At 51.2% G+C, this 115,343-nt stretch carries 99 protein-coding genes, 1 tRNA gene and 1 pseudogene (1 of these 101 running past the window's edge); 68 read left to right on the top strand and 33 right to left on the bottom strand.

Going from position 1 to position 115,343, the window contains the following annotated elements; genetic code table 11:
* Positions 1-948, top strand: the 3' portion of a protein-coding gene (locus EKM83_RS00505; RefSeq protein ID WP_125574694.1) for an NAD(P)-dependent alcohol dehydrogenase. 189 nt of this gene lie to the left of the window's left edge; only the last 948 of its 1,137 coding nucleotides appear in the window; the start codon falls outside the window, past its left edge; the stop codon is at positions 946-948.
* Between the two features lie 73 nt (positions 949-1,021).
* Here EKM83_RS00505 and EKM83_RS00500 read toward each other — a convergent pair whose 3' ends face one another.
* On the bottom strand, positions 1,022-1,552 hold the full coding sequence (locus EKM83_RS00500) for a flavodoxin family protein (RefSeq protein WP_125574693.1): 531 nt from the start codon (positions 1,550-1,552) through the stop codon (positions 1,022-1,024).
* Between the two features lie 141 nt (positions 1,553-1,693).
* Here EKM83_RS00500 and EKM83_RS00495 point away from each other — a divergent pair, with 141 nt between their 5' ends.
* The 4 genes from EKM83_RS00495 (at position 1,694) to EKM83_RS00480 (ending at position 5,705) form a co-directional block, all read left to right on the top strand.
* On the top strand, positions 1,694-2,869 hold the full coding sequence (locus EKM83_RS00495) for an MDR family MFS transporter (protein WP_125574692.1): 1,176 nt from the start codon (positions 1,694-1,696) through the stop codon (positions 2,867-2,869).
* A 73-nt stretch (positions 2,870-2,942) separates the two neighbouring features.
* Positions 2,943-3,212 carry a hypothetical protein gene (locus EKM83_RS00490; RefSeq protein WP_125574691.1) on the top strand — a complete coding sequence of 90 codons (270 nt, stop codon included), beginning with the start codon at positions 2,943-2,945 and terminating at the stop codon, positions 3,210-3,212.
* A 449-nt stretch (positions 3,213-3,661) separates the two neighbouring features.
* Positions 3,662-5,272: a peptide ABC transporter substrate-binding protein gene (locus EKM83_RS00485; RefSeq protein ID WP_125574690.1), complete on the top strand. Its 1,611-nt coding sequence runs from the start codon at positions 3,662-3,664 to the stop codon at positions 5,270-5,272.
* A gap of 196 nt (positions 5,273-5,468) precedes the next feature.
* Complete coding sequence (locus EKM83_RS00480; RefSeq protein ID WP_125574689.1) at positions 5,469-5,705, top strand: hypothetical protein; 237 nt, start codon at positions 5,469-5,471, stop codon at positions 5,703-5,705.
* A 55-nt stretch (positions 5,706-5,760) separates the two neighbouring features.
* On the opposite strand, the gene EKM83_RS00475 is transcribed toward EKM83_RS00480, so the two are convergent.
* The 4 genes from EKM83_RS00475 to EKM83_RS00460 form a co-directional block, all read right to left on the bottom strand.
* Positions 5,761-6,762 carry a matrixin family metalloprotease gene (locus EKM83_RS00475; RefSeq protein WP_125574688.1) on the bottom strand — a complete coding sequence of 334 codons (1,002 nt, stop codon included), beginning with the start codon at positions 6,760-6,762 and terminating at the stop codon, positions 5,761-5,763.
* Between the two features lie 117 nt (positions 6,763-6,879).
* Entirely contained in the window at positions 6,880-7,191 is a 312-nt protein-coding gene (locus EKM83_RS00470) for a hypothetical protein (RefSeq protein ID WP_125574687.1), read from the bottom strand.
* Positions 7,192-7,384: 193 nt separating this feature from the next.
* Positions 7,385-8,056: a hypothetical protein gene (locus EKM83_RS00465; RefSeq protein WP_225418597.1), complete on the bottom strand. Its 672-nt coding sequence runs from the start codon at positions 8,054-8,056 to the stop codon at positions 7,385-7,387.
* Between the two features lie 178 nt (positions 8,057-8,234).
* Positions 8,235-8,307 (bottom strand) — tRNA-Lys (locus tag EKM83_RS00460).
* Between the two features lie 993 nt (positions 8,308-9,300).
* Between EKM83_RS00460 and yycF the strand changes: the two genes are divergently transcribed.
* From yycF to EKM83_RS00415, 9 genes are all read left to right on the top strand, one after another.
* Positions 9,301-10,017, top strand: coding sequence for a response regulator YycF (yycF, locus tag EKM83_RS00455; RefSeq protein ID WP_048733642.1), 717 nt, complete (start codon positions 9,301-9,303; stop codon positions 10,015-10,017).
* 44 nt (positions 10,018-10,061) lie between these two features.
* Complete coding sequence (gene walK / locus EKM83_RS00450; protein ID WP_125574686.1) at positions 10,062-11,918, top strand: cell wall metabolism sensor histidine kinase WalK; 1,857 nt, start codon at positions 10,062-10,064, stop codon at positions 11,916-11,918.
* The gene (locus EKM83_RS00445) at positions 11,905-13,209 is read left to right on the top strand and encodes a YycH family regulatory protein (RefSeq protein ID WP_125574685.1); all 1,305 of its coding nucleotides are present in this window, start codon (positions 11,905-11,907) and stop codon (positions 13,207-13,209) included. The genes walK and EKM83_RS00445 overlap by 14 nt, the downstream gene beginning before the upstream one ends.
* A 27-nt stretch (positions 13,210-13,236) precedes the next feature.
* A complete protein-coding gene (locus EKM83_RS00440; RefSeq protein ID WP_125574684.1) occupies positions 13,237-14,094 on the top strand; it encodes a two-component system regulatory protein YycI in 858 nt (285 codons plus the stop codon).
* Positions 14,095-14,725: 631 nt separating this feature from the next.
* Positions 14,726-15,553, top strand: coding sequence for an MBL fold metallo-hydrolase (locus EKM83_RS00435; protein ID WP_125574683.1), 828 nt, complete (start codon positions 14,726-14,728; stop codon positions 15,551-15,553).
* A 159-nt stretch (positions 15,554-15,712) separates the two neighbouring features.
* Entirely contained in the window at positions 15,713-17,050 is a 1,338-nt protein-coding gene (locus tag EKM83_RS00430) for a S1C family serine protease (RefSeq protein WP_225418596.1), read from the top strand.
* 539 nt (positions 17,051-17,589) lie between these two features.
* Positions 17,590-18,069, top strand: coding sequence for a 23S rRNA (pseudouridine(1915)-N(3))-methyltransferase RlmH (rlmH, locus tag EKM83_RS00425; RefSeq protein ID WP_125573817.1), 480 nt, complete (start codon positions 17,590-17,592; stop codon positions 18,067-18,069).
* A gap of 322 nt (positions 18,070-18,391) precedes the next feature.
* On the top strand, positions 18,392-18,799 hold the full coding sequence (locus EKM83_RS00420) for a hypothetical protein (RefSeq protein WP_125574681.1): 408 nt from the start codon (positions 18,392-18,394) through the stop codon (positions 18,797-18,799).
* A 172-nt stretch (positions 18,800-18,971) separates the two neighbouring features.
* Positions 18,972-19,841 carry a hypothetical protein gene (locus EKM83_RS00415; protein WP_125574680.1) on the top strand — a complete coding sequence of 290 codons (870 nt, stop codon included), beginning with the start codon at positions 18,972-18,974 and terminating at the stop codon, positions 19,839-19,841.
* Positions 19,842-20,129: 288 nt separating this feature from the next.
* Here the strand turns inward: EKM83_RS00415 and EKM83_RS00410 are convergent, their stop codons facing one another.
* Complete coding sequence (locus EKM83_RS00410) at positions 20,130-20,693, bottom strand: hypothetical protein (RefSeq protein WP_125574679.1); 564 nt, start codon at positions 20,691-20,693, stop codon at positions 20,130-20,132.
* A 198-nt stretch (positions 20,694-20,891) separates the two neighbouring features.
* Here EKM83_RS00410 and EKM83_RS00405 point away from each other — a divergent pair, with 198 nt between their 5' ends.
* The 4 genes from EKM83_RS00405 to EKM83_RS00390 all read left to right on the top strand — a co-directional run bounded on the left by EKM83_RS00405 (position 20,892) and on the right by EKM83_RS00390 (position 28,207).
* On the top strand, positions 20,892-21,797 hold the full coding sequence (locus EKM83_RS00405) for a helix-turn-helix domain-containing protein (protein WP_125574678.1): 906 nt from the start codon (positions 20,892-20,894) through the stop codon (positions 21,795-21,797).
* Positions 21,798-22,050: 253 nt separating this feature from the next.
* The gene (locus EKM83_RS00400; protein ID WP_125574677.1) at positions 22,051-23,529 is read left to right on the top strand and encodes an MFS transporter; all 1,479 of its coding nucleotides are present in this window, start codon (positions 22,051-22,053) and stop codon (positions 23,527-23,529) included.
* A 28-nt stretch (positions 23,530-23,557) separates the two neighbouring features.
* The gene (locus EKM83_RS00395) at positions 23,558-25,180 is read left to right on the top strand and encodes a glycoside hydrolase family 43 protein (protein WP_125574676.1); all 1,623 of its coding nucleotides are present in this window, start codon (positions 23,558-23,560) and stop codon (positions 25,178-25,180) included.
* A gap of 450 nt (positions 25,181-25,630) precedes the next feature.
* The gene (locus tag EKM83_RS00390; protein ID WP_125574675.1) at positions 25,631-28,207 is read left to right on the top strand and encodes a MucBP domain-containing protein; all 2,577 of its coding nucleotides are present in this window, start codon (positions 25,631-25,633) and stop codon (positions 28,205-28,207) included.
* 257 nt (positions 28,208-28,464) lie between these two features.
* On the opposite strand, the gene EKM83_RS00385 is transcribed toward EKM83_RS00390, so the two are convergent.
* Positions 28,465-29,463, bottom strand: coding sequence for an NADP-dependent oxidoreductase (locus EKM83_RS00385; protein WP_125574780.1), 999 nt, complete (start codon positions 29,461-29,463; stop codon positions 28,465-28,467).
* Between the two features lie 184 nt (positions 29,464-29,647).
* Between EKM83_RS00385 and EKM83_RS00380 the strand changes: the two genes are divergently transcribed.
* The 3 genes from EKM83_RS00380 (at position 29,648) to EKM83_RS00370 (ending at position 31,322) form a co-directional block, all read left to right on the top strand.
* Positions 29,648-29,986 (top strand): ArsR/SmtB family transcription factor, encoded by a 339-nt coding sequence (locus tag EKM83_RS00380; protein ID WP_125574674.1) that lies wholly within the window; start codon positions 29,648-29,650, stop codon positions 29,984-29,986.
* On the top strand, positions 29,968-30,660 hold the full coding sequence (locus EKM83_RS00375) for a type 1 glutamine amidotransferase domain-containing protein (protein WP_125574673.1): 693 nt from the start codon (positions 29,968-29,970) through the stop codon (positions 30,658-30,660). The genes EKM83_RS00380 and EKM83_RS00375 overlap by 19 nt, the downstream gene beginning before the upstream one ends.
* A gap of 179 nt (positions 30,661-30,839) precedes the next feature.
* Positions 30,840-31,322: a hypothetical protein gene (locus tag EKM83_RS00370; RefSeq protein WP_125574672.1), complete on the top strand. Its 483-nt coding sequence runs from the start codon at positions 30,840-30,842 to the stop codon at positions 31,320-31,322.
* A 390-nt stretch (positions 31,323-31,712) separates the two neighbouring features.
* Here the strand turns inward: EKM83_RS00370 and EKM83_RS00365 are convergent, their stop codons facing one another.
* Positions 31,713-32,879 (bottom strand): DUF2075 domain-containing protein, encoded by a 1,167-nt coding sequence (locus EKM83_RS00365; RefSeq protein WP_125574671.1) that lies wholly within the window; start codon positions 32,877-32,879, stop codon positions 31,713-31,715.
* Between the two features lie 304 nt (positions 32,880-33,183).
* Here EKM83_RS00365 and EKM83_RS00360 point away from each other — a divergent pair, with 304 nt between their 5' ends.
* The 4 genes from EKM83_RS00360 to EKM83_RS00345 all read left to right on the top strand — a co-directional run bounded on the left by EKM83_RS00360 (position 33,184) and on the right by EKM83_RS00345 (position 35,767).
* On the top strand, positions 33,184-33,603 hold the full coding sequence (locus tag EKM83_RS00360; protein ID WP_125574670.1) for a UPF0158 family protein: 420 nt from the start codon (positions 33,184-33,186) through the stop codon (positions 33,601-33,603).
* Between the two features lie 103 nt (positions 33,604-33,706).
* The gene (locus EKM83_RS00355; RefSeq protein WP_125574669.1) at positions 33,707-34,192 is read left to right on the top strand and encodes a hypothetical protein; all 486 of its coding nucleotides are present in this window, start codon (positions 33,707-33,709) and stop codon (positions 34,190-34,192) included.
* Between the two features lie 308 nt (positions 34,193-34,500).
* Positions 34,501-35,118, top strand: a complete 618-nt coding sequence (locus EKM83_RS00350) for a sugar O-acetyltransferase (RefSeq protein ID WP_125574668.1) — start codon at positions 34,501-34,503, stop codon at positions 35,116-35,118.
* A 163-nt stretch (positions 35,119-35,281) separates the two neighbouring features.
* Positions 35,282-35,767, top strand: a complete 486-nt coding sequence (locus tag EKM83_RS00345) for a hypothetical protein (protein ID WP_125574667.1) — start codon at positions 35,282-35,284, stop codon at positions 35,765-35,767.
* Positions 35,768-36,473: 706 nt separating this feature from the next.
* Here EKM83_RS00345 and EKM83_RS00340 read toward each other — a convergent pair.
* Positions 36,474-37,841 (bottom strand): FAD-dependent oxidoreductase, encoded by a 1,368-nt coding sequence (locus tag EKM83_RS00340; protein WP_225418595.1) that lies wholly within the window; start codon positions 37,839-37,841, stop codon positions 36,474-36,476.
* Between the two features lie 86 nt (positions 37,842-37,927).
* Here EKM83_RS00340 and EKM83_RS00335 point away from each other — a divergent pair, with 86 nt between their 5' ends.
* The 11 genes from EKM83_RS00335 (at position 37,928) to pepI (ending at position 53,412) form a co-directional block, all read left to right on the top strand.
* On the top strand, positions 37,928-38,620 hold the full coding sequence (locus EKM83_RS00335) for an EAL domain-containing protein (protein WP_125574666.1): 693 nt from the start codon (positions 37,928-37,930) through the stop codon (positions 38,618-38,620).
* A gap of 301 nt (positions 38,621-38,921) precedes the next feature.
* Positions 38,922-40,835, top strand: coding sequence for an Ig-like domain-containing protein (locus EKM83_RS00330; RefSeq protein ID WP_125574665.1), 1,914 nt, complete (start codon positions 38,922-38,924; stop codon positions 40,833-40,835).
* A 195-nt stretch (positions 40,836-41,030) separates the two neighbouring features.
* Positions 41,031-42,167: an MFS transporter gene (locus EKM83_RS00325; RefSeq protein WP_125574664.1), complete on the top strand. Its 1,137-nt coding sequence runs from the start codon at positions 41,031-41,033 to the stop codon at positions 42,165-42,167.
* Positions 42,168-43,296: 1,129 nt separating this feature from the next.
* Positions 43,297-45,255, top strand: coding sequence for an Ig-like domain-containing protein (locus EKM83_RS00320; RefSeq protein WP_125574663.1), 1,959 nt, complete (start codon positions 43,297-43,299; stop codon positions 45,253-45,255).
* A gap of 158 nt (positions 45,256-45,413) precedes the next feature.
* The gene (locus tag EKM83_RS00315; protein ID WP_125574662.1) at positions 45,414-45,914 is read left to right on the top strand and encodes a hypothetical protein; all 501 of its coding nucleotides are present in this window, start codon (positions 45,414-45,416) and stop codon (positions 45,912-45,914) included.
* A 132-nt stretch (positions 45,915-46,046) separates the two neighbouring features.
* Positions 46,047-47,591, top strand: coding sequence for a hypothetical protein (locus EKM83_RS00310; protein ID WP_125574661.1), 1,545 nt, complete (start codon positions 46,047-46,049; stop codon positions 47,589-47,591).
* Positions 47,592-47,639: 48 nt separating this feature from the next.
* On the top strand, positions 47,640-49,601 hold the full coding sequence (locus tag EKM83_RS00305) for an elongation factor G (protein WP_125574660.1): 1,962 nt from the start codon (positions 47,640-47,642) through the stop codon (positions 49,599-49,601).
* 286 nt (positions 49,602-49,887) lie between these two features.
* Positions 49,888-50,952, top strand: coding sequence for a ribosome small subunit-dependent GTPase A (rsgA, locus tag EKM83_RS00300; RefSeq protein ID WP_225418594.1), 1,065 nt, complete (start codon positions 49,888-49,890; stop codon positions 50,950-50,952).
* 328 nt (positions 50,953-51,280) lie between these two features.
* Positions 51,281-51,532, top strand: a complete 252-nt coding sequence (locus EKM83_RS00295) for a hypothetical protein (protein WP_164505547.1) — start codon at positions 51,281-51,283, stop codon at positions 51,530-51,532.
* Positions 51,533-52,094: 562 nt separating this feature from the next.
* Positions 52,095-52,526, top strand: a complete 432-nt coding sequence (locus tag EKM83_RS00290) for a MarR family winged helix-turn-helix transcriptional regulator (protein WP_125574658.1) — start codon at positions 52,095-52,097, stop codon at positions 52,524-52,526.
* Between the two features lies 1 nt (position 52,527).
* On the top strand, positions 52,528-53,412 hold the full coding sequence (pepI, locus tag EKM83_RS00285) for a proline iminopeptidase (RefSeq protein ID WP_125574657.1): 885 nt from the start codon (positions 52,528-52,530) through the stop codon (positions 53,410-53,412).
* 61 nt (positions 53,413-53,473) lie between these two features.
* Here pepI and EKM83_RS00280 read toward each other — a convergent pair whose 3' ends face one another.
* Entirely contained in the window at positions 53,474-54,706 is a 1,233-nt protein-coding gene (locus tag EKM83_RS00280; protein ID WP_125574656.1) for an MFS transporter, read from the bottom strand.
* A gap of 401 nt (positions 54,707-55,107) precedes the next feature.
* Between EKM83_RS00280 and pyrF the strand changes: the two genes are divergently transcribed.
* Together pyrF and pyrE are read left to right on the top strand one after the other, a co-directional pair.
* Positions 55,108-55,824 carry an orotidine-5'-phosphate decarboxylase gene (gene pyrF, locus EKM83_RS00275; RefSeq protein ID WP_125574655.1) on the top strand — a complete coding sequence of 239 codons (717 nt, stop codon included), beginning with the start codon at positions 55,108-55,110 and terminating at the stop codon, positions 55,822-55,824.
* Positions 55,821-56,456 (top strand): orotate phosphoribosyltransferase, encoded by a 636-nt coding sequence (gene pyrE / locus EKM83_RS00270; RefSeq protein WP_164505546.1) that lies wholly within the window; start codon positions 55,821-55,823, stop codon positions 56,454-56,456. The genes pyrF and pyrE overlap by 4 nt, the downstream gene beginning before the upstream one ends.
* A gap of 83 nt (positions 56,457-56,539) precedes the next feature.
* Here the strand turns inward: pyrE and EKM83_RS00265 are convergent, their stop codons facing one another.
* Positions 56,540-57,286 carry a M23 family metallopeptidase gene (locus EKM83_RS00265; RefSeq protein WP_125574654.1) on the bottom strand — a complete coding sequence of 249 codons (747 nt, stop codon included), beginning with the start codon at positions 57,284-57,286 and terminating at the stop codon, positions 56,540-56,542.
* A 231-nt stretch (positions 57,287-57,517) separates the two neighbouring features.
* Entirely contained in the window at positions 57,518-60,271 is a 2,754-nt protein-coding gene (locus EKM83_RS00260) for a YhgE/Pip domain-containing protein (protein WP_125574653.1), read from the bottom strand.
* Between the two features lie 158 nt (positions 60,272-60,429).
* Between EKM83_RS00260 and EKM83_RS00255 the strand changes: the two genes are divergently transcribed.
* Entirely contained in the window at positions 60,430-61,011 is a 582-nt protein-coding gene (locus tag EKM83_RS00255; protein WP_125574652.1) for a TetR/AcrR family transcriptional regulator, read from the top strand.
* 164 nt (positions 61,012-61,175) lie between these two features.
* Here the strand turns inward: EKM83_RS00255 and yaaA are convergent, their stop codons facing one another.
* Both yaaA and deoC read right to left on the bottom strand, forming a co-directional pair.
* The gene (gene yaaA / locus EKM83_RS00250) at positions 61,176-61,922 is read right to left on the bottom strand and encodes a peroxide stress protein YaaA (RefSeq protein ID WP_125574651.1); all 747 of its coding nucleotides are present in this window, start codon (positions 61,920-61,922) and stop codon (positions 61,176-61,178) included.
* Between the two features lie 186 nt (positions 61,923-62,108).
* Positions 62,109-62,762 (bottom strand): deoxyribose-phosphate aldolase, encoded by a 654-nt coding sequence (deoC, locus tag EKM83_RS00245; RefSeq protein ID WP_125574650.1) that lies wholly within the window; start codon positions 62,760-62,762, stop codon positions 62,109-62,111.
* A gap of 143 nt (positions 62,763-62,905) precedes the next feature.
* Between deoC and EKM83_RS00240 the strand changes: the two genes are divergently transcribed.
* Positions 62,906-63,850, top strand: coding sequence for a sugar-binding transcriptional regulator (locus tag EKM83_RS00240; protein WP_125574649.1), 945 nt, complete (start codon positions 62,906-62,908; stop codon positions 63,848-63,850).
* A gap of 241 nt (positions 63,851-64,091) precedes the next feature.
* Here EKM83_RS00240 and arfA read toward each other — a convergent pair whose 3' ends face one another.
* Both arfA and EKM83_RS00230 read right to left on the bottom strand, forming a co-directional pair.
* Positions 64,092-65,594, bottom strand: a complete 1,503-nt coding sequence (gene arfA / locus EKM83_RS00235) for an arabinosylfuranosidase ArfA (RefSeq protein WP_125574648.1) — start codon at positions 65,592-65,594, stop codon at positions 64,092-64,094.
* A gap of 201 nt (positions 65,595-65,795) precedes the next feature.
* A complete protein-coding gene (locus EKM83_RS00230; RefSeq protein ID WP_125574647.1) occupies positions 65,796-66,221 on the bottom strand; it encodes a hypothetical protein in 426 nt (141 codons plus the stop codon).
* Positions 66,222-66,405: 184 nt separating this feature from the next.
* Here EKM83_RS00230 and EKM83_RS00225 point away from each other — a divergent pair, with 184 nt between their 5' ends.
* The 6 genes from EKM83_RS00225 to EKM83_RS00200 all read left to right on the top strand — a co-directional run bounded on the left by EKM83_RS00225 (position 66,406) and on the right by EKM83_RS00200 (position 75,022).
* Complete coding sequence (locus EKM83_RS00225) at positions 66,406-67,296, top strand: EamA family transporter (RefSeq protein WP_125574646.1); 891 nt, start codon at positions 66,406-66,408, stop codon at positions 67,294-67,296.
* Between the two features lie 520 nt (positions 67,297-67,816).
* Entirely contained in the window at positions 67,817-69,328 is a 1,512-nt protein-coding gene (locus EKM83_RS00220) for a hypothetical protein (RefSeq protein ID WP_125574776.1), read from the top strand.
* Positions 69,321-70,346 (top strand): hypothetical protein, encoded by a 1,026-nt coding sequence (locus tag EKM83_RS00215; RefSeq protein WP_125574645.1) that lies wholly within the window; start codon positions 69,321-69,323, stop codon positions 70,344-70,346. The genes EKM83_RS00220 and EKM83_RS00215 overlap by 8 nt, the downstream gene beginning before the upstream one ends.
* Positions 70,347-70,350: 4 nt before the next feature.
* Complete coding sequence (locus EKM83_RS00210; protein ID WP_125574775.1) at positions 70,351-73,473, top strand: SbcC/MukB-like Walker B domain-containing protein; 3,123 nt, start codon at positions 70,351-70,353, stop codon at positions 73,471-73,473.
* Entirely contained in the window at positions 73,466-74,269 is an 804-nt protein-coding gene (locus EKM83_RS00205) for a DUF2399 domain-containing protein (RefSeq protein ID WP_125574644.1), read from the top strand. Before EKM83_RS00210 ends, EKM83_RS00205 begins: the two co-directional genes overlap by 8 nt.
* Positions 74,270-74,596: 327 nt before the next feature.
* On the top strand, positions 74,597-75,022 hold the full coding sequence (locus tag EKM83_RS00200) for a GNAT family N-acetyltransferase (protein WP_125574643.1): 426 nt from the start codon (positions 74,597-74,599) through the stop codon (positions 75,020-75,022).
* A 42-nt stretch (positions 75,023-75,064) separates the two neighbouring features.
* Here EKM83_RS00200 and EKM83_RS00195 read toward each other — a convergent pair whose 3' ends face one another.
* The gene (locus tag EKM83_RS00195) at positions 75,065-75,859 is read right to left on the bottom strand and encodes a hypothetical protein (protein ID WP_225418593.1); all 795 of its coding nucleotides are present in this window, start codon (positions 75,857-75,859) and stop codon (positions 75,065-75,067) included.
* A 483-nt stretch (positions 75,860-76,342) separates the two neighbouring features.
* Between EKM83_RS00195 and EKM83_RS00190 the strand changes: the two genes are divergently transcribed.
* The 5 genes from EKM83_RS00190 to EKM83_RS00170 all read left to right on the top strand — a co-directional run bounded on the left by EKM83_RS00190 (position 76,343) and on the right by EKM83_RS00170 (position 81,255).
* On the top strand, positions 76,343-76,747 hold the full coding sequence (locus tag EKM83_RS00190; RefSeq protein WP_125574641.1) for a hypothetical protein: 405 nt from the start codon (positions 76,343-76,345) through the stop codon (positions 76,745-76,747).
* A gap of 203 nt (positions 76,748-76,950) precedes the next feature.
* Positions 76,951-77,808 (top strand): SDR family oxidoreductase, encoded by an 858-nt coding sequence (locus EKM83_RS00185; protein ID WP_125574640.1) that lies wholly within the window; start codon positions 76,951-76,953, stop codon positions 77,806-77,808.
* A 45-nt stretch (positions 77,809-77,853) separates the two neighbouring features.
* On the top strand, positions 77,854-78,285 hold the full coding sequence (locus EKM83_RS00180; RefSeq protein WP_125574639.1) for an Rrf2 family transcriptional regulator: 432 nt from the start codon (positions 77,854-77,856) through the stop codon (positions 78,283-78,285).
* Positions 78,286-78,425: 140 nt separating this feature from the next.
* On the top strand, positions 78,426-80,312 hold the full coding sequence (locus EKM83_RS00175) for a glycoside hydrolase family 2 TIM barrel-domain containing protein (RefSeq protein ID WP_125574638.1): 1,887 nt from the start codon (positions 78,426-78,428) through the stop codon (positions 80,310-80,312).
* Entirely contained in the window at positions 80,296-81,255 is a 960-nt protein-coding gene (locus EKM83_RS00170) for a beta-galactosidase small subunit (RefSeq protein WP_125574637.1), read from the top strand. Before EKM83_RS00175 ends, EKM83_RS00170 begins: the two co-directional genes overlap by 17 nt.
* Positions 81,256-81,797: 542 nt before the next feature.
* Here EKM83_RS00170 and EKM83_RS00165 read toward each other — a convergent pair.
* Positions 81,798-82,385, bottom strand: a complete 588-nt coding sequence (locus tag EKM83_RS00165; protein ID WP_125574636.1) for an NADPH-dependent F420 reductase — start codon at positions 82,383-82,385, stop codon at positions 81,798-81,800.
* Positions 82,386-82,560: 175 nt separating this feature from the next.
* Between EKM83_RS00165 and EKM83_RS00160 the strand changes: the two genes are divergently transcribed.
* The 9 genes from EKM83_RS00160 to EKM83_RS00120 all read left to right on the top strand — a co-directional run bounded on the left by EKM83_RS00160 (position 82,561) and on the right by EKM83_RS00120 (position 90,635).
* Positions 82,561-83,205 (top strand): TetR/AcrR family transcriptional regulator, encoded by a 645-nt coding sequence (locus tag EKM83_RS00160; RefSeq protein WP_125574635.1) that lies wholly within the window; start codon positions 82,561-82,563, stop codon positions 83,203-83,205.
* Positions 83,206-83,300: 95 nt separating this feature from the next.
* Positions 83,301-83,954, top strand: a complete 654-nt coding sequence (locus EKM83_RS00155) for an NAD(P)H-binding protein (protein ID WP_125574634.1) — start codon at positions 83,301-83,303, stop codon at positions 83,952-83,954.
* 14 nt (positions 83,955-83,968) lie between these two features.
* Positions 83,969-84,406: a MerR family transcriptional regulator gene (locus EKM83_RS00150; RefSeq protein WP_125574633.1), complete on the top strand. Its 438-nt coding sequence runs from the start codon at positions 83,969-83,971 to the stop codon at positions 84,404-84,406.
* A 128-nt stretch (positions 84,407-84,534) separates the two neighbouring features.
* Positions 84,535-85,170, top strand: a complete 636-nt coding sequence (locus tag EKM83_RS00145; protein ID WP_125574632.1) for an NAD(P)H-binding protein — start codon at positions 84,535-84,537, stop codon at positions 85,168-85,170.
* 122 nt (positions 85,171-85,292) lie between these two features.
* Positions 85,293-85,778 carry a flavodoxin gene (locus EKM83_RS00140; protein WP_125574631.1) on the top strand — a complete coding sequence of 162 codons (486 nt, stop codon included), beginning with the start codon at positions 85,293-85,295 and terminating at the stop codon, positions 85,776-85,778.
* Positions 85,779-85,826: 48 nt separating this feature from the next.
* Positions 85,827-86,870 carry a zinc-dependent alcohol dehydrogenase family protein gene (locus EKM83_RS00135; RefSeq protein WP_125574630.1) on the top strand — a complete coding sequence of 348 codons (1,044 nt, stop codon included), beginning with the start codon at positions 85,827-85,829 and terminating at the stop codon, positions 86,868-86,870.
* Positions 86,871-87,805: 935 nt separating this feature from the next.
* Positions 87,806-89,143, top strand: a complete 1,338-nt coding sequence (locus EKM83_RS00130; protein WP_125574629.1) for an MFS transporter — start codon at positions 87,806-87,808, stop codon at positions 89,141-89,143.
* 80 nt (positions 89,144-89,223) lie between these two features.
* On the top strand, positions 89,224-89,826 hold the full coding sequence (locus EKM83_RS00125; RefSeq protein ID WP_125574628.1) for an NAD(P)H-binding protein: 603 nt from the start codon (positions 89,224-89,226) through the stop codon (positions 89,824-89,826).
* Between the two features lie 446 nt (positions 89,827-90,272).
* A complete protein-coding gene (locus EKM83_RS00120; RefSeq protein WP_125574627.1) occupies positions 90,273-90,635 on the top strand; it encodes a nuclear transport factor 2 family protein in 363 nt (120 codons plus the stop codon).
* 109 nt (positions 90,636-90,744) lie between these two features.
* On the opposite strand, the gene EKM83_RS00115 is transcribed toward EKM83_RS00120, so the two are convergent.
* Together EKM83_RS00115 and EKM83_RS00110 are read right to left on the bottom strand one after the other, a co-directional pair.
* Entirely contained in the window at positions 90,745-91,716 is a 972-nt protein-coding gene (locus tag EKM83_RS00115; RefSeq protein WP_125574626.1) for an AEC family transporter, read from the bottom strand.
* Between the two features lie 177 nt (positions 91,717-91,893).
* Complete coding sequence (locus EKM83_RS00110; RefSeq protein ID WP_125574625.1) at positions 91,894-93,534, bottom strand: malolactic enzyme; 1,641 nt, start codon at positions 93,532-93,534, stop codon at positions 91,894-91,896.
* Positions 93,535-93,671: 137 nt separating this feature from the next.
* Here EKM83_RS00110 and EKM83_RS00105 point away from each other — a divergent pair, with 137 nt between their 5' ends.
* Complete coding sequence (locus tag EKM83_RS00105) at positions 93,672-94,559, top strand: LysR family transcriptional regulator (RefSeq protein ID WP_125574624.1); 888 nt, start codon at positions 93,672-93,674, stop codon at positions 94,557-94,559.
* A 110-nt stretch (positions 94,560-94,669) separates the two neighbouring features.
* Here EKM83_RS00105 and EKM83_RS00100 read toward each other — a convergent pair.
* A pseudogene (locus EKM83_RS00100) lies at positions 94,670-94,798 on the bottom strand (ATP-binding cassette domain-containing protein); the annotation flags it as partial.
* A 382-nt stretch (positions 94,799-95,180) separates the two neighbouring features.
* On the opposite strand from EKM83_RS00100, the gene EKM83_RS00095 reads away from it, so the two are divergent.
* Positions 95,181-95,798, top strand: coding sequence for a LysE/ArgO family amino acid transporter (locus EKM83_RS00095; RefSeq protein ID WP_125574623.1), 618 nt, complete (start codon positions 95,181-95,183; stop codon positions 95,796-95,798).
* Positions 95,799-95,936: 138 nt separating this feature from the next.
* Positions 95,937-96,869, top strand: a complete 933-nt coding sequence (locus EKM83_RS00090) for an ADP-ribosylglycohydrolase family protein (RefSeq protein ID WP_125574622.1) — start codon at positions 95,937-95,939, stop codon at positions 96,867-96,869.
* A gap of 46 nt (positions 96,870-96,915) precedes the next feature.
* Here EKM83_RS00090 and EKM83_RS00085 read toward each other — a convergent pair whose 3' ends face one another.
* Positions 96,916-97,626 (bottom strand): hypothetical protein, encoded by a 711-nt coding sequence (locus EKM83_RS00085; protein WP_125574621.1) that lies wholly within the window; start codon positions 97,624-97,626, stop codon positions 96,916-96,918.
* Positions 97,627-97,760: 134 nt separating this feature from the next.
* On the opposite strand from EKM83_RS00085, the gene EKM83_RS00080 reads away from it, so the two are divergent.
* Positions 97,761-98,357, top strand: coding sequence for a sugar O-acetyltransferase (locus tag EKM83_RS00080; RefSeq protein WP_125574620.1), 597 nt, complete (start codon positions 97,761-97,763; stop codon positions 98,355-98,357).
* On the opposite strand, the gene EKM83_RS00075 is transcribed toward EKM83_RS00080, so the two are convergent.
* The 8 genes from EKM83_RS00075 to aldA all read right to left on the bottom strand — a co-directional run bounded on the left by EKM83_RS00075 (position 98,350) and on the right by aldA (position 107,208).
* Positions 98,350-98,931 carry a cadmium resistance transporter gene (locus EKM83_RS00075; RefSeq protein ID WP_125574619.1) on the bottom strand — a complete coding sequence of 194 codons (582 nt, stop codon included), beginning with the start codon at positions 98,929-98,931 and terminating at the stop codon, positions 98,350-98,352. The genes EKM83_RS00080 and EKM83_RS00075 overlap by 8 nt on opposite strands.
* Before the next feature lie 259 nt (positions 98,932-99,190).
* Positions 99,191-99,700: a GtrA family protein gene (locus EKM83_RS00070; protein WP_125574618.1), complete on the bottom strand. Its 510-nt coding sequence runs from the start codon at positions 99,698-99,700 to the stop codon at positions 99,191-99,193.
* 300 nt (positions 99,701-100,000) lie between these two features.
* Entirely contained in the window at positions 100,001-101,641 is a 1,641-nt protein-coding gene (locus tag EKM83_RS00065) for a peptide ABC transporter substrate-binding protein (protein ID WP_125574617.1), read from the bottom strand.
* 675 nt (positions 101,642-102,316) lie between these two features.
* The gene (locus EKM83_RS00060; RefSeq protein WP_125574616.1) at positions 102,317-102,676 is read right to left on the bottom strand and encodes an MmcQ/YjbR family DNA-binding protein; all 360 of its coding nucleotides are present in this window, start codon (positions 102,674-102,676) and stop codon (positions 102,317-102,319) included.
* Positions 102,677-102,850: 174 nt separating this feature from the next.
* Positions 102,851-103,699 (bottom strand): SPFH domain-containing protein, encoded by an 849-nt coding sequence (locus EKM83_RS00055; protein WP_125574615.1) that lies wholly within the window; start codon positions 103,697-103,699, stop codon positions 102,851-102,853.
* 11 nt (positions 103,700-103,710) lie between these two features.
* Complete coding sequence (locus tag EKM83_RS00050) at positions 103,711-104,040, bottom strand: toxin-antitoxin system HicB family antitoxin (protein ID WP_125574614.1); 330 nt, start codon at positions 104,038-104,040, stop codon at positions 103,711-103,713.
* A 189-nt stretch (positions 104,041-104,229) separates the two neighbouring features.
* A complete protein-coding gene (locus tag EKM83_RS00045; RefSeq protein WP_125574613.1) occupies positions 104,230-105,354 on the bottom strand; it encodes an NAD(P)-dependent alcohol dehydrogenase in 1,125 nt (374 codons plus the stop codon).
* A gap of 378 nt (positions 105,355-105,732) precedes the next feature.
* Positions 105,733-107,208: an aldehyde dehydrogenase gene (aldA, locus tag EKM83_RS00040; protein WP_125574612.1), complete on the bottom strand. Its 1,476-nt coding sequence runs from the start codon at positions 107,206-107,208 to the stop codon at positions 105,733-105,735.
* Between the two features lie 732 nt (positions 107,209-107,940).
* Here aldA and EKM83_RS00035 point away from each other — a divergent pair.
* Positions 107,941-108,387, top strand: coding sequence for a hypothetical protein (locus EKM83_RS00035; RefSeq protein WP_125574611.1), 447 nt, complete (start codon positions 107,941-107,943; stop codon positions 108,385-108,387).
* 370 nt (positions 108,388-108,757) lie between these two features.
* On the opposite strand, the gene EKM83_RS00030 is transcribed toward EKM83_RS00035, so the two are convergent.
* Together EKM83_RS00030 and EKM83_RS00025 are read right to left on the bottom strand one after the other, a co-directional pair.
* Complete coding sequence (locus EKM83_RS00030; RefSeq protein ID WP_125574610.1) at positions 108,758-109,081, bottom strand: DMT family transporter; 324 nt, start codon at positions 109,079-109,081, stop codon at positions 108,758-108,760.
* Positions 109,082-109,514: 433 nt separating this feature from the next.
* Positions 109,515-110,216, bottom strand: coding sequence for an N-acetylmuramoyl-L-alanine amidase (locus tag EKM83_RS00025; RefSeq protein WP_125574609.1), 702 nt, complete (start codon positions 110,214-110,216; stop codon positions 109,515-109,517).
* Positions 110,217-110,530: 314 nt separating this feature from the next.
* Here EKM83_RS00025 and EKM83_RS00020 point away from each other — a divergent pair, with 314 nt between their 5' ends.
* Complete coding sequence (locus EKM83_RS00020) at positions 110,531-110,716, top strand: Mor transcription activator family protein (protein ID WP_225418592.1); 186 nt, start codon at positions 110,531-110,533, stop codon at positions 110,714-110,716.
* 212 nt (positions 110,717-110,928) lie between these two features.
* Here EKM83_RS00020 and EKM83_RS00015 read toward each other — a convergent pair whose 3' ends face one another.
* Positions 110,929-111,876, bottom strand: coding sequence for a helix-turn-helix transcriptional regulator (locus EKM83_RS00015; RefSeq protein WP_125574608.1), 948 nt, complete (start codon positions 111,874-111,876; stop codon positions 110,929-110,931).
* 14 nt (positions 111,877-111,890) lie between these two features.
* Here EKM83_RS00015 and EKM83_RS00010 point away from each other — a divergent pair, with 14 nt between their 5' ends.
* Together EKM83_RS00010 and EKM83_RS00005 are read left to right on the top strand one after the other, a co-directional pair.
* Complete coding sequence (locus EKM83_RS00010) at positions 111,891-112,562, top strand: IS3 family transposase (protein WP_225418591.1); 672 nt, start codon at positions 111,891-111,893, stop codon at positions 112,560-112,562.
* 541 nt (positions 112,563-113,103) lie between these two features.
* Entirely contained in the window at positions 113,104-115,200 is a 2,097-nt protein-coding gene (locus tag EKM83_RS00005) for an SH3 domain-containing protein (RefSeq protein ID WP_125574607.1), read from the top strand.
* Positions 115,201-115,343 lie beyond the last annotated feature (143 nt).

Genomic DNA, 115,343 nt, shown 5'->3' with positions numbered 1-115,343 from the left:
GGCCACGAAGGTGCTGGTATCGTGGAAAAGGTTGGCTCCGCGGTGAGCGGTGTGGCCGTGGGCGACCACGTGGTATTGTCGTACGCTTATGACGGCACGTGTGATCACTGTTTGGCCGGGCAACCTGCTTCCTGTGAGCAGTGGGTGCCTTTGAACATGGGCAGTGGCAAGCGGCCGAATGGCAAGCCCGTCTTCACGGACACGGCGGACACCAGCAAGGGCCTGGGGAGTATGTTTAACCAGGCTTCCTTCAGTACGACCACGTTGGTTCAAGAAAGTAACGTCACGGTCGTGGGCAAGGACGTTGATCTCCGGAAGGTCGGCCCACTGGGTTGTGGCTTCGTGACGGGGTCGGGAACGGTCTTCAATACCTTGAAGCCAGAACCGAATTCGACGATAGCCATCTTTGGGACGGGGGCCGTTGGGTCGGCCGCATTGATGGCCGCCAAGATCTCCGGCTGTTCCCAAATTATTTCCGTAGATATCGTGCCAGAACGGTTGGCCATGTCTAAAGAAATCGGGGCGACGGCCACGGTCAACTCCAAAGAAGTCGACGCTGTGGCAGCCATCAAGGACCTCACGGCTGGCAAGGGTGTGGACTATGCGGTCGACACGACCGGCTTATCCGCAGTGATGAAGCAAGCCGTCGAGGCGATGGGCATCAATGGGGTCTTCGCGCCACTGGCCGTTTCCCAAAAGGAACTGGACCTGGTGCCATTCAATGACCTGGTTGCCACGCAAAAATCCGTGGTCGGAGTCTTGATGGGCAACGCGGTCCCACAAATTGAGATCAAGAAACTGATTGCCTTTTGGCAAAAGGGCCTGTATCCATTTGATAAGCTGGAAAAGACCTTTAAATTTGCCGACATCAATGCGGCGGACCAAGCGTCTACCAGCGGTGAGGTCATTAAGCCTGTACTCATCATGGATGAAAACTATACCGTTTAAAATTTAATAGAAAAATGCTCGTGAGCCGCCCAATTGCGGTGGTCACGAGCATTTTTGTTTCACGTGAAACACATTAGACCTGGGCGTGGAGCTTGGCGGCTAGTTGCCAATAGCTCCCAGGGAGGTCCGTCATGGCGGCGACATCGCCAGGACCGTCAGCCGTCACTGTCGCGGTCCCCTGAAAGGTCATTTTCAACCACTCACAAGAGTGTTGGACCGCTTGGGTGATACCGAGGGCCTTGGTCTGAGGCGCATCGGCACCAACGACTAACAGGTAAACGCGTTTGCCAGCAAAGTCAAAGTCGTTGGTGTAGCTGTCAAACCAGCGGTCCATGAAGACCTTGAGCTGGCCGGTCATGCCGTACCAGTAGACCGGCGTGCCCAAGACGATATCGTCGGCTTGCGCAAAGGTCGTCATCAACTGCTCGTAGTCATCCGTCGTATCACGTTGCGGTAAAGCCGTGTCACGGTGGTCCTGGACAAAGTGCAACGGGTGGTCAGCGAGGTGGATGGTCGTGTGGGGATAGTCATGTAAGAAGCGTTCCCCGAGCGTTGCGGTGTTGCCGTGTTTACGGGGACTGCCATTGATCAGTAAAATTGTCATCGTTAAGGGCTCCTCTCATTGTTAGTTTACGAGACGTGGTTGTAAAAAAGCAATTAACTCGTCGCGAAGGGATAGTGTTGGCATGGTGAAATATGTTAAGATTAATCTAATTGAATTTTAATTTTAGAGAGAAGGCGGCTTATGCGCGAAATTCGACTCCGCTGGTTACTGCTAGGCGCCTTGTTCAGTAGTATCGGGATGAGTTTTATTTGGCCCTTGACGACGATTTACATGCATAACCGATTGGGGGCCTCGTTGACCGCGGTCGGCATTATCCTCCTATTGTATTCTTCAGCCAACGTGGTAGGTAGCGTGATTGGGGGGCGGCTCTTCGACCGCTACAATCCCTTTTATCTGATTGTGGGTGGCGTCACGATCTCACTGGTCACGCTGGTGAGCTTGATCTTTCATCACGGCTGGCCGGCGTTTCCCATCTCGTTGATCTTTTTGGGCCTGGCTTCCGGTTGGACCCTGACGATGGTCAACTCACTGGGGACAACGATTCACAGTCGTGATGGGCGCTATATTTTTAACATGCTCTACTTTGCGCAAAATTTGGGGGTCGTCTTGGGGACGGCACTGGTGGGCTTCGTGTATAGTGTGAGCGTGACTTTGCTGTTCGTGATTGCGGCTAGCCTGTTTGTGTGCTTCTTAACGGTCGTGGTGACCTGTTACCACGCGCCGGCCGTGATGCACCGTCAGGTCGTGACCCAGAAGACGCAGGTGGTGACGATTCCGCGGCCGAACCAACGGATCATGCTGACGTTTTTCATTTCGCTGGTCATTATCTGGGTGATGTATGAACAGTGGGTCTCGAACTTGTCCGTGTATATGACGGGAATGGGCATTCCAATGCGGGAATACAGTCTGTTGTGGACCATCAATGCCGGGCTGATCGTGGTCTTTCAAGCCGTGCTCAATTGGTTGGCCAATTTCTTTAGCAACCTGTACCTGCAGGTCTATGCGGGGATCTTCTTCGTGGCGCTGTCCTTTGCGACGCTGATTTTTGCCAAAGACTACGGGCATTTTGTCCTGGCAATGGTCATCTTGACAATGGGCGAGGCCACAGCCTTTCCAGCGATTCCGGCCATCGTCAACAGTCTGACGCCGCACGCGGTCAAAGGCAAATACCAAGGCATGGCCAACGCCTGGGCCAGTGTGGGCAAGGCGTTTGGGCCACTGTTCGGGGGCTTGGTCATCGATCATGGGTCCTACACCCTGTTGTTTATCATCGCTGCGGTAGCCAACCTGGTGATTTTAGGGGCCAATGGGCTGGTGATTACCAGCAACCGTCAGAATGTGGAAATTTATAAGTAGGTTATTTGCCTTTTGGGTGTATAATTGACTAAGAGGAAGTATTACGCACAAAAGGGAAATCAGGGGACAGCACATGACAAAAAAAACAAGGGGAATCAGTGGCATTTTGCTGGGCCTAGTAGCTGGGGGCTTGCTCTTCAGTCAGGTACCGCAAAGTCAGTCCACTGTGACGGATTCGGTCGTCCAACCGGCTTCTGGGCAGACGGCCGTGCAATTGGATACCACTGGCAAGGGGCACGTGGCAGTCAAGACGCAAACGACAACGAGTCAGGCCGGTAAAACGGTGAGTCGGCAAACGACGACCGTGACACAGGGCCATCGGCAACAAGACATGCATAAATAAAAAATTTGCGGGCCAATTTACAGCGGTTTGCAGCAAATATACAAGAGGACGATCCTACGGTGACGCGGGATGGTCCTTTTTTTACGCGATTATTCAGAAAATATACATAAAAATGAATGTTTATAAAAGAATTGACAAATAAAATGAATGATGATAAATTTAATATCAATCAAGAAGACGTTGCCAGAAGGAGTAACCCGCTACTGTTTGCTCAGCGAGTCCGGAATGATGAGAGCCGGATCAAACGTACGGGTGAAGCGCATCTGGAAGTCGGCGCGGTGAAATGACTAGCTGCGCCTGGGTCGTGCCCATTACCGCACGGTGCACAAGCACGCTGAGAGATAAAACAAGGTGGTACCGCGAGTCGTTCGCCCTTGTTGGCCAGAGATGGTCGACGAGGACGGGCGACTTTTTTGATGAGGCGCCGACAAAATTGAGGGGTAAACAATATGAAAAAACTTTTAGGATTAGGATTGGGATTCATGGCCATCACCGCATTGGCTGGTTGTGGCACGACGCAGGCCCAAAGTAGTGATGACAAGGCGTTGAATGTCACGATGGTAGGCAATCCAGCAACGGCTGACCCAGCCATTTCGGGTGACAGTAACAGTTCCAGTCTGATTGCTCAGACCGAAGAGGGGCTCTACACACTGGATAAGAACGGCAAGGTTGTGGCCGGCGTGGCTGAAAAGGTGGTCAAGCCGACCCATAACGGCACGGTCTATACGTTTAAGATCAAGAAGAGTGCCAAATGGGCTAACGGTGATGCGGTCACGGCCCAAGACTTTGTGACCTCCTTTGATTGGCAGGTCAATCCCAAGTCGAAGTCGCAAGTTGCCAACAAGCTGAAATATTTAAAGAATTATGATGCGGTCCAAGCCGGCAAGAAGGCACCGTCCGCGTTGGGCGCTAAGGCACTGGATAAGCAGACCTTACAGTTGACCTTGTCGCAACCCCAACCCTGGTTGCCTGATATCTTAGCGACGGCAGCTTACCCGATGAAGACGGACCTCTTCAAGCAATATGGCAGTCAGTACGGGACTAGCGCTGCTAAGACCATGTCGGAAGGACCTTACAAGTTGGTAGGCTGGAGCGGCTCGGCTGATAGCTGGTCTTACGTGAAGAACCCACATTACTGGAACGCTAAGAGCGTGAAGATCGCCAAGGTCAATGTGCAAGTGGTCAAGGATCCCGGGACCTCCGCCAACTTATTCAAGTCCGGTAAGGTCCAAGAAACGGTCCTGTCTGGTCAGTACATCAAACAAAACGCCAACAATCCCGAGCTGAAGACGACGCTGAACAGTTCGATGCGGTTCTTGGAATTTAACGATAAGAAGACCGTGACGCATAACACCAAGGTTCGGCAAGCCTTCTCCTACGTGGTCGACCGGCAAGCATTGACTAAAAATGTGCTCCAAGATGGGTCGGCCGCGGCCAAGAGTCTGATTCCGACCGGTGATGGCGACGACCCAACGACGGGCAAAGACTTTACCGCAGACGTCGGCAACCTCTTGAGCTACAATCCCAAGAAGGCGACGCAATTGTGGAATCAAGCCAAGCAAGAATTGGGCATCAAGAAAGCTAGTTTGGAACTGTTGACGGCAGACACTGATGAACAAAAGCACGTTGCCCAATACCTGCAACAACAAGCCCAAAAGTACATGCCGGGGCTGTCGATCACCATCAAGTCCATGCCACTGGCCCAACAGATTGCCAAGGGGGCCGCGGGAAACTTTGATATCGACCTCGACGGGTGGACGACTGACTGGCGGGACCCCGCTGACTTCTTGCAAATGGCTGACGGGACCAGTTCCGTGAACTTTACCAAGTGGGATAATGCTCATTTCACCAACCTGATGAAGCAAGCTGATGACACGGCTAATCACACGACCCAACAACGGTGGGACCTGCTGAAGCAAGCAGACACCTATGTGACCAAGCAAGCCGGCCTCGTACCACTGTACCAACAAGCCAAAGCACACTTGGTTTCCGATTCCGTGGGTGGGCTGAAGTACACCATGATGAGTGACGCTCAGTACAAGTATGCCTACTGGAAATAGACTCATGTAGAGAAAAGTCGTTTCGCGATTGGGCGGAACGGCTTTTTTAGAACGAAGCGAATAGTCGGGCTGGTGTTTACAGATTAAACGAGTGTATACTCATAGACAAAGAATGATTTGACCACTTAATTTTGGGGATAGCGCGGGGAAGGCGCTAAATTGGGGCCAGCGGTACGAGTCTAGAGGAGGCGCGGGGATGCAGTTTCAACGCTTGTTAAAGGAACAGATCGTCCAAACGGCGGATTTGTTAGGGGTTTTCTTGTGTTTGTTAGTACCGGTTTTTCTGGTGAAAGGGGTCGTGGACCTCGTCACCTTAGGCGAACTGTTTTGGCTCGATTATGGCGTCTTATTCGGGGAGGCCATCGTCGGATTCATTGCGTTGTTTGCGGTGATTGACCTGATTGAAGCCGCTTGGCAGTACTGGCACAAATAATTTGCGTAAACGAAAGCAGTCGTTCTGGGTTTTGCCGGAGCGGCTGCTTTTTGGACTAGTGCAACATATCTTCTGTGTACAACACGTGGTCGGAAACGTGTTCAAAGAGTTCATGACCGTTACTGGTATGCGTGTCGAGAAACAGGCCCTGACCGTCGTTGATAGCATAGTATTTTCCGGCAGCGGTGCGGCCCAACATGACCACGACGTCTTCGCCCGGATGCAGGACCACACTATCGGTAACTGCCATCTGTGGCGTGCCCCCTTGCGTAAAGGTCAGTGTCTGGCCGGTTTGGCCCTTGAACTTATCGGCAATGCGGATGGTTTGCGTCGTGTAATAGTTCTTTGGCGCGCGGTGATGAGGCACGCTTTTGATAATCGTGCCCTCGACGATGGTGCCCGCATCGTGGACCAGACGTTCAACGCCGCTGATATTGTTGGAGTAATCTTTTAGATGGTCAACGGTGAGGCTGGGTTTCGCCGCGGTCGCTAGCGCTTTGGCTGGACTGATGGGGGTGGTGTAGACCTTCTTGGCCCCCTTGATGTCAACGTTGCGCAGACTATGGACGCGGTTAGACGGGTTCATGACGCTGATTGAGCCGGCGTTGTTGTGGCTGAGCCCCAAAGCGTGCCCCATTTCGTGAATGGCCACGTGCGTGCGTTGCTTTTTGGTATAACGGTATTTCTTCAATACGGTACGATTGAGATACATGGCTGCGCCGGTCTGGTGGCCCTGTTTGTCAAAGGCCAGTCCGTTATAGGCCATCCCGGTCGCGTTAGTCCAGATGCCCGAGTTTTTCGCCACGGTGGTGGTAAAGGAGCGGGACTTTTTATTCTTGGTGGCTGACCAGGTGAAGGCCTTGGACTGATTCCAGGTCTTGCGCGCCGTGGTCCAGATCGACCGGTAGTACTTGCTGGTCGATTTATTGTAATAGGCGGCCTTCTTGGCGGCGTAACGGTACTTATTAGCCGGCGTGGGGTTCTTGGTAGCCCCCTGGGCAGAAATGCCCCCTAGGAGGACGAGACAGCCGGTGAGAAGTATGAGTGTTTTGTGCATGCTGACGGATCCTTTCCCAATTCAGTTGGGATGAACCAGTCGTTTAAAATAAAGATTGTTAAATAGTTCAGCCCACTTATTAGGTAAGTTTAGTCTCTGATCAGCAGGTTGTCCAGCCTAGGCGAAAACCAGGCCGTGGTAGCGGTCTTCCTTTTGCCAAGCCTTGATAAGGTCTTGTGCCAGGAAATGGTAGTCGTTGGCCGACATTTCCGGACGTAACTGGTGGAGTTGTTCCGCAACGTCTTGCGCGGATAGCGCCTGGCGCTGGAAGAGACTTCGATTCAGGAATTGATCGAGACCGGTCAGTTGGGCGTCGGTGAATGGGAAATTTAAAAGTAACAGGGCGCTGGGGGTGATGCGTGACTTTTGGGCAAGCACGTTGAGCGCCTCTAAGATTAGGGCGTCGTGCGTCAATTCAACTTCATTCATGGCTAGTGATTCCTCCCTTATTTTGCTAGAATACGGGAATTTAATCCAGAAAGCTAGTGAAATCGCTTATAAATAATTTTGTAGCGGAATTCCTTAGAGCGCCAAGGGATTCAGCGCTTCACAAATTTAATTTTGACACCACTTTCACTAAAAAACCGGCATCCTCATAGCGAGAATGCCGGTTACAATTATCTTAATGAGAGACCCGAAAGTTGTGGTACAGATGCGGCATGATGTGCTTATCCGAGGCGGCAATGATGACCCCGTTGAAGAGGATAGAGTACAGCGTGCCGACGTTTACGGAATAGATCTGTCGGGTAAATAGGTAGCAAATGGCAATCATGACGATCGGTGGGATGAAGTCAACGAACTGTGACGCCGTGGCCCGGCCGCCTAGGTACATGAATCGCAGGATGTTGGACGTGTCATCGTTGGGGTGCATGATGAGGTTGGCCCGCTGGTAAATCGAAATCGAGCAGGCGAAGATCGTGACCCCTAAGATACTGAGAAGCATGCGCCACCCGATCCCCAGTGCGGGGATACCCCATTTGGTAAACATTGCCACAAAAATATCAATAAAGTAGCTGAAACAGGAAATGAAGACGACTTCCCCCACGAAGCGGGGAATATCGACCTGATGAATCAGCAGCTGGTTCAATAGCGCGCTGCAGATCCCCACAATCAGTAAGATGACCCCCACGTTGCCGTGAATCCAATAGGCGATGTTGACGGCCGCGGCGGTCCAAATTCCACTACCGGCGTTAGCGGCGACGCTCAAGGCATTGCCAAACGCATTTAACACTAGGCCGATGATCAACGCTACGACCCGATAAGACATCCGATTCTTCTGCTGTTGCTGTTCCAAAACGACTCACCTCGACAAGTTTTCCGTAGCGTTTCTCCTATAGATAGCAGATAGCTGGACACATCGTTGCCAAGGCCCGTTATGAATAGATATTAAATGTAGCGGATATTTATTACCTAATGATACAAAAAAATCAGCAACCACGAAGTTAACTTCGTGAAAGCTGATTAGTAAGTGATGGGCAGTCAGGGGATCGAACCCTGGACCCACGGATTAAGAGTCCGTTGCTCTGCCAGCTGAGCTAACTGCCCATGTGATTGATTTGTTGCTGTTGTATGTCTTCCATATCAACGAGAACTATCATATCATGCGGGCAGGGGGTGCGCAACCCCTTTTGCGAAAAAAGTTGATTTTTATTCAAAAAAACTGGGTATTTTATCAATTTTTTGGGGTGAGAAATCCCGGTTTCACGCGGATTATCATTATTTTTGTGAGGGACAAAAATTTTTTCAACTTTTTTTGAAAAAAGGCTCGTTCACGGTGATTTGGGCCTACTGGCGGCTGACCGAGGGGCAAAAAAAGTTGAGATTTTTTTGAAATTCCCTAATTTGGGGACTTTTTCAGGGAATTGGCCCGTCTGCTGGTAGATTTTGCGCTGAAAATATTTTTCCGCTGCGCAGTCGCTGAAAATGAGGAACACAAAATTCGGGGGTTATCAGAATTAACTGATTAAAAAGAGAGACGTTAAAATCACGAGCCGGTTCCAGGCAATCTGCCAAAATATTTCCCAACCCAAAATTTCCAGGCACGATTTACTTCCCAGCCAGTCAAAAAAACTCGTTAAAATCACGTTACGTAATTGCAAAAGAATTGCCGCTAAAATGTAAGAATCGAACGCAACCTGAGAAATAACCGCAGACTTTCATGAAAATCAGCAAAGATAATTAACATAAGCAAGCTATTTGTTCATAAACAACCAGTATTTCCCGGGAAATACCGGGTTAAAACAACCTTAAATCCTTGGTGGACTAGGACTGAAAGAAACTTCATGATGTGTTATAATTCAAGTAGCGTTGCGCGAAACGGCACTGGAACCTTATCAGGCCGGGCAACGCCCCTGAGTACCACGGGGGACAACTAAGAGTTCCCCACTATTCCTTGACTTTAAACGATGAAATAAAACTGAAAACACTAACTGGAGTGGCCCCATTGACGGTGGTAAAGTGACACCCAATGGCCGGCCTGCCGGTAATCCTGCAATTACCGGATTCGCTTGTATTTCCCTTAAGGAGGAAATTTTTACTATGCCTAAGAAAATTCTCGTTGTCGATGATGAAAAGCCTATTACAGATATTATGAAGTTTAATTTGGAAAAAGAGGGCTACGAAGTTGATGTAGCCTACGACGGTGAAGCCGCCATTCAACAGGTGGAAGAGGGGAACCCCGATCTGGTGATCTTGGATCTCATGTTGCCTAAGGTCGACGGGCTGGAAGTTGCCCGCGAGATTCGTAAGAAGCACGACATGCCAATCATCATGGTCACGGCCAAGGACTCTGAATTGGATAAGGTCTTGGGTCTGGAATTAGGGGCCGATGATTACGTCACCAAACCCTTCTCGAACCGGGAATTGGTTGCCCGGGTCAAGGCAAACTTGCGGCGGCAAAATACCGCGGCACACGCCCAACCTGAAGAGCCAGAAAACCAAGACATTGAGATTGGTGACCTGACGATTCATCCGGAAGCCTATTCCGTTTCTAAGCGGGGGGCCAACATTGAGTTGACTCACCGGGAATTTGAACTTTTACACTACCTGGCCCAACACATTGGCCAAGTCATGACCCGGGAACACTTGTTACAAACGGTGTGGGGTTACGATTACTTCGGCGATGTGCGGACGGTCGATGTGACGGTCCGGCGGCTGCGGGAAAAGATTGAAGATGCTCCCAGCCACCCAACCTGGTTGGTCACACGCCGGGGTGTCGGTTACTACCTACGCAACCCAGATTCCGACCAAGCTTAAGCTAGCGGCAACGCTAAATCTCGCATTGAGGAGTATGTGACTTCGTGAATAGTAAAATAAAATTTTTCCAGTCGATTCACTTTAAAATCGCGCTGGTCTTCGCGCTACTCCTACTTTTAACGCTGGAGATCGTTGGCGCCGTGTTTGTCCGCCAGTTGGAGCGGCAAAACTTAAATACGTTTAAAGCCCAACAGGTCGTGCAGACCTATATCGTGAATCGCTTGTCTGATGAGTTGACGACGACCAATACCACGAAGAGTGATAAGCAGATCAAGTCAACGCTGTCTGAAATCAATAACACCAATAACGCCCAGATTCGGGTGATCGACAACAAGGGGACCATTCGTGGGACCAATGAAGTCGATAACCAGGGAATCGTGGGCCAGAAAACCACGGATAACAACATCAAGAACGCCATCTACAATAACCGTGATGTCGTGCGGACGACTTATAATTCGCAGAACAACAGTCGCTACTACACTACGATTACACGGTTGATTTGGACCCAGGGAAATAACAGCGAGTTAGTCGGGGTTATTTACATGCGCTCGAGTCTAGACTCGGTCTACCAAAACATTAACCAAATCACGCTGATCTACGTCTCCGCGATGTTTGTGGCAATTATTTTGGGACTGGTCATGGCCATCATTATTTCCCGGGCAATAACCCGGCCAATCGATGAAATGAAGAAACAAACGTTGCGTATCGCCCGCGGGGATTACTCCGGGCACGTCCACGTTTACGGTAACGATGAGCTGGGACAACTGGCTAGTGCCGTGAACAACCTGTCTGTGCGGGTGGAAGAGGCGCAAGAATCCACTGAGTCCGAGCGACGGCGGCTAGATTCCGTCATGGCGCACATGACCGATGGGGTGATTGCGACCGACCGCCGTGGTAACGTGACTATCATTAACGAAACGGCTAGTAGCTTTCTGGATCATGAACCCGACGATGCCGTGGGCAAGTCCATTTTGGATCTCCTAGATATTCGGGACGACTATACGTTGCGTGAATTGCTGGAAGACCCCGACGACTTGGTCTTGGACTTTTCGACTAAGGAACATGACCTGATCTTACAAGCTTACTTCTCCTTGATTCAACGGGAGTCTGGCTTTATTTCTGGTCTGGTCTGTGTCTTGCATGACGTCACGGAACAACAGAAGATCGACCAGGACCGTAAGGAATTCGTGTCCAACGTGTCCCATGAATTGCGGACGCCGTTGACCAGTGTGCGGGCCTACATCGAATCCTTGTCCGAAGGGGCTTGGAAGGATCCTGAGGTGGCGCCACGGTTCTTGAAGGTCACCCAGGAAGAAACGGACCGGATGATTCGGATGATCAACGACCTGTTGACGCTGTCGCGAATGGATTCCGGAACGCAAAAGGTTGACCTGGAAATGGTCAATTTGAATGAATTATTCAATTATGTCTTGGACCGCTTTGACATGATGTTGAAGCAAGACGACAAGCCAGAAAAGACTTACACCATCAAACGAGACTTCACCAAGCGGGATCTCTGGGTCGAAATCGACACGGACCGCTTTACGCAAGTCTTGGATAACCTGATGAATAACGCGATTAAATACTCGCCAGATGGGGGCGTCGTCACGGCGCGCTTATTGGAGACCCACAACAACGTGATTTTGAGCGTCTCTGACCAAGGGTTGGGGATTCCGCGCGCAGATATTCCGCGAATCTTTGACCGCTTCTACCGCGTTGATAAAGCCCGTTCACGGGCCCAAGGTGGGACTGGTCTGGGGCTAGCGATTTCTAAGGAAGTCGTCCAAATGTTGGGCGGCCGAATCTGGGTCGATAGTCGTGAAGGCCGCGGGTCCACGTTCTACATTTCCTTGCCTTATAAGCCGTATGATGAGGAGGATCTCTGGGATGAAGATAACTAAAGCATTTCTACCACTAGGGTTGACCCTAGCCGTGGCAGTCAGTGTGGCGTTATCGGCTATGATCTGGACGAACCCCGCGCAATACGAGCGGAGCCGGCAGCGTAGTTCCAACACGCCCACGACCGAACTCAATACGCGGCCGCAAAAGGATGTGTATTTGCCAACGCAGGTCGTGTCTACTGACGCCAACGGCAATCAGGAACTGCTGAACAACCGGAAAGTTAACCTGACGACGGAAGTACGCGAGGCCCTGTCGAAATGGGACCTGGGTGGCATTCGGCGGTTACGGACCAGTTCACAAGCCGATTATCTGCGCTACCTAACGACCAAGAACAGCCTGTTGCTGTCCTACTCGGCGCCGGTCAATGTGAAATTGTTCAATACCGTGTTCGGCAGTCGGTTGGCGCGGGTGTCGACTGAGTTCTCGCGAATCATGATTCCACTGGACAACACCAAGGCGTTGTATCTATTGGATGACAAGGGCCAAAAGGTCTACCGCGTGACCGTGCGCAAGCGTGATTTGGGCGCAATCCGTAAGATTCTAAAAGAAAATCTCTTTCGTATCAACGTGAAGATGCAGTGGCTAAATGACTCGGCCATGCCGTACGTCACCAATACCGTGACGGTGCAAGCCTACAGTTATTTGGTCAACCACCAGTCGACGGATTATTTCACGACGCGCTTGTTGAACAAAGGGGAGTCGACCAATGTGTCGGCCAAGAAGAATAAAGATAACACGATTTATAGCGACGGGGCTTCGCGGCAGTTGACCGTGTACAACAAACGGGGAACGGCCTTGTACGAAGACTACAGTGCGCTACAGTCGTCGTTTACCTTTAGTCAGGCCCTTACGGCGAGCTACAATGCGGTCAAATCGATCGGGATTCCGATGGAGAACCTGCGTTATTACGGGTACAACAAGGGCAACTCGACCGTGACCTACCGTAGCTTTGTTGAAGGGTTCCCGATCTTCAATCAAAGTAATTATGGTGCGGCGCGGATTCAAATGCTGTCGCAAGGGGTCCGGCGCTATAATTTCTCGCTGTACAGTCTGCAAGTGCCAGTACCGACGGACAAAAAAGCTGAGAGCCTGCCGAGCACACAGCGGGTCATTGACCAGCTCACGGCAGCCGGCTACAGTCAAAAGAAAATCGTTACGGTACAGTTGGGTTATCAGTGGCTGGCCTCGTCCTCCTCGGATAAGGTGGTCAACCTGACGCCAACCTGGTACGTTTACTACCGGGGAGCTGGGTGGAAAACCTATAACCAACTGTTGAAGCAGCAGCAATAAACCGGTCAAAAAGGAGGGCGGTCTGGCATGGATTTTCGCCGCATCGAGTGGTTATTTCTAGTCGCGTTCATTGTCATTGATATCTTCTTGTTCGCAGCCTTTCAGCGCGATACATCCGGTGAGACCGATACCACTTCAGCCCGTTCGGCCGATAGCGATACCACCATCATCAAGGAAATGCGAGCGGACGACATTACCTTCAGCACGCCCTCTAAAAAGGTCGGCGAGGGCTACTACATTTCCACCAGCAACGACGATAGCATTAAGAGTAGTCTGACGAGTCTGAGTGATCAAACCGTTCGGTATCATACGGATGGCACGATTGCTTCGACGTTTAAGACCCCGATCACCGGGGTGGACCCGAAGCATCCGGACAAGACGCTGGATACTGTGGTCAACAACGGGGCACTGATCTTAAACGGGACAAACTACTATTACAATCAGCAGTTGTCCAGCAGCAACACGGTGGTCTACACGCAACACGTCACGGATGGGCAGATTTATTCGCGATATGGTGAAATTCGTTTCAGCCTGACCAATGACGGCCAAGTCACGGGTTACGAGCAAGGCTATTTGGCCAATGTCGCGACGTTGCGAGAAAAGACGGAGACGATTTCGGAGCGTAAGGCCTTGATCTGGTTGTATCAATATAACCAGATTGCCAATAACACGAAGATCGTTTGGACCAAGCTGGCCTATACCCGTTACTTCACATTGAAGAACAGTAGCGTCTACATCCCAACTTGGGTCATCGCCGTCAAGGCCAATAGCGGCAACAACGCTGGCGTCCTTCAGCTGAAACACGTTAACGCCTTCACTGGGGCCATCCTGACCAAGGATAGCAACGTGAAGACCGTGAGCGGGACTTCCAGCACTAGTGATTAAAACCTAAATAAATAGCAGCGAAGAGGCGGCCGTGAGCCGTCTTTTTATTTGTAACGCCGTTTTGCCCACTAAGATTAGCGAAACCAGGAGCCTGCGTCAGCCAGGGATTCCGCCTGCTATGGGGAACACCTCCAGCCTGAGAAACGGGCTTCCGGTTCGCTTTGAAGCCTTGCCAAAATCGCAAGTCTCCAAAGTCGTCCCACGCTGTAGGCTGAGACAAAACCTCAGCCAACACCGTCGCCACAGCTGGCTCCACCCTGGCTGCCTCCGGCGGGGTGGTGATTGTCAGCGACATTGTGTTAATTATAGACAGTTGTCAAATCAGCCGCTACCTGGGGCTAGACCAATTGTTACTAGTACGCTTGGCGGACGGTAGGCGACCAGTTCTCGCTACGAAGCTGTAAACGACTAATTTTTGTACCATCAGTTGCATGGTGACAATGGTTCTAGCTAATTTTCATCTTTCAACCTTTAGTAACTAGTTTTATCGTTATGAATGGCGTTATGGTAATGCGCTTAGCCAGTTTCTGTTGGCGCAGTAAAGTAACCCTTAGCATTAACCGATTAATATTAGTTACAAGACCGGTGAAATGCGGTATGATAACGGTATTGAATTTAAGGAGAGGTCGAATTGGATTTGCGAACGGATACAGCAGTAGCAGATGACTTGCGCATTAGCATTTTATCGAGCGGAAGTACGGGCAATGTGGCCTACGTGGAGAGTCCCAACGAACGGATCATGATTGATGCGGGGCTCAGCGGCAAGAAAATTGAAAAATTAATGGGCGATATCAATCGTAGCATGAGCGACGTCAATGATTTACTGGTCACCCATGAACACTCGGATCACCGTCAGGCCGTGGGGATCTTGGCGCGGCGGTATGAACAGTTGAACGTTCACGCCAATGCCGGGACCTGGGACGCGATGGCTGGTAAGATTGGCAAAGTTGACCTGGCCCAAAAGCACATCTTTGCGCCAGACACGGTTCAAACCTTTGGCGACATTGACGTCGAGAGTTTTGCCGTTTCCCACGATGCGGCCGAACCGCAATTTTACGCGATTCACTACCATGGTAAAACGTTTGTGATCCTGACCGACACGGGTTACGTGTCCGAGCACGTCGAAGGGGTCATCAAGGACGCCGACGCCTACTTGTTGGAATGCAATCACGATGTGGAAATGCTGCGGATGGGCGAGTATTCTTGGCCACTGAAGCAACGCATTCTCGGTGACAAGGGGCATTTGTCCAATGAAGAAGGCGCCGACGCCTTGATGGATGTCTTGGGGAACCGCACCAAGAAAATCTACCTGGGGCACCGGAGTCTGCACAACAACATGCAGTCGCTGTGCCATTTGACCGTCGCTTCCATGATGGAGAACCGCGATTTTGGTGTCGGCCATGATTTCCAGTTGATCGATACCAATCCGGAAGAGGCCACACCTTTAGTCGCTTTGTAGGTTGCGGCAGTATAAGTTTTGGTAAACTTTAGGACTTCAGCACCGAATCATCAAGAAAAATTCATACTCAGTCGTTAGTATAAAAGCTATTAAAACGACCGGTCGGCGGGCTAAACCACTGACCGATGAATGGGAGGGTTCGCGCGTTAGCGCAATGTGATGGACAACAATAATAATCAAAATAATAATTTGAATGACGATAACCAAGCAACTCCAACGCCTACTCCGGCACCTAAAAAGCGGGGTGGCCTGACCTTAACCAAGGTGGCAGTGACGGCGCTGGTCGCCGGTCTGTTAGGTGGGGGTGCCGCTTACGGCGGTATCAACTACCTCAATAACAGTGGCATCAACGATACGGCGGTGCCAACTGGCAGCAACAAGAGTGGCAACGCGTCGACGTCTAATGTGACGGTCAATGTGTCTACCCAATCGACCAAGGCCTTCAACAAGGTCAAGGGTGCCATGGTTTCCGTGATCAATTTACAAAAGCAAAATAGCAGTAGTAGTACTTTAGGCCAGCTGTTCGGGCAAGAGTCTTCTGGTTCGAGTTCCAAGTCGAAGTCAGAATTGGAAGAAGCTTCCGAAGGGTCCGGGGTCGTCTACAAGAAGAGTGGCAACACGGCTTACATCGTGACCAACAACCACGTGGTGTCCGGTTCGTCCGCACTACGGGTCGTCACCAGTTCGGGTAAGCAACTCCAGGCCAAATTGGTCGGGAAAGATTCCGTCACCGACTTGGCCGTCTTGAAGGTCAATGGTGCGGACTTGAAGACCGTGGCGTCATTTGGGAATTCCGACAACGTTAAGGTCGGCGAAACCGCGTTGGCCATTGGGTCGCCGCTGGGTAGCCAGTACGCAACGTCACTGACGGAAGGTATCATCTCCGCCAAGAAGCGGACGATTGAAACGACCAACTCCTCCGGCACGCAAACGGGGAACGCCACGGTCATCCAGACCGATGCCGCCATCAACCCGGGGAACTCTGGTGGGGCGTTGATCAACGTCGGCGGCCAAGTCGTCGGGATCACCTCGTCGAAGATTGCCAGTGATGCGGAAGGGACTAGTGTTGAGGGGATGGGCTTTGCCATTCCATCGAACGAAGTCGTCAACATCATCAATCAGTTAGTCAAGAACGGGAAAGTCGTGCGGCCCGCATTAGGAATCACCTATGTGGACCTGGCCAACGTTTCCAGTGCCCAACAGAAATCGATTTTGAAGCTGCCATCTAGTGTGGAAAGCGGGGTCGTGGTCATGAGCGCTAGCGCCGGGTCACCAGCGAAGAAGGCCGGCCTGACCAAGTACGATGTCATCACGGCCTTGGGTGGTCACCAGATTTCTGATCAATCCACGCTACGGGACATCCTGTACAAGTACAAATTAAATGATACGGTCTCCGTGACCTACTACCACAACGGTAAGAAGAAGACCGGCAACATCAAACTGACCGAAACCTCATCACAATTACGGAGCAGTACGTCAGCGACCTCAGAATCATAAGTTATCGAAAATGAAAGCGTCCGCGGATTTTTCCAGCGGGCGCTTTTTGTCTATGGTAAGCTATTTGATGAAAAGCCGAAGTTTAGGAGGAGATTAGGCGAAATGAAAACGTGCCCGCTGGTAACTTTCACGAACGAAAAGTCAGCGACATCGGGCGGTAATTCAGGGTCAAAACTGATGGCGAAAAAAGCTGTGGATAACTTGGGGGATAAAAGGGTACAATAGGAAGTGGAAAAGTTATGAACAGGAAGAGACCGGCAATGGAACCGGTGTAAAAGTTATCCACAGGCAGTGGGGATAACTGTGGATAGAAAAAGATTTTGGTGTGATTAGGGTGTCAGAACCTGATAACCATGCGGTTTGTAAGCGGATAGCCCGAACGGACGTTTTGCCGTGGACCGGTGGATAACTAATTTTATATTGACATTTTACGAAAAAATAAATGTGGGGGGTCGGCCAGAAGGACCCCCAATATCTAGGAAAACAAATTATGCACCTGTGGATAACTTTGTGGACAACCTGTGTAAAGGAGCGGAATTATGAACATCAAATTCGTCGTTGTGGGTAAGTTGAAGGAAAAGTATTTTAAGCAAGGCATCGCGGAATACGCTAAGCGGCTGTCACGGTTTTGCAAATTTTCAATCGTCGAGGTCCCCGATGAAAAGGCCCCGGAAAATCTTTCGCAAGCTGAAATGGACCAGGTCATGGCTGCGGAGGGGGAACGCATCTTAAGTAAGATCAAGGACCGCGAATACGTCTACGCGCTGGCCATCCTAGGCAAGGAGCGCTCGTCGGAGGAGTTCGCCAAGGAAATCAAAGACCTGACCACCTACGGCCACTCAGACATCACGTTCGTCATTGGCGGCTCCCTGGGCCTCACACCGGCCGTCCTGAAGCGCGCGGACACCCAGATCTCATTTGGCCGCTTCACGCTGCCTCACCAGTTGATGCGGCTAGTGTTGACGGAGCAGGTTTATCGGGCGTTTATGATTAATGAGGGGAGTCCGTATCATAAGTGATGGGGTTTTCGTGGGATTGATTGCTAAGTAAAAGGTTATAGAAAAACTCCTCTCTAGGTAAACAAACTTTTGATGTTTGCTTGTCTACCTAAAGGGGAAAACGCTACTCCCAGACAAATGAGTTAAGGTGACTTTGGAAGTACCATTTGAGAAATAGGTCTCTTTTTTGACGATTGAATTAATTGTGGCTAAAGGTTGAAAGTAAGCATGCATTCTACGTGCAGAGTATAAGGACGAAGTTTATTTACAGTACCAGGTAAATCCGTTAAGGTATGGGTGAAAGATGATTAGTCAACGTTAAAAGGTGGAGGGGACATAAGTGATGAACAAGTTGGTAAAAGCATCAATGGTAGGATTGGTAGCAGTAACGTTAGGTGGGACGGTTTCAACCACAGCGAACGCAGCTACTTGGCATAAAGGAACGCCTAAAGCTCTTCGAGGTAATTGGAAGCGTAGTTACCGTGATCGGGGTTCAAAAGTCACTATTAATTTCAACATCAAATCTAAGTCAATGAGTATTGGTCGTCCGGGATGGGCATCTGAGGACTGGTCTAACCTGAAATACCGGAAAGTGGGGGCCAGTACCTATAAGATTAAAGGGACGTATCATAACGGCGGCATGTTAACGAAAAAGAATTCTCATATGAAGCTGATGAAGAAGTCCGGTAAAGTGACTTATAAGAACTCGTGGTCCAGTAGTTACGCGTACCTTGGCTGGTTCCACAAATAGAAACTAATCATTAATCTAATTATTAATCGCTAATTCAATGACTACGCCTTGGACTTCGTTGTCCAGGGCGCTTTTGCGTCGTGGCGATTGTTATTCTAGCCAACCCACCAGTCATTGACGTCCTTTCACCGTGAGTGGTATCGTAAGCTTAAGATTGGGAAGGATGAGGAACATGAAAAAACAGCTTTTAGCCGGCTTGATTGGCTTAGCAGCACTCTTAATTGGCGGTACTAGCCAGACGACGGCTCACGCGGACGCGACGGTCAATATCGGGGGGACCACCGTCAGCCGCTCTTATTTAAATATTGATACTTACTACCGGGCGACGCGGGCGGTTAAGGCACACGTGACGTATTACCGAGCTAAAGATGGCAAGCGGCAATACACCAAGGCCATCAAACTGCCTAAGGGTACCATTGTGGCGGGGTGGATTGTGCCGAAACACCAACTCGCACACGGTAAGTGGGGAAACGAATTGACATTTGGTCAGGGCAATTTGAATGAAAAATTGCTTAATGCTGGCGCTAAAAAGGGCTATGTGGCTGGTGGCACCGTTTCTTACGCATTGAAGCACCTAAAAAAGGTGAAACGGCCGGTTTACATGCCAGCCTACAGTTCTGGTGATCTCTATTTAGGCGGCGCCAAGGCCACCTTGCAGGGGGATAATCAGAAAAAGCGGGTCTTTCGGATCACAACTAACGGCTACGTAGAGCTGATTGCGCGGAATGCTAAAGTTCAGACCGACGCGGCCTTTGCGGGTAAGCCGCTGCATCAGGCTAAAATCAAGAAAACGCGGGTCAAGGGTGCCACGCGTTACCTGTACCTGAGTTCGAAAATGACCGGAACTGGTATCAAGACGACGCGCGTGGGTAAGAAAGGCGCTTATCAGTACCGCCTGGCCCTTAAGAATCTGCACCAGCCGCAGGACCTAAGCTACTATGACGATGATCGTGGCGAGGTGTACGTGTTTGATAGCCTCTACACGGTTGGCGGTGTTACCTACTACACGCCGATTTGTTTTGGTAGTGAGATTGAGGATTAGTGGCGTGAGTTGCTTGAAGTCGCGTTCATAATTTTAGAAATAGCGTCAACCGACTGGGAGTGTCAGCGGTTGGCGCTATTTTTTTGTCGTGCCTGTGTCGCGTGATCGGATCCTATATCCTTACTAACGAATCTTGCGGGGAATTTGTAACCAGTAGGTGTTAAGTCTTAAGAAATAATTTGTAAAATGGTGCGGTTATTGGTGAAGTGAGTTGAGCGTCTTTTGTCATAATAAAGGAGCATTGACCGATCACTGGCAATGCTCCTTTGTTTTACGGCGGTAATCAAATCATTTACCACCATAGAAATTAATCACGGTCATATGCTTGGCCGATTTGTAAATCGGGTGCTTGTATTTTTTCTTAGTCAATAGCGTGACGCGACTGGCCTTTTCACTGACAACGGGCACGTAGGCCAAGGCTTTTTGATGGCCGTACTTAACGGGGAGAACCTGGCCATACCAGATTTGTGACGCTAGTGGATCCCAGTTTCGTTTCAAATTAATGGCAAAGTAATACCAATGGTAGCGGGATTTTCGTAAATCGACATTGGGCAGCTTTTTCCTTTTAGAAGCAGTCTTCCAGGATTTTGCGTACTTTAGGGTCCGTTTACCGGCTGTGGTTGCGACGGTGAAGGATTTTTTGTTGATGATGAGTTTACTGGGGTGCTTATCGTAAGAAGATTGATAGCCGTACCAGGTGCCACGCAGGGCTTTAGGTGCTGTTTGGATTGATTTATCGGAATTACCAAATGTCCAAACGACCTTCGCGTCAGCAGAAGTATTGGCCAATCCAATGAATCCGATGACAGCAAAGAAAGCAATTAAGCCAGTTTTTATAGGCCGCTGTTTCATGAATGATTCCCCCTTTGTCGTTTAGTATACAAGCAATAATTAGGCGCTCAAATGAATAACGACCTGAGTTATTCCTTGTAACGATTAATTTTCACCAAGCGGGTTAGTTGCTTTAGACAACTAATTCGTTATAATAGTAGCTGGATAGTAAACCGCTTTCACCATTGTATTAGGTAGTCACGTAAGGAGGGACCAAAGTTGAAGCCATTTATACCGATTCCAGTCGTGGACTCGAGCCTCTATTTATTTGGGGGACATCAACGAACCGTACCAGGCGGGTGGCAGTTTTTTGAGCAAAAACACCAAGCGTTTGAGTTGATGTGTGTCGTTGAGGGACGACAAACCACAGAAATTAAGGGGAGTGGCGCCTTCGACTACGGGGCCGGAGAAGTCATGATTATTTCCCCGGGGACCTTGCATACCAATAAAAATACTAGTGAAGAGGCCAGTATGACTTACATCTGTTTTCATTTCAGTATTGAAAGTCTTGAACTCAAATCGGAAATGCTTAGCAGTGTCGTCAATGCGGTGATTCCCGCTGAACATCCCATTGCCAAAGCAGCGCTGGCGGCAGCGACAGCCATCGTTACGGTCAGTGCTGACCGGTCTTTGACTAAAGAACAGGTCAATTTGCAGATTCAGATTGCCGTGCTCAACTTTTTTTACGCCATTTCCACCAATCTGCAGACCTTGACGCAGCAAAAAACAGGGCATTACAGCGAAAGTGAAGCTAAGACGAGTCGTCAAATGGCCTCGTTGATCAAACAATATATTTTGAAAAAAGAAATTCCGTCCTTTTCGTTTGCCACAATTTGCCAGCAGGTCGGCGTCAGTAGCGGTTACGGACACCGGATTTTTAAAAAGGTTTACGGTGTGACGCCGCTTCATTACATCGAGAGTCAAAAGTATAACAAAGCCAAGCGTTTATTGGGGTCACCAGACTATACAATTGAGGATATTTCCTACCTTATGGGAGCCAGTAGCGTTTCTAATTTTAGTAAGCAATTCAAGAAGTGGTCGGGCAGTACACCAAGTCGCTATCAGCGGCAGTTGAAGCAAAAGCGGCGGGTCCGAACGGTCAAGGAAAGTGGTTATTTTGAATAGTTTCGGTCACAAAAAGATAAGTTTCCCCGCTAAGTGTTGATTTGGCGGGGATTTGTTTTACCCACAAGGTCAGGATTTGACTAAAAACGGTCATGAAAGAAGATAGCGCCCCTTTATGAAAGCGGATACAATTCAAGCTGTAAGTTAGCTAACGGAGAAATGCGTGAGGCGTCGGCCAACGACTCACTGGACAATCTATTGGTAGTTTCGGCTACCAAATACTTATTTCCCAAATTGAAAGGGGTTCTCGCACATGGCCGCCAATACACAGGCTACTGCCACAGAGACTCAAGCTACTGACGAATTTGCCAAACTTTCTTGGCGTGAACGAATTAGTTATGGTGCTGGTGATCTCGCGCAAAATTTAATTTTTGGTACAGTTGGGTCCATGCTCTTATTTTACCTGACCACTGTTTATGGGATTTCCGCTGCAGTTGGGGCCACCATTTTCCTGGTAGTCCGCTGGGTCAACGTTTTCTGGGATCCGTGGGTCGGCGCTTTTGTCGACAAGCACAGCTTTAAGAAGGGTAAATACCGTCCGTACTTGATCTACGGCGGGATTCCGCTGACCATTATGGCCGCACTGCTCTTTTTACCAATCGATGCCGTCCGCGGTAACGTCTTTTACGCCTTCATTGCCTATCTTGCCACTGCGCTGATTTACTCATTTGTGAACATCCCCTATGGTGCGTTGAACGCTTCCTTAACCCGGGATAATGATGAGATTTCAACGTTGACGACCGTCCGGATGACGGAAGCCAACATCGGTAATTTACTAGTTTACACATTCCTGCCATTATTTGTACAGATGGCGTCACCAAATCCGCAATCAAAAGATATCGGCTTCTTCGGCATTCACATGAACTTAGGTGACTATACCTCACCAAAGGCCGGCGGCGCGTACTTCATGGTGATGGCAATCTACATGATCATCGGCTTCATCATGTTAATGGCCACTTACTTTGGTATCAAGGAACGCGTTTTGCCGACGCAAAAGGAATCCGATGCCGTGAAATATTCCGATCTTTGGCTGGAATTCAAGCAAAACAAGCCACTTCAGGTTCTAGGATTGTTCTTCCTGATTGGGTTCACCTTCATGTTCTTCGGGAACACGGTTTGGCCATTTTACATGCAATACAGCATTGGTCACTCCGAATGGATGGCCTCTATCAACTTGATTGGTTCAATTCCAGGGATTTTCTTGGTCTTCTTATGGCCAATCATCCGTAAAAAAATTGGGAAACGTCAATTTTTCTATGCCTTTCTGACGTTGTTTATCATCGGGACCCTAATTCTGTGGGTTTGGTCGTTCCCAGCCTTCAAGAATAGCGTTGCCCTTGGTTACACGGGTCGTTTCCTGATGCAATGGGGGATTACCGCTGCTACCGGGTACATGTGGTCGCTAGTCCCAGAAGTGGTCTCTTACGGCGAATACACGTCCAAGAAGCGGGTAGCTGGTATCATCAACGCCATCATGGGCTTGTTCTTTAAGATTGGGTTGGCACTAGGCGGGATTATCCCGGGTTACATCAATGCCTTCTTCAAATTTGATGGTACCAAGGCAACGCAAAGTGCTGGTGCTTTGATGGGGATTCAATGGTCGATGATCTGGCTGCCAATTATCTTAGCAATCGTTGCAATGGTTATCATGAGTCGCTACACGTTGACTGATGAAGAAGTGAACCGAATGAACGAGGAGCTAACAGCTGCACGGAAAGCTGAAATGGACTAAATGACTTGATACGAAAGGAAGATCTCTGATGAAAATTCAAAATCCTGTTTTACCTGGTTTTAACGCCGATCCCAGCATGATTCGGGTCAAAGACACCTACTACATTGCCAACTCGACCTTTGAATGGTTCCCTGGCGTACGGTTGCATGAATCCAAGGACCTGGTTCACTGGAATCTGTTACCATCACCACTATCCACGACGACCTTGCTGGATATGAAAGGAAATCCGGCATCTGGTGGGATTTGGGCGCCAGACTTATCCTATGCGGATGGCAAGTTCTGGCTGGTGTACACCGACGTGAAAATTACGGACGGGCCTTTCAAGGACATGACCAACTACTTGACCACGGCGACTGACATTCGTGGCCCTTGGACAGACCCGATTAAGCTTAATGGCGTGGGATTTGATTCATCCTTATTCCATGATGAAGACGGCCGTAAATACCTGGTCCAACAGACCTGGGATCACCGCGAGTACCATCATCCGTTTAACGGTATCACCTTAACGGAATTTGATTTGGACACGATGCAGTTAAAGCCAGAAACAGCCCGGAATATTTTTAATGGCGACGACGTTAAACTAGTTGAAGGTCCACATCTGTATCAAATTAATGGCTACTACTACTTGTTCGCTGCTGAGGGCGGGACTGTCTTCACGCATCAAGAAATCGTGGCGCGTTCCAAGACCCTGGACGAGCTATCCTTTGAGGGAGAACCAGACGGTCCGTTCATTACCAATATCGATACGCCGGACTTTTACTTGCAAAAGCAAGGTCATGGCGCGTTGACCTCCACCCCAGGCGGTGAGTGGTACTACGCCTCGCTAGTTGCGCGGCCATGGAACCACGCCACAGAATCTAGTCATGATCCACGAGGCTGGAGTACGCTAGGCCGGGAGACGTCGATTCAAAAGGTCGAATGGGATGATGAAGGTTGGCCACGGGTCGTTGGCGGTCATGGTGGTCAAGTAGAAGTTGAGGCGCCTAAGGATGCCATTTTAACGGATGCACCTAAGGACCACTCCCAACACGATACGTTCGCGCAATCAACGCTGGACTTAAACTGGAATACGCTCCGGCAACCATTTACACCTAAGCTGGGAACCGTCGGCAACGGTGAATTGAAGCTGGTGGGGCAACAGTCTCTGTCTAGTACATTTGATGTCTCACTGGTGGCGCGTCGCTGGCAAGCGTTTAATTTTGATGCCGAAACGCAGGTGAAATTCGAGCCGTTTAGTTACCAGCAAATGGCCGGCTTGGTCAATTTCTACAACGACAAGCATTACAGCTGGATTTTCATCACCAACGATGAGCAAAAAGGTCGCGTGATTGAGGTGGCTCAAAACGACAACAATCACTACACGTCCTTCCTGAAAGACCAGGCTATCGCGATTCCAGCGGACGCAGAGTCTGTCTGGTTTAGAGTGAAGGTGCGTAAGGAATCTTACACGTATCAGTACTCATTTGACGGTCAAAATTGGGAAACGGTCCCGGTTGAACTGGATGCGGCAATTTTGTCTGATGACTACGTACTCCAGACATCTGGTGGGTTCTTCACCGGCGCCTTCGTCGGCTTGGCAGCAGTGGATTACGCTGGTTACGAAGAAGTTGCGACGTTCGACCACTTCGACTATCAAGAATTGCCAGACTAACCACAGAACAGTAGATTAGAAAAATTATTGTAGACGACTTGCTTAGCGGGGATTTGCTGAGGGGGTCGTCTATTTTTGCGTAAATCTAGCTAGGCGACAGGTTAAAAAGGGCCGATACACTTACTAACGAATCTTAATGGGAAGTTGTAACCCCTATCTTCGTGACTTAAGAAAATAATTATAAGTTGCGGGTGCGATACGAGGTCGTCAAATGCTAGGGAGTTAAGTGACGGCGTATCAGGCGTTGTTACGCTGACTTTACGTTCAGTAATCACCTGAAAAGTACTTTGATAAAGGGTTTATTATTTCTGTGTGGAATTTGTAATCATAGAACAAGTTCATGTGATTGAGTAAAACGGTTAATTGTGATACATTGAACATGATTAGACGATATATTTTGACAAAAGTCATAACGCGAAGGATTTCCTAAATTTTTGGGGGGATTTGGATATGAAATTAACGCAGCGAAATGAACAAAGACGACTGCTTTTAACGAGTGCGGTGGCACTGACGGTTGGGACAGTGGGCTTGGCGACCACAGCCCGAGCCGATAGCGCTGAATCATCGGAATCTGGGGATGATGCCGGTCAGATGGCTAGTGAGCAATCCCAGGACCAACAAGTTTCACTTAAGCAGCGCAGCTCATCCGTCGAACAGAATAGTGAGGAGTCGGGCGCACCAGCTAGTTCAGTGACAAGTAGCGACGACGCCTCTTCCGGTGATCCTGGGAAACCGGTGACCAAGCCAGAAGTTGAGAGTACCACGGCGGATTCTACCAAAGAAGCGCCAGCAGCAGAAGAGCCACCTGCCCCAGTGTCAGCGACCACCGACAAATTTCAACCGGCTCCCCCAGCGTCAGCGCCCAAAGCACCAACGTTACGGATGGCCAAGGCTGAAGTGGCGGCGCCAACAACGGTTGATGACCTCATACCAGATAAGAATTTCCAACAAATCGTTTTATTTGCAATTCAACAGGGCAATCCGGCGGTAACCGATGTTTCGCAGATTACGCCGGATTTATTGGCACAGCTGACGGAGATTGATTTGAGTTCGGGGGCGGCAATTGCTAAGCAAGAAAATGATCAAGCATTTTACAACGCAGTGGCGAATACCAAGTCACTGGCTGGTTTGGCGTATGCCAAAGACTTACAAAAATTAATTATTTTTCCTAACGCCGATGCGAGTCGAAAGTGGGGGAATCCTAGCTCAAATGGGCAACTAACGGACTTATCGGCCATAAAAGAATTGACGCAATTAAAAGCACTAACGCTGAAATATAATCAGTTAACTGATGCGGATACGGCACCATTAGCCAATTTGACCAATCTCACCAGCATAGATTTGTCGCACAATCAGCTAAAAGATTTAGCTTTCATGTCGAAAATGGTTAATCTCTCAACTGTCACGCTGTCAGATAATGATATTTCTGACGTTTCGCCATTGCGGAACATCACCGCAGCACCAGGATTCTTTACATTTGGTAATAATCATATCTTTGATATTATGCCGCTATTGGGTCTTAATTGGCAGCCGTTTCATATGATTTCTGCAGACAATCAAACTTGGACCTTGGACCCAGTTATCATAAATTCAACAACAAAAACGCTATCCACCTGGTCGGTTGCCTACGATAATTTTAAATTTAATGAATTTCTGATGGAAGATCCGCAAGCAGATGGTTCCGGCTATATGATTGGTGCGGGAAATTGGTATGTGTGGAAAAACTTTACGGCAACTCCAGGTCAGATGGGTAAGTTAATCCTACACTGGGATATTGATCGACATAATGATTTGATACAACCGGCGGTGCCGAGTAATGTACAGTTTTCGGGGAAAATCATCATTCCGTATACCCTGCAGGAGGGTGTCGATGCTGTCACGGTGGCATTTCAACTAGATGGTGGTGATGTGAGTGCATCCAAAATCGCACCGTTCGTGATTCTTAATGGTCAGCCCGGCACGACTTTAGACGTGCTAGATGACCCATCCGTTCAGGCGTCAATCGCGGACCTGGAGCGTCGCGGGTTTACTTACGAAAAGCCAGCAAAATACATCCCGGACTTGACTGATACAACTGAAAGTTCGACTGTCACCTACACTGACGACGCCCAAAATATCACGCTACTCTTCAGCCCGCTACAGAAAATCTACCTCGTCGACGAAAATGGCCAGCCCATCGGCCAAAAGCTAGTCAAGGAATCTGGCACAATTGGGACGGCCTGGCAGGTTGATTTGCCAACGATTGCCGGCTACATCTATGACCACGTCACTGGCAGTGGCACGCTGACCGATCAAACGCTGAGCGGGACGATTCAGGACTACAATGATGATATTTATGTTTACTACCAGAGCACGGGCGAGCCGGTGAAGCCGCCAGTGACACCCGTTGATCCTGGAACACCGGTCGAAAATGGCCAGGTCACGGTACACTATCAGGATGAAAATGGTGTCAAATTAACGGATGACCAAGTCTTGACGGGAGCCGTGGGGACGGCCTACGCGACGCAGAGTTTGGTGTTTGATAATTACAAATTGACCGCGCTGCCAGCCAATGCGACGGGGACGTTTACCGCGGCTGCGCAAGACGTATCTTACATTTACCATGATGAGACGGTGAAGCTCCCGGATAAGGGCGACGATAAGCGGCCTGACACCAGTGAGCCAACGTTGCCGCCGCTACCGCAACCTGAGTCGCCGAACCCAACGGCCGTTTTGGCCCAACAGGGGAGTGCACCGGCGATTTTGAGCAATGGCCTCGCCGCGATGGTGACCGATGAGCCAGATGAAGTCATAGCCCGGCAAAAAACGCCATCGCCGACAGCACCACGCAAAGCGCCACGGGTCACTCGCCAGCGACTAGCGGTTCACAGCCGAGCGAGTCGCGTGCGGCCTGCCACTAAGGCAACACCGCGGCCGGCAACCGCGCTGCCGCAGACGGGGGACCGTCAGTACTCAGCGCTGGTGGGGACGGCCTTACTCGCCGTAATCAGCAGCTTGGCTGGCGTCCGCTGGTTCAAACGACAATGAAAAGTTAACGAATCCACTAGCTTGGGCGTGCTGAGCGAGTGGATTTTTCTTGGCTAGCCGGCCGAAATCAAAAGGGGTCTGAGACAACACATCCCAGACCCCTTTGGCGTCAATTTTAAATGGCCGAAACGGGCGTCAAAAGGCAGCCGGTTCCGCTTAAAACTGATCACCCAACAACCCAAGCCCGGGATTATTCGGTGATCAGCCTTAATGCTCGCCGGCTAACCGCCTTTTGTCCCACTCTCGCTAATGGAGATTTAAGCAATTTGGATGATGATTTTTCCTTGAGCATGACCATTCCTAGAGTAAGTCAAGGCTTGGTCCAATTCCTGGAGGGGAAAGGTCCGGTCGAGAACTGGATGCAACTGGCCCGCTTCAATCAGTCTGGTGAGTTGCGCCAGCTCCTGCCCGCTCGGTGACATGAAGAGAAATTGGTAATGGACACCACGCTGTTTTTCCAAGCGCGACAAACGATGCGTGGCCAGGTGAAACAAGACCTGTTTCCAGCGGGGAAGGCCATAGGCTTTGGCGAAGCGTGCGTTTGGGCGACCAGAAATACTGATGATTTGACCGCCGGGTTTGACTACTGAAAAGGCGGATTCTAGACTTTGACCGCCTAGCGTATCGAAGACAGCGTCGTAATCCGTCAAGACTGCTGCAAAATCTTCTTGATGATAATCGATAATCCGGTCGGCACCTAACGCACGAACCAACTCGAAGTTGCGAGGGATCGTGGTCGTGGCGACCTGAGCACCCAAATGTTTGGCTAACTGGATAGCAATCGTGCCAATGCCGCCAGCACCAGCCTGGATCAGGATGCGTTGGCCAGGTTGCACGTTCAACAGGTCATGGAGTGCCTGGTAGCTCGTCAGACCAACTAACGGAATGGCGGCCGCTTCCGCAAAGGTGAGATTTTGTGGTTTTAAGGCAATGTCGTCGGGGTCAATGGCAATGTATTCCGCGAAGGTCCCGATACGGTTCTTTCGGGGGCGGCCATAGACGGCGTCACCAACCTGAAATTGGGTGACTTGAGCCCCCACGGCGACGATTTCGCCAGCAAAGTCGCTGCCGACGATTAGGGGCATCCGATAGGACAAAAGGAGTTTTAGCTCGCCAGCCATGATTTTTAAATCAACCGGGTTGATGCTGGCGGCCTTAATTTTAACCAGAACATCGGTTGGGCGAAGCGCTGGGCGGGGGACAGTTTCGAGGACGGGGGATGTTTGGCCATAGCGGTGAATCACCGCTGCTTGCATGGTGTTTGGCATAAAAGTCGTAACTTCCTTTGGTTTATTTTTTTCAACGCTTAGGTAGCATAGTACTGATTTGATTTAAAAATGTCAACAAAATAGTTTGTTATAAATGCTGATTCACTGCAGTTGACAGCGTTAGTTTAAAATGGTTTAATGGTCTAAACAAACGAACGGAAAGGTGACGGAATTGTCAAATTTAACCAAACTAAAGCACGAATTCACGAAATCAAGCGACTTTCTCGTGGCCTTGGGTGACCAGAAACGCCAGGCCATTATTGTGGCGTTGCTGGATCCCCAAGTAATTTATCGGGGACTTCAAGTTACTGACTTAGTAGGGGTCACGGGCCTGTCGCGGCCAGCGGTCTCCCACCATTTAAAAATCTTAAAGGATGTTCAGCTCGTCGATTACCGGCGAGAAGGCACCAAAAATTTTTATTATCTCACGCACCAGACGAAGGCGATTGACCAGTTGAAGACCCTCTTAGACCACGTAACGGAGACGATGACATGCAACCAAAAAATCTAAAGAAAATTCTGATCGTATTAACGAACACTACCCGCTATGGGCAAACGACTGACCCCACCGGTTTGTGGTTGGGCGAAGCCACTGAGTTTGCTTTGCTGGTCCAGCAAGCGGGCTATCAGGTGGATTATGTCAGTCCCCAGGGTGGGTTCGTCCCGCTTGATCCGCGAAGCATGAAGTATACGGATGAGGAGATCATGACCGTTTACGAAACCGCGGATTTTCAACAACGGGCTTTGATGAACTCGTTGCGGCCCGCCCAAGTGATTCCGGCTGATTATGTGGCGATTTACTATGCTGGCGGCCACGGGGTGATGTGGGACTTTCCCGATGATGAGGCGCTACAGACGATTGCCGCGGCCATCTACGGTCATGGTGGTTACGTGACAGCAGTTTGCCACGGTATCGCGGGCCTGCTGAATATTCGGACAGCCTCAGGCGAGTATTTGATTGCCAATCGCTGCGTGACGGGATTTACTAAGGCCGAAGAAGTCTTAGCTGGCAAACGTTCGGTGGTGCCATTCTTCAATCAGGAGGAAGCGCAGAAGCGGGGCGCAACCTTCATGAAGAAGCGCGCGTACAAGGCATACGCCGTTCAAGATGACCGGCTGATCACGGGACAGAATCCCTTTTCAGCGAAGGCAGTGGCGCGGCTGTTGATTCAAGCACTAGCTTAAGCAGAATAGTCCGGCAATCGGGAGGCGGAAAGACCTAGCGATTGTCGGATTTTTTAGTCGGGTCTACGCTAATTTGGCTAAAGAGTGGCTAGCTGTTGAGGTATTTATCGTGTAAAATGGTTAACCGGGTGGTATACTTCAATTGGAAACTAAATACATATTCTGATGGAGGAGACGTCATGAAACTGAATCATTTAGTTATTGCGTTAGGAGTGAGCTTGGGGGTAGCCGGTGGTGCCGTCACAGCAGTTGCCCAACCGGCTAGTGCGGCGACTGACAACAGTCGGTACTACAAGACTTACCATGCTATTCCGAAAGTGCTGCGGGGAACTTGGCGGACCAAGGGATACACGGAATATAACAGCGAAAGTAAGAAAAAAGTGCGCTGGACTTATACGTTTAAGAAACATTCTTATACGATGAAGGTCGACTTTCAAGGCAAAAGGAAGTCCAAAACCATCCATTTCTTGAAGAAAGAAATTCGGGATATCGACTACCGTTACAAGACGAAGCGGTATGAAATTTACCCAACCGCCGCGGCTGATAGTAAGCGCGCGTACGCCTCAATTCTGACTCTGAAGCCTACCCGGAAGCATGGGAAGCGGGTCATCAAGTCTTATCCGATTGCCGGTAAGCATATCACTTATTTGTATCGACGGTAGGCTTGTTTCATGTGGAACATTTTAGAGTTAAGGAGAGGCGTTGCTCATGGTAGAGTGGGTGCCGGCTAAAAACGGTGAAGCAATTGGACAGCTGGGGACAGAAGGTGGCGTTATCATTCGAGACGAGGAATGGCCTGGTGTGGGGCGAATTACGTTGGAAAGAAAGCGGACGGAGGCTGCAATTACTTGCGGGCTATATGGGACTTCTTCGATACGGCGTTTGCGTCGCCATCGGAAGGAAATCAAAAATACGATGCCATGAAAGCGGCCCTAGAGAAGTCACCAGATGATGTTCAAGGGCTTGGGGAATGGTGCGATTGGTTTGTTTGGCATTTTTAAATCCGAATGAAAAAGGACCCAAATTCTGGGTCCTTTAATGTTTCAGTAGTATTATTCACCGTGGTTTAATTCCAGCAATCGTTGCCGTAGCGCGTCATCATAAGCCGTCAGGTACAGTCCATATTTCCCGCGCTTCATCAGTACGTTCAAGACATTGGCGATGAAGGTCTTGTACTCGTCACGGGTGAAGTGCTTGTCCTTACGCTTCTTGAAGATTTCCTTGTGCGAGTATTTTTCCGGAATAATGGTCATCGTATCAGTTTGCTGGTCATAGCCAAATGAGGGGCCGATGATCATGCCGACGTAGTTCAAGTCAAAGCCCTGTAGCGTGTAAATGGTCCCCACCTGAGTGATGGAACCTTCGCGCTTGGCCCAGTGGGTGCGTTGCGGATCCCACTCATCCCACGGGAGGCTAAATGAGTCCATTTCAACGTTGTGGCGGCCATCAATTCGTGGGAAGCCCGAAGTGGCAACGACCCGACTCATGCCGACTTCCTTGTTGCGTTTCTTGATGTTTTCAAAGAGTTCGCCGGCTGTATCAAACATTTTAAATTCAAACTGGCTGTTGTCGGGGAAGGTCCGCAGTGGCTTTTCAGCAGTCAAGTCGTCCATCCAAGCCACCTGTTCGTCGCTGGCGACCATCCGGTACTGGAAATTCATGCTGAAGAGTTCGTGGGGGTGATTGCCGATGGTCTTGTAAAGCAGGTCCTTGTCCCAGTACATCTTGGATTGGAAAACCTGGTCGAAATCGTAAACGACCACGACGACCTTGGCCAATGCCATCAGGTCAGTCAACTGGTTTTGGCCGCGGTAGTGCGCGTACGGTTCGGATTTGGAATAGAGCAAATGCGCTTCGTCGACGAAGATGATATCGTATTTTTTATGATTCTTTTGGGCGTAGTTGATCAGGGATGTGGGCCGCCGAATCTCGCCCGCCTTCATGTTGGGAATCGATGCAGCGAGGTCACGATAGGCCTTGTAAAGTTCAGGATGGTTCACGACTAACGAGGTGCGGTAGTGCTTGTCGGTCATGTATTTGCGGACCAGTTCCATCAGCACGACAGACTTCCCGGTCCCCGCCGCCCCTTCGATGATGGCCACGGAAGAGGTGTCGCCCGTGAGGCCTTGCTTGATGTACGCGTTCAAGTTATTGATGACGCGCTTTTGATCATCGGAGAGGTCCTTGACGAAAAATTGTTCTTGTAAGATTTTATTCATAAGTAAACTCCTAATCAGTTGAGTTGTAGGCGATGCCGGCGCCTATACAAGCTTTAATTATAGCAGTTATAGTGGGGATGCGTGATTTAGATTTGGAGAAGAGGCTTTCATAATTTTTGAAATGGCTAATTTTGAAAACGGCGGGTGCTCAGTTGTACTGCGGGGAGAGCTACTGTATGCTAAAGAGGTCAGCGGAGTTGGGCTAAAGAAAGACCTAATCTGGGGAAAATGAACTTGCGTTGTGGTGGTGATTTTCTTGTGAGGATAAGGAAATTAGTACCAAAACGGGTAGTGGAGGGATTTTATGCAAGTAAAACTAGGTGACGTTATAGAAGCTATTGCGTGTACTGATGATGAGATGACCTACTACTACAGCAAAAAGACGGAGAAAGTTGAGCTGGTAGTAGAGGGTATGGCGGACTATGAAGCCGTGGCCGATGAAATCGAAGAAAATTCTGATCAGTACTTAAGGCAGCCCAGCCCCTATGAAATTAACGATTATCAAAAAATGATCGACTTTATTGATGGTTTACCAGTTGGCCAAGAAACCCAGCGATTGACCCGTGCTATCAACGGTCACGGGGCGTTCCGACGTTTTCGCGACGTGCTTGAAAGATTTGGACTCACACAAAAGTGGTATGACTTTAAGGATGCCGCTACTCGTCAGCAGGCGATCGAGTGGTGTCAGGAAAATCAAGTAAGTTTTACGGATAAGAAAGACTAATCTAGGCGGGCGGCAAACTCGTTTTTGCAATTAGTGTATTAATATTGTGGTGCAGTGATAGTGTAGCTGTTGAATTAAATGCAGTTAATGGGAGGTATACATAATGCAATTGAAGAGATTTGTTATGGCCGTTGCGGTGACGCTAGGTGTGACTGGTGCCGTTGCGGCGACAGCTAGCACAGCTGATGCGGCAAAAAGCAATGTAAACCCGGGCTTTCGCCAGTACAAGACCATGCCCAAAGCTTTACGAGGGACTTGGCAAGAAAAAAGCTATGGCAAGTACAAGAAGGGAATTAAAGTTCGCTGGACTTACCGGTTTAAAAAGCATTCTTACTCGATGAAGATGGATTTCAAGGGTGGTCACAAGAAGAGCAAGACCATCAACTTTTCTAAGAAAGAAATTGGTGGGATGTACTACGATAAAAAACATAAGACGTACGATGTCTACCCAGGTGGGAATAAAGTTCCGAAGAGTAAGTTGCCATATGCAGCCTATATGACGCTGAAGCCAGTGCGCCATAGCGGGAAGAAGGCCTTGGCTCTTTATCCGATTGGAGGAAAAAAGATTACTTACTTATACTGGAAATAAAAACTATTTTTAAAGTGCCCGGATGGCAATTTAATCCGAGTGTGGGTCAGGTTCAAATCAAAAGGACGCTCAGCTAACAAGGCAGATCCCTCTGTGTCTTTATTAGTGGCCACTATACATAGTACGTTTCTTGAAAGCAAAAATCGGTAATAATTTTGCCTAGTAATTTTAAAAACTTTTGGGAAAAACATTCTGTAAATGATATGTACTGGTCTCTTACAGGATGTTCCACGTGAAACAAATTTTCCGCCAGAAAAAAGTATGCTATGATAGCGGTATCAAAATCAAATCCAGAAAGGATCCGACCTATGACTAACCGCGACAAATTGCATACTGGTGACCTGTATCTACCAGACGACCCCGCCATTGAAGTCGAGCAAAAACGCTACTTAGACCGACTGTTCGATTACAACCAGACGCGACCGAGCCAGCCAGCGCAGCAGCAGAAAATCCTGCGAGAACTCTTCGCTGAGTTAGGCGAAAACTGCTACATCGAACCACCGTTTCATGCGAATTTTGGGGGGCACCACGTCCATTTTGGCAATAATATCTATGCGAATTTTAATTTGACGCTGGTCGACGATACCCATATCTACGTGGGTGATCACACCATGATTGGACCAAATGTAACGCTGGCCACGGCCGGCCATCCCATCAACGCGGAATTGCGGGCACGTAACTATCAGTACAACATGCCGATTCATATCGGCCGAAACTGCTGGCTGGGTGCCGGCGTCATCGTGCTCCCAGGCGTGACGATTGGCGATAACACGGTCGTCGGTGCTGGCAGCGTCGTCACCAAGGATTTACCTGACAACGTGGTGGCGGTTGGTGATCCGTGCCGCGTACTCCGCCAGGTCGGGGAGCATGACCGGAAATTTTACTTCAAGGATCGGCAGATTGACCCGGCGTTATTTGAAAAATAAGGGACCGTACAGAGTACGCACTAGTGATGGTGACGTACTTTTTTGCGTTGGTCATACAAATTCGAATTTTTTCGAGTGCCATTATGTGTCATGCCGGTATTGTAGGATGGAGCTGTGGCGGTCAAATGCCGCCATTCTAAATACTACTAAGGAGAACCACACCATGAAATTAACTAAGTTTATCGCGATTACCACAGCTATCACTGGTCTAGGCGTCACCAGTACACTGGCTACACCAACTACACCAGCTCAGGCTAAGGCTAAGCACACGCTGAAGACCTTTCCCAAGGCTTTCCGCCACAGCTGGTACACCTCAGCGGGGAAGCGGGGTAACGCCATCAAGTTTAAAGCCAAGACGGCGTGGATGCGCTATGACACGAATACGGAGTTTACCAAGTTCCATTTGCACGCAGAGAAATTGCCATTAAAAAACAGTACTAAGCCCTGGATCTACGCCAAGAAACAACACGGCGGCATTCACATTGGCCTGTGGGCCCGCTCCGTCACCCTACCGTTGGAAGCGACATATCGTGTACGCACGAAGACGTATCGGCACCATCACATCAAGGTGCTCCAGACCGTCTCTGGAAGCCACGTTAATGCCACTTACTATCCCAGCAAGAAAATCGCTGGTCATTTTAACCGGTAACCAAAAAGCGTTGGGCCGAGATCGCCCAACGCTTTTTGTCATACGCTAGTTTTTTTAGTTAACTTCCTGAAGGTTGAAAGATAAATATCAGCTAGAAGCACTGTCACCACGCGACTGATGACGTAAAAATTAGTCGTTTATAGCATCCTAGTGAGGACTGGCCGCCTACCGTCCGCCAACTATGGGTTGGAACGCGGTGGGCGGACCGGACCGAGCCTGAGAAGCGGTCTCGGCCTCGCTTTGAGCCGGAAATCGCGTCTCAAAGACGCCAGTTGTCTAAGCGGCATGAACCGTGCCGCTTAGACAACTCCCACGGCTGAACCCATATTTGGTGGACTCTCGGCTACAAGTGTACGTGCTAGCGAAAGTTGGCTTAGCTCCAGGTAACGGCTGATTTGACAACTAGTCTTTAATTAAGACAAGATTGCTGATTATCGCCAACTCGCCGGAGGCAGACAGAGGTGGAGCCAGCTGTGTCGACGGTGTTGGCTGAGGTCTTTTCTCAGCCTACAGCGTGGGGCGACTTGAGAGACTGGCGAACTTTGCCAGACTTTCAAGCGAACCGGAAGACCGCTTCTCAGGCTGGAGGTGTCCCCCATAGCAGGCGGAATCTCTGGCTGACACAGGCTCCTGGTTTCACTAATTTTAGCGGCCAGAACACTGTCGTTCCAGGGACTATTGCGTTAATGCTACTTTCAACCTTCAGTTAACTTCGCCAATACCCGTTTTCCTGTTCCACGGCCATTTGGCCCGCCAAGTTCAGGTAATTGAACGGTTCGTTGAAATTAGGCGAGAACAGCATGTCCATTAAGGCCAGCTGATCGATGGTCCCGCCGTTTTGAATCAGTGCCGAGACGGTATTGGCCGCCTGAGAAATGTCATGGGCGCAGAGTAGCTGGGCGCCGAGAATCTTGCGATTGTTCCGGTCATACACCAGCTCCACCGTGATGGGGTGGGGGGCCGGCATGAAGTTGGGCCGGTAGGTGCCCGTGTATTCGACGTGACCGACGTTCAAATCTGCCGCTTGAGCCGCCGCGACCGTCAAACCGGTGCAGGCCATGGTGTGCTCGAAAATTTTCATGCCCGTCGTCACCTGGGTGCCCAGCATTCGGAGTCGGCGGTCACCGACGTTGATGCCGGCAACTGTACCTTGCCGCACCGCGTTAGAGGCCAGTGGCGCATAAACGCTGTCGTCCGTGGGATTGTTGTGGCTCATGGCCGCATCGCCCGCGGCGAAGATATCGGGGTCCGACGTCTGGAGGTAATCATCCACCAAAATGGCGCCATTCTTGGCCATTTCCACTTGTCCTGCCAACAGGTCGGTCTGTGGCAACATGCCAGCGCTAATGGCGGCCATATCGACGTGGTAGCTGTCCTGGTCGGTAGTGATCAGCAGTTGATCGTCTGGCGCGTCTTGAAATGAGGTGACCACTGTGTCAGTCAAGACTTTCACGCCCTTACTGGTCAGTAGTCGTAAGATCTTATCACCAATCGCCGGTTCCACGTAGCCGTTGAGTAGGTGAGCCGGTTTTTGAATCAGCAGGACTTGGTAGCCAGCTGTGGCATAGCCTTCCGCTAGTTCGACACCGATATAACCGCCCCCGACAATGGCGACGCTTTGCTGGTCCGCCGCGTAGGCGCACAGGTCGTGGGCTTCGTCGTAGGTCTTACACAACAACACCTTGGGATTCTCCACCCCAGAAATAGCCGGGATGGCTGTGACTGACCCGGTGGCCACAATCAGTTTGTCATAACTGGTTCGGCTGATTTTTTTCGTGAGGAGGTCCTGCACCAGCAAGCAGTGCGCAGCCGCGTTGATGCGGATAACATCGTGGTTCGTAGCCAAGTGCACGCCGCGCTTAATAAAGTCCTGCGGCTCGGCGTATCGCGCATCGGCCAGGGCAGCGACGGTTCCTTCGATATGTAGATAGGTTGCGCAAGACAAGTACGAAATCGTGTTTTGCCGTTCGTAGACCGTGATGTCTGCCTCTGGATAATACGTTAAAATTTGCTTTACCGCCGCGATGCCCGCGTGGGTACAGCCGATGACGACGACTTTCATAACATTAATCATTTCTTTCTATTACTAATTGACTTCATTATAGTATACTGTTCTATAAGATAAAGCAATGCAAACTGTTTATGAGGGGGTAGTATTTTTTGGAACCAATCTATCGGTATTTTGTGCAACCACAGATTAATACGGAAACGAAGACGGTTTTCGGTTATGAATTGTTGATGAAGCAATTGACCCCTGACGGTTGGCGTTTACCAGCATCATTTTCGGCCATCGACTCACAAATTGTTGCTGACCTGTTAGTGGAAACGACGAAAGTTTTATCGCCTAAAGTACGATATTGTTCAGTAAACGTCAACCGTGAGCAATTAATGACGACGTCAATTGCCTCAGCGATTATGAAAAGCCAAGAACAGATTTATCCCACTCGGCTGGTCGTCGAGCTAACGGAAGACGACGGACCGCAACAGTATCCGGTCCAGGAACTGATGCCACAGTTAAAAAAGTTCCTCGATCAGGGGATGGAACTGTCTCTGGATGACGTGGGTACTGGTGATAATTATTTCACAAGTATTCAGGAATTATTGCCACTGGTCTCCGAAGTTAAATTTGCGTTACAAAATTTTGCGGAGGATTTCAGCGATCCTAAAATTCAGGAAAAAATCCATTTTTGGCGAGCCATCACCCAGGAATATGGCTTACGGCTGGTTTTAGAAGGCATCGAAACCGCTGCGGACAGTCAACTGAGCCGCCACCTGGGGATCAGGCTCAAGCAGGGCTATTACTTCAGTAAGCCGCGACTGTTGAAGCTACCAGGCGATACGTTTTCCGCTTAAACTGAGTTACTCAAAATGACATTGCGTCGCCACGATTCGTGGGCGCAGTGCCTTTTTTGATGGTAAAACGGTTAATGGTCTATTATTTGAAATATTTATATGTGACGGTAGCACTTACCCCGCGAGATGACTATAATGGGGGCAAATGAGTGGTGCTTGGCGATGAGCAAGGCGACAGTCTTTCTGAAGACTAAATAGTTCAGAGATAGACTAAACGTAAGCTAAAACCAATTAACCATATTTACTTCTAATCCAGTAAAACGATGGGTTAGAATTAATTATTCAGAAAGGAAGACCAGCAATGGGGCGGAGAATGCGGTGTGTTGGGATAATCTTGGGAATCATGTTAGTGATGGTGGGGCTTAACCAGTTGTGCCCGGCGACTGTGCACGCCGCGCCAACTGTCACGGTCCCCGGTAGAGGAACGCCCAGTCCAGCGCCGTTTGGCCTGTTTGGCTTTTACTTGAATACGGGCTTTAGCCTACAACCGGATGACCGCTACACCTATTTGAACTCACCCGAAACTAAAATCTTAACGACTGATACTGCCCACTCGATGTGGACCCTCGTGTCGGTTATGGCCAAAGACCATTTTCAATGGTACCAATCGACGGATGCTGGTAAAAGCTGGCAGAAGGTCGGGAAGGGAACTGATGCCGATCTCACCCTTTCATCAGACAAAGTGGGAACTATTTACTACCAACAATCCTTTCAGTATTACACCCTTTTTCCACTCCCGTTAGTCACGGCGACATACTATTCTCGCGTCGCTCAGGTTAAAACGTTACCAACGCCCGTGGATGCGACCGATTTGAAAGTTACCAGCGACAGTGATTACCTGTATAACAACCAGCAGGTCGCGGCCACAACTTACGTTCACGGGATCCCGACCCCCGCCAACGCAACGGGTAATTTGAGCTGGCGCAGTAGTGACGATAGCCTGGCGACCGTGGATGCGGCCACAGGGAAGGTGACGGCCAATATGGCTGGTAAAGCGGGTCGGGTCACGGTGACCGGGACTTTAAAGAACCACGACCGTGCCGATGTGACGGCCAGTACGACCATCGAGATTGGTGGGGGATTGACGGACCAAACCGTTGATGAGAATCAACCGGCGACCTTTACCATTTCCGGTGCGGGAAAACAGGCCCCCGATACCGTGACTTGGCACAAGGTGACGCCTCAGGGGGCGGACACCGTGGTGGCCAAGAACCAGAGCCTGACGTACACCACGCCAGCGACGACGCAGGCAGACGACCAGTCGCAATTTTATGCCGAGGTCACAGTGACGATGTTCGATGAACAGGAAAAGCCGCAGACCCAAACGATTACGACTAATCGGGCCAAACTGACCGTGAATCCCAGCCAAGACCCACAAGTGGCGGTGGATAATCGGATTGCGAACTTGACCGCTAGTAGTGGGAACACGACGACAGCGTTAAGCAACGTGATTCCCGGTGACCGTTGTCAAATCTCCGGAATCATCATGGATCAAAACAGTTATTCTCGATTGACCGACGGGGACTTCATCGTGCGGCTGCCGCGGAGTGCACAAAAGGTGACCATCAAAATCAATGGTAAGGAGGTGCAAGCCTATCAGCGGCCGACTACAGATGGGACCGCGGTAGACTTCATCGCAAGCGGCCTAGATTTTAAGGGAGATGCCCTGTGGCATGCGTTTGTCGTGACCTTCACTTCGCAACAAACCACGTCCTTACACTACACGACGCGCGTACAACTAGTGGGGAGCGATGCCGCTAATCATATTTTGGGGACCTACCAGGGGGAGCCGCTTACGTTGAATTTTTCCGATGGCAACCTGCAAGCGACCGCACAATCGGTAGATTTTGGAACCGTGGGGCCAGATGAATTTGGTCAAGACGTGGCCGCACAGGGGACGGGCGACCTGTTAGCGGTGGTGGATAATCGGCGGGAAAAAGCCGCCACGCAAATCGACCTCCAGCAGGTCACGGCCTTTCAAGCTGGTGACCGCCAACTGACGGCCGTCCTACATTACGACAATGGGCAAGGTCAGCGCTTGCTGTTGGGTACGGCGGCCCAATCCGTTGCGACGGTTGCGGCCGGCCAATCGGTGCCGTCACTGGGACCGGGCCACGGCCAACACTTGGATTTTCGCTTGGCCCCGTCTGCGATTTACCCGGGGCACTATCAGGCAACGCTGCAGTGGACCTTTATTTCGGCCCCGCAAGGCTAATGTTTCACGTGAAACAAAGCAACTTTTGCTTGCACTCTGACCGGTCGGTGCGCTACACTTTTAACTAACTTAATAGACTATCGGAAGACTTAAATGTTAGACAAGGTGCGGCAGCGCATCGGAGGGTTACGGCCAGATAAGATTGCTTCAGTGATCTTATCTGGCCCTTTTTGTTTTCCTAGGGGAGGAATTTAGGTGCAACAATCGTATTGGAGTCGTAATTTTATTTTAATTTTGGTGGGCAACGCCCTGTTATTCATGGTCTACAACATGCAGGTGCCCGTGTTGCCGCTGTATGGCAAGCGGTTAGGGCTGTCACCGGGGCAAATTGGCATCTTTGTGGGCGCCATCATGTTTGCCTCATTGGTGACCCGGCTGTTCGTGCCATGGTTCTCTGCGAAATTCAGCAAGCGGGGGCTATTATTGGGCGGTATCCTGTTGTATCTGTTGGCGGCCATCGGCTACCCACTGCTGAGTGGCTTTGGCCTGTTGGTGGGGTTGCGGTTGTTCAATGGTCTGGGGCACGGCCTGACCACGACTTATTTTGCCACCTCGGCCGCCGCAGAATTGCCTAGCCAAAAAATTGGCGAGGGGATGGGCTACTTTGGAATCGGGACCATGGTGACCGCCTCATTGGCGCCGTTGCTGGCCTTGGGTGTCGTGCATCACTATGGCTTTACCGCCTTCTTCACGGCCTGTGTGGGCATCTTATTGGCGGCGGGATTGGCGATTCTGGGGACCCGTCAACCAGCGGTGATTCCGGTGAAGACGCACCAAGCTGCACCGGTCTTTGATCGGCAATTTCTACCGCAGTGTGGATTGGTCTTTATCCTGGGTGTCTTGATGAGTGGGGTCATGACCTTCACCCCCATTTATGCGCAACTGCGGCAGTTGACCGGCATCTCGGGCTTCTTCTTTATTGCGGCGATTGCGGGCGTGGTGATTCGGCCTATCGTCGGTCGGACCTTTGATCACCGGGGACCCCGGTTGATTCTGCTACTGAGCACGGTGTTGTTGACGGTCGGCATGGCGCTCATCGCGGTGATCGACCGTAATTGGGTATTGCTGCTGGCAGGGGTCTTCTACGGTGTCGCGGACGGGGCTATTTACCCGACGTTGCAGGCGTGGGTCTTCAAGATCACGACGCCCGCTAACCGTGACACGGCGACTGGCATGTTTCTCAACGCCTATGACCTGGGCATGGGGTTGGGGGCCGTGCTCTTAGGTGGGGTCGTCGAATTAGTGGCTTACCAGGGCATGTTTTGGGTGCTGACAGCTGTCTCGCTAGTGTATATTGGGTTGGCACTGGGGCTAAGTCGGCGAGCAGGATAAGGATAGCGAGGCAGGCAGTCTTCACAAATGGTGGGGCTGTCTGTTTTTTTGAAGAATAATCGTGGCCTTATGCATGAATAGTTAAAATAATTTAACCCCAAAATGATATTCCGCAGAAATAAAAACTATAATAAAATTAGTGAGAGTGATTCCTGAATAAGTAACTTAATCGGCCAGCTCAGATGAGAGTGGGACAAAAGGCGGTTATCAGCTAAAGGTTGAAAGATAAATATTAGCTAGAAATATTGTCACCATGCGACTCATGATGTAAAAATTGATCGTTCACAGCTTCGTAGTTCGAACTGGCCGCCTACCGTCCGCCAACTATGGGTTGGAACGCGGTGGGCGGACCGGACCGAGCCTGAGAAGCGGTCTCGGCCTCGCTTTGAGCCGAAGCCCGCGTCTCAAAGACGCCAGTTGCCTTAGCGGCATAAACCGCGCCGCTAAGGCAACTCCCACGGCTGAACCCATATTTGGCGGACTCTCGGCTACAAGAGTGTTTGCCAGCAAAAGTCGGCTTAGCCCCAGGTGGCGGCTGATCTAGCGACTAGTCTTCACAATGGTGCTGATAAACATCAACTCGCCGGAGGCAGCCAGAGGTGGAGCCAGCTGTGTCGACGGTGTTGGCTGAGGCCTTTTCTCAGCCTACAGCGTGGGGCGACTTGGGAGCCTGGCGAACTTTGCCGGGCTTTCAAGCGAACCGGAAGACCGCCCCTCAGGCTGGAGGTGTCCCCCATAGCAGGTGGAATCTCTGGCTACCGCAGGCTCCTGGTTTCACTAATTTTAGCGGACAGAACACTGTCGTTCCAGGGACTATCGGGTTAATGCTAATTTCAACCTTCAGTTATCAGTTTTAAGCGGAACCAGCTGCCTTTTGGCGAGGTTTCAGCCATTTAAAGTTGGTGCACAAAAAGAGTTTGGGCGGTTTTGTCCCAGACCCGCTTGCGTCGACTTTAAATGGCCGCAACGTGGGCCTAAGGGTGGCCGGTCATTAGTGAATCAGTCTCAGTAAAATGAGCGCATCAGCTGAGTTATAGCATTAGGTTAGCGGCTAGTTGTCACGTTGTTTGGTCGTGCGCGACTGTAGCTGGCAGGGCCTAGCTGGTCGGTTTTAAAAGGAGAGGACGCTATGGCGGGTAAGAAATTGGGTCGACTACTCGTGGGGATTTTGACGTTGTTGGTAGCAATTGGACTATTTAATGGGATTAGCGCAACACCAGTCGTCGCTCAGGCCGCGACAGTCACGGGATATGGAACGCCAACCCAAGATCCGAGCAGCTTTTTGTTTTGGTATTCGAATACAGGATTTCGGACGCAACCACAGGATACGTACACAACCGTGGGGACAACCAAGAAGTTAACGACTGCAGTCGGTTACTCTTTCTTGGATACGTTCTTCAATGGTCTTTCTTATAATCATTTTCAATGGTATCAATCGACAAATAACGGTGCTACTTGGACAGCCATTAAAGGCGCAACAAGCTCGACATTGAGTGTTACGCCGACTAAGCCAGGAACTATTTATTATCAAGAATCTTTCGGGTATTACCTGTTTGTTCCGCCGCTGTTACCGGATGAATATTACTATTCACGAGTCGCTGCGGTTACTGCCTTGGGGAGTCCAATCAATGCCACAGGGATTACCGTTACGGCAGATGATCACTATTTATACAGCAATCAGGATGAAGCAGGAACGACGACGGTTCATGCGACGACAGCCCCGACAAGTGCGACCGGTGACGTCACTTGGACTAGTAGTGATCCTAGTCTGGCTACGGTTGATAAAAATTCAGGGATTGTGACTGCGAATAGCGATGGTAAATCGGGTACCGTAAATATTACCGGTACCATTACGAATGAGGATGGCACGACTAAGAGTTCTTCGGTGTCCATCAAAGTTGGTGGCGGGCTAGATGATCAGACGGTAGACTCAGGTAAGACAGCAACCTTCACAGTTCAGGGGAAGTTTCCGACTACACCAGCCGCTGTGACTTGGTACAAAAAAGCGGCCGGTAGCAGTACGGCTACTAAAGTCGCTAGTGGAACTAGCTTAACGTATACTACACCAACAACGACTTCGGCTGACAATAAGGCACACTACTATGCTGACATCACGATTAAGTCAGGAATCAACTCGAAGACGATTACGACGAATAGCGCTCAGCTCAATGTCAGTTATAGTGACACCCCCAAGGTTGCTATTACGGGTACGGCCACGGACACAACTGATAATACTGGAAATACGGCGCACGTACTGACAAACATTGTCAGTGGGGATACGGTTAAAATCACTGGGACGATTACGGATACGAACCCTGATACGAAGATGAAGGCGGGACTGCTTTTCATCAAAGTACCGGCTTATTGCTCCGATACAGCCATCAAAGTTGATAATGGCACATCGGATATTCAGGCACCAATGAAGATAGGTGATTCGTATTATTTGGTTACTAGAAAGGCAATTGATTTCAGTAGCAATCACTCGCATTCATATGAAGTGGATTTTAAATCATTAGTGGATACGGATACTGACTTTACGACGAATTTGCAAATGGAAGCGTTCAACACTGATGCGTCTAGTCTAAGTGGGGAGGCATCACAGGGGACCAACTCGGTTCTGGGTACAGCGAAGGATGATCATTTTGATACTTATACTAGTCCGGACATCAATCTGCACTTCTCCTCTAATACTTTGACAGCACAAGCAGGGGATGTCACGTTTGGCTCGTTATCTTATGCCAATGTCGATCAAGTTATTGAAGGTCAGGTTTTGGGCGGTGATGACCTACTGGCAGTGACGGATGACCGAAGAGACAAGACTGCGACGACCATTTCCTTGCGGCAGGCGACCCCGTTTTCGGACGGGACGCATACGTTGACAGCTAAGCTGAGTTACGCCAACGGGAGTACGGTCAAGCAACTGACAGATACGAATCAAGTCGTCTTGTCGGCTGGGGCGGGCATTAAAGTGGGTTCGTTAAATGCTAATCGCGGACAAGAGTTACAGCTAGTTCTCGCTAGCCAAGCCATCTATCCAGGAAACTACACCTCCACGCTAGACTGGACGATTACCTCGGCACCATCCTAAAATCAGCGAAATTCAAGCAAATGACCGACACCAGTTGTCGGTCATTTTTTAATCATAAATAGCGTTGACCCGACGCCAGCGAACCGGTATGCTAAACGCAACTAGGCCGGCTGTCTGTGGGTCCTGCCTAGCAAATCAACTTATTTGGAGGCATTCTGATGAAACTGACAAACTGGGTAGCGCTGGCCCTGCTGGTTGGCGCGACAGGAGCCATGAGTCCCGTGACGGCTCAAGCAAAACACAAGACGTCTTTGGCAACATTTCCGCGGGCGTTGCGCGGAACTTGGTATCAAGATGTCGGCAAGGTCGGGGGATATCACTATTACAATGGCGTGCGCTTCACGAAGCACAAATTTTACTTCCTCGCCAACATGACTAAAAACTTCGTGGGCAGTCCATTGCACGCGCGAAAGCTACCGGTCAAGGAAACGAAGAAGCACATGGACTGGGTGTACGCGACGAAGAAGAAGGGCTTGATTCGGGTCGAGCCGTGGACAAACCAAATCACTTTGCCATTAGCTGGCTATTATCGACACGCAACGATTAAGCGCAAAGGCAAGAAAGTCAAAGTTGTACAGGAAGTTTCAGCCAATGGTAAACGGGTCAATTACCAATATTACGCAACGAAAAAATTAGCTCGGCAATTCAAGACGAGATAAGTGGGGATGGCAGGGCCAATGAAGTCATGGTTGAAAGCTGAAAATCAGCTAGAAACATCGTCACCAGGTGCATTCTCCGCGTGGGTACGGTAAAATTGACCCATGGTACACCAGAATAGGGAGGCATCACTAGTGGCAAATGAAGTAGAAAAAGCCCTTTGGTTAGGATTTCAGAATTCGGCAGATTATCGTGATTTGGCTGAATTTCCTCGTGACGCGGTCGAACGAACGTTGGAACTATATCTTTCGGGTATTGACGACAGTGGCAAATCAGCGAATTTTCATCAGTGGACAGTACAGACAGTGTTACCAGCCTTAGCGGATTTTATGGAAATGCCTGACCTGAAGAATATGCCAGGAGCTGATGGATTCACAATTTTTAGTTTTAACGTTATCAAGCGTTTTCTGCATTATCTAGCTGAGACCGGGACCACTAAGATTCAGACAGCGGCCTTAGTCGCAGCCCTAGACCGTTATGAACAGATGCTTGATGACCAGCTGAAGGAAAAGAATCTGGCAGCCACGAGGGGGCGTGACTTTGATGAAACTGGTGGCCCTAGCTTGCCAGCGTGGCAAGAGTATACAGCAAACAACATTCAACGGTACACAGCCAAGTGGGTCGCGGCTTATCTAAAAAGTCCAGGTTGGCGTAAAGACCGCAATCCTGGACTAACCCGGGATACGTTAGAGTTAGCCGTTGAACAGCTGAGCGAACAAGCCTATGACACGTATCGCAAGACCCCTAAGAGCTGGACGAAGAAAGTCTTATCTAGCGTCTTATGTGGCTATTTTGTGTCAAATTTAGATTTGACAGCAGCAGAAATCGGGGCGGTTATTCCAGTCATTGGCCACGTCATGACTTTTGCGGCCGAACAAGGGTGGTTGAATGCCAACCGCGCTGAAAATTATCAGCGCTACTTAAACGCCATCGCACCCAAAGCAGTTGCTCAAGCTCAGGACCCTAACAATTTTGGCCCAGCCAAACAAGCAATTATACAGATGCGGTCTGAAGGCATCGAACCCGATGATGATGCTGCAGTCCAAGCCTTTATGGATAAGGTAAATGCCCAAAGAGGTCTGGACAGCGCCTATGAAGGGGGTGCGCGTCTCCCGGATGGGACAGATTTCACGGCTGAAGAATTCCAAGCCCTGTTAGCTGATGACGATCTGATGACCGATCTGGCAGTTAATTTTGATACGGATCCGCAAGAGAACTATTTAACGAAACCCCATGTCACTGAGGTAAGTGGTCGGCGTTGGCGCCAGGCGGATGCCAGAATGGCCCACGGCAAGAGCATTTTCTTTGGGCTACGTTTATGGTTATTACGGACCCGGTACCCGTTAACCGGCGACTCGTGGCAGGGGGCGTTTAAACTGATGGACGTTTTGGCGCAACTCGCTGACATGTTGTACAGTCAACAACTAGTCGCGATTGATGAGTGTCCGGCAGTTATTTGGGAAGACTTTGCCCAATGGATTCGTCAAGATGGCTATGAGCCACAACAAGTACTGGCCTTGTTGACGGCGCTAATGCGGATGTTGGTTGACGACGGCTATCTCTCTGCTGAAGCGGGAAAACGGAATATTGCGACCTTCCAACCAGTGGTTAAACACCGGCAGGGGAATGTTATTTCAATGAAGGCTGCGCGGAAACGTCAGCGACGGAAAAAGCGCTAGAAATATTAGGCATGAACTAAAACGATGTAGGAAGGGAGTCATGGAGTGATGAAACACATCGTAGCGGGAATCGTTGCCCACGTGGATGCCGGCAAGACCACGCTATCGGAGGCGCTTTTGTACCAATCCGGCGCGGTCCGGCAGTTGGGTCGCGTCGATAACGGGGATGCGTTCTTGGATCCCGACGACTTAGAAAAACAGCGTGGAATCACTATTTTCTCGCATCAGGCGAGCCTGACCTACGAGAACCTACAGCTGACTTTGTTGGATACCCCAGGACACGTGGACTTTGCCTCGCAAACGGAACAGGTCCTCAGTGTCTTGGACTATGCCATCTTAGTGGTATCGGCCACCGACGGCATTCAGGGCTACACCCGCACACTGTGGCGCTTACTGGAGCACTACCAGGTGCCCACGGTCGTCTTCGTCAATAAAATGGACGCCGTAACGGCCGACCGGGACCGCGTCTTATCACAGCTACAAACGACCTTTTCGCCAGGCTGTATTGCCTTTGAAGGGACAAACTTATCCGCGGAGGCGACGGAAAATGTAGCCATGCAAGACGATGATGTCTTGGCCGACTACCTGGAGACGGGAGAGCTGGCTGACAAGACAGTCCGGCAACTGATTCACCAGCGCCAGGTCTTCCCGTGTTTCTTTGGCGTAGCTTTAAAATTAGACGGCGTTGACGATTTCTTGTCTGGATTGTCTTATTGGACGCAAGAGAATAACTATCCCGACGAATTTGGGGCTAAGGTCTTTAAAATTTCTCATGACCAGGACGAGCGCTTGACTTGGGTGCGCTTGACCGGCGGTGTCTTGGCTAACAAGGACGTCATCTTGGGGGAGCAAAAGGTTAATCAGCTACGGGTCTATAACGGGTCCAAATTTACGGTGCACCCCCAAGTCGTGGCGGGAGAAGTCTGTGCCATTCCGAATTTAACGGACACGCATCCGGGGCAAGGATTGGGACAACAGGCCGCTGGTCGAACGCCGGAGATTCAACCGGTCTTGACCTACACGGTGGATCCTGGCGATAACGACATTCATCGTTGCCTGACGGTTCTCCAAGAACTTGAAGACGAAGACCCGCAACTGCACGTGACCTGGTCCAACCAGCTGCAAGAGATTCGCGTCCAAATCATGGGCAGCGTACAACTGGAGATTTTACAGCAATTATTGCGCGACCGATTCCACCTAACGCTGGGCTTTGGTGCTGGTAGCATTCTCTACAAAGAAACCATCACGCAGCCGGTGGAAGGGGTCGGGCATTTCGAACCGCTGCGGCATTACGCGGAGGTCCATCTGTTGCTGGAACCCACGCCACGGGGCAGCGGGCTGACGTTTGCTGCGGACTGCTCACTAGAGGTACTGGGGAAAAATTGGCAACATCAAGTCCTCACCAATCTCCGGGCCAAGGAACAGTTGGGCGTTTTGGTCGGGGCGCCGTTGACCGACGTGAAGATCACGCTGGTCACCGGCCGCGCCAGCATCGTCCATTCGGTCGGCGGCGATTTCCGCGAAGCAACCTGGCGCGCAGTTCGGCAAGGCCTGATGATGTTACGCCAAAAACAGGCCTGCCAATTACTGGAGCCCTGGTATCAATTCCGATTGGAAATTGGCCAGGACCAGGTTGGGCGAGCGATGAACGATATCCAGCGGATGCATGGGCAATTTGACACGCCCGATGGGACGACCAGCGCGGATGGCATGGTCGTGCTGACCGGGACGGCGCCAGTCGCCGAGATGCAAGACTACACCCAAGAGGTGCAGGCGTATACGCACGGTAAGGGGCAACTGGAATGCTTGGTTGACGGCTACCGGCCGTGTCACAATCAGGCGGAAATCGTGGCCGCGCAAGACTACGCCCCGGTGGCGGACTTACCGAACACGCCGGATTCTGTGTTTTGTGCTCACGGTGCCGGCTATCCCGTGCCGTGGGACGAGGTGCCAGGTATGGCGCACGTTGATTATGCGTATTCTCCCGCGGCGTTGCGATCACTGGGCTAGGGCGGTCCGTGTTGACAACCGGTGTATGACCATGGTAATCTAATGGCAATTAAATGAATCGGAGGGTTGCTCGATGTCAGTCGTTTGCTAAGCGTTACGCAGGATGCTAAAAAAGTGGAAAAATTTCCGCTGTGTTTAGTGTGCCCGTAATGGTTAGAATGAATCGCTGACAGTCGAGCGCCCAAAAATCTCGGGCGTGGTTTCGGCTACGCTCTTTTTGTGACCCAAAATTACCAGCATTCGTTAACCTTTCGGGGACCGTCATTGATGAAAGGAACCGATTAAATTGACCATTGATTTACAAGCGTTTGGCGCCACCGCTGACCTCGTTACCCAAGCAAAAACCGTGTCCGGACAAATGTTAGCCCGAGTCACGGCGCAACACCGTGAGCTGTATCAAGTCATGACAACGCAGGGCAGTCGACCCGCACAGGTGGCTGGTCGACTCAGCCATGAGTTACGGCAACCGACTGATTTTCCCGCGGTGGGGGACTGGGTCGCAGTGACCGCCACCCAGTCGCCGGCGATGATTCAGCGAATCTTGCCGCGCCAAAGCGTCCTGATTCGGGGTGCGGTCGGCCAAGCAGGCGGTCAAGTGATTGCCGCCAACGTCGATACCATTTTCATTTGTATGTCGCTGAATGCGAATTTCAACGTGCGACGGATCGAGCGTTACCTAACGATGGCGTGGGATAGCGGTGCCGTGCCGGTCGTGGTGCTGACGAAGGCTGACTTGTGTGCCAATGTGGCGGCTAAGTTGGCGGAACTGGCGCCGGTGACATTGGGCGTAGACGTGCTGACGTGCTCTGCACAGACTGGTGCCGGGATTGCTTCGTTGAAGGCTTATGTGACGGGCAATCAGACGGTGTCGTTCATCGGGTCTTCAGGCGTGGGCAAATCCACACTGATCAACCAGCTATTGGGAAGTGACCAGCTAGCCACCCGCGCGATTCGCGCCGATGATGACAAGGGTCGTCACGCCACGACCGCTCGTGAACTTTTGCGTTTGCCAGCGGGTGGGGTGGTGATCGACACCCCCGGCATGCGCGAACTTCAGGTTCAGGGCGGTAATTTAGACCAGGCCTTCGCCGACATCACGGCTCTGGCCAGTCACTGCAAGTTCCGCAATTGTACCCACCAAACGGAACCGGGGTGTGCCGTCCAGGCTGCTTTAGCCACGGGCCAACTGGAGGCAGAGCGTCTGGCCAGTTACCAGAAGCTGCAGCGCGAATTGGCCTACAATGGGATGAATGCGCGTGAACGGGAAAATGCCAAGATTGCCCGGGCCTTTGGGAGCAAGCGGGCAATGAAGCAGGTTATGGACCACGTAAAGCGGGAGAAGCGCCGCTAATGTTTCATGTGGAACAATCGTTATGGGGTAGCAGAACTTTCTGAGGAATCATCACCATCAATCAAAAAGTCACCGGCCGCTTTCCGATTTCATGAAAGCGTCTGGTGACTTTTTGAATTTCTTCTTGAATTTTAGGCTTCGTGGATAGATTGGTTATTATAAAATTAATATGTATTTATTAAAAAGGTTATAAGGATAATAGTATCGACGATGAACTAAAAACGACTGATAATTAGCTCAGATGGCTGTTAACGAAGCTCGCGGATATAACTATGCTGGCTGGCACGACTAATCGTCCATCTAGCATAGTGGCGAGGGAGGCAGTAATGTGATGAATATCAACAATGCCTGGCCGCTTTTGCTAGTGCTGCTCTTATGGGTCTACAAGGCAAGAATTAACGCCTTTTACCAGTCTCACCTCAATCTATTTACTAGTGTTTGGTTAAATGCGACGATGATTTTTCTCTACACGAGCATCATTTTACTCACCCAGGTTAAGATTACCTGGCAAGCCGTAACGCTCTTAGTTGCGGTAAATATACTTGGTGATTGGTACCTAATGGCCAGGCAACGAAAATAGGTTGCTACAGCAAGATGGCATAGAACTAAAGAGTGGGACAAATGGCGGTTAGCCGGCGAGCATTAAGGCTGATAACCGAATAATCTCGGGTTTGGATTGTTTGGTTATCAGTTTTAAGCGGAACCGGCTGCCTTTTGGCGCACGTTTCGGCCATTTAAAGTTGGCGCAAAATGGGGCTGGGATGTTTTGTCCCAGACCCTAGTTTTTAATTTTGTTCCCAACCTACTTACGAATGCTAAAATGCGATTTGGTGGACTCGAAGCAGACTTGCGAAAAGAACTGGACACAGTCATTACGTGGCGTTCAAACGATAATTAAACAGTTTTGGCCAGGACGACCGTTTGGTTCTGCTGGGTATAGGTAGCGTCGGATCAGTCTCGAATTTTTTTTACTTGGAGATTAAGTCAGTGAGTTGTTGGCTGTCAAGCACCTCCCTTTTTATATAGTTAGTTAATCTAACAGTTAGCCTAGCTATAGCTGATTTTATCAGCTGCTAATCAATTAGTTCAGCTAATTGTATTTCCACCAAATACTTTGGTAAACTAAAGGCGAGGTGATCCCAATGGCAACGGAAAGCAGTCAGGCGATTAGCACACGGATTCGGGAGATTTTTCTCGCCGAACAACGGCAAATTGCGGCCGAGTTGGCCGATGACGCGGCAGTGACGCCGCAACAGGCGGTCGTTTTACAATTGATCGATGAGCGACCAGGGTTGATTCAACGCGATATTGTGGACGTTATGCAACGGCGAGCGGCCACGGTCTCGGCCTTTTTAAAAAAGCTAGAAATGGCGGGATACATCGTTCGCCGGGTCCCTACCGACAACACCCGTAACAAACAACTGTATTTGACCGTGAGCGGCCAACGCGTCGTTGCCGCCTTCGACCGGGCACGCGCCGATGTTTACCAGCAGCTGACCGTGGAGCTGAACACCGCTCAGCAACGCGAGTTACTAACACTGCTGACGACAGCGCAACGCGGATTGGGGGGTTAACATGCAAGTTCACGAAGGGTTTATGCCGTTTCGGCAGTATCAAACGTACTACCGCGTCGTTGGAGATTTGACGGCCGGGCCGACGCCCTTACTCCTGTTACATGGGGGACCGGGGTCGACGCATAACTATTTCGAAGGATTTGACCAACTGGTGGCACAAACGGGTCGGCCAGTTGTGATGTATGATCAGTTGGGCTGTGGCCGCTCGAGCATGCCCGACGACCCTAGCTTGTGGCGCGCAGAGACCTGGGTGGCGGAACTGACAGCGTTACGCCAATACTTGAGCTTGAAGCGGGTCCATTTGTTAGGTCAGTCCTGGGGTGGCATGCTGGCCATCATTTACCTGTGTGACCAGCAACCAGCGGGAATTCAGAGCCTGATCTTGGCCAGTACGTTATCGTCGGCGGCCCTGTGGCGGCAGGAACAACACCGGCTGATCAAATTCATGGCTCCGGCCGATCAAGCCGCCATCGCCCAGGCCGAAGCTAGTGGCGATTTTACCACGCCGGCTTACTTGGCAGCCAACGACCGCTACATGCTGGCGCACGCGGCGGGACCGGTCACGGCGGACTCACCCGAATTTTTACGGCGAACCAAGCAGGCGGGCACGACCGCGTACAATGTGGCGTGGGGTCCTAACGAGTATTTTCCCACGGGCACGCTCAGCGACTATGATTACACGGCCAAATTGACCGGGGTCACAACGCCCACACTGGTGACCAGCGGCACCAATGACTTGTGCACGCCACTAGTCGCCAAGACCATGGTGGATGCCTTGCCTCACGCGACCTGGACGCTGTTTGCCCACAGTCGCCACATGGCGTTTATTGACGAAACTGCCGCGTATTTGGCACGGTTGACATCGTGGCTGGCGGCGCAAGATTAAACAAATTAAAAGGTCCCCGACACGTCTAGATGACGTTGCCAGGGACCATTTTTGCGTTAGATTAATCTTCGTTGACCACACCCATTTTGCGCAGGCTAGGAATCGTGAGCATGACCGTGAAGCTGATGATGTAGAGCACGGACAGGAAGCCCATGACTACGGTCAGGGTGTAGTGGTCCATCAAGAAGCCAATCGCCACGGAGGAGAACCCGCCGATGGCCCGACCGACATTGACGATGACGTTGTTGGCCGTGGACCGGATCTCGGTCGGGTAGAGGCGGCTGATGACCGCGCCGTAGCCGCCGAACATGCCGTTAGAGAAGAAGCCGATGATGGCCCCGGCGAGAACTAAAGTCAGTTGATTGAAGGCTAAGGTAATGCTGAAGACGGCAATGGCCGAGGCAATCAAGAAGATACCAAATGCACGCCGCGGTCCGAAGTAATCCAGGATACTCCCAAAGGTCATCATGCCAATACTCATGCCAACAATCGTCGCAATCATCCAGACCGATGACCCGGAAACCGTGAGGCCCAACTTTTGTTGCATGATGGCTGGCAACCAGTTCATCAACCCGAAGTAACCGGCGATTTGCACGATAACCATGATCATCAGTGCCACCGTTTGGTAGGCCAGCTTAGGGGTCTTGAACAAGGCGCGAATTTGTACCGGTTGTTGCTGGTCACGGGGCGCTTGTTTAGCAGCCAAGAATTCGTCGCTTTCTCGCAGATGGCGCCGAACGAAGTAGGTCAGGGCCACTGGGACCAGGCCTAAGACGAAGAGGGCTTTCCACCCCATCGTGGGGATGATGAAGGCCGCGGCAACAGCAGCGAGAATGGCGCCGACCTGTCCGCCGATAGCGGCCACCGAGGTCATTTTCCCAATCTTATCTCGTGAGAAGCTCTCGGCAATCAGCGTGATACCCACGCCGTATTCTCCACCGGCACCGACGCCGGCCAGGAAGCGAAAGACGTAGATCCAGGTGATGTTGCTGGCGAATCCCATGGCCGCGGTCGCAAACGCAAAGATGAAAATGGTGTGTGAGAAGGTCCGGACGCGGCCGAAGCGGTCGGCCAAGATGCCAAATAAAATGCCGCCCACGAGCATGCCTAGGTTGGTGATCGAAGAGATCAACCCAGCCTGAGCCCCGCTGATGTGCAGGTCGGCGATAATCGAGGAGAGGGCGAATGATAAGAACATGACGTCCATATTCTCTAAGGCAAATCCTGCCGAGGTCGAAGCAATCGTCCACTTCTGGTGCGAGTTAAGCGCGTGGTCTTGCGTGGTGGTTTCCATTATTCAGTTCCTCCAAAATGAATGTTCACAGACATTCGTTATTTTTGCCGGCTAACCGGACGTTGGCAATATTATGCCATGCTGACCAATGAAAAGCAACCATTAATCCTGATATTAAATTAATTATACGGTTTCTTGGATTTGTCAATTATTCGGTAATTTAACTATTTTGCGGTAAAAATCCGGGTGACCTTTATTTTTCTAGGTAAATCGTCTAACCTGGAATTTGGGGTTGACGCGACCTGGGATTTTCGCTAAACTCAATAACAAATAAACTTTAACTTAGCCCTGTGAGACTAAAAAGTTGGACGGTAAAACCCACAGTAGACCAATTTGTGGGCAAAAATCCGGCTAGCCCATCGCAGGTGCTAGCCGGATTTTTTTAGAGAAAGGATCTGCTTATGCGCCCAGTAATCATCGCCCTAGACTTTGAAAATCAACAGATTGTCACCGACTTTTTAGCGCAATTTCCCCCGACGGACCAGCCGATGGTCAAGGTGGGGATGGAACTGTTCTATTTGGCTGGACCTAGTATTTTACGAACATTACAGGAACGGGGACTGCGGGTCTTCCTGGATTTAAAACTGTACGATATTCCCCACACCGTGGAGCGGGCCATGCGCCAATTGGGACGCCAAGGGGTCGCGTTGGTGACGGTACATGCCGCTGGTGGCGCGGCCATGATTGCGGCGGCCCGCCGCGGATTAGACCAGGGGAGTCGTGAGGCGGGGGTGGCGCCGGCGAAATTACTGGCGATCACCCAACTGACGTCAACGTCAGAGGCGCAGATGCAGGCTGAACAATTGGTCAGTGCAGATTTACCTACAACGGTGACGCATTTGGCGCGCTTGGCTCAAGCCAACGGTGCGGATGGCGTCGTGGCTTCGGCATTGGAAGACCCGACCATTCACGCGGCGATTGCCCCGGAATTTCTGTGTATCAATCCTGGCATTCGGCTGGCCACGGATGCGGCCGATGATCAGCAACGGGTGGTGACGCCCGCTCAGGCCGCCCATCTTGGCAGTGATGGCATCGTGGTCGGCCGGTCGATTACGCAGGCCGCCGATCCGGTTGCGGCGTATCATCAGGTATTAGCAGAGTGGGAGGCAGGAAAATGATGACGATGACGGATAAAATTGCGGCAGACCTGTTACACATCGGCGCGGTCACCTTGGCGCCCCAACAACCTTTCTTGTGGGCCAGTGGTATGCGAGCCCCCATTTACACGGATAATCGGCAAACGATTGCCTATCCGCAGGTGCGGGCCACGATTGCGGATGGCTTGGCAGCGTTGATTCAAGAAAAATATCCCACGGCGACCGCCATTGGCGGCGTCGCAACAGCGGGAATTCCCCACGCTGCGCTGGTGGCCGACCGGCTAGACCTGCCCATGAATTATGTGCGGTCAAAGTCCAAAGACCACGGTCAGGGCAAACAGATCGAAGGCCAGTTGGCGCCAACTGACCAAGTAGTATTGATCGATGATCTGATTTCAACCGGTGGCAGTGTGTTGGCCGCCGCCCGGGCCGTTCAGGCGGCAGGGGCGACCGTGTTAGGCGTCGTGGCCATCTTTTCGTACGAATTGCCCGACAGTGTGGTTAATTTTGAACAGGCCGGCCTACCCTTGACCCCACTGACCACGTACAGTGCCTTGATTGCCGTCGCCCGGGCCGAAGGGGACATGTCTGCCGCGGAATTTGCGTCGTTACAACAGTGGCGAGCGGACCCTTGGCACTGGCCACGGGGATAGTGTTTCACGTGGAACAAAATGGTCGTCCAAAAAAGGAGTTGATTTGGCCAATGGCTGAATCAACTCCTTTATGGTATTTTGCGCTAGTCTGCACTTCGCAGCAGCTTCAACGGGTTCTGCCACGAATGGGCTGCCGGATTTTGCCAGTCATTTTGGGCAGTCACCCAACTTTTATGGTTGGTGATCCCCAAATGCAGATGACCGCTGGCTTGGGTCGCAATGACCTGGCCAGTCTTGACGGTGTCGCCGACGTGAACGGTATGGGTCTGCTTGCCCATCGCAAATTCCTGATAGACGATCTGGTCGCCCGCGTCAGTCTCCGTGACGACAACGTCCTTACCTAGTCCCAGGGGATAGGCGTCGGTCACGCCACGTTTCATGGGGTTACCCACGAAGATGACCTTACCGGCGTGGATGGCGTGAATCTTACTGCCAACGCCCGCATTGAAATCGACGCCGTCGTGCCAGGGAGAGTCCGCTAGGTCCCGTTTACCAAAGGTTGACGTCACGTAGCGGCCGCCGGTGTAGGGCCAGCCCCACTCTGGCGTTGATTTTTCAGTCTTAGTGGACGTCGTTGCCAGGCGTGTCAGCTTGGGCTTGGTTGGCGTCGCCTTTTCCACATGGAAGTATTGGTACACGCGTTTGGGCTGATCAGTGGCCAGTTCGGTGGGCGTGTTGGCGATGGTCAGCGTTTCCGCCTTGGCCGTGGTCTTGGTGGTCCAAGACGAGAGGAACAATAAAGTGCCGAGGGCGACCACAGTGGCCATCCCCAGGAGCAAGTGGCGGTTAAGCCGATAATTGAAATGAATGAGTTGATGCAGAGTCGACATTGTTTTGGAACCTACCTTTTAACAGTGATAAGAAAGATTGTACCAGTGATTAGCCGGCTAAGTGTTAAGAAACTGTGAATTTTCCTGGTTATGGGGACAATCAATCCCCCAAATCAGCCGTCGATTCGTTGATTTGGCGGCGTTAGTGGCTATTTTGACTGGCGGCTAAAATAATTTGCGCCGTGACAAAAAAATCCGCCCTCAGAGAAGTGAGAGCGGAATTTGGTGATACTAAGGTGCTTGAACGTCCATTTCCGTTAGCCGACCGTGTCGCCGCGCGTAGAAGAGCATGCTCAGTAGGGAGAAGACCGCGGCAATGCCGCAGAGCACGCCGATTTCTGGTAAGGCGGAATTGCCAATCATTAGGGTTTCTCGCAGAGCAGCGACCGAGTAACTCATTGGCAACCAAGGATGCAGGGCCTGGAAGAAGCCGTTGGTCATTTGTAAGGGGTAGGTTCCGGCCGAGCCGCCCAGTTGCAGGACTAGCAGCACCATGCTGAAGAACGCCCCCGGCCGACCGAGGCAGAGATTTAGCCAGTAGACGATGCTCATAAATGCCGCACCAGTGACCAGCAGCGTCAGGAAGGTGGCTCCTGGATGAATGGGTGCCAGGCCGTCAATCAGGGCTAAGAGGCCGGTCATAAATAGCGCTTCGCCCAAAACGAAGGCGCCCATGATGGAAGCTTTACCTAACCACCAACGCCAACCACTACGCGGATATTTGCGCGGTGTGTACATGTCAAACATCAGATTGAACGCCAGCGCCCCCACGAAGAGCGATACCGACATCATGTACGGGGCCATCCCCGTCCCGTTGTCCGGAGCATCATCATGATCGGTGTGGGTGGTCGTCGTTGGCTGGGCAAATTGCCGGTAAGTCAGCTGAGAAGGGTGAACGGTCGCGTGTTGTCCCGCTTGAGTTAAAGTGTGAGCTAGCCGGGTGGTCCCCGTCTGCACGGCGTTAGCACCAGTTCCCGCTTTCTGCGCACCGGCAGCCAGTTGTTTGGCGCCAGTAGTCAGTTGCTGGGCACCGTTCGCCGCGCTACCAGTGGCCGTGGCGAGCTGTGGGCCAGCCGTTGCCAAGGTCGTCAGTCCCGTGTTGAGGGTGTGAGCGCCATTCGCTAACTTGCCGACGCCTTGCGTGAGGGCTGGCGTCGATTGGGTTAAGGTGGTCAAACCCGTGGCCAGGGTCTGGGCCCCGCTGGTCATCGACGCATTCTTACCCGTCAATTGCTGGGCCCCGGTTTGGAGTTGGTCTGCGCCGGTAGCCAGTTGCCCGGTCCCCGTCGTGAGTTGTTGGCCCGTGGTGGCTAAACGTTGCGTGCCACTAGTTAGTGCCTGGGCACCGTGGGTCAACTGAGCAACGCCAGTAGTGAGCGTGGGCGTCTGTGCTTGTAAGGCTTGGAGGCCGGAATTGAGGGTGGTCAGGGCTTGATTGGCCTGTTGCAGCCCCGTAGTGAGACTCTGGGAATTCTTCTGAAGAGTCGTGATGCCGTTGGTCAATTGTGCTTGAGCCGTCGCTGCTTGGGTCAGGCTGGTTTGCAGATCATTGACGGCCGCGGCGTTAGTCTGTAAGCTACTCAAGTCGCTGGTCAAGCGTTTAGCCGCGGCCTGCACCGCCGTGGTCGTACTAGTATCGCTAGGCGTAACGGCTTTAAGCATGGCGGCCTTTTGACTTGCGGTCAATCCCTGAGCGTCAGCCGCGGCGCTGACTTGTTTTTGTAAGGTCGCTGTGTTGGTCGTGCTAGCCTTTAGTGCCGTTTGTAAAGTGGCGGCGTCTTGCTTGAGGGCTGCGGTGCTGGTGGCGCTGGCAGCTAACTGACTAACGGCCTTTTTTAAGGTGGCTTGTTGGCTTTGCGAGGTTTGGAGGCCGGTCTGGAGTTTGTGGAGACCAGCAGTGAGGGCGGTACTGCCAGTTGTCAGTCGGGAGAAATTTTGACTGAGCGTGTGACTGCCGGTGGCTAGCTGGGACACGCTACCGCTAAGCCGTTGCGTGCCTGCGTCTAAGTTCGCCAATTGGCTCGCCAGCTGTTGGGCCCCTTGATGGCTCTTAGCTATGCCCTGAACGTAGCGTTGGGTACTCGTATTCACCCGTTGACTGCCCTGGGTGAGTTGCCCGGCAGCGGTCGTGAGCTTGCCCGTTCCCGTCGTATAAGCGGTGACCCCGGTGGCCAATTGCTGACTCCCCGTGGCTAAACGCTGAACTCCGCCGTTGAGCTGTTGTGAGCGGCTGAGTAGCTGATCGAGACCGGTCGTTAATTGGCGGCTACCGGCCTGGGCCTGTTGGACCCCGCTGACGTATTGGTCGAGCTTATTGGTCAGCGTGTGTTCGCCGTTGGTCAGCTTCACGGAACTCGTGGCCAAAGCGGTCAGGCCGTGGGCGATTTTGTGGTCGGCGACCGTCAGTTGCTGACTCCCCGTGGCGAGGGCTTGACTACCGTGACCTGCGGCAGTGAAGCCGTTGCCTAATTGTTTGACCGTCGTGAAGAGGGTCCGGGCATACGTTTGCGTCACTTGGTCGCCCACGGCTTGGGCCGCATTTTGGGCCGCTGTAGCCGTCATCTTCGCCGCTGTGAAATTGTGGCCGGCGCTGGTCTGGTAATGAAGGACCATCTGCTGCGGCGTTTTGGCCATGAGGGTCGTGGCGTTGTGCGAAAAGTTGTGTGGAATCGTGACGACCATGTAGTATTTACCGGTGGTCAGGCCGTGGTGAGCGGCCGCCGAGTCAGTCGTTATGAAATGCATTGCGTGGGACTGGGTCAGGTTGTGGGTGAGGTCGCGCCCGGCAGCCAGGTGGTGGCCCTGGTAGGTCACGGGCTGATCTTGATTAACGACCGCCACGGGGAGGTCGGCCAGCTTGCCGTACGGGTCCCACATTGATTTCAAAAAGGTCACGGCGTAAATTGAGGGGATCAACATGATGACCACCAATACGACCAATAGTAACTTGTGCTTAAATAAATATCGCCATTCCGCTTGAATCATCGGCGACGCCCCCTATCTGTGGTATCCTGTGAGTAAATAGTGACCTCACATGTGGCTACAGCATACGCAAGGACAAGCGGACCGTCCACAACAGATGCCGCGACTTTGGGGAGTAAGCCTCACTTTTGCCACATCTGGGGTCTAACGGGAGGGATTGGATGACGGATAGACGAGTTGTACGAACCAACCAGGCACTACGAGCAGCCTTCAGAAAGTTGGCCCAGCAGTATCGGTATCATGAAATTACGGTCCAACAGCTGACTGATGAAGCCAATATCAATCGCAAGACATTTTACTTACATTTCGACTCGATCGATGACCTGGCAGAGAGTTTTACCACAGAAATTGCGGACCAAATTTTGGGGTTGTTGCTAAAGGCGCCGGCTGACCGTGAACCGCTCGAACATCCCGGCATCTGGGCGCAACGGTTAGGCGAGTTCTTTGAAGAAGCGCCGGCCTTCTACACGTTCATCCTGACGTCAGACGACTACAGCTTCCTATCGCGACGAGTCAAAAATCTGGTGGCCGCGGGGATGGCCGCAGATTTCCAGCGCGATTATCATCTCAGTGCGACCGACGCTAAAATTGGCGTGAACTTTCTGATCGACAGCACCCTGACGTTATTTCGCCTGTACGTGACGAAACAGATCGACCTGACAAAGCCAGCTCTGCGCCAACGCTTAGTGGCGTTGAATTTGTCGGGGATGCAGGGATTCTTGGCGTTAACGAAGCAAAAGTAAAACTCACTAGCGACCCTCGGTGGAGGGGGCTAGTGAGTTTTTTGATTGTCATCTGAAAGTTGAAAGTAACACTAACGCGGCGATTACCGGAACGACAGTGTTTTATCCACTAAAATTAGTGGAACCAGGAGCCTGCGTCACCCAGAGGTGGAGCCGGCAGATTGTCATTTTTGATAAATAAACACCAATTTCTGTGCGGTCGATTGCTCCGGTGCAAACGCCCAGTCGGGGTGGTCAAACGCTTTGATTGCTGCCGGGTCGTTGGCCTGGTGTTCGGCTAAGAAGCGGACCATTTCGCCGCGGGCCATCTTGGCGAGGGTGGCTTTGGTCTTGAGTTTGCCAGCGACCAAACTGCCGAAGACCACGGTGATCAGCGGTTGGTTGGGTTGTAAATAGGGTGTGATGGCCTTGGCGTATTCCTGCGAGGCCAGATTAATGATGGGTTCCGGTTTAGGGGTCAACGCACGATACAACCGGTCGCCCCAGAAGTCATATAAGCTGTGAGTTACCGCCACGTTGAGCTTAGATTGCATTTCCAACCGGTAGGGCACGACGCCGTCAAAAGGCCGCAAGATGCCGTAGAATCCCGAGAGAATGCGTAAATTGGCGCGCACGTAAGCCAAGGCTGGCGCGGTGAACAGGTCTGGGGCCATGTACTGGTACTGAATGCCAGAGAAGGCCAATAACGCGGGAGTCAGCTGGTGGGTCAAGTCGAGTTGCTGCAACCAGTCAAAGTTGGGCCGGGCCAGGTTGTCGCTACAGTGCCATAACGCTTTGGCCGCCGGATAATCCAGTTGCCGCATGGCCGCGAGAAGCTGCTGCGTTTGTGCTAAGTATTGGGGAAGCGCGTCGATGCCAAACGTATCGGGATCGACGACCATTTTCTTGGCGGGGGCAATGATGATTTTCACGAGGGGGCCTTCTTTTCAAAATATAAATTGGTAAATAAAAACAGCCTCGCGTTCTACTCGAGACTGCTGTGGTGAGGTGCGGCGACCTTCGGAATGCTTGCGCACCGATCGCGTACCCCCACCGTGGTTTGGCACCACGAGTAGTATCGCACGTGGTGGCGGTGGCGTCAAGTTAAAGTTGGTGGACTAGGCTTCACTCATAACGGCGATGCCCGAACTGGTGCCCAACCGGGTGGCCCCGGCGGCCAGCATGGCTTCGGCTTCTGCCTTGGAATGCACGCCACCGGATGCCTTGACCTGAATCCGATCACCGACGGCTTGCTTCATCAAGGTCACGTCATGAACGCTGGCACCACGAGTGGAGAAGCCGGTGGAAGTCTTGACGAATTCGGCGCCGGCATCAGCCACGAGTTCAGACGCCCGCGTGATTTCGGCGTCGCTCAACAGGGCTGTTTCAATAATGACCTTGGCTAATTTATCGTGGTCATGGGCCGTTTGGATAACCGCTTTCAAATCAGTAGTCACGGCGTCAAAATGGCCACTCTTGAATTCCCCAATGTTCATGACCACGTCGATCTCGTCGACCCCGTCGGTAATGGCCTGTTGGGTTTCAGCCACCTTGATGGCCGTGGTGTTGGCCCCCAGAGGAAAGCCAATGACCGTGTCAGTGTTGACGTCGGTTTCGGCCAGCTGTTGATGCGCGTAAGCGACCCAGTAAGGATTGATCATGACGGAGCAGAAATGGTGTTCCTTAGCTTCGCGGATGATGCGGTCAATGTCGGCTTGAGTGGCTTCTGGGGCCAGCAGGGTATGGTCGATGGTACGGTTTAAGTCTGTCATGTGAGTTCCTCTTTTCAAGGTTAAGTTATTTACCCACTTAATTTAACACGTATCTTTACATATGTAAAGTAATAAAAATAACAAATGTAAAGTGTGGTAAAATAGGTTAACGGTAAAATTATTTCGCTGAAGGAGGGTAACCCATGGCATTGACCAAAAAACAGATTGAACGGATTCTGGCTGTCAGTCGGTACTACTACCAAGATGACTTGAGTCAACAGGAAATCGCTCAGAAGATGGCGCTCTCGCGGCCGACGGTGTCCAAGTCACTCCAGTTGGCGCGCGACAACCATATCGTGACCATCGCGATCCACGATCCATTTGAAGATACTGCCGTCATGCGTGAACAGTTGCGGACCAAGTATCAGTTGAAAGACGTGGTGATTGCGGAGCAGGCTAACTATGATGAGCAAGGTATCTTGGAACAGTTGGGGGCCGTCACCGCGGACTATCTCGATAGCATCGTGACCGACGGCGTGACCATTGGCATCAACTGGGGGCGGACCATGGAAGCCGTGGCCAACCACCTCCACGCCAGCCACAGCCGCAATGTCCGGTTGGTCCAGCTCAAAGGGAGCGTGACCAATTCTAGCGAGGATAATTTCTCGGCGGACATCACCCAGAAATTTAACCAGGCCTTTCACACGCAGGCCAGCCTGTTGCCACTGCCCATCGTCTTCAGTGATGCGCGAATCAAGCAGCTAGCCATGACCGATCAGTTCATCAAGCAAGTCGTGGCGCAGGGGACAGCGGCCGATATTGCGCTGTACACGGTCGGCACGACGCGGCCCACGGCCATGTTGTTTCAGTCGGGCTACTTAGATGACCAGCTGATCCAACAGCTCCAGACCGATGCGGTGGGTGACGTGCTGTCCCATTACATCACGGCGACCGGGGCTTTAGCGGCACCCAAATTAGACCAGCGTACGGTGTCGATTCCCCTTGATCAGTTGACCAAGAAGCGCTACGCTATTTTGGTGGCGGGTGGTCAGGCTAAACTGCAGCCGATTCACGCGGCGCTCTTGGGCCACCACGCCAACGTGTTAATCGTGGATCAGGCGGTGGCCAAGGCGCTGTTGCGATTGTAAATGACACGTAAATTGAAGAGCAGCAGGTGAAAGGAGTTTGGGCAGTGGTCCAAACTTTTTTGCGTTGGGGGTTACAAATGCTGGTTGGATTTCGTTTGTATTAGTAGGGGACGAAAAAGAGTGGGACAAAAGGTGGTTATCAGTTTTAAGCGAAACCGGCTGTCTTTTGGCGCAGGTTTCAGCTAGTTAAAATTGGTGCACAAAAAAGAGTTTGGGCAGTTTGTCCCAAACTCTTGAATGGCTATTTAACAGCGAACCGTAACACGTTCCAGGACAGTGGCTGGAGCGTGACGTTGGCGTGGTGGCCGCTGGCGTTGACGGCAAGTGGTTGGAGCTGCATCTTACCATCGCGATTGTCGGCCTTGACGTCGTAGCCGTAGAATTGGGTGGCGTCGATGACGTGGTCGACCGTGAAGTCGGTCAAATCTAAGTCGAAGTCCAGCGTGTCAGTTTGGTGTTTGTTTTCGGCAAAGACCGTGAGCGTTTGGTTGGCTTCGTCGTAAGTCGTCACCGTGTCGAGGTACGGGATATCCTTGAATTCACGGGAATTGTAGGTGGCAGACTGGCTGTGATCGACCAGCACCTTGCCTTGGCCGTAATTGGCGACTTGCATGAACGGGAAGAAGATGGACTGCTTCCACACGCCGCCGTTGGTATCCGTCATGATAGGCGCAATTACGTTGACCAGTTGTGCCAAGCAGGCGATTTTGACTCGGTCGGCATTACGTAACAGCGTCATCAAGAGGCTGCCGACCAGCAGGGCGTCTTCGAAATTGTAGACGTCTTCCAGCAAATGTGGGCCGACTTGCCACGGTTCGACCTTGGTATCGGCGTCGTTAGAGTGGTACCAGACGTTCCATTCATCAAAGGACAGGTTGATGGTCTTGGTCGACCGTTTGCGTGCCTTCACGGCATCACACATGGCAACGACCCCTTTGATAAAGGCATCGAGGTCGAGGTTCTTGCCTAAGAAATTGTCCAGTTCAGTTGGGTCATCGTCGTTGTAGTAGCCGTAGTAACGGTGCAATGACAGGTAATCGACGTTGTCATAGCATTCGTCGAGGACGGTCTCTTCCCATTCGCCAAAGGTCGGGTTGTCCATGGAAGAGCTCCCGCAAGCCACGAGTTCCAGCGAATCGTCGACACGCCGCATGGCCTTGGCCGTTTCGTTGGCCAGGTGGGCGTATTCGCTAGCAGTTTTGGCGCCGATTTCCCATGGCCCATCCATTTCGTTGCCCAGACACCAGGTCTTGATGGCAAAGGGTTGTTCCGCGCCGTTTTGCCGACGGAGGTCGCTCAGATAGGTCCCCTTAGGGAAGTTGCAGTATTCCACCAGGTCAGCGGCTTCTTGAATCCCGCGAGTTCCAAGGTTGACGGCCATGTTGGGGACCGCGTTGACCTTGTCAGCCCACTTCATAAATTCGTGGAGGCCAAACTGGTTGGTTTCAATTTCGCGCCAGGCTAAGTCCAAGCGAGTTGGCCGCTGGTCTTTGGGACCAATGCCGTCTTCCCAACGATATTGTGACAGAAAGTTTCCGCCGGGGTAGCGAATCAGTGGCACGTTGAGTTCCTTCACGGCGTCGATCACGTCGGTCCGGAAACCATCTTCATCAGCAGCAGGGTGGCCGGGTTGGTAAACGCCGGTGTACACCGCGCGGCCCAGCTGTTCAATAAACGAGCCATAAAGTCGCCGGTCGATGGGCGCAATCACGTCTTGTGGTTGAATTTTCGTGGAACCTTTCATGGGTAAGACCTCCAAATTTGATGTAGTGGTGAGCTGATTATGGTAGCGGTTACATTTACTTGCTCACTAAATAATTACCTTTAATATAACGGAGGATAAAGTCGCTGGCCATGGGGAATTTCACTGTTCGTTTATAAATTTTGTCATAGTTGAGGGGATTAAAAAACGCGGCCGAGTCGGGTGACTGGTCGCGTGGTGGGGTTAGCGCTTGAAAATCATGGCGCCATAACTTTCATTGCCGGTGTAGTTGCCGGCCAGGTGGAAGACGTGTTTCGGAATAATATCGAAATGCTTATGACTGAAGACCTTGACCTTAACGAGTTCGGAGCGCTTTTTGGAGTAGTGCAAGCGGCCGTAATAGGTGGTCTTGGTGTGTTTCTTGAGGCCGGTAAAGTGCCAGTGATAACGCAGACTGGCTCCTTTGACCTTAATTGTGAAATGATTGCCTTTAAAAGTCGTTTTGTCATGGAAGCCACCTTGGGCACCATCGGTCAGGCGATACCACGTGTGGCTGCGAACGGCTTTAGGTAAGTAGGTCGTCTTGGCACTAGCAGTGGTGGGGTTCGCAACCCCGAGACCAGTCAACGCCAAGCCAATAGCGAGGGTCGTATAAACAATCTTTTTCATGATGAATCCCCTTTCACAATGATAACTTTAGTATACGAGTATGAGTGGCGGTTTCAAGTGAAATCTGCAAGGGGATGGGTATTGTCAATACGGCTTTAAATTGGCAAGCACACTTTTTTCTGGTCTAACTAACCGACACAGTGTTGTATAATGAAAAGGTGAGTTTTTTAGATGAGGTGAGTTTTTGAAAAAGTTAGCACCCTTATTCGTAGGGTTAGGCGCGGTGAGTTTTGGGATTCCCGCGACATTATTTAAGATTGCGGCTCGCGAAGGTGTGGTCAACGGACCACTGCTTTTTTGGTCGTTTTTAAGTGCTGTGATTATTCTCGGCGTGATTCATTTTGCGCGACGACAATGGCTGCGGTATCAACATACTAATTGGAAGCAGATTCTGTTGGTGATTGCGGCAGGGACGGCTTCTGGGTTTACCAATACCTTTTACATCCAGTCGCTGAAATTAATTCCGGTGGCGGCCGCGGCGGTCATGCTAATGCAGGCGGTTTGGTTGTCGGTTTTGCTGGGATCAATCATCCATCGACAGTGGCCATCACGGGTGCAGGTCTTAAGTATCGTGTTGGTTCTGGCCGGAACGGTCTTGGCTGCGGGCTTGTTTCCCATCACCCGGGCGTTGTCGCCGTTGGGCTTGTTCTTTAGTTTTCTGGCAGCCTGCGCGTACGCTTGTACCATGCAATTTACGGCCAGCTTGGGGAATAATTTGGACGCATTAAGTAAAACATGGCTGTTATGTATTGGGGCCTTCTTGTTGATCTCCATTGTATGGGGTCCGCAAATCGTGACGGCACCGGTGACTGGTAACACCATCAAGTGGGGCGTGTTGATTGCCTTATTTTCCATGGTCTTTCCGTTGGTGGCTTATTCCATCTTCATGCCGTACTTGGAGCTAGGTATCGGGCCAATTCTGTCATCGTTGGAACTGCCGTCGTCCATCATCGTGGCGTTTGCCATCTTGGGTGAAACAGTCAACTGGTCACAGATTATCGGTGTGCTGATCATTATTGGTGCAGTCATCTTGCCTAACGTCTGGAGTATGCAACGACGGGGGCAAATCAATTGAATGTTTCATGTGGAACAATGCGGGTAGCAGTCACTGCTAGCCGTTTTTTGTTGTCGTGATGGCGGTCGTTACCCGGGCGGTCGAGCCACGCTGTGTGAGTAGCACACTAGCCGTGGCGCCGATGAGCAGGATTGCCAGGATGAACTTAAGTAATTTTTTTATGAATAGGACCTTCTTGTTGGTGTCAGAAATTTACAGGTACGCCTACCTTAACACAATTTTAGTGTGGACGGGAAAGGTTCGTTTTAACCAGCAAAATAGTCAAACAGAGAACGAATAAATAGCCAACCATTTTACGGACGATAGGTTGCTAAAAAAGATTGACACCAGAACACCTGTTCTGTATAGTAAACACTACGCATAATTAATCGAGATGCCAAAATTAAAATATTTATTTTAGGCAGATAAGATTATTAATACAGCGTAATTTTACCAGTGAACTAGACCTGATCCAGTGGTTGCCAGTATACTAAAGAGATTAGCGAATATCGCAATTAAAAGTAGTCAGGAGGGGAGCGCCATCGCAGTCGCACTTGATCCAAAATTAAGAGACCTATTACTGGCCAATAACCTCGGACTCAGCCGAGATCACCGGCTGGCCGGCTGGAACGTGCTAACGATTCTGTACCATGACGGTGCCGCCAGTGGCGAGGTCACAGATTTGAATTACCTGTCTCAGAAATACAATAACGAGTACCTGGATGAGGAAGAAAAGCCCGTTACGGATGAAGTCTTGAAGCGAATTTTAGATATCTTGGGCAATCAGGCCGGACTGATCGAGGTATCACCCCAGAAGGTTCGAAAACGCATGATGAACGGGGGCTATCACATTCACCAGTCCTACGTCTATAAAATTACGAGTAGTGGGATTGAGTATTTGACGCTGATGGCCAAGGTCATTGACGCTGACAACACAGTGACCGCCAACATCACGCGTATTCAGGAATACTGTGCGCTAGTGGCAAAGCTGGCTGATCCAGAATTATCGGCGGAAGATACACAGCTATTCAACGACTTTCAAAATATGCTGGCGGCTTACGCGGATGTGATGAAGGGGATGCATAAGCTGGATGAAGACCTCAGTGAATTGGCCAATGACTTGGCGTTTAATCACGGCGGTATCGCGGCCAGTCAGTTACAGCAAATGTTGCGGGACAAGGCGATTCCGGCCTTTAAGCAACTGTTGAGCCAAGGACCACGGATTCAGGCGCTGGCGGATTCGACCAGCTTTAGTAAACGGGTCGCACGTAGCCAACAGGGGCGTGATGACTTGGATGCCGCCCATGCGACCGGTGACCAGGCGAAGATGGTGTTACGTTTTCAAAATGTCCAGGACTATGCGCAACGGCAGTTAGAACGCCTTGCCGGGAGCTTTGATCCCAGTGCGACGGCCATCGACAATAGCTTGGACACGGTCTACCTCTTATTTCAAACGATTCTGGGTGCGATTCGCTTGCTCAGTCAAGAGTATGACCATATTCAAAGCCAGACCGTTGATATCAAGGCACTAACGGGGCAAATCGATCAGTTACTGACGCATTATCAGTCTCTGATCGTTCGCCAGCCAATTCCCCGCCACTTGCCCAATGACCGTGAAGATCTGGATGATGCTACAGATTTGTTAAACGCGACGACGATGGGCCCCGTCGTTTATGCGGCCCAAACTAAGACGGCCAAGGTCGCTACCGAGGCGGATAATCCCCTCGTTGCAACGGATGACCCGGTGGTGCCAGACGCGCAAGAAGGCTTAGTAGAATTTCAAAAGTTAGTGATGCAAAGCGCAGATTATGGCGTTGTTGACCATGACCTGACCTTTCAATCTCGCCATGCGCGAGATGAAGTCGTGCGGTTGTATAGCGCCACTGGATATCGGCATTATGATAGTTTCGCGCCATTCGGCCGACCAGTCGTTAAAGTGGCGCTGTTAAAAGCGGAGCCAATCCAGATTCACTGTGCGGATGAACGTTATACGGTCACCTTGCCGGGGTCATTTGCGGTGTGGTTTGCCAAGGGGGATGAAGACCATGAGTAATTTACGAGCAACGGATCGACTGATCATCAATCAACTTTTAAATAACGGGGTCTTTACGCGGACGATTACGCCCAAAACCACGGGGCCGATGGTAGATGCGATTAATGCCTTGAAAAAGCCGGCAAATCAGCAACGCTTGAACAGTTATTTTAAAAATCTCCTCGGCGTGGTCCCCGATAATTATCAAGAAAACTTGCTGTTCTTATTCGGGACCCAGCGACTAGAACCTGAGGCAGTCCACGTTTTATTGGCGACTATCAAAGCAGTCATTAATTTACCAGAATTGCAAAATACTCAAAGTGACCGCGTAGTAGCGACCCAGACAATTATTCGTCAGGTCCACAGCGAAGTCGTGACCCTCAATGAAAAAGAGATTCGTCGGCAGATTACGGCGCTATTCGTGGACCGCTTCGCCTTGTTTGTGCCAGACATGCCCGACTTGGGTCCTAGCGAGCAGACCCAAACGGTAGAGGATTATTGGGATGTGAGCCCGGACTTTAACTACTTTGCTCAGTGCCTGGTCAATCACCTTCAGGCTGCACCGGATACGCAACCGTTGACGCCAATCCAGCGGGTGAACCGGGCGTTGTTAACGCAACGGTATTTGAGTCGATCATCCAAGTTGTGGCCGGATCTATTGCTGCATAAAGCAGAAATTGCGGAACAGTGGGCGCAGTTGGAACGTTTCAATCTTGAGTGCGGGGATGATTATGCCCTATTACTCGATAATACCCGGCAACCCAGCAAGGCAAAGCCATTCGTCGTTGCCATTGCCGTCGCCCATTCCCTAGGTGTGGGGATTCCCAATGACATGTTGGTCACGCGCATTCACTTGCTAACCCGCCAGATTTTTCCGGATACGGACGTTGCGGTCGGTTTAGTTAAACAGGCTTTGACGGACAACGGGTTGGTCAAAGTAGAAAATAACTACGTCAGTCCCACGCCAATCGTGAACCGCTTTGTGATGAGAACGATGGTAGAACAAGATGCGCAGACGCCAGATGAGGGGGAAAAATAACGTGATGGAACTTAAAGAACAATTGACACCAGTTAGTTTTCACTTGCGGAGCTTCAATAAGTACGGGGCGCTGGACTTACCAGCAGCAGAGAACGGTAATTTAACGTTGATTGGGGAAAATGCGGCGGGGAAGACGACGCTGGCCAACTGTTTCTTCCCCATGCTGATCGATGGGTCGATTGCGACGCCGTCTTTCAATTCGGCTAAGGGGACTGACAAGTTGACCCAGACCGGTAATCCGCGGAACAGTGCCCGGGAATCACGTAATTTTGAAAGTATGTTGCTGGGCTGGGGCAGCGGTGCCATGAAGGTCCGCACCGGTTATAGTTACATGCGGTTACGTTCACAAAAACGCCAGGTCATCTTGGGCCTGGGCGCCCACCGTGCTGTCGGTGAAACACGCAAGCCGACTTGGTGGTTTGTAGTCATCAGTAATCAACCAACTGCCGAGCTACGCTTAGTCACGACACGCACCGATGGCACCGGACTCAATGAAAATGAATTCCGTGAGGCTAACGCTGGCTTAGGCAAGCAATTACGGATCTTTAATCAGGCAATCAATTATCGAGAATACGCAGCGACGCAGGTCTATGGGTTTACCAGTGGTGAATCATTGGGCAAGCTGGCCGCGGTTTATCGGCTATTGGCCTCACCCATTTTAACGGCGGGAAATGCCCGGTTTACGCCGATTCGAGAAGCTTTGAAAAATGCGCAAGAGGGAATCGACCCGCAGATCATTCAACAGGTTGCTGATAGTCAACGGGAAGTGAACCGCACTAAAGGTGTCTTGGAACGGTTGAAACAGGCCCAGATTCGGTTACAGAAGATGAAAAAAGAAATTTTCTGGCGTAACCTGAATCACATTCGCGAGACGACGCTGTTGCCATACAGTCGGGTTCGCCAAGACTATGAGAAAAAACAAGAAGTCATCGATCAAGCACGGCAAATGATCGCAACGGTACAAGAACAGCTACAATTGGTGACGGCTAGTTTGGACCAAGTGACGGAAAAGTTACGCCAACTGCGCCAAGCCAAAGCCGAGCAGCAGAGCATCGTCGTTTTACGTGACCAGTATCAAGCCCAGATTCAAAGCTTGACCAAACAACTGGCCACCTATCAGGCCCAACAGAAGCAATTGCAAAAGGTCCAAAGGCATTTGGCTGAGGTAGCTCGACAACAAACGACGCTCACAGATCAGCAAACAGATCTACAGACTCAGCAATTACGGCCGCTGTTAACGCAGTTGGCCACTCGAGCCACTGGCCTGACTGAATTGATGGACGTTGTCACCGAGGTTGAACCCACAGTGGTCAATGACCGTTTGCTGGAGTACATTCGGCAGATGAAAAAGGTGTTGACGCAATATCAAGCCGATGAACGCGCCAAGGCACGTGTTAGTCGCGATGTCCAAATCGTGGGCGAGATGCGCGATACCTTAGCAGACCGGATTGACCAACGACTGCAGGGACCACTACAGGGTCGCGTGCGCAAGGATCTGCAACAGGATAACGTGGCAGTTCACGAGGCCGGCGCAGCCAAAATGAATGATCAGTTCCAAGAAATTTTGACGAAACAGCAGGCCGCTTTGACCGCTCATCCCGATTTAAAAGTCATTTTAGACCAAAGTGATTTCTTGCCGGAATTGGGTAAGCAACAGCAAGCCTTGACTCAGATGGTGAAGACGTTGGCCGACTTAGCTCGGCAATTAGAGAGTCTGACCAACACGCAAACGATTTATGAGCGGCAGGCCGCCGACGTAAGTGCACAAATGGATCCGGACTTTGATGTACAACAGGCGCAAACCACGATCGCGGATACGCAAAAGCGACGGGATGCACTGGTCATTGATACGCAGATTGACCAAAAGATTACCCAAGCCGAAAATGAACAACATCAATTTGAAAGAGAACGCGCGACACTGAACAACCAGCAGGCCAATGCGGAAGGCCGAATCAGTTCTGCCCAGGATGATATGGTCGGCCTCAAGGATCGGCTGGACCAGTTGGAAACGGATGGGCAGGCCATTTTGCAGACGCTGGCACCTTATGTTCCGGCAGAAGAAACGGTGACGACGATTCTCGAAGCCTTGGACTTCGTACAGCAACATCGTAGCGAGGTCCGTAACAATGATTACGGTGATATCAGTGACCGTATCGGCCGCTTGATTCATAAGAATAATAGTGATGGCATCGACCGCAACGCTTTAGACACGCTGTTTGAAGAACGCGGGTATAACGATTTTGCCAGTGCCATGCGTCAGCAGCGCTCCGTCAATCGGAATGGTTTGACAGTGGTGGCGTTTGACATCAATAAGGCCCTCTTACTGATGGCGACTGATGAAAGTCACGTGGAACGGGCGTTACAGGAACTCACAACCGGCAATAATGTGGCCCAAGATACCTACATGGCGGCGGCCGTCCAACGGATTACATCGCAATATCGGTTGATTGACGATTACAACCAGATGTTGACGGAAGGGGTCAGTCGCGAACAGAGTATCAAATTAAAAATCACCCTGACACCGGTCGATGTCGATGAAAAAGTCATCGCAGAGGCTTGTGACCCGCAACTTCAAGAGCGCCCAACGTTATTAGCAGAGATTCAAAATCGATTGGAAAAGTTAGCCGATGACCTGACCGTCGCTGACGATGATGAGTTGTTCATGGCGGCCGCCCAACGACTGCTGGATACGCGCCAGTGGTCCGCATTTAAGGTCCTGATCAAGCGGCGTCAAAGTGATGAAGACCACTACGAAGAGGTCGACGATAAGTTTGTTCAATCCGGTGGTTCCGGTGCGGAAAAGGCCCAGGCGATGGTGTTGCCACTGTTATTGGTGCCGAAGATGGTCTTGCAACGAGCTAAGTTGCCAGATGCACCGTACCTGGTCATGTTCGATGAGTTTGCGGATAAATTGGATCCGGAAACGGCCAAGTCGTTTGCCAAGACCATTGCCCGCTTTGGTTTCAATTTCATTGCGACCATGCCTAGTGGCGCTCAAAATAAAATCTTGGCGGATGGTGTCGACAACATTGCCTATGACGTGATTGCCCCCGCCAACCAAAACGATGGTCGGTTCCACGAAAACGTGGTGCGGCCCGCCTTGACTTGGGGGGATGTCCATGACTGAGTATCAACAGGCTTATGAGACGGCCACGGGTAAACGGGCCCCGCATGAAGCCCCGCAATTAGCCAAGTTGTTTGACCGCATTACGGCCGGGGATGTTTTGCCACCACGGGGTCAACAAGCCGTCGATTTGGGTCTGACCGCCCACAGTCTCAATGACCCACAGGAAAATCCCGCCGTCTACGATTATTATCATTGGGTCTTAACGAATTGTTTTCAACCGCAGCAAATCAAGGAGCTGACCGCGAATTTAATTGGTCGGGTATTTACAAGTGCCAATATTTTTCAAACGGATCTGCCCCAGCCAATTACGCTCAGCCCGTGGCAGGTACCGGCGATGATGACCTTTCCGTTGGCAAGCAATCGCGCCATCATTGTGGAAAATAATGGGGTCTTCGCCTGGCTCCATCGTTTGCATCCGGACTGGCCACTGATTAATCAATCGGGCAACGATTTTAATGCCACCTACCTGACCTTGATCCATTCCCTGGAACAGCGCCAAGTTCAGCTCACTTACTTGGGTGACTTAGATAGTCGTGGTATTCAGATGGCCGACCATTTATTTAGCGTATTGCGTGAAACGCCAATTGCCACGTTTACAGCTATTCAGTCGCCCGTTAACGTGGTGCAGTGGCTAACGCTGAAAGGTAAGGCTAGTCGCCAACGGTCGCGAACGCTAGCGATTCAAAATCCGATTTTCCAAAAGGAACTGAATTCAATCAATCTCTTGGGAAAGTTCGTCGAACAGGAACAATTGATTGCGACGTATGAGCCATTAGTGACGCAGTGGCTCGCCTAATAAACGCGATAAGGTCTCGCCCAAATCTGGACGGGGCCTTATTTAGATTCACGACGATGTGCGGGTAGTGGTTGGCAACTGCCTAGAGTTAACAAACTGACAGTGATAAATAAAGCGGCAAAAGACGAGACGATTTTAATCAACATCTGCAATTCCTCCCCGGGTAAGATTATCGTTATTGTACCATGGATTTACGAGCGATGGGAAAGAGTCGTTTTACCCGTTAATCCAGTGGCAGGCATGATAACTTGTGGCAAAATTAGTTATCGAAAAGTAAGACCCAATCCGTTAAAATGAAGATGAGCTTTGGCTAAGGAGGGTCACGGTATGGCAAATTTAAGACGCGCAGATTCAACAGAACTCGAGTTATATTTGAACACGATTTTTACGCAGCAATTCACTGAAAATCACCTGGTCTATGAGGATAAAGTGGGAGAAGTCCTCGCCATTGGTGCCTATGAAGGAGAACATCTAATTGGCGGTATCATGATGCGCCGTCGCTACGACCATCTCGCTATTACCAAGCTCGCCATTGACCGCGCTTATCGGGGCCAGCGTATCGGCACCCAACTGATTCGCGCGGCAGAACGGTTTGCCCGTGACCGCCACATCATCAACATTACCTTGTCGACGCGCAGCTATCAGGCGATGGGATTCTATGAAAAATGTGGTTACCAGATTTACGGGACGTTACCGGACTTACCATTTGCGGGGGTTACGACCACGTATTTCGTTAAACGGCTACTGAACTAAAAAGGCTGTGGCACGGGGCCACAACCTTGAGAACGAGTTAAATTAATCACTGACACCGTCATAGCCGATAAACGTGTAATAGAGGTGACCGCCGATTCGGTAGAGGCTATCAAACGTCCCAGCAGTTCCCGTTTCGGAATCGCCCGCAATGTGCTGGGGCTGATGAAGGTTCTTTAGGGTCAGGCGGTAAAGCGTTTGGCCACGTCGAATGACGCGCTGGGTTTTTACCCCGGTGATGTCATGGCTGAAGTACAGCGTGCGGTTAGGATCTTTGAAATCGGTCTTCACGATTTTGGCCATGCCGATAGGTTTTTGGTAAAAGCCCAAGCCGGCGTTGGCACGGCTATCGTACTTGAGCACTTCCAAGTAGCCATCTGGCGTCACCCGAATACTCTTAGTGTGCGGTTCAACTGGACTCACTGCTGCTTTGGCACCGCCAATGTAGAGGTCGCCGTGGCTGTAACCCGGCATGTAATCGGGAGCGGGAACCCGTTTGAAGGCACTCAGCTTAGTCGTGTCGGTGATGGTCGCTTGCGGATCATACGCACTCGCGCCGGGGTCAATCGTATAGCCCGGCTTAGCGCTATTGGCTAGGGCAGGGTAGCTCAGACGGGCCAAGAACAACTGAAGGCTGGGCACCAAATAGCTGCCGGATTTGGTGGACGTCAGATTTCCCGCCACCGTGATACCGGTGGGTAACGTGAGCTTTTGCCGAATGGCGTGGCCGGATTTATACGTAGGGAAATAAGCGACTTTGACCGTCACGGGGCGGGTCGTTTGGTAATAGGCACTCAAATTCAAAAAGTCCGTGCTGGCCGCATAATTGCCGACCTTCACCAAGGCGCTGGGCTTTTCAGTTTGCGCTTGCGCGGCAAGGTACCCGCCACCGACAACTAAGCCAATTGCCAGGGCACCTAGGCCCCCTTTAATGATGCGCTTAAAGATGGGAACCGACTCCTTTCAGATAGTTTCAATAGGCTTAGTATACCTGAAATCTGGTGCAAATGCATGGCAAATTAGCGTTCGCGGAGACTGGGAAAATATAACCCGGGTTAAGGTGATAGTCAGGTTAACCCGGGTTATAATCTGAGTTAACTGTGGTCAAGTTACAGCCGGTCCAATGCCGACAGCCGTCGTTTCCAAAATCAATCAACCAATCACTAATACTCCAAGGATTCGATTACAAGTCGAATCCTTTTTTAGCTTGAATTATTCCGATAGTCAATAGCGGCAATTTTTAACGGCAGGGGGTATAATCTGAGTAGTGACCAGTCACGGAAGTCGTTAAAAGCTGAATCGAATTTCTTGGAGGAAGCAGGCATGAAAAAGTTGGGACAAGCCATGGTCGTGGCTTTAACGACCATCATGGTGGGCGGTGTCGCCGCAACGACGGCTGACGCAGCTACTTGGCATAACGGGACACCCAAGGCACTGCGCGGTAAGTGGCAACGGAGCTACAAAGATCAGGGCACCAAGATTGTGATGCACTTTCAAGTCACCACTAAGACGATTCACCTGACCCGGAAGAAATCAACGACCAGTACTTGGTCGCAACTGAAATACCAAAAGGTAGGGAAACACACGTATAAACTGAAAGGTGTTTTCAAGAGTCCAGAGCTGACGGATAAAGATGCCCGGCTGCAGATTGTTTTGAAAAATCACAAGCTACAATTTAAAAACGCCTGGTCGAGCAAATACGACTACTTGGGCTGGTACCACAAATAGTTTGGATGATTAACTTTAAGAGCTTGGCCAGAATCTGCCAAGCTCTTTTGCACACCCGGGAGGCTCGCAAAAAAATAACAAACCTGTTGACTTTAAAAGCACAGCCAGTTATGATTGCCTGTGATTTATAAAACAACAATAGATTAGATTCAACCCGCTGTTGTATTCAAAACAACAGATGTTAAAATAAGGAGACGTTAATTATGAAATATGCCATTTCTGCCGCGACTGGTCGCTTTGGTCAGCTCGCCATCTCATATCTACTCAAGGTCGTTGATGCCAATGACATCGTGGCCATCGTCCGCAACGAAGCCAAGGGCCACACCGTTTTGCCTGACGGGATTACCATTCGTCAAGCCGACTACACGGATGAGGCCGCGCTGACCCAGGCCCTCGCGGGGATTGATCGTCTACTCTTCATTTCATCAGTTCCGGGCGGGGAAGTCTCTCGACAGCAGCAACATGCCAACGTGATCAAGGCGGCTCAGACGGCTGGCGTTGATTTCGTTGCGTACACCAGCTTCGCCCACGCCGATACGGCGCACTCTCCGCTATCGGTGGACCACGTGGCGACCGAAAAGGCGCTACGGGCTAGCGGACTGCGGCACAGCTTCCTGCGTAACGCCTGGTATTTGGAAAACGAAACCAGTTATCTACAGGCGGGGGCTAACGGCCAGAACGCCGTCTACGCTGCGGGGCAAGGGCGCATCAGCTTTGCCTTGGAACGGGAATATGCCGAAGCAGCCGCACGGGTCATGACGTTGGTCGACCCCAAGGAAGTCTACGAATTCGGTGGTGAACCCCGGACTTATGCCGATCTAGCCGTGACGCTCAGTGAAGTGACGGGCAAGTCGTTTACCTTTAAGTCCGTCGATGACGCGGCTTACCGGCAAGCCATGGTGGCCGCCGGACTGGATCACGGCCTCGTGGATGTGCTGGCCAGCATGCAAGCCATGATGCGCAGCGGTGAACTGGAAGTTATCAGTACGGACCTGCCTGACGTTTTGGGTCGGCCGCTGGCGACATTCCCCGATGCGATTCACGAGATTCTGCAGCGTTAGGCCGGTGGCGCGGTAGAATGGCCTCAAAATTTTGGAGGAAAACCCATGAAATACTCGTACAAATTAAGTGATGCCGTTCATATTTTGGTCTACATTTACATCGCGCCTAAAGGTTTGTTGGATAGCCAAACGATTGCTACCAGCATTGGCGCCAATCCCAGTGTGGTCCGCCGCTTGATGGCCACGCTAAAGCACACGGGGTTGATCATCAGTCGTGCGGGCGCCGCCGAACCACGGCTGGCACGTGATCCCCACGACATCACGTTGTTGGAAGTTTCGCAAGCGGTGGAACCGGGCCAGATGTTGCTACACGTGGATCCGCGGACCAATGCAGATTGTCCGGTCGGTGCGCACATCCAGCAAACCTTGGACGCTGCGTACAGCCGGATTCAGCGCGCTGCCGAGGCCGAAATGCGGCAGTTGACCGTTGCCGATATGATTCAAGATATTCAAGAACGCAATCAAAAAATTAGCTAACACAAGCAGTCTTGTCCTTGGGGGCGGGGCTGTTTTTAATTTGTCAATATCAGAGTGACAATTCACAACGTCTTGGCTGGCATCTCAGCCATTCTGTTGTATAATAACCAATGTAAGCGTTTTAAAAAGGAGGAAGACTTTTGAAAGCAGAAATTTCATGGCTGGATGACCCCCAGACTTTTCGGGTCAATCAGCTACCCGCACATAGTGATCACCGCGGCTACGCGACGGTTGCGGAAGCTGAAAATCAGCAGAGTAGTCTGGTTCAAAGCCTCGATGGCGCTTGGGAGTTTGCCTTTGCGCAGGACCCACAACACCGGCCAGTCGGCTTTTACCAGCCGGACTTTGACCGCGCCGACTTCGAGCGGTTGACCGTTCCGGGCCACATCGAACTGGCAGGTTACGGCCAGATTCAATACATCAACACGGCTTACCCTTGGGAGGGCAAGCACTATCGTCGGCCCGCCTACAGTATGGGCGCCGATCACCCCGAAAAAGGGATGTTCAGTACCGACCCACAAAACACGGTCGGGGCGTACGTGAAGCATTTTACCCTGAACTCCGAACTGAAAGGGCAACGGGTCAGCGTCGAATTCGATGGTGTCGAACAGGCCATGTATCTGTGGTTGAACGGCCATTTCGTGGGCTATGCCGAAGACAGTTTCAGCCGCTCCGAGTTCGACCTGACGCCGTACCTGCAAGACGGCGACAACCTGTTGGCGGTTGAAGTCTTCAAGCACAGTACTGCGGCCTTTCTCGAAGACCAAGACATGTTCCGCTTCTCCGGTATCTTCCGCAGTGTCCGGCTGGTGGCCAAGCCAGCCCTGCACGTCGAGGACCTGACGATTCGCGCCGGGGTCGACGATGCCTTTAAGACCGGCGATTTGAAAGTTAATTTGAAATTATCCGCTGCCGACCAATTGGCGGGGACCGTGACCGCTAGCCTCTTAACGGCTGACGGCGATTCGGTATGGACCACCACGGCCCCCGTGGCTGACAGCCTGGATCTCAGTACGACCGTCAGCGCCGTTCACCTGTGGAACCACCACGACCCGTATCTGTATCACCTGCAAATCGAATTGCGCGATACCTCGGGGCAATTGGTCGAAGTTGTTCCTTACCAGGTCGGCTTCCGGCGGATTGAAATGAAAAACAAGATCATGCAACTGAACGGTCAACGCCTGATCATCAACGGTGTCAACCGGCACGAATGGGATGCACACCGTGGCCGGGCCGTGACCGCAGCGGACATGACTCATGACATGCAAGTCTTTCACGACAATCACATCAACGCCGTGCGGACCTGTCACTACCCCGACCAAGATGCTTGGTACCACCTGTGCGACCGCAACGGGATTTACATGATGGCCGAAAACAACTTGGAAACGCACGGGACTTGGCAAAAGATGGGGGTCGTCGAACCCTCTTACAACGTACCTGGTAGCCTGCCACAGTGGCAATTGGCCGTCCTTGACCGTGCCAAGAGCAATTACGAAATGTTCAAGAACCACCCGGCCGTTTTATTCTGGTCACTGGGGAACGAATCCTATGCTGGCGACGATATCGCGGCCATGGACAAGTTCTATCATGACGCCGACCCCACGCGGTTGACGCACTACGAGGGTGTTTGCCGCAACCGGGTCTACGCGGACCGCATTTCCGACATGGAAAGTATGATGTATGATCCGCCGCGCGCCATCGAGGAGTACCTGAAAAATGACCCCGACAAGCCGTTTGTCAACTGTGAATACATGCATGACATGGGGAATTCCATTGGTGGCATGAACAGTTACATCGACTTGATCGATAAGTACCCAATGTATCAGGGTGGCTTCATCTGGGATTACATCGACCAGGCACTGTGGACCAAAGATGAAGTGACCGGCCAACCGGTTCTGCGCTACGGTGGGGACTTTGATGACCGGCATTCGGATTATGAATTCTCTGGCGACGGCCTGCTCTTTGCCGACCGGACGCCTAAACCAGCACTACAGGAGGTGGACTACTACTATGGCCAACACGACTAAATTAAACGTGATTTACGGCGACGTGACTCTGGGGCTCAGCGGTCCCGGATTTCACTACATTTTTGCCTATGACCGCGGCGGCTTGGAGTCGCTGGTGCGTTACGGCAAGGAATGGCTGTACCGGACGCCGATGCCAGCCTTCTGGCGTGCGACGACCGACAATGACCGCGGGAACGGTTTTTCCACGAAGTCTGCCGCTTGGTTAGGGGCCGACATGTTTAGCACCTGCACCAGCATTGACGTGGCCGTTGATGGCCAAGCCATTCCGCTGCCAATCGCGCCGGAAAACAACAAGTATTCCGACCATGAAACGGCAGAGATGGTGACGATTAAATTTACCTATACCACGACGACGGTCCCGGCGACCACGGTGACGGTGGCCTACACCGTTGATGGTAGCGGTCAAATGACCGTGAATGCCCATTATAACGGGGCTGCTGGCTTGCCAGAGCTTCCCGTCTTCGGGTTACGGTTCGTGATGCCAACGCAGGCCACGGGCTTTGACTACCAGGGCCTGTCGGGTGAAACGTATCCGGACCGCCAAGCTGGCGGCAAACCGGGGACCTACCACGTCGCTGGCCTCCCCGTGACGCCGTACATGGTACCGCAGGAATGCGGAATGCACATGCAAAATGACTGGGTCAAGGTGACCCGGGCCACGACGCAAAATAACGCCGACCCCGATCACCAACCCTTTAGCTTGACGTTTACGCAGGCCGACCAGCCTTTTGCCTTCAGTTGTCTGCCGTACACGCCAGAAGAACTGGAAAACGCCACTCACATGGAAGAGTTGCCACTTGCTCGCCGGACGGTTCTGACCATTTACGGGGCCACCCGCGGTGTCGGTGGGATCGATAGCTGGGGCGCTGACGTTGAACCACAATATCACGTGGCGGGGGATGCCGACCACGATTTGAGCTTTGTGATTGCGGGCGTTGAATAAAAATTAGTCTAAGAACCGATTGGTGTTGAGCCGGTCGGTCCTTTTTTATTGCAATCAACTACCTAAATGGTGTGATTTAGCTACCAATTAGGTAAGGAGTGAGCCAGGCGACACGGTCGATCAGGTGGCGGCATTGTTGGATACGTAGCTGCAGGAGGGCGCCGATGGCAAGTAACTACCAAGTGACAGCAAGCTGGCAGTTAAAGAAATGATGCAAATTGTCACGTAACGTATATTCGAACGGAACTGGCTAACCCAACCGCCGCCCAAAAGCAACGGGATGGCTTTGTCAGTGCGATGCTCGCCTTGCGGTCAAATGCCCTACAAGGACCAAAATGGTTGGTTTTGAATGATGGCACGATTCTCAGAAAAATTCTCGTGAATCAGTACTTAATGTTGTAGCGTGTTTCTGGAGATGACGTCATCATTGTGCGGGTCTTTCATCGCAGCCAAAATTACGAAAAGCGTCTCAGAAAATGAAGCATCAACGGTAATTAAAAAATCTCGTACAGCTATTCGGCAGTACGGGATTTTTTGATCGACTACAACTGCACAAACGCCGTATGGCCCAAGCCGCCACCGACCTGCATGACGCTGCCGCCATGGCGGAGCTTGCCGAGGTTGACTGGGTGGAAGTTCAGCGGCTTGACCAGTTCGGCGAATTGTTTCTTAGCCGGGCGGTCATCGCCAGCGTAGAACAAGACCCGTTGACCGGGACCGTCGACGCGACCGGTCATCAATTCGTGAGGCAAGGTGTTGAAAGCCTTGATGACGCGCGCGTTGTGGGCGGCTTGGGCAATCACCTCACTACCCGTTAACGGCCGCGTATCGATCTTCTTGAAATCAGCGGTAAACTGATTGGTCACGTCGATCACGATGCGTTGCTGATAGTCGGCGACCTGGCGTAAGACGTCCGGGGCGACGGTGAAGGGGACAGCGATGATGACTAGGGGCTGCTGAAGGGCGACGGCGACCTCGTCAAAGGTCACGTTGGCCGCAAATTCTGCGCGCCGAGCGGCCAAACTGGCGGCCCCACCTTGATGGCTCAGGATAATTGTATTTTCACCACGGCTAAACGTCTGCGTTAAAATGGTTCCGACCGTGCCAGAACCGACGACGCCAATTTTCATAATGATTCATCCTTTCAGTAAAATGACTTAGGTCTAGTCTACGGGAATAAGTGGGGAAAGCGAAATCATTTGTTTGCTCAGACAGTATGAGTAACGTTTTAATTAGACAAGTGAGATTTTAAATGGTCTAAAACGTTAATAAATGCTATGCTGGTTATGTGAGGAGTGAACAGATGTGATCAATCAAAAAGACTTAATGCGCAAGTTAAGCCAAGTCGTCTTAATTGAAGGCTTTCAAAAATCATCAATGAGTAAACTAGCCACTGCAGTCGGCATTAGCCGGGCGAGCCTGTATCTGCATTTTAAAAATAAAGATGAGGTCGTTCAGGCTGTGGTCGAACGCCATTTGGGCTTCATTGCGGAACATCCCGTACCCCAGCAATTTTCACCGGCGACCTTCCTGCCGATTTGGTTGGCCTCGCTCCAATTGATGGGAACGACCACTGAGCAGTTTATGACCGATCTGCGGAGGGCCTACCCGGAACACTTTCAGGCAGTCAGTGAAGCCCAGCAGGATTACTTCGCCCAATTAGAGACTTACATCACTCAGGGCCAGGCGCAAAAAGTACTGATGGACGTCTATCCCGCTGATTTCGTGATTTTCCAAGCCCAAACGCTGATCCAAGGTATCTTGACGCGGGTGCAGCACCGCCAGTTGGCAGTTGATCAGGCGGGACGGTATGTGGAAGCGATTCTGCACCTCCAACTGGTCAGTCTGTTAGCGGCCAACAGCCAGGCGAGGTTGGACGTCAAACAGGTGGCGGGATTGGAAGCGGCAGTTTTGCGGAAGTTTCGGGAAACCTATGCGCTGATTCTGTAGGCAAAAGAGAAATTGGCAAACTTTTCTCTTGCCTTGAAGTACACATCAAGGTCTATCCTAAGGTCATTCAAGTGACATGAAAGGAAATGACACGAATGACAAAACATGTATTGATTCTTGCCGCTAACGGTCAAATTGCGCGACTCGTGGAACACCGGATCCTAACGGAGGCTGCCTTTCAAGACGTCGAGTTAACGCTATTCTTGCGTAATGCCAGTCGATTGAACACCTTGCAGGATGATCCGCGCGTCACGTTGATCGACGGCGACATCACGGACGCCGCCGCAGTTTCAGCAGCGATGGTCGGCCAAGACCTGGTCTTCGTGGCGGTGGTCGACCATGACCAGCAAAACCGGTTGACCAAGAACGTGATTGCTGGCATGCAAGCCAATCACGTTGACCGTGTCTTGTTCACCAACGTTTTGGGCTTGTACGATGAAGTTCCCGGCGAATTTGGTCGTTGGAACCTTGAGATGATTGACGCGGGAATGGCGCCAGCACGACGGTCTGACCAATTATTGGCCGACTCAGGGCTGGACTACACGACGTTGCGGTTGCCATGGTTGAATGACCGCGACATCAATTATACGGTAACGACCAAGGACCAGCCCTACGACGGCGTTTCGGGCTCGCGGGCCAGTGTTGCCGACGTGGTCTTGCAGATCATCGCGGATCCGACCCGCTACAGTCGCGACAGCATTGGCATGGCCGACCCCACTACGGCGGGCAACGACCGGCCAGTTTACTAAAGGAGTGTTGTGAAATGAACATTAAAGAAGCTAGCGAAAAAACGGGGGTCTCCGCCGCGGCCATTCGGTACTATGAAAAAGAATCCTTGATTCCCGCTATCGACCGGACCCCTGTGGGAAACCGCGACATCGACGACCGCATCATTCGGCGGATTCGCTTCGTCACGCAAATGCGCGCGGCGGGGATGAGCATCGAAAATCTGCGACGTTATATTGAATTGTTTGATGCCCAAGAGGACAACACCAAGGAACAAAAGGCGCTCTTGAAAGAGCAGCTGGCCGTCATGGAAGAAAAGCGCGACGACTTGCAGGCGGCCATCGACCACTTGAACTACAAGCTCAACCACTTCTATGACCACATGGAAGCCACAGAAGCCGAACTTCGGCAGTTGGAGAAGCAACACGCCGAAAAGATCGCCAAACAGACTCCTGAAGATGACGATGAATTTTAGATAGTTTAGATGATTAGCCATCTAATTAGCAGTTTAGCGCTTAGCTGGATTGCTTTTTATTTACGAAAAATTTGTCTTCGAGTCGACTCGAAGGGCTAGACTAACACTATCAGAAAAGGAGCGATGACATGAAAGTGTTAATTTTAGGTGCGTACGGTCAGATTGCCCGATTAGTCCGGCAGCGGTTATTGGCGGAAACGGATGCGCAGTTGACCCTCTATTTACGGCGGGCCAACCGGCTACAGGACGTTGATCCCACGCGAGAAATGGTCGTTGAAGGTGACGTGAACGACTACGCCACCCTTGAGACCGCCATGGCCGGCCAAGATTTAGTCTTGGCTGACCTCGGGGGCAAGTTCGAGCCCCTGGCCCAAAACATCGTCCGGGCGATGACGGCGACCGGAGTGGATCGGTTACTCTACATCGCCGGACTGGGATTGTATCACGAATTGCCCACTAAGTTTGACGCCTGGTTGGAACAGTCAATTGGCCACGACGTTATGGAAGATACGCGGCGGGCCGCGCGACTGATTGAGGAGTCCGACCTGAACTACACGCTCATCCGCGCGGGTTATATGACTAACAACGATGAAGTCGATTATGAGCTGACTGAGAAAGGAGAGACCTTCAAAGGGACCACCATCTCACGGGCCAGTATTGCTGATTTACTGGTCAAAATTATCAAAGACCCCACGCTGCACAGCCGCAGTAGCTTGGGCATCGCCAAACCTGGAACGGACGGCGATACGCCGGTTTATCGGTAAGTTACCCATCACGCCCGCTGGGCAACGACAGTCGGGCGTGTTTTTTGCTGCCAGGCTTGCCTTAAAGTTCACTTTAAGGGGTACACTGAATGCATTAGATAAGTTTAAAGGAGATTGATAAGATGGCACCAAAAGTGTTAATCGTCGACTATTCTTGGTCCCAAACAACGGCCCAGCTGGCGACAGTGATTCAGCAGGTGACCGGTGGTGAGCGGCTGAAGCTGACTGTGGCACCAGACACCTTTCCCACGGACATGTACGCCACGTCTGACGTCGCCAAGCAGCAGCTGGCGACCGGCCACTTACCGGCACTCACGGCGACTTTGCCGTCATTGGCCAACGTTGATTTGATTTTAGTCGGTGGTCCCGTTTGGTCGGGACAAGTTGCCACGCCGGTGCGGTCGTTCTTGCAGCAGTTGGTCGATTTCAAAGGTACCGTGGCGCCATTTTACACGGACGCCGGTACGCCGGGAGGTTATGAAGCCGATTTTGCCAGCCTGGTGCCCCAAGCGACCGTTAAACCGGGGCTAGGCCTGACCGCTAGTGAGGTGGCTCACGCAAAATCCGCCGTTACGACCTGGTGGCAAGGCTTAGTTGCCGCGAAATAGGCACAAACTTGGTATAGTTAAGACAAGATGACTTTAGGAGGCCAATTTATGAAAACAGCAGTCTTTGTAGAACCGGGCAAAATTGAAGCCCAAGAACTTCCCCAACCCACGGTCAAGAACCCCACGGATGCGGTGTTAAAAATCGTTCGCGCCTGTGTTTGTGGGTCCGACCTGTGGTGGTATCGCGGCATCAACGACCGGCAAAAGAACACGCCGGTCGGCCATGAAGCCATTGGAATCGTCGAAAGCGTCGGCGCTGCTGTGACCAACGTCAAGCCAGGGGACTTTGTCATTGCGCCGTTCACTCACGGGTGTGGCCACTGTGCGGCGTGCCTAGCCGGTTTTGACGGCGATTGTGTCAATGCCCGGACCGACGATGAAATCGTGGGTTACCAAGGCGAATACTTGCGGTTCAAGAATGCCGACTGGGCCTTGGTCAAGGTGCCTGGTCAACCGAGTGACTACTCCGACGCCCAATTGAACGACCTGTTAACGCTGGCCGATGTGATGGCTACCGGTTATCACGCCGCCGCGACCGCCGAAGTTAAGGATGGCGATACGGTGGTCGTGATGGGTGACGGCGCCGTTGGTCTGTGTGGCGTGATTGCCGCCAAGTTACGTGGGGCCAAACGCATCATTGCCATGAGCCGACACGCCGATCGCCAGGCGTTGGCTAAGGAATTTGGTGCCACGGACATCGTTGCCGAACGGGGCGATGAAGCCGTCCAACGCGTCATGGACCTGACGGCTGGTGCCGGTGCTGACGCGGTCTTGGAGTGTGTGGGGACCGAACAATCCGTGGATACGGCTGTGAAAGTCGGTCGTCCGGGCGCTGTGGTTGGTCGCGTGGGTGTGCCCCAAAAGGCTGAAATGAACACCAACAACCTATTCTGGAAGAACATCGGCTTACGCGGTGGGATTGCTGCGGTCACGACTTACGACCGGGCTATTCTACTGGATGCCGTTTTGAAAGGTGAAATTCACCCGGGCAAGGTCTTCACGCAACGGTTTGACCTGGACCACATCCAGGATGCCTATGAAGCCATGGACAAGCGAAAAGCAATCAAATCATTATTAATTATTAACGACTAATAATTAAACCTAATTATTAATAACAACAAAGGCGTGTAGCAGTGGCTGCAGGCCTTTTTTAATGGGACAAACACCCCCTCTACTCCTACTAACGAAATTGGCGAGGTATTTGTGACCCCTGAGGACGAGGCTTAAGAATTTCTTACAAGTTTGTCCCTAAAGGTTGAAAGCTGAATTAATGTTTTGATTCCCGGAGCGACAGCGCTTTGTCCACCAGAACTAGTGAAACCAGGGCCTGCGTCAGTCAGGGATTCCGCCTGCTATGGGGAACACCTCCAGCCTGAGGAACGGGCTTCCGGTTAGCTTTGAAGCCTTGCCAAAACCGCAAGTCTCCAAAGTCGTCCCACGCTGTAGGCTGAGACAAAACCTCAGCCAACACCGTTGTCACAGCTGGCTCCACCCTGACTGCCTCCGGCGAAGAGTGACGATCATCAGCAATACTGTGTTAGTCAAAGACTAGTTGCCAAAACAGCCGCTACCTGGGGCTAAACTAATTGTCATTAGCACACACGCTCGTAGCCGAGAGTCCGCCAAATATGGGTTCAGCCGTGGGAGTTGCCTTAGCGGCGCGGTTCATGCCGCTTAGACAATTGGCGTCTTTGAGACGTGGGCCATCGGCTCAAAGCGAGGCCGAGACCGTCCCTCAGGCTCGATCCGGTCCGCCCACCGCGTCCCAACCCATAGTTGGTAGGCGGCCAGCTCAAACTACGAAGCTGTAAACGACTATTTTTTACGTCACGAGCCGCGTAGTGACAATATGTCTAGCTGATTTTCATCTTTCAACCTTCAGTTTGTCCCTTTGAAAATGATTGACTGGGGTGAAATACGGGATTTGCCGAAAGTTTTTTATTTTATTTCAAATTTCTCCTTGCCTTGAAGCACGGATGAAGGTCTAAACTCCTAATCATTCACTTAAAGACGAGGAGCAAATACACATGGCAAAGCAAAAACGATTTGACTGGATTTTACTGGTCATCTTAATGAGTTATTTCATGATTCTCTTGGACAATTCAATCATCTTCACGGGGACGGTCAAAATTGCCCAGGACCTACACCTGAATCAGGCGACGCTGTCTTGGGTCAGCAGTGCCTATTCGCTCACGTTCGGCGGCTTTCTCTTGTTAGGAGGCCGCGCTGGTGATTTATTTGGCCGGCGCCGGGTCTTTCAATTGGGCCTGATTATCTTTGGGCTAGGATCACTGATTGTGGGGCTGGCAAGCAATGCGCCAATGATTATCGCGGCCCGGGCCTTTCAGGGCATTGGGTCAGCCATTTTGGCCCCCACGACGCTCGCTATTTTAATGGACACTTACACTGGTGCCGAACGAACTAAGGCGATTGCGTATTACGGTGCCATGGCTGGTATTGGCGCCAGCGTCAGCCTAGTAATTGGCGGGGTCTTCGCCAGCTTATTGACGTGGCGTGTTGGATTTTTCATCAACGTTCCAATCAGCATCTGGATGTTTTACTTGGCCGTTAAACGCCTGCCCAAAGCTAGTGGACAACCGGGAAAATTGGATTGGCTGGGGACTCTCAGTTCCTTGATTGGGATGAGCGCGCTGGTTTACAGCATCGTTGGAGATTGGGCTCAGCTACCGGCTTTGGTCATTGCCGTGCTCTTCTTGGCAGGTTTCATTTTCCAAGAACATCGGACGCACCAACCGATTATGCCACTACGCCTATTTAAGGACCGCGAACGCGTGGGGGCTTACGTGGGCCGCTTCCTATATCTGGGCGCGATGATGGGCTTCTGGTTTATCACGCCACAGCTGATGCAACATCAACTGGGTTTTTCAGCTTTAATGGCTGGGGTGGCCTTCTTTCCATTGACCATCATCAACTTCATCGTCGCCTTACAGGTGGCCCGGTTGACGGCTAAATGGGGTAACGGCGGCTTGCTGGTCGGTGGTATCGCACTGACCGCGGCGGGCATGCTATGGCTGAGCTTCTTTACGCCAGCAATCGGTTACTGGTGGGGCATTGCGGCACCGATGGTCGTGATTGGTTTGGGACAAGGCTTGTCGTTGAGTCCCTTCACGGCGGCCGGGGTCGCCCACACACAGGGCGCTGACGCGGGGGCCGCTTCTGGTGTGGTCAACGTCATGCACCAAATCGGGGGGTCCGTTGGGCTGGCCATCTTGGTAACCGTTCAGGATCTTTTCGGTGGACAAGTTGGCGGGTTCCAACACGCAATCTTAACAGGTGCGATTCTCTTGGCCGTGGCCTTAGTGGCAGCAGTCAGCTTGATTGTTCCGGGAGAACGGCAAAAATAATGTCAAAAAAGGCCTTGCCTTGAAGTAACTGCAAGGGGCTACACTGAATTTATCAATCAATGAATTGGAGGAAATTAATCATGACAAACGTTTTAATTATTGGGGCCACGGGGTCCGTAGGTAGCGTTACTCGCCAGTATTTCTTGGACCACACGGCTGACCAACTGACCTTGATGGCGCGTAACACCCGGCGCTTAGGACAATTGTCCGACCGCGAACGCGCTGTCACTGGTAGCGTCACGGATACGGCAACGTTGAAAGACGCACTCAAAGGCCAGGACGTGGTCTTCGCTTCACTGAGTGGCAACCTCGCTGGGATGGCTAAAAGTCTCGTTGCCGCCATGGATGAGACGGGCGTCAAGCGCCTCTTATTCATCGCCTCAATGGGAATCTACAACGAAATTCCAGCTAGTGTGGGTGCCAGTGGCAATCTGGCCACCAACCCGATGCTCCAAGGGTACCGCAACGCCGCCGACGTGATCGAGGCGTCTGACCTGAACTACACGGTCATTCGGCCCGGTTGGTTTGACAACGGCAACGATACCGACTACCAGGTGACCAAGAAGGGCGAACCCTTTGGCGGCCACGACGTTTCCCGTCAGAGTATTGCCGACCTGGTTATGCGATTGGCGCACGATGAAACGTTGGGGGCGCGCGATAGCTTAGGCATTAACCGGAAGTAATGGCTTCATAACTAAAGGTTGAAAGTAACACTGACGCGGTAGTTCCTGGAACGACAGTGTACTGTCCGCTAAAATTAGTGAGACTAGGAGCTGGCGTCGGCCAGAAATTCCGTCTGCTATGGGGCTGTAAACGAGTAATTTTAACGTGAGAAGTCGCGTGGTGACAATGTTTCTAGCTGATTTTTAACTTTCAACTTTTTGATGCACAGCAAAAAATTCCGCTACTGGTGGGACTTTTTAGTGCCAAGTGGAGAATACGACAGCTTGGGTTCTACGGACAGTGGGGAACTAAGTGTTTTTGTCGTAGTTAGCTATAAGTGGTGGTCACACCAGTAACTCATGTAAAGTGAGTAGCAACTTTGCGCAAGTATTTAGAAAAAAGCCTTGCCTTGAGGTGACTGCAAGGGACTAGAGCAAAGGCATTCGGATTGAGAGGAGTTTTTAAAATGAACGCAGAAATTTTACAGCTTTACCGGGACTACAACACAGCCATGGCCGCCGATGATACGGCGGCTTTGGATCGCTTGTTAGGGCCGGATTTCACACTGACTCACATGACGGGATACGTGCAACCGCGCGCAGAATGGCTAGGCGAGTTGGCACAGGGGACCATGCAGTATTTCTCCTCGGTCGAAGATCACGTGGCGATGCGAGCGACCGCATCAGGTTGGCAGGTGACCGGTCAAAACCGGGTCGTTGCCAGTATTCATGGCAGCGGCCGGCATGAGTGGCCGTTGCATACGGTCCTGACGGTTTCACAGATTGCCGGTCGGTGGCAGATTTTGTCCGCGGTTGTCACGACGTATTAAAGCATAATGTTCCATGTGAAACATACAGAATTTAACGTAAAGAAATAGCGCAAACTCACCGGATATTTTTATCTGATGGGTTTGCGCTAGTTTATTTTAATCGGTTAAATTAGATAAATTGAATCAACGACATCAAGACCGGCACCACCACGATGAACAGTACCGTACTGGTCGTGACCACGTTGGTGGCGTAGGCTACGTCGCCGTGCGCTTCGTTGGCCAAGATAGGCAGGACTGCCAGCATTGGTGTCGCGGATTGCACGATCAACGTTTGCGAAGCCATACTTGGGAAAGTGGCGCCGAAGTGGCCGGCGGCTAGGAGCACCGCTACCATCAAGATAGGGGACAAGACGAACCGCCCCAGCAGCGCCACGATGGTGTCACGGTCAAAATGAATGCTCTTCAAGCCGGCATCGGCCAAGACAATCCCGATGTAGACCAACGACAGTGGCGTAACCAAGTCGCCGACGTAGGTCAACGTGGAATTGATAAAGCTGACCTTGAGCACAGGGATGTTCAGCAGTAAGAAGACCAGCGCCACTAGAAATCCGACTAACGGCATGGGGATGACCTTTTTCCAGTCGATGCGGTTGTGGTGCTTTTCTTTGGGCTTCGTCGGGTCATCGTTGGAAATCAGGAAGACCCCGAACGCCCAAGTCGAGACGGTGTTCACGATGTAGTAGACCAGAAAATAGGTCATGCTCTGATCACCGAACAGCGCGATGTTCAACGGCAACCCGATAAAAATCGTGTTGGCGTTGACGATGGCATTGACGAAGATACCTTTCCGGCCCGGCCGCACGTGCATGATCCGGACTAAGGCGAAGGCAATCAGGTAGCCGATGATGACGGCTAAGAACGCATACCCCAGGTACCCGGAGAAGGAAACCAGTTGCCCCCGGGTCAAACGGCTCAACACCGATACGAAGATGGACGCCGGTAGCGCAATATTTTTGATAAATTTGGAAATCGTCCCACCAAATTTATCATCGAACCAGCCTTGTCGCCGAAGGACAAAGCCCAGAATCATAATCAAAACAACCACGAGAACACTTTGGATGGAGTTCCACAATACAGCCACGAATGAGGCCTTCTTTCTTAAAATTTTGACATGAGAATAATAGCGTGCCAGTAGAAATTGAGATGAGCCAATCTCTACTGGCACGAAAATGAATCTGTTTAATTGTCACATGACCAATGAATCATGATTATTAGTAGGGTCGCGGGCGCATCGTCTAGCGCCGTTAATCCACGCTAGTTAATCAAGTGAACGGTAAGCCGGCGTCCACTTCATGTCAGCGACAGCTTGCTTGGCATCAGCGATGGGTTCCTTGTTCAACCCTTGATCTAAGACGCTTTGGGCCACGATTTCTGCCAGCTTTTCGGAAAAGGACGTCAGTTGGGAAACGGGTGGCAGAACGGCGGCGCCTGGTTGAGTCGGGTCGACCAAACCACCTAAGGCGTGGCAAGCAGCCGAGAGCGTTTCGCCGTTCAAGACCTTTGCAGTAGACGCAATCAGACCGAAGCCTAAGCCGGGGTACATCAAGGCGTTGTTGCCTTGGCCGATATGATAGGTCGTGCCGTTGTAGTCCACGTCGCCAGCGGGAATCCCAGTAGCGATGAGCGCCTTGCCGTCAGTCCATTTGATGAGGTCGGCGGCGGTGGCTTCGGCTAATTTCGTCGGGTTCGACAGCGGGAAGATGATTGGCCGGGGCGTGTGGGACGCCATGTCCTTAACGATGTCTTCGGTAAAGGTACCGGGTTGCGTCGAGGTCCCGATCAGAACAGTCGGGTGAACGGCCTTGACCACGGCGGCCAGGTTCGTCAGCTCGTCGGCGTTGGCAAATTCAGACCGGTCCCGAGTGAATGGCTTCTGTGCAGCGGTCAAATCTGGCGTGTCGTTAAACAGTAAGCCTTGGCGATCGACAGCGTAGAAGTGTTGCCGTGCTTCATCTTCAGAAAGACCGGCGCGTTGGAGTTCGTCTAAAATTTGGTTGGCGATGCCCATCCCAGCGGTCCCGGCACCAAAGGTCACGAACTTTTGGTCCTTGATGTCCTCTTTAGAAATGTTCAGAGCACCCAGGATCCCCGCTAACACAACCATCCCAGTTCCCTGGATATCGTCATTAAAGGTGGTAAATTGGTCCTTGTACTTGTCGAGAATGACCTGAGCGTTGGCCCGACCGAAGTCTTCCCAGTGCAGCAAGGATTCAGGGAACAACTTGCGTTCGGCGGTGACAAATTGATCAATCACGGCCAGGTAGTCATCGCCAGCCAGCCGTTGGTGATGGTTTCCCAGGTACAGCGGGTCATCCAGCAGTTTTTGGTTGTTGGTCCCGGCATCAATGCTGACGGGCAGCACTTGGGCGGGGTCAATGCCGGCGGCGGCCGTGTAGACCATTAACTTACCGACGGCGATGTCGACCCCGTTGACGCCCCAGTCGCCCATGCCCAAGATGCCTTCCGCATCGGTGACGACGACCAGGCGAATGTCCCGGCCGTTAGCGGCGTTTTTCAGGGATGCTTCGATATTGTCGGGGTCATCGACGGAAATGAAAGCCGCGTTTTGGGGGTCAGTGAACAGGTGGCTGTATTCTTCGATTGAATCAGCGACCGTGGGATCGTACACGATGGGCATGAACTCAACCACGTGCTCGTCCATCAGCTTGAAAAACAGCGTCCGGTTCTCGTTGAATAACGTCATCAAGAAAATCCGCTTTTCCAGGTTGCTGGGCTTGCTTTGGTATTGGGCGTAAGCCTGCGTGGCCTGTTCGTTCAGCGTTTGAACGTGGCTAGGTAAGGTGCCGACCAAGCCGAGTGCTTGACGTTCGGCGGTCGTGAAGGCCGTGCCTTTATTTAAGAACGGATTATTTAAAATAGAATCTGCAGTTTTCATCATAAGATTCCTCCAATTTGGTTTGCGTTAACTTTACAAGACACAGTATAAAAGGCTCACAGGCGTATAGTCAACTATGGCAGTTATTATAAAAATAATTTATAATAGTCACATAAATAGCGTAATAAGGGGGATTTTAAATGAACACCAAGGACCTAGCTTATTTCAATCAATTAATTCAGGTCAAAAACTTTTCCAAAGTTGCTCAGGAATTCGGCGTGACCCAGCCGACCATTACCATGGCCATTAAGCGCCTGGAGGCTGAGTTTCAAACCAAACTGGTTTTACGCGACCGCATCCACAATGAGCTGGTGGTGACCCCCAGCGGTGAGCAGTTGGCGATTCACGCCCAGAACATTTTGCGCGAGTTGGCCCTGACGCAACAAGAGATTACCCACCTCACGCAGGACCGCACCGTGTTGGGCTTGCCGCCAATCATTGAAAATTACTATTTCCCCAGGGTGGCGGCGCATCTGCAGGCCCAAGGCATGTTGGCCAATCTTCAGACGCTGGAGGGCGGATCGGTGTGGCTACGCAATGCGTTGCGGGACGGGCGCGCGGACCTGGCATTGTTGGGGTCGACGGCACCGTTGTCGTACAAGACTTTGGTGGCTGAGGAATTTGACCGGCAACCCTTTAACGTCTTCGTTGCGGCGACCCATCCACTGGCTAAACGTAAACGGATCTACTTTAGTGAATTGAAGGGTGAGAAATTTGTCCTATTTAATAGTAGCTTTGTCCACAATACAGCCTTTAATACGTTGACTCGCCGCAATCATTTCCGGCCGGAGGTAGTCTTTCGGGCCAACGACACCCACGTCATCATGAACCTGGTCGCAGCCAATGTCGGCGTGACCTTTCTCACGGACATCGTCGACCAGCACCGCCAAGACGTGGTGCGCCTGGAGTTGTTGGACGATGAGCAGCCAGAATTTATCTCCAGCATCGTCACCCGGACCTCCCACGTTCTGACGCCCACGCAGAAGCAAGTGCTCGCGGTTTTGCGCGCGACGCTGGGGGATGACTGAAATTTATCCAGTGTACTGGAAGAAATCGAGAAATAGGTGTAGGGTGTGGTGCTGGTGATGTGACCCTGGTGGGGGTAGCGCCCTTGTAAGAGATTGAACAGGGTGGTCTTGCCCCGCCCGTTGCGGCCGACCAAGCCGAGTTTCCAACGGGTATCGAGGTCTAGATCCACGTGATCAAAGAGTAAGTCGGTGTTCGACGCAAAGCCGAAGGTCAATTGGTGTAATGAAATTTTGGGCATATCGTGGGACTTCCCATCTTGGTTGGCTAGGCTTTCGCAGTAATGGGGTGTTCTGGGTGAGGTTCTTCACGTGAATCGCGTTCTTTCGTTTTAGTGTGGGGATGGAAAATCCATCTTAAAGTGAACTTTAGATTAAAACCTGATTAAAAACAACTGTGGTTAGCTAAATCCAAGCGGTTGAGGCGAGACTAGTACCAGAGATTGATCACGAGGTGGCTACGGCGTTGTTGCCCTGAAATGGTGGTGACCAGTCACTATTAGTACGACCGAATAGTTTCCTTTTCGTTTTCCTTTAATTTTCACAGAATATTTGGTATGCTAGTCGGATACTGAAAAAACTCGGGCGGCTATCGGAGTGGGCCTGGAGGGAAAGTGAGTTATCATGTCCGCAATGTACTTGAAGGGCCTGCTACTGAGTCTGGCTCTGGTATCCTCGATTGGGATGCAAAATTTATTTGTCTTCAACAACGCCATTAACCAACCATTGAAGCGGGCCTGGCCCGTCACCATCATGGTGTGGTTCGCCGATACGGCATTGACGTTGGCGGCCTTCTTCGGCATGGGGGCCATCATCAGTTCCCATCAGCTGTTCAAGCTGATCATTATGTTCTTAGGTGGCCTGCTGGTCATCTGGATTGGGTTTGGCATTTTGCGGTCGGCGGCCAGTTTTAAATTGGAAAGTTCCAACACGCCACTGACGATGAAGAAGTCGCTGGTCAACGCCTGGGTCGTGACCTGGGCCAATCCCCAGGCCATCATCGACACCAGTCTAATGTTTGGGGCCTTACGTGGGTCACTGGCGGATAGCGAAGTCACGCCTTTTATCACCGGGGTCGTGACCGCGACGGCCATTTGGTTCTTTGGCATCACGCTGATCTTAGGCCTGCTCAAGGAACGGTTGCCGCAGAAGTTCTTGATGTGGGTCAACATCGTTTCCGGGGGCATCGTCATGGTGTACGGGGCCTACCTGTTGTACCAAGCGGTCATGATGGTGATTTAGACGGATTAAATCACAAAATTTGGAGATGGGGAGCACGTCCACTGAGATGGCCGTGCTCTTTTATTTTGCGGTTCGCCGGATTGTTAACCCCGAGAAAGACTGCTAAGATGATGACAAAGCCTGAAAGGAGTCTTACCCATGAAATCAGCACAAATCTTAAATGTCCTCCGCACCGCTGCCGTGGCGGATGCCTTGGGCGTGCCAGCCGAAATGAAAGCTCGCGGTAGCTACCACCTGACCAAAATGACGGGTTACGGTAGCTGGCCGCAGCCGGCCGGGAGTTGGTCCGACGACACATCCATGACGTTATGTTTACTGCAAAACATTTTGGAAGCAGGATCTGATGATGACCTCATGGATAAATTCGAGCACTACATGATGTTTGGTGACTGGACGCCGCGGGGGATCACCTTTGATGTGGGGCGGACTTGTGCGCACGCGGTCCGGCAACATGCCATCAACCACGTCCCCGCCCAGCAATGCGGGGATGCGGCCGAAAATGCCAACGGCAATGGTGCGCTGATGCGGATCGCCCCGCTGGCCTTCGTGCTAGTGAACCAACCGGTCGCGGAACGCTTTGCGACTGCCAAGGCCTACACGACACTGACGCACGGCCATGCACGGTCAGTCGTGGGGAGCTTTGTTTATCTGGAATTACTGCATGAATTGCTGGCGGGCCATGACCTGGTCGCCGCATTGGCCGCCGTGAAGACGACCTTGACGGGGCTAAATCCGACTTCCGCATACGCAGCGGAAACAGCGGCCTATCAGCGGTTGTTCACGGGAGACTTCCAGAACTGCCAGCTTGATGACATCCGCACCTCACCTTACGTTGTCGATACGTTGGAAGCGGCTGTTTGGGTGACGTTGACCGCGACCGACTTGCGTTCAGGTCTTCTGCAGGCGGTCAATCTCGGCGGTGATGTCGATACGATTGCAACGGTGGCCGCGCCACTGCTGGCGCTGAGCTATCCCGAGCAGACTGTCCCAACAGAGTGGTGGCAAGTCATGTTGAACCAGCCATTGCTGGACCGCGTGATGGTGCCGTTTGCCCAAAAATTTGGAGATTAAAAAAACCGCTACGCCGGGATTGACCTGGTGTAGCGGTTTTGAATAGTTATTTATCTTTCGGCCGAAATGGCAGTACGTTCCCCGGTTCATCGGGAGTATCGCCGCCCATGTCGTCAAACATGGATTGCATGAATTTATCAAATTCTGCTGGCGTATCCGGGACATCCGCCGCCACGGTCTCGTCGGGATGCAGTTCCGTGTAGAGCTGGTGATCACGCGCGTAGGCGAAGATGGTATGCAGGGCCTTGAGGTCGGCCGGGTAGGCGTACAAGGCAAAGTTCAAGTTGGCTTCATCGAGGAAGTATTTAAAATCCCGTTTGCCCATGGCCAATTTGGCCGCTTGGTAAGCGTCATTCATAATGATGCCCAGAATCGTGTCCTTGAAAGTGAGGTAGACCACGTCCTCGTTGGCCGCCACATCGGTGAGGTCGCTCAGCGTGATTTGGTGAATTTCCCGCCGCCCGGACCGGAGATTCTTACCGGATAATTTGACGTGCTGGGCTGTGGTTGGCCGCGGCGCCGTAGCGGTGTTCGTGGTGGCCTGCTGTAGCGCCAGGTGTAAGAAGGCTTGGAACGCTTGCTCGTCTGTCAAATGTAATTTGTCGCGCATCTCGCCAATCAATAGGCCCAGCACCTGACTATATTTGGCGGGGTCCTTCATGACGGTTGCGGCGCTAGTTGATTTGACCCAGGGTTCACCGTCGATACCCACGCCCAGCGTGAAAAGGGGAAACCCATCAAATCCATCATCTGCCATATTTTCCTCCTATGAAAACGCATTTAGTTCCTACATTATACCGTAATTTTTAAGAGCTGAGCGTTTGTGATAAAAATTGTTCCATGTGAAACATCCGGGAATACAGTATCATAGAGATAGATAGGAGTGATCACATGAACCTTGATGAAAAATTTGCCTACATGGCGACGGGAAAACCCTATGACGACAGCGACCCAGTGTTGGTAGCGGCGCGGGATCAGTCCACGACCAAGACCAACGCCCTCAACGCTGCCCCGACCATGGCCGATCGCGGCCGGTTATTTCAGGCATTAGTGGGCAGTGCCGGCAGTCAGCCACAAGTTGAACCCCATTTTCGCTGTGAGTTTGGGCGTAACATTCACGTGGGCGAAAATTTCTATGCCAACTACGATTGCGTGATGTTAGACGGCGCGCGAATCACGATTGGCGACCACGTCTTGCTGGGGCCCAAGGTGGGCCTTTACACCAGCAATCACCTGTTTGACGCGACTGAGCGCCAACTGGGCGGCTGTATCGCCAAGCCGATTACGATTGGCAATCGCTGCTGGCTGGCCGCTAACGTGTCCGTGTGCCCCGGCGTGACGATTGGGGACAACACCATCATTGGTGCCGGTAGCGTGGTGACCCACGATATCCCGGCCAACGTGATTGCGGCTGGGAACCCGTGTCAGGTGTTGCGGCCCATCACGGCGGCGGATAAGACGGGCTTTGTCGGTCACGATTTCACTTAAGTACGATGACTAACCCGATGCCGATAAACAGTAGCGGGGACAACCACGCGCCAAACCGCGCGAAGAAGTGACTGGCTACTGTCGAGCGCGCCCAATGATGACTGAGCACTAGCCACAAACCAATCATCGTGAGAAAGACCACCAGAACGACTGCGAATTCGGGCGTGTCGAGGTGCGTGAAGTAGGGGATGTAAATGCTGAGGTTATCGCCCCCGTTGCCAATTGTGAGTGACCAAACTAGGGGGAGGCTGACCGGATGCGTCAACGTTGGCGGCAGCTGGGCCACGCCGCGATTTCGCCACCAGCGTGTGAGCCCCATGAGGCCTAACGATAGTGGTACCAGCCCCAGCCAGTGGACCAGCCCACCGACGTTGTAGCGTAGAATCCCACGACTGACCAGCCAAGAGACCAGAATCAACGTGGCAATACCTAGGTACTGGCCCACGACGACGTGCCGCCGTTGCAGCGGGGTGGCCGCGGCTAACCAAAGCAAGAGTAAGACGACCAGGTCGTCGGTGTCGGTGACAAAGAAGATACCCACGGCGGTCAAAATAAAGGATAGCGTACGACTCACCTTCCTTGGTGCTGCAAGATTACTTCCATTGTACAAGAAAAATGGCCCCCGGGACCGAATTGTTTGAAAAATAGTTAACAAGCCGGCCGGTTAGTTAGCTGTGCAAATGATAAGCGGCTGAAAAAATAGGGGTGCAAGCATCGTTGGTGGTTGGGTTGTTCAGCACCCCGGAATAACGACAAGACGACAGTCAAAGCAAATTAAAAAATGAGCGCCTAACCGCAACGGGTTAAGCGCTCAAAGTATTTTCCAAACAAATTTAATCAGCGGGAGCCGGTTGGTTCTTGAAGACTAGCTTCTTGGACAAGAAGAAGTTCAAGACCAGCGCGATAGCGTGGCCGATGACCTTGGTCATGGTCCCGTTGGCGTTGAGCCAAGAGATCCCCAAGAACAAGATGACCGTTTCCAACAAGAACGTAGCGACTCGGGTCATGTAGAACGTGCCCATTTCACGCATTGGCTTGTCGGACTTGTGCTTGAACACGAAGGTCCGGTCGAGCCAGAAGGAACATTGCACACTGATGACCCAGTCAATGAAGTTGGCCAGTTGATATTCAATGCCAAAGGTGTGGTAGAACAGGTAGAACAACGTGATATTGATGACCACTGAGATGGCCCCAAACAGTAAGTAACGCGCGGCTTGGCCTTGGACCTTGTCCTCGACTTCCTGTAACTGCGCAGCGTATTCGTTTTCCGTTTCGGTTAACTCCGCTTCGTACTCCTCTTTTGAAGCCGGGTAGTGATCGTGACGTAAGGGTTGACTTTCCATAAAATTCGGAACCTTTCTGTGACGTTTCACTTAGCTGGGTGAAACCGCTGTGAAAGCGCCCCGGGTCCCACCTGAGTTATGAAAACGTGTAATTGTAGTGCTAGCTTAATTATACCGTTTTTGGCCGGCACTGCAACGAGAACACCCTGGGAAATTAAAGTGGTTAACTGAAGGTTGAAAGACGAAAATCAGCTGAAACGATTGTCATCAGGCGAACTGGCCGCCTACCGTTCGCCAAGTATGGGTTGGAACACGGGGGCGGACGGGTCGAGCCAAAGGCCGGTCTCGACACCTCGCTTTTTAATCCGTCACGTAAGCGTGCTGGTAATCCGGACTACCATTGAATTTGTTATAAACAACGCCCTTGACCTGGGGATTGACCAGCGTGTTGGTCCGGGCCTCGTACAGTGGGGTAACGGCTTGGTCGGTCAAGGCCGTTTTGGCTGCCGTCAACAGGTCCTGGTAGCGCGCCGTGGGCTTGAGTGCATCGACACCTTCCGCGCGGGTGATGGCCTGGTCGTAGGTCTTGCTGTCGTAGTGGCCCATGTTCGAGTTGTTGGTCGACGCCAGAATCTGTAGGGATTGGATCGGGTCGGCGTTGTCCATGCTCCAGCCGGTCAGGTTCAACTCGAAGTTCCCCTTGGAAACGTTGCTGAGCATGGCAGGAAATGGCATGGCGGCAACGTGGATCTTGAGGCCTAACTTGCTACCGACCGTGCTCTGAATAAATTCGGCAACGTTCTTGGTGGTGTCGTCATCGCCACAGGTGAGGGTCACGCTAAGCGCGGACTTGCCCAGTTGCTTCAAGGCTTGGCGGTAATAGCGTTTGGCCAGTGTCGGGTTATCATTAGCGGTGTTCTTGACGTAGGCGTCGGTCGTGAAATCCTTGCCGGTCTTGGCATTGGTCATCATGTGGTGAATGGCAAAGGTCTGAGCCGGCCGGGAGCCGTTTTTCAGTACCTTATCGGCTAATTGTTGGCGGTTGATGGCCAGTGAAATGGCGAGTCGTAAGTCCCGGTTGGCAGCCACCTTGTTCTGTTGGTTATACTGGATGAAGCCGATGCGCCCAGCGGCCAACGATTTCAAGTTGGGGTTGTGCTGGTTTTGCGTGGTTTGTTCGCCATCCAGGGTGACAGCATCTAGTCGCTTAGACTGGTACAAGTTGTAGGCTGTCGAGCTGGTCTTGATGACCTGATACTTGATGCTACTGAGCTTGACGGTCTTGGCGGCAACGTAAGTTGGGTTCTTCTTTAACGTCCAGCTATCATTGGTGCCGTTCCAGTTCTTCAGGACGAACGGCCCGTTATAAATGGTCGTGGCCGCCGATGAGCCGTAGCGCTTGCCGTACTTCTCGACGGCACGCTGGTTCAACGGGTAGTAGGTGGTGCTGGCCAGCATTTGCTTGAAGTAAGACGCAGGGCGGCTCAATGTGAGCTGGAGTTGGTATTTGCCCACGGCCTTCACGCCCAGCGTGTCCACGGACTTTTTGCCCGCGGCGATAGCACTGGCGTTTTGGATATTGGCAAATTGGTACGTGAACTCCGATTTAGACTTGGGGTCGAGCGTGCGTTTCCAGGAGTAAACGAAGTCCTGGGCCGTCACGGGTGCGCCGTTACTCCATTTGGCGTCGTGGCGCAGGTCGATGGTGTAGTGATGGCCGTGGTCCGTGACCGTGGTCTTGGTGGCCAGGGCATTTTGCGCCTGACTGTCGGCGTTCAGGCGATACAGGCCTTCACCAACCTGGCTCAACGTGTTGCTGGACACGCTGTCGGTAATCTTGGCGACGTCCAAGCTCGTGATGGGCGCCGTTTCGGCTAGACTCAGGTGCTGGGCCACTGCCTGCTTAGTCGTTTGGGAATGGCCGGTCACGGCGAAGATGCCGCCGATTAGGATAATGCCGCCGCAAAGGGCGAGTGTTTTCTTGTGTTGTAATAAGCTCATACTGATTTCCTCCAGTTAATTGGTCTTGGTTGGCTAGAAATAGATATGAGCGTTGCCATCGAATCATCATCAGTGAGTCCCCCTCGGAAAAAAGTCGACAAAAAACCGCCCTCAACAGCCAATGTGTTAAGGACGGTTTTAACCGCGGTGCCACCTTAATTAGACGGGTCCCCAAAAGAGACCGCGCCCCTCTCCACAGGAAACTAACATTTCCCTGACAACTGACGTATGTCGCACGTCTTCCCGTACTGCAAAAGGTTCGGGGAAGCCCTCGGTGGTCCATTTAACTACCTGCGTTCGGCCGTACTCTCAGCAACGACGGCTCTCTGCACGTGCACGATAATCTTGATCTCCACCTCAATGGTTTGTTTCGGACGATTTATTGAATTGAGGCTAGTGTACCCCCGGAAAGGGTGGGTGTCAACGGTGAATTTGAAATTTAAACTAGATAATACTTTGTTGTCTGTCTGGAAAATTTTGATTAATCCAATCTGTCAAATAGTTGTTTAACGAGTTTGCCCAGTTAACTGCCCCCAGTTGATAACAAGCCCGAATAATTGCGTGAGCAGACTTAAGGTTGATGGAGAGATTTGATTCATCTGTTGTCAGCGGTAGGCTTTTTTGACGTCTGTGAGATTGAGAAGAATAAATTAGTAACTAAATAGTCATTAATAGTTAGTGTTTAATAACAGATTGATAACTACCATCAAGCAGTTGGAACAACGTCTCGCGGTCCGTGTTCTGGTCCAGCACGATTGACAGCCAGTGTTCCTTATTCATGTGGTAGCCGGGCAAATAACCAGGCTTGCTGCGCAGAATACCGCTCAGCTCTGGGTCGACCTTGACGTCTAAGACATCGACTTCTTCTTTACCAGTCAAGCCGAGCTTTTCGCGGGGAACGTTCATGACCAGCCCGAACCATTTGCCTTGCCGGTTCTTGAGGGCGGCGTAGTGGGGGTACTGCTTGAAGGTGTACTCGGGAGTGACGCCGTAATTATCTTCAGTGTAGGTAAAAATATCTTTGCGTGTGACCATGATCAGCATCCTTTCTGAAAACGAGTGAGTACCTTCAGTATACGCGTGACTGTCTAAATAAACAGCGTGCGTCAACAGGCCAAGTGGCTATCCGTTGGCGCACGTTTCGGCTATTTAGCGGTGACGCACAAAGGCCGGGGATGCGTGTCCCCGGCCCTTAAATACAAAGTTAAGTTACTTGCTCGTTGGTGTTTGAGGAGTCGCCGGTGTGGCCAACCCCGTCTTCAAAGCCGCGCCCACCGCGGGAATCTGGCCCAAGTCGGCCACGTGATCGTTAGGCACGACGACCACATTGGCCGGTGATTTGGCCAGGTCACTGAAGGCTGAAATCGATTGGTTCTCGAAGAATTCCTTGGTGGCCGATTCCAGACTGGAATTGACCGTGTCGATCCGATACTTTTCGGCGTCGGCGCGCGTCCGGGTGGCCGTGGCTTCGGCGGTCGCGGTGGCCATCAGCGCATCGTTTTTGGCCTTGGTGGTCAGCTCGATGGACTTGGCTTCCCCTTCAGCCTTGGCGATGGCAGCGATCCGTTCCCGGTCGGCCGTCAACTGCTTGTCCATGGCGGACTGAATGGCCTTAGACGGCGTCAGTTCGTCGATGTTGGTCCGGTCAACGTTGATGCCATAGGTGTCGGTCAAATCGCCAATCGCAGTGGCCAGCTCCAAGTTGATTTTGGCCGTGGACCCCAGCGCTTGGTTCAGGTCCATCCGACCGATGATATCGCGCAAGTGGCCCCGCACCAGTTGCGCCATGGATTCCACGGAGTCCGTGTTCTCGTATTGATATTTCACCGCGTTGGTCACGTGGTAGTTCAGCGTCAGACTCGCTGAGACATCCGCGTTATCCTTGGTGATGACCGAATAGTTCGGCAGGGCCAGTGGCGACATGGCCAGGCTGACGGTCCGAATTTTTTGAATTCCGGGCAGGTAAAAGTGAATCCCGGATGAGACAGAGTGTTTGTATTTTCCCAGTGTTTCTACCAAACCGACGTTATTTTGCCGAACAATTCTAATGCCAAACATACCCATTCCCCCTAGATCTTTTTCAATGTCAAAATGTTCCCATGACTCTCGATGACCGTGTAAGTCGCGGTTGCGTCCGGTTTTTCTGGTGCCTCCAACAGGTAGCGGTAGTAAATGCCAGCAACCAGGACCAGACCGGATTTCACGTCTAGTTCCTTCCCCGAAATGGCGCGGCCAATCAATTGGCGCTGCTCCCAGTTGCCAGCAGGTGCCGCGCGCGAGAGAACCTGAGCAATGTAGGCGTTGATGCTCCGACCATCAGCGTCCGCTGCCGCGGCAATGCGGTCAAATAAACGCTGGTCCAAGCGTAAGAGAAACCGTTTCTGTGGCTCCTTAGCCATACGAACACCCCTTCCTGATGATAGCTTAATGATATCACGATGATATCACTTTCACCAGTCCCCTGAACGATTAATTTGTTGGGAGATTACTTAGTCAAGGTCAGTGGGACGGGTCGTCAGAAAATCTTGCCACAAAAAAAGCACGATACCTCACAGGATACCGTGCTTTTTGGTTACACCCAAATTAAGTTATTTGCCAGGAATGTAGCTGTCATCAATGACCAGAACTGGCTTGATGGTCTTCCCGGAAACGGAGTCGGCGTTAGCTTCATTGATTTGACTGAACTTGTAGAACTTTTCAGTCTTGTCGAAGTCGAACATGCCCAGCTTGTAGAATTCAATCAAGCGAGGGATGTCGATTTGTGGAACGGAGTCGCCCATGTTAACCCCGATGACACTCTTGTCGTTGACACACAGGTCATTCCAAGTGTCGAGGTCAATGTGTTGGTCGGTAACGGCGATGGCTGCGGAGACCCCACCTTGTGCTAAGGCTTGAATGGAGTTGGCAATCACGCTGGAAACACCGGTGGTATCAACCGCGTAGTTGACACCGAAGCCGCCAGTTAAGTCTTGAACGGCCTTGACCACGTCGTCGACCTTCTTACTGTTGATGACGTCGGTGGCGCCGAGTTCCTTGGCTAACGCTAAGCGAGAATCAACGATGTCAATGGCAATGACCTTGGTGCACCCGGAGATCCGGCCGGCCATCATGGCAGCCAACCCAACGGCACCAGTCCCAAAGACGGCGATGGTGTCACCAGGCTTTGGCTTCAAGGTGTTCAAAACGGTCCCAGAACCAGTGACGTAGCCACAGCCCAGTGGTCCGAGCTTCCGTAAGTCTAAGTCCTTGTCGACCTTAACGGCGTTCCGTTCACGAACGACCGTGGTCGTGGTAAATGAACTTTGGTCGAACATGTCGGCAACCTTGTGGCCGTCTTCAGTGAAGTGAGCGGTCCCGTCTGGACGAACGCCAGAGAGGTTGTTAGCCGCGTAGTTTTCACATTGCGTTGGCTTGCCGGCCAGACAGCTCTTGCAGTTCCCACAACCGTAGAAACTCAAGACAACGTGGTCGCCGGGCTTGAACTGGGTAACTTCTGGTCCAACCTTTTCGACGATCCCAGACCCTTCGTGACCTAACACGATAGGGTAATCAATGGTCGCAACCCCGGAACGCAGGGCTTCATCGGAGTGACAGATCCCACTGGCAACCATGTGGACTTGGATATCATCCGCACCCATGTCAGCCAGTTCAACGTCATCACGAATTTCAAAATCAGCATTTTGCTTATCAACAACTGCAGCTTGAATCTTCATAATTGGCACCTCGGTTTAAAAGTTATTTACACTTGATAATTATTACACAACTAGAGAGAAAAGCAAGCGCTTTCATGAAAACAACCTGTTTCGGTCTAGCCTAACAAATCCTTGTCGTTACCGTCCTGACGGTCATTGCCCACCGCTGACCCCAGATTTAAAAATTGGTAACGCTTTATTTCACATACATCGTTTGGTTAACAGAACAAGGGACCGTGACCAGCGCCACTGCCCCTCATTCGTCGCGTTGAAATGACTGACATCGCAGCAGTGTGACTGCTCGCCTTTGCCCAAAATTGCGCTACCAGGGAAGTCTGACTGGAGTCGCGCGTAATTGCTAGGCCCGCAGCCGCAGGCGATGGCGACATCAATTTAAGATTAACCTTGGGTCTTCTCTGGGTGGCCTTGCAAGTAGATGACGTGGGTGTTGAGGAATTCTTCAATCCCGTGCTTCCCATCATCGCCACCGATACCGGATTCCTTCCAGCCGGAGTGAGAACCGTTCATGGCTTCGAAGTTGAAGCGGTTGATGTAAGTTTCGCCGTCTTCAAGTTCGTTGGCAGCCCGCATGGCGTTTTCAATGTTTTCGGTAAAGATAGAAGAGGTCAAGCCGAAGTCACTGTCGTTAGCCATGTCGATGGCATCGTCCAAAGTCTTGAAGGTCAAGACTGGCAGAACGGGGCCAAAGATTTCGTCTTGCACGATTTCAGAATCTTGCTTGACGTTGGTGATAACGGTTGGTTCGTAGTAGAAGCCGTTGGCAATCTTGATGGTGTGCCCACCGGTAGCTAACTTACCGCCAGCCTTGACTGCGCGGTCGACCATGCCAGCAACCTTGTCCAAGGCGCCTTGGTTGATCAGTGGACCCATACCGATGTCTTCGTGCTTCATCGGGTCGCCGACCGTAACGGCAGCCATCTTGTCGGCCAATTTCTTAGTAAATTCGTCGGCGATATCTTCTTGGACGTAGACCCGTTCACAGTTGTTGCAGAGTTGCCCGTTGTTGTCGACCCGCGAATCAATGATGGATTGAACGGCCAAGTCGATGTCGGCATCTTTGCAGACGATGGCCGGGGCCTTCCCACCTAATTCCAAGGAGACCTTGGCCATGTGGGTCGCAGCGGCTTCCATGACCCGCTTCCCGGAGTTGACGGAACCAGTCAAGCTGATAATGCCAATCTTCTTGTTGCGAGATAATTCGTCACCAATGACGGAACCAGGACCGGTGATGATGTTGACGACACCCTTAGGAATCCCAACTTTTTCAACGATCTTTGCAAATTCCAGTCCCAGGTTAGGCGTATCGGTACTTGGTTTCATGACGATGGTGTTCCCGGTAACCAAAGCTGGCCCCATCTTCCGGGCAATCAGGAAGAATGGGAAGTTCCAAGGTAAAATGCCGGCGGCAACGCCGATTGGTTGCTTGGCAATCATGATATTTTCATTTGGATTGTCGGATTGGAGGATTTCGCCTTCGTAGGTCCGAGAAGCGCTGGCCATGTAGTCGAAGTAGTCCGCGGAGAAGAGAATTTCCGTGGTGGCTAAGGACTTGATCTTGCCTTGTTCTTCTTGGAGCATTTCAATTAAGTGCTTAGAATCCTTGCGAATTTCCGTGGCCACGTCGTGTAAATATTGGCCCCGGGTGGCAGCGGGAACCTTCTTCCAGGACTTCTGGGCGGTGTAAGCGGCGTCGATGGCCTCACGAGTTTCTTCTAGCGTAGCGCTAGGTACCGTGGAAATAGGTTCTCCGGTAGCGGGGTTCAAAACGGTAATCAGGTTTCCGGATGATGAATCTCTGAACTCACCATTGATATACATTTGATAGTGCTTTAAAGCAACTGAACTCTTGGACATAACGATAAGACTCCCTTCAACATCAATGAAACAGACTAACTTGATCCGTAGAAATGATGAGGTCACGCGCCCGCATATTTTCTCCCGGCAAAATACTGACACTACCGATTATCTCGTGGGTGATTCCTCAACTCTGTTATACCGCTTTTATTCGTTGTTATGTGAGCATTCTCACAAATAAAATAGTCGTTGACAGAGTGGCGGATTGAAATGGCTTGGGAGCGTAGGCGTCGAGTTTGTAAGGATACCTGACAACGTACTGGTCGGATAAACACCCAATGGCTGAGATTAGTCGTTGGTGTTGGTGGGCGACGAAAGAAAAGAGAGTGGAACCAGTTGCCATTTAGCGCAGGTTTCAGCTATGTAAAGGTGAAGCGAACGCGCCTAGGAGGTTTTGTCCCAGGCGCCTCCAGCCTGAGAAGCGGTCTTCCGGTTTGCCTTGAAGCCTGATAAAACCAGCTGGTCTCTCACTAGGATGCTGACAGTGTTAGTTAACAATATTTTTTACCCGTTGATAATTGAATATCCATTAGATTCTAGAGCGATATTGGTGGATTTTACTATCAAGTTTTTTATATTGGCGGGGACGTTAAATGAAATTCCCTGATTCAATTATCGCAGGACTTAATGTTGAAATGATTAAGTATGATAAAGGGCTGAATATTATTCATTTTCAAAAAAAGCAAAGTAGAACAGTATCGCCAAACCTTCCTTGTCAAATAGGGTGATGTCATGAGGAAAACAGATAATTGGAAATTCATTTTAAAAATATTTTTAAAGAAATTTTCTCGGAGCTTTTATTCGCTATTACTGGTATTGATGGTTACTGACATTTTGTACACAGTTGGAATAACAGTAATACCAGCGTATGCTGCAAAGATTGTTGTTCAACCAGAATCTAGTATAGTAATTGTTTTAACCACAGTAGCGATTTTAAGCTTGCTTATTTATGGGGCTCATATCATAGGAATTTATTTTCAGGGTAAAATTGCCCAACTGACTTTTGACTTTCGATTTGACTACGTTCCCATTTTTTCAAAAATAATTTTTTCTTGGCCCCAGAAGAATATTGATTCTATTGAAGGAAAGATGATAATTGATCAAGCTTACGAGTCTATCTATAACGGTGCAAATGTTGGTATTGGGGCAGTCAAGCTTCACTTTATCATTAAGTTGTAATTGCTAGGATTGGTGCTATCGTGAACGCAATAGCTCTACAAAGAGACCAAGCAACCGTTTTCGACGGGGCTTGGTCTCTTTGACTTGTCATTTACATCGTGCCAGCTAACCATCCTTGTTAGTGATGGCCATTAAATCGTCAGAAATTCGGTACTGAAACGAGTCAATTACCATCGAATAAACTCGGTGGCTAGTCGCTCACGTGTCTGGCGTCCAATGGTTCCTACTCGTCGTGACGGGCGAGCTAAAGAGCGGTCTCGACACCTCGCTTTGAGTTGAGAAACACGTCTCACAGTGGCCTCATGGCTGAAACGTGCGCCAACCGGCAACTGGTTCCGCTTAACAGTTAACCGCTTGTCGTCACACTTTTTCAGTGGCTGGGCCCGTACAAATTTAAAATGACTACGCCCAAGATGACCAGCGCGGTCCCTAGTAAACTGGCAAAGTTCAGCGGCTCGTGCCACAACAGGACGGCCAGCACTGTGGTGACCACGATGCCGATGCCGGCCCAGATGGCGTAGGCCACGTTCAAGTCGATTTGCTTCATGGCTAACGAAAGAAAGAAAAAACACAGCCCGTACGCCAGTAATGCTCCCACCGCGGGCCAAAAACGGGTGAATCCCGCCGCAGCTTTCAAGAGATTGGTGCCGATCAATTCGCCAATAATGGCCGTCCCCAAGTAAACGTATGCCATGAACCACGCCCCCTTGCGTAAAAAAGTCTTGCCTGAAGGATAGTCTAGCAGGCTAGGGCGTCAGCGGCGTTGGCCAGGCATAGGTTGGTAAGGGGGCCAACCCAAAAGCGTGCTAAATGAAAAAAGTCTGAGCACGGGTGGCCCAGACTTCTTGAGATGATTTAAGTAAGTTACTAAAGGTTGAAAGCTGAATTAATGCCTTGACTCCCGGAGCGATAGCGTTTTGTCCACCAGAACTAGTGAAACCGGGCCTGCGTCAGCCAGGGTTCCGCCTGCTCTGGGGAACACCTCCAGCCTGAGGAGCGGGACTTTCGGCTCAAAGCGCGGCCGAGACCGCTTCTCAGGCGCGGTCCGCCCACCGCGCTCCAGTCCCCTTGCCGAACGGTAGGCGGCCAGCGCAACCCCTAGTCGTTAGTAACCACCAGTTTGATGATTACTTGATCTGTTCGTTCGTAATGGCTTCGATGTCAGCCTTGGCAATTTTAGCCATGTGCTTCTTCAGGTGCTTGACGTCAGTCTTGTTGGTGATGAAGCCGGATTCGACTAGGCTGTAGTCGATGCCGCGGCGACGTAACACGTTGCAGTTCCGCAGGTTGGTCCGGAAGCTGTAGCCGTTGTAAGCCCGGTTCAAGCCCACATACTTCTTGATGACCTTGGCCAGGCGCTTGTCGCGAGCCGTTGGGTGCTTCTTATGAATGATGACGTGACCACCGTGACCGGCAGGGGCGTCCAAATGGAACATGATGACCGTGGTCTTCTTGCTCAATTTGTAAGAGCCCTTGTGGTGGTAAAGGGTATCGCTGACCAGGTTACGCTTGGGATTGTAGAAGGTGATCTTGGCGTTGGTAACCTTCTTGGCGTACTTGCGGAGTTGCGGTAACATGTAGTGCCGCAAGAAGTGGGCTTCGGTCGTGCCGTTGCCCCGGGCACCAGGATCGCCGGCACCGTGCCCCATGACGATGAGGTAGTGTTTCTTCGGAGTCATCTTCTTGGCCGCTTTAGTCTGCTTAGCGACTTTAGTCGTTTTGACAGTGGTCGTTTTGGCCGTCGTGGTCTTGGCTGAGGCTGAGACGGTGCCCAACGCTAACGGCAGGCACAGTAGGGCGGCCACTAAACCGATTTTCCATTTACGCATATGTCATTCTCCTTAATTAAATTAATTACCAGTCCAGCTGGTTAACAGAATTAAGTATACGCCAAGTTGCTGATTCTTGGTAGTCTACGTTGTAGGTCCCAGGAAGTCTACTTGACACGGAACCGCGCCAAGAATACCTTATAGGTGTCAGGTCTAACGCAGTTTTGCGGGCCGGACACCTTTATTACGCTATAAAGGCGAAAAACATTTGGTTAGGAGAATGCGACATGGTAATGCGAACGGATTTACTGCAAGAATCATACGCGCAACTTTACGATTTAGTGGGTGAGAAGTTAACTGAGGAAATCTATTAAATGTACCGCGGTCGCCAGATTTCATTTCCCATGCGGCTATACAATCGTGATAAGGTCGCAGCCCAAATCGTCAAGGAATACGACGGCCACAACCTGGCAGAGCTGACGAAAAAGTACGAATACTCTCAGCGTTGGATCCGCCAGATTATTCAGAACCATCGGGAAGCTACGGCGGATAAGCAGTAGCTATACATAGAGCGGGTTGCCGGCAAGGCAGTTGGTCACCCGGTTTTTAAATGGCCGCTGATGACAAGCGACAATCGTTGGTCGAAGAGGCACAGGAAAAAACACCAGTCAGATTTCTAACGGGAAATGTGGCTGGTGTTTTTTAGCATACTTGGGACCAGCACCGACTCGCGCAGGCGTTCAAGCAGGGGGTACTGGCAACGAAACCGGCATTAATAACGCGCCAGCATCCGCTGTAGCTCGGTTCGTAGATGCGTCACGAATTCCGCCGGCGCCAGGACCTGGACCTGTGCACCCTGGCTCAATAGCCACATCTGCGCGCCACGGTCAAAGGCGGTCGCTTCGATCAGGACGGCGCCTTCGTCGGGGTACCGGTCGATGACGGTGGCCGTTGGAAAGCGGTCGAGGGCGGCCTCCACGATGCCCCAGAATTTAAAACGGAGGGTGATCTTCTTGCCCGGCTGCATGTAGTGGACCAGTTGGCGCATCTCACCGTCCTCGAAGCGCTCGGCTCGCGTGCGGGTGATGGGCGCCTGGTTGGTGGTGTGGAGCTGATGAATCCGGTCGACGCGGTAGAAGAGATTGCTGTGGTACTTCGCATTATAGGCGATGACGTAAAAGTAGTATTCGGAAAAGATAATGGCTTCCGGCAAAATCGTCCGCGTCACGATCTCACGGTGTTGCCGCTGATAGGTGATGACGATGGTCTGTTGCTGGCTGATGAAGCGACTGAGCTCCCAGACGGTCTTTAGTAGCGGCTGGCCGTGATGGACTGGCTGATAATAGAAACGCTCATTTTTGATGATGGGCCGAATCTCGGCTTGATCTGCCGGCGAAATCAGCTGGAGGAGACCATCAATCGTCCGTGACATTTCCGCCTTGGTCAGTGAGCGACTGGCGAGAGCAATCTTGATCAGAAGCAGGAGGGCCTGCTTGGAAATGGGCGCCGGGGTCGCCTCTAGCTGATAGCCGCCGGATTGGCGGTGATAATGGAGTTGATAGAAGAGTTGTTGGTCGGCAATGAACTGGCGAATCTGGCTGAGATCACGCTGAATCATGCGGGAACTGACGCCAAATTTTTCAGCCAATTGGGCTTTAGCCACGGTATGACCGGTCAGCAGTAATTGAAAAATCGTGAGTTGGCGGTAAGCGGCGTTCATGGAACCCCTCCTTTGTGAACAATGAAACAGCGTATCATGGTAGAATTCGACGCTTGATGCGTGAAAATAACATTGTCGCTTCTATTCTAGTCGCTAAGCACGACCGTAAGGCGGAACGTAAAGAATACATTCTTGGCAATAGATTACTCACAGCTGATGCGAAACATGACTTTAATCCAGAAGGACCTAATCAAGTTTGGGTGACCGACTGTAGTGAACTTCAATATGGTGTTAAACATGGCGGCAAGATTCGAGTCAGTGCCATTAAGGATCTCTATGACCACAGCGTCATTGCGTGGTCAATTGAGCCAACGGAAACAGCAACTTTAGTGACCGACACCTTCAATAAGGCAATCTTAGCTAATAATGGTGTTAAGCCCAAGATTCTTCATAGTGATCAAGAATCTAGTTATACGTCTGGAAAATATAACACGGTCTTAGCTGGGGCTGGAGTGAGACATAGCATGTCCCGCCCAGGAACACCAGGCGATAATAGTCCGGCGGAAAGTTTGTGGAGCCACATGAAGACCGAATATTTTGACTTTGAAAATCCGTTATCGTTGGAAGAAGTCACAATGATGGTTAGCGATTTCATGGATTGGTATAACCATTCACGTCGTCAGCCAACCTTAAAGGGCATGACTCCGGTCGAATACCGGAATCATGCCCTCAAGAAAATTGCCTAAACAATTTTAATTATTTGATTGTCTACTTGACACGGAGCTGCGCCATCTGCACTACTCTCAGATCTTTTACTTTTCCGTTGGATAAACAACTGGACCGTTAAGAAGACTTGCAGCGAACTAGCAGAAAAGTACGATCGGGGTTTTATTTCAGAGAAAACCTACGCTAATTATCTGAAAAAAGCACTTTGGGAATTCGCTATTATTTGTCCTCGAAACTTGGTGGTACAGAAGTAATCGTCAATGCCTTATTATGGATCTTTATTTTTACATGTTACTCAACAAAGCAGCTACTTGAAGCCCCTCAAGTAGCTGCTTTGTTGTTTCTTCAGTAAGTTTGCTGCTATATTTCAGTGAACCTGCAGTTTGCCTGCAGTTAAACCCTTTGATTCCATCATATTATGGTATTGTACCAAAAAACAAAGGGAGCTACTTATACTTGCTAGCGGTAAATCTGGTCTCTCTAAATTTTAGGTACTAACAATCAGTCGTCTATCTAGACGGCTTTTTTTATACAAAAAATTATGAAGGAAGATTTTATATTATGGCTATTGATGTAAGCAACACCCCAGACATGTACAAGATTACTGCTTCTGGGAGCTTTACTTTTAATACAAACTGCCGTGTTCGTAATACACCCGATATGAGTGATTCTGGTGTCGCTACGTACACCGTAGGGATGTCCGTCAGTTACGATAGTAAGCTCAAAAACGGCAATCACTTATGGTTATCCTATATTGCTGCTAGCGGCACTCGTCGTTACATTCCTTATGCTAATACTGACACCGGCGTATACTTTGGGACTGATTCCAATTCGGTTGATCCCATTAAGGCCGCTACTAGCGGCTCTGGTTCAACTGGTACAGGTTCTACGACTGGGTCTTTAGGCTCCTTGACGGGCCAAGCAGGTGCTAATGTGGCTGCACAAACCCCTGATGGCACCCTTCTTGTTGAGAGTGGCTCATTTACTTTTGATGAGGCAGCTCGTGGCCGGGATACCACGAACATGACGACTGCCAACAAAGTAGACAGCTTCGCTATTGGCGAAACCGTCTACTACAACGGTAAGATCAAGGCTGATGGTCACTACTGGTTCCGTTACATTCACACCAGTGGGGCTACCTACTACGTTCCCTACGCAACGATTGACCCATTCCGCTATTATGGGACTGATTCTAAGCCTGGTGACCCGGTTTACTCGCAAGGCGGTTCAACCGGTGGTACTACAGGCGGTACTACTGGTGGATCTACGGGTGGTTTAACACCCGGCCAGACAGTCATTGATTTCGTTAAGGACTTAGGTGCTATTTCCGGGACATCTGAAGATAATATTGCGGCTAACAATGCTGCATTCCAAAAACTATTTACTTTTGCTCACTCATCCGTTGTAACTGTCAACGTTCCGGCAGGTGTTTACATGGTTAACCGGCCAAACATTACGTCCAATGTATCCTTTGTTGGGGCCAATGGTGCCACCTTTATGGGGACAACATCATCAACTGAAGACACACTAGGCCACTCAGGAGCCGCATTCTTATACACCGATGTCTCTAATGTATCTTGGACTAACATCGTTTTTCGCGGCATCAACGACGATCGAGGCAATGTTTACCGGTTAGTTCACAGCATCTTGTCTAGCCATTACGTGAGCTTCACTAAGTGTACATTTGACCAAAACGAAGCGAATGGTGGCCACTCATTAGATCTCGGTGGGTCTGATCATATTTATGTTAAAGATTCCAGTTTCATTGGCGTTGGTGGGAGTACCACTTCTCTGTCAGGTAACAATTTTTACAAAGAAGCCATTCAAACTGATTACGACTATGAAGGTGGTGTGAGTGCCAAGCCGTCCAATGGACACGCATACAGTCATGTAGCAACCCATGATGTATTTATTGATAGTTGTCGGTTTTTACCACTTTATACCAATAGTTCAGCATCTACTTTAGCCAAATATGGTCCTCAACCTGTGGGTACCCACGTGACGGACGTCACAGGTGCGGCTGTATCTCAGGTTCCTAATAATATCAACATGAACAACTGTTTAGTACTCGATCCTAAACCGGCTAATTATGGCGGATATGGTTTTTACGCTCCTATCCATTTCCCATCTGCTGAAAATATTACGATGACTGGTAATCAAATTGAGCGTCGAAAAACGCAAGTTTCACCTAACGTCTTTATGTTCTATAACTATAAGAAAGGTGCTAAGGGCAACAACAGTGGATTCAACATTAGTAACAATTCCATCTTTAATATGAATCCACAATTGGTTCACGTTGACGCTTCGCAAAACTCAAATACTGAAAAAGCATTAGTCTACGCACCTTCTTACGTCCTGTTCCATGTTGCTTCGAACCATACGATGAGCAATATTCACGTTGATTACAATACTATTTACACCTACTCATCAATGCTTACCCCTGCTAACCAAGACGGAAAGACTGTCGCTGAAAAGGCACAGGACATTCACGACAGTTCTAACATGCGGGTTAAAGGTGTTGGTGCTGGCAGCACTTGGACTAATAGTAATAATCAACGCTTTACAATGCCTGACGGTGGTAATGGTAATGAAAGTGCCCATGGTTCTTATTCTCAATCTATCTATGGTGTACAACCAGATGGTCAGACATTCTGGTAGCGTCAAGAATCTTGTGTAAATGAAATGCCTTCGTACATATAATATGTAACTAACTCAAATAAATGATGCTTCCAAGGTGTCCTGGAGTCCTTTAAAGCCTCGGTGGATCCGCTTCAGAGACTTCTCGTTATAAGCATTAAACT

This window comes from Levilactobacillus angrenensis (assembly GCF_003946085.1).
In the GTDB taxonomy this organism is placed as follows: Bacteria; Bacillota; Bacilli; order Lactobacillales; family Lactobacillaceae; genus Levilactobacillus; species Levilactobacillus angrenensis.
The sequence above is the reverse complement of the archived record's forward strand: the minus strand, read 5'-3'. Positions and strand labels throughout refer to the sequence as shown.

Coding starts and splice junctions, on each gene's coding strand:
- EKM83_RS00500 (WP_125574693.1), bottom strand. CDS start 1,552: ATGACAATTTTACTGATCAATGGCAGTCCCCGTAAACACGGCAACACC.
- EKM83_RS00495 (WP_125574692.1), top strand. CDS start 1,694: ATGCGCGAAATTCGACTCCGCTGGTTACTGCTAGGCGCCTTGTTCAGT.
- EKM83_RS00490 (WP_125574691.1), top strand. CDS start 2,943: ATGACAAAAAAAACAAGGGGAATCAGTGGCATTTTGCTGGGCCTAGTA.
- EKM83_RS00485 (WP_125574690.1), top strand. CDS start 3,662: ATGAAAAAACTTTTAGGATTAGGATTGGGATTCATGGCCATCACCGCA.
- EKM83_RS00480 (WP_125574689.1), top strand. CDS start 5,469: ATGCAGTTTCAACGCTTGTTAAAGGAACAGATCGTCCAAACGGCGGAT.
- EKM83_RS00475 (WP_125574688.1), bottom strand. CDS start 6,762: ATGCACAAAACACTCATACTTCTCACCGGCTGTCTCGTCCTCCTAGGG.
- EKM83_RS00470 (WP_125574687.1), bottom strand. CDS start 7,191: ATGAATGAAGTTGAATTGACGCACGACGCCCTAATCTTAGAGGCGCTC.
- yycF (WP_048733642.1), top strand. CDS start 9,301: ATGCCTAAGAAAATTCTCGTTGTCGATGATGAAAAGCCTATTACAGAT.
- EKM83_RS00445 (WP_125574685.1), top strand. CDS start 11,905: ATGAAGATAACTAAAGCATTTCTACCACTAGGGTTGACCCTAGCCGTG.
- EKM83_RS00440 (WP_125574684.1), top strand. CDS start 13,237: ATGGATTTTCGCCGCATCGAGTGGTTATTTCTAGTCGCGTTCATTGTC.
- EKM83_RS00430 (WP_225418596.1), top strand. CDS start 15,713: ATGGACAACAATAATAATCAAAATAATAATTTGAATGACGATAACCAA.
- rlmH (WP_125573817.1), top strand. CDS start 17,590: ATGAACATCAAATTCGTCGTTGTGGGTAAGTTGAAGGAAAAGTATTTT.
- EKM83_RS00420 (WP_125574681.1), top strand. CDS start 18,392: ATGAACAAGTTGGTAAAAGCATCAATGGTAGGATTGGTAGCAGTAACG.
- EKM83_RS00415 (WP_125574680.1), top strand. CDS start 18,972: ATGAAAAAACAGCTTTTAGCCGGCTTGATTGGCTTAGCAGCACTCTTA.
- EKM83_RS00410 (WP_125574679.1), bottom strand. CDS start 20,693: ATGAAACAGCGGCCTATAAAAACTGGCTTAATTGCTTTCTTTGCTGTC.
- EKM83_RS00400 (WP_125574677.1), top strand. CDS start 22,051: ATGGCCGCCAATACACAGGCTACTGCCACAGAGACTCAAGCTACTGAC.
- EKM83_RS00395 (WP_125574676.1), top strand. CDS start 23,558: ATGAAAATTCAAAATCCTGTTTTACCTGGTTTTAACGCCGATCCCAGC.
- EKM83_RS00390 (WP_125574675.1), top strand. CDS start 25,631: ATGAAATTAACGCAGCGAAATGAACAAAGACGACTGCTTTTAACGAGT.
- EKM83_RS00385 (WP_125574780.1), bottom strand. CDS start 29,463: ATGCAAGCAGCGGTGATTCACCGCTATGGCCAAACATCCCCCGTCCTC.
- EKM83_RS00375 (WP_125574673.1), top strand. CDS start 29,968: ATGCAACCAAAAAATCTAAAGAAAATTCTGATCGTATTAACGAACACT.
- EKM83_RS00370 (WP_125574672.1), top strand. CDS start 30,840: ATGAAACTGAATCATTTAGTTATTGCGTTAGGAGTGAGCTTGGGGGTA.
- EKM83_RS00365 (WP_125574671.1), bottom strand. CDS start 32,879: ATGAATAAAATCTTACAAGAACAATTTTTCGTCAAGGACCTCTCCGAT.
- EKM83_RS00360 (WP_125574670.1), top strand. CDS start 33,184: ATGCAAGTAAAACTAGGTGACGTTATAGAAGCTATTGCGTGTACTGAT.
- EKM83_RS00355 (WP_125574669.1), top strand. CDS start 33,707: ATGCAATTGAAGAGATTTGTTATGGCCGTTGCGGTGACGCTAGGTGTG.
- EKM83_RS00350 (WP_125574668.1), top strand. CDS start 34,501: ATGACTAACCGCGACAAATTGCATACTGGTGACCTGTATCTACCAGAC.
- EKM83_RS00345 (WP_125574667.1), top strand. CDS start 35,282: ATGAAATTAACTAAGTTTATCGCGATTACCACAGCTATCACTGGTCTA.
- EKM83_RS00340 (WP_225418595.1), bottom strand. CDS start 37,841: ATGATTAATGTTATGAAAGTCGTCGTCATCGGCTGTACCCACGCGGGC.
- EKM83_RS00330 (WP_125574665.1), top strand. CDS start 38,922: ATGGGGCGGAGAATGCGGTGTGTTGGGATAATCTTGGGAATCATGTTA.
- EKM83_RS00320 (WP_125574663.1), top strand. CDS start 43,297: ATGGCGGGTAAGAAATTGGGTCGACTACTCGTGGGGATTTTGACGTTG.
- EKM83_RS00315 (WP_125574662.1), top strand. CDS start 45,414: ATGAAACTGACAAACTGGGTAGCGCTGGCCCTGCTGGTTGGCGCGACA.
- EKM83_RS00305 (WP_125574660.1), top strand. CDS start 47,640: ATGAAACACATCGTAGCGGGAATCGTTGCCCACGTGGATGCCGGCAAG.
- EKM83_RS00290 (WP_125574658.1), top strand. CDS start 52,095: ATGGCAACGGAAAGCAGTCAGGCGATTAGCACACGGATTCGGGAGATT.
- pepI (WP_125574657.1), top strand. CDS start 52,528: ATGCAAGTTCACGAAGGGTTTATGCCGTTTCGGCAGTATCAAACGTAC.
- EKM83_RS00280 (WP_125574656.1), bottom strand. CDS start 54,706: ATGGAAACCACCACGCAAGACCACGCGCTTAACTCGCACCAGAAGTGG.
- pyrF (WP_125574655.1), top strand. CDS start 55,108: ATGCGCCCAGTAATCATCGCCCTAGACTTTGAAAATCAACAGATTGTC.
- pyrE (WP_164505546.1), top strand. CDS start 55,821: ATGATGACGATGACGGATAAAATTGCGGCAGACCTGTTACACATCGGC.
- EKM83_RS00265 (WP_125574654.1), bottom strand. CDS start 57,286: ATGTCGACTCTGCATCAACTCATTCATTTCAATTATCGGCTTAACCGC.
- EKM83_RS00260 (WP_125574653.1), bottom strand. CDS start 60,271: ATGATTCAAGCGGAATGGCGATATTTATTTAAGCACAAGTTACTATTG.
- EKM83_RS00255 (WP_125574652.1), top strand. CDS start 60,430: ATGACGGATAGACGAGTTGTACGAACCAACCAGGCACTACGAGCAGCC.
- deoC (WP_125574650.1), bottom strand. CDS start 62,762: ATGACAGACTTAAACCGTACCATCGACCATACCCTGCTGGCCCCAGAA.
- EKM83_RS00240 (WP_125574649.1), top strand. CDS start 62,906: ATGGCATTGACCAAAAAACAGATTGAACGGATTCTGGCTGTCAGTCGG.
- arfA (WP_125574648.1), bottom strand. CDS start 65,594: ATGAAAGGTTCCACGAAAATTCAACCACAAGACGTGATTGCGCCCATC.
- EKM83_RS00230 (WP_125574647.1), bottom strand. CDS start 66,221: ATGAAAAAGATTGTTTATACGACCCTCGCTATTGGCTTGGCGTTGACT.
- EKM83_RS00215 (WP_125574645.1), top strand. CDS start 69,321: ATGAGTAATTTACGAGCAACGGATCGACTGATCATCAATCAACTTTTA.
- EKM83_RS00210 (WP_125574775.1), top strand. CDS start 70,351: ATGGAACTTAAAGAACAATTGACACCAGTTAGTTTTCACTTGCGGAGC.
- EKM83_RS00205 (WP_125574644.1), top strand. CDS start 73,466: ATGACTGAGTATCAACAGGCTTATGAGACGGCCACGGGTAAACGGGCC.
- EKM83_RS00200 (WP_125574643.1), top strand. CDS start 74,597: ATGGCAAATTTAAGACGCGCAGATTCAACAGAACTCGAGTTATATTTG.
- EKM83_RS00190 (WP_125574641.1), top strand. CDS start 76,343: ATGAAAAAGTTGGGACAAGCCATGGTCGTGGCTTTAACGACCATCATG.
- EKM83_RS00185 (WP_125574640.1), top strand. CDS start 76,951: ATGAAATATGCCATTTCTGCCGCGACTGGTCGCTTTGGTCAGCTCGCC.
- EKM83_RS00180 (WP_125574639.1), top strand. CDS start 77,854: ATGAAATACTCGTACAAATTAAGTGATGCCGTTCATATTTTGGTCTAC.
- EKM83_RS00170 (WP_125574637.1), top strand. CDS start 80,296: ATGGCCAACACGACTAAATTAAACGTGATTTACGGCGACGTGACTCTG.
- EKM83_RS00165 (WP_125574636.1), bottom strand. CDS start 82,385: ATGAAAATTGGCGTCGTCGGTTCTGGCACGGTCGGAACCATTTTAACG.
- EKM83_RS00155 (WP_125574634.1), top strand. CDS start 83,301: ATGACAAAACATGTATTGATTCTTGCCGCTAACGGTCAAATTGCGCGA.
- EKM83_RS00150 (WP_125574633.1), top strand. CDS start 83,969: ATGAACATTAAAGAAGCTAGCGAAAAAACGGGGGTCTCCGCCGCGGCC.
- EKM83_RS00145 (WP_125574632.1), top strand. CDS start 84,535: ATGAAAGTGTTAATTTTAGGTGCGTACGGTCAGATTGCCCGATTAGTC.
- EKM83_RS00140 (WP_125574631.1), top strand. CDS start 85,293: ATGGCACCAAAAGTGTTAATCGTCGACTATTCTTGGTCCCAAACAACG.
- EKM83_RS00135 (WP_125574630.1), top strand. CDS start 85,827: ATGAAAACAGCAGTCTTTGTAGAACCGGGCAAAATTGAAGCCCAAGAA.
- EKM83_RS00130 (WP_125574629.1), top strand. CDS start 87,806: ATGGCAAAGCAAAAACGATTTGACTGGATTTTACTGGTCATCTTAATG.
- EKM83_RS00125 (WP_125574628.1), top strand. CDS start 89,224: ATGACAAACGTTTTAATTATTGGGGCCACGGGGTCCGTAGGTAGCGTT.
- EKM83_RS00120 (WP_125574627.1), top strand. CDS start 90,273: ATGAACGCAGAAATTTTACAGCTTTACCGGGACTACAACACAGCCATG.
- EKM83_RS00110 (WP_125574625.1), bottom strand. CDS start 93,534: ATGATGAAAACTGCAGATTCTATTTTAAATAATCCGTTCTTAAATAAA.
- EKM83_RS00105 (WP_125574624.1), top strand. CDS start 93,672: ATGAACACCAAGGACCTAGCTTATTTCAATCAATTAATTCAGGTCAAA.
- EKM83_RS00095 (WP_125574623.1), top strand. CDS start 95,181: ATGTCCGCAATGTACTTGAAGGGCCTGCTACTGAGTCTGGCTCTGGTA.
- EKM83_RS00090 (WP_125574622.1), top strand. CDS start 95,937: ATGAAATCAGCACAAATCTTAAATGTCCTCCGCACCGCTGCCGTGGCG.
- EKM83_RS00085 (WP_125574621.1), bottom strand. CDS start 97,626: ATGGCAGATGATGGATTTGATGGGTTTCCCCTTTTCACGCTGGGCGTG.
- EKM83_RS00080 (WP_125574620.1), top strand. CDS start 97,761: ATGAACCTTGATGAAAAATTTGCCTACATGGCGACGGGAAAACCCTAT.
- EKM83_RS00070 (WP_125574618.1), bottom strand. CDS start 99,700: ATGGAAAGTCAACCCTTACGTCACGATCACTACCCGGCTTCAAAAGAG.
- EKM83_RS00065 (WP_125574617.1), bottom strand. CDS start 101,641: ATGAGCTTATTACAACACAAGAAAACACTCGCCCTTTGCGGCGGCATT.
- EKM83_RS00060 (WP_125574616.1), bottom strand. CDS start 102,676: ATGGTCACACGCAAAGATATTTTTACCTACACTGAAGATAATTACGGC.
- EKM83_RS00055 (WP_125574615.1), bottom strand. CDS start 103,699: ATGTTTGGCATTAGAATTGTTCGGCAAAATAACGTCGGTTTGGTAGAA.
- EKM83_RS00050 (WP_125574614.1), bottom strand. CDS start 104,040: ATGGCTAAGGAGCCACAGAAACGGTTTCTCTTACGCTTGGACCAGCGT.
- EKM83_RS00045 (WP_125574613.1), bottom strand. CDS start 105,354: ATGAAGATTCAAGCTGCAGTTGTTGATAAGCAAAATGCTGATTTTGAA.
- aldA (WP_125574612.1), bottom strand. CDS start 107,208: ATGTCCAAGAGTTCAGTTGCTTTAAAGCACTATCAAATGTATATCAAT.
- EKM83_RS00035 (WP_125574611.1), top strand. CDS start 107,941: ATGAGGAAAACAGATAATTGGAAATTCATTTTAAAAATATTTTTAAAG.
- EKM83_RS00030 (WP_125574610.1), bottom strand. CDS start 109,081: ATGGCATACGTTTACTTGGGGACGGCCATTATTGGCGAATTGATCGGC.
- EKM83_RS00025 (WP_125574609.1), bottom strand. CDS start 110,216: ATGCGTAAATGGAAAATCGGTTTAGTGGCCGCCCTACTGTGCCTGCCG.
- EKM83_RS00020 (WP_225418592.1), top strand. CDS start 110,531: ATGTACCGCGGTCGCCAGATTTCATTTCCCATGCGGCTATACAATCGT.
- EKM83_RS00015 (WP_125574608.1), bottom strand. CDS start 111,876: ATGAACGCCGCTTACCGCCAACTCACGATTTTTCAATTACTGCTGACC.
- EKM83_RS00005 (WP_125574607.1), top strand. CDS start 113,104: ATGGCTATTGATGTAAGCAACACCCCAGACATGTACAAGATTACTGCT.